This is a genomic window from Peribacillus sp. Aquil_B1 (genome assembly GCF_022603275.1).
GTDB lineage: Bacteria > Bacillota > Bacilli > Bacillales > DSM-1321 > Peribacillus.
The window spans coordinates 223,571-338,913 of the sequence record NZ_JAKXEE010000001.1 but is presented as its reverse complement, the minus strand read 5'-3'; the positions used below and the strand labels follow the sequence as shown (position 1 = coordinate 338,913).

General features: G+C 40.5%; 100 protein-coding genes, 4 pseudogenes, 1 riboswitch and 5 other annotated features (2 of these 110 running past the window's edge). Of the genes and pseudogenes, 27 read left to right on the top strand and 77 right to left on the bottom strand.

The features are described 5' to 3' along the window. Window positions 1-879, bottom strand: partial view of a 5-dehydro-4-deoxyglucarate dehydratase gene (gene kdgD, locus MPH60_RS01660; RefSeq protein ID WP_241589194.1) — the 5' portion only. It extends 54 nt beyond the left edge of the window; 879 of the gene's 933 nt are visible here — the first part of the coding sequence; it begins with the start codon at window positions 877-879; the stop codon falls past the left edge of the window. Window positions 880-1,200: 321 nt separating this feature from the next. On the opposite strand from kdgD, the gene MPH60_RS01655 reads away from it, so the two are divergent. The 3 genes from MPH60_RS01655 (at window position 1,201) to MPH60_RS01645 (ending at window position 4,816) form a co-directional block, all read left to right on the top strand. After that, a complete protein-coding gene (locus tag MPH60_RS01655; protein ID WP_241589195.1) occupies window positions 1,201-2,562 on the top strand; it encodes an MFS transporter in 1,362 nt (453 codons plus the stop codon). A gap of 31 nt (window positions 2,563-2,593) precedes the next feature. Further along, window positions 2,594-3,952, top strand: a complete 1,359-nt coding sequence (gene gudD / locus MPH60_RS01650; RefSeq protein ID WP_241589196.1) for a glucarate dehydratase — start codon at window positions 2,594-2,596, stop codon at window positions 3,950-3,952. Window positions 3,953-4,114: 162 nt separating this feature from the next. Next, window positions 4,115-4,816: a FadR/GntR family transcriptional regulator gene (locus MPH60_RS01645; RefSeq protein WP_063232459.1), complete on the top strand. Its 702-nt coding sequence runs from the start codon at window positions 4,115-4,117 to the stop codon at window positions 4,814-4,816. Between the two features lie 355 nt (window positions 4,817-5,171). Here MPH60_RS01645 and MPH60_RS01640 read toward each other — a convergent pair. Next, window positions 5,172-5,929: pseudogene (locus MPH60_RS01640) on the bottom strand (SDR family oxidoreductase). Window positions 5,930-6,119: 190 nt separating this feature from the next. Here MPH60_RS01640 and MPH60_RS01635 point away from each other — a divergent pair. Beyond that, window positions 6,120-6,728, top strand: a complete 609-nt coding sequence (locus MPH60_RS01635; RefSeq protein ID WP_241589197.1) for a TetR/AcrR family transcriptional regulator — start codon at window positions 6,120-6,122, stop codon at window positions 6,726-6,728. 42 nt (window positions 6,729-6,770) lie between these two features. On the opposite strand, the gene MPH60_RS01630 is transcribed toward MPH60_RS01635, so the two are convergent. After that, window positions 6,771-7,472: an alpha/beta fold hydrolase gene (locus MPH60_RS01630; RefSeq protein WP_241589198.1), complete on the bottom strand. Its 702-nt coding sequence runs from the start codon at window positions 7,470-7,472 to the stop codon at window positions 6,771-6,773. 176 nt (window positions 7,473-7,648) lie between these two features. Beyond that, complete coding sequence (locus tag MPH60_RS01625) at window positions 7,649-8,545, bottom strand: LysR family transcriptional regulator (protein ID WP_241589199.1); 897 nt, start codon at window positions 8,543-8,545, stop codon at window positions 7,649-7,651. A 120-nt stretch (window positions 8,546-8,665) separates the two neighbouring features. Between MPH60_RS01625 and MPH60_RS01620 the strand changes: the two genes are divergently transcribed. Then, window positions 8,666-10,669, top strand: a complete 2,004-nt coding sequence (locus tag MPH60_RS01620; protein WP_241589200.1) for a YhgE/Pip domain-containing protein — start codon at window positions 8,666-8,668, stop codon at window positions 10,667-10,669. A 308-nt stretch (window positions 10,670-10,977) separates the two neighbouring features. Here MPH60_RS01620 and MPH60_RS01615 read toward each other — a convergent pair whose 3' ends face one another. Beyond that, window positions 10,978-12,426, bottom strand: a complete 1,449-nt coding sequence (locus MPH60_RS01615; protein WP_241589411.1) for a DHA2 family efflux MFS transporter permease subunit — start codon at window positions 12,424-12,426, stop codon at window positions 10,978-10,980. Between the two features lie 254 nt (window positions 12,427-12,680). Between MPH60_RS01615 and MPH60_RS01610 the strand changes: the two genes are divergently transcribed. Together MPH60_RS01610 and MPH60_RS01605 are read left to right on the top strand one after the other, a co-directional pair. Beyond that, complete coding sequence (locus MPH60_RS01610; protein WP_241615804.1) at window positions 12,681-13,580, top strand: TetR/AcrR family transcriptional regulator; 900 nt, start codon at window positions 12,681-12,683, stop codon at window positions 13,578-13,580. A 152-nt stretch (window positions 13,581-13,732) separates the two neighbouring features. After that, on the top strand, window positions 13,733-15,400 hold the full coding sequence (locus tag MPH60_RS01605; protein WP_405390691.1) for a ribonuclease J: 1,668 nt from the start codon (window positions 13,733-13,735) through the stop codon (window positions 15,398-15,400). 46 nt (window positions 15,401-15,446) lie between these two features. Here the strand turns inward: MPH60_RS01605 and MPH60_RS01600 are convergent, their stop codons facing one another. The 4 genes from MPH60_RS01600 to asnA form a co-directional block, all read right to left on the bottom strand. Next, window positions 15,447-16,865 carry an amino acid permease gene (locus MPH60_RS01600; protein WP_241589203.1) on the bottom strand — a complete coding sequence of 473 codons (1,419 nt, stop codon included), beginning with the start codon at window positions 16,863-16,865 and terminating at the stop codon, window positions 15,447-15,449. A 110-nt stretch (window positions 16,866-16,975) separates the two neighbouring features. Next, the gene (locus tag MPH60_RS01595) at window positions 16,976-17,608 is read right to left on the bottom strand and encodes a LysE family transporter (protein WP_241589204.1); all 633 of its coding nucleotides are present in this window, start codon (window positions 17,606-17,608) and stop codon (window positions 16,976-16,978) included. A gap of 145 nt (window positions 17,609-17,753) precedes the next feature. After that, window positions 17,754-18,986 carry an MFS transporter gene (locus MPH60_RS01590; protein WP_241589205.1) on the bottom strand — a complete coding sequence of 411 codons (1,233 nt, stop codon included), beginning with the start codon at window positions 18,984-18,986 and terminating at the stop codon, window positions 17,754-17,756. A 201-nt stretch (window positions 18,987-19,187) separates the two neighbouring features. After that, window positions 19,188-20,183 carry an aspartate--ammonia ligase gene (gene asnA / locus MPH60_RS01585; RefSeq protein ID WP_241589412.1) on the bottom strand — a complete coding sequence of 332 codons (996 nt, stop codon included), beginning with the start codon at window positions 20,181-20,183 and terminating at the stop codon, window positions 19,188-19,190. A 271-nt stretch (window positions 20,184-20,454) separates the two neighbouring features. Here asnA and MPH60_RS01580 point away from each other — a divergent pair, with 271 nt between their 5' ends. Then, window positions 20,455-21,081 carry a LysE family transporter gene (locus tag MPH60_RS01580; protein ID WP_241589206.1) on the top strand — a complete coding sequence of 209 codons (627 nt, stop codon included), beginning with the start codon at window positions 20,455-20,457 and terminating at the stop codon, window positions 21,079-21,081. A gap of 149 nt (window positions 21,082-21,230) precedes the next feature. After that, window positions 21,231-21,824, top strand: a complete 594-nt coding sequence (locus MPH60_RS01575) for a hypothetical protein (RefSeq protein ID WP_241589207.1) — start codon at window positions 21,231-21,233, stop codon at window positions 21,822-21,824. A gap of 303 nt (window positions 21,825-22,127) precedes the next feature. On the opposite strand, the gene thrS is transcribed toward MPH60_RS01575, so the two are convergent. Further along, the gene (thrS, locus tag MPH60_RS01570; protein WP_405389150.1) at window positions 22,128-24,035 is read right to left on the bottom strand and encodes a threonine--tRNA ligase; all 1,908 of its coding nucleotides are present in this window, start codon (window positions 24,033-24,035) and stop codon (window positions 22,128-22,130) included. A gap of 60 nt (window positions 24,036-24,095) precedes the next feature. After that, window positions 24,096-24,317 (bottom strand) — a binding site (T-box leader). Between the two features lie 31 nt (window positions 24,318-24,348). Next, window positions 24,349-24,573, bottom strand: a binding site (T-box leader). Between the two features lie 30 nt (window positions 24,574-24,603). After that, window positions 24,604-24,824, bottom strand: a binding site (T-box leader). 31 nt (window positions 24,825-24,855) lie between these two features. Then, window positions 24,856-25,080: a binding site (T-box leader), on the bottom strand. Between the two features lie 30 nt (window positions 25,081-25,110). Beyond that, window positions 25,111-25,331 (bottom strand) — a binding site (T-box leader). 122 nt (window positions 25,332-25,453) lie between these two features. Between thrS and MPH60_RS01565 the strand changes: the two genes are divergently transcribed. Next, a complete protein-coding gene (locus MPH60_RS01565) occupies window positions 25,454-25,729 on the top strand; it encodes a hypothetical protein (RefSeq protein ID WP_241589209.1) in 276 nt (91 codons plus the stop codon). Between the two features lie 44 nt (window positions 25,730-25,773). Here the strand turns inward: MPH60_RS01565 and MPH60_RS01560 are convergent, their stop codons facing one another. From MPH60_RS01560 to MPH60_RS01505, 12 genes are all read right to left on the bottom strand, one after another. Further along, window positions 25,774-26,373: a DUF7010 family protein gene (locus MPH60_RS01560; protein ID WP_241589210.1), complete on the bottom strand. Its 600-nt coding sequence runs from the start codon at window positions 26,371-26,373 to the stop codon at window positions 25,774-25,776. Window positions 26,374-26,674: 301 nt separating this feature from the next. Beyond that, on the bottom strand, window positions 26,675-28,138 hold the full coding sequence (locus tag MPH60_RS01555; protein WP_241589211.1) for an amino acid permease: 1,464 nt from the start codon (window positions 28,136-28,138) through the stop codon (window positions 26,675-26,677). Between the two features lie 99 nt (window positions 28,139-28,237). Then, complete coding sequence (locus MPH60_RS01550) at window positions 28,238-29,563, bottom strand: peptidase (RefSeq protein WP_241589212.1); 1,326 nt, start codon at window positions 29,561-29,563, stop codon at window positions 28,238-28,240. An 11-nt stretch (window positions 29,564-29,574) separates the two neighbouring features. Then, window positions 29,575-30,756: a thiolase family protein gene (locus tag MPH60_RS01545; protein WP_241589213.1), complete on the bottom strand. Its 1,182-nt coding sequence runs from the start codon at window positions 30,754-30,756 to the stop codon at window positions 29,575-29,577. Window positions 30,757-30,775: 19 nt separating this feature from the next. After that, on the bottom strand, window positions 30,776-31,438 hold the full coding sequence (locus MPH60_RS01540) for a 3-oxoacid CoA-transferase subunit B (RefSeq protein WP_241589214.1): 663 nt from the start codon (window positions 31,436-31,438) through the stop codon (window positions 30,776-30,778). Then, on the bottom strand, window positions 31,423-32,121 hold the full coding sequence (locus tag MPH60_RS01535; RefSeq protein WP_272492780.1) for a CoA transferase subunit A: 699 nt from the start codon (window positions 32,119-32,121) through the stop codon (window positions 31,423-31,425). The genes MPH60_RS01540 and MPH60_RS01535 overlap by 16 nt, the downstream gene beginning before the upstream one ends. A gap of 10 nt (window positions 32,122-32,131) precedes the next feature. Continuing rightward, window positions 32,132-33,499 carry an aspartate aminotransferase family protein gene (locus MPH60_RS01530; protein ID WP_241589215.1) on the bottom strand — a complete coding sequence of 456 codons (1,368 nt, stop codon included), beginning with the start codon at window positions 33,497-33,499 and terminating at the stop codon, window positions 32,132-32,134. A 52-nt stretch (window positions 33,500-33,551) separates the two neighbouring features. Further along, window positions 33,552-33,791 (bottom strand): ferredoxin, encoded by a 240-nt coding sequence (locus MPH60_RS01525; RefSeq protein ID WP_241589216.1) that lies wholly within the window; start codon window positions 33,789-33,791, stop codon window positions 33,552-33,554. A 13-nt stretch (window positions 33,792-33,804) separates the two neighbouring features. Further along, the gene (ablB, locus tag MPH60_RS01520) at window positions 33,805-34,671 is read right to left on the bottom strand and encodes a putative beta-lysine N-acetyltransferase (protein ID WP_405389145.1); all 867 of its coding nucleotides are present in this window, start codon (window positions 34,669-34,671) and stop codon (window positions 33,805-33,807) included. 62 nt (window positions 34,672-34,733) lie between these two features. Beyond that, window positions 34,734-35,000 carry a YokU family protein gene (locus MPH60_RS01515; RefSeq protein WP_192206310.1) on the bottom strand — a complete coding sequence of 89 codons (267 nt, stop codon included), beginning with the start codon at window positions 34,998-35,000 and terminating at the stop codon, window positions 34,734-34,736. Window positions 35,001-35,002: 2 nt separating this feature from the next. Beyond that, entirely contained in the window at window positions 35,003-36,439 is a 1,437-nt protein-coding gene (gene ablA, locus MPH60_RS01510) for a lysine 2,3-aminomutase (protein ID WP_241589414.1), read from the bottom strand. Between the two features lie 274 nt (window positions 36,440-36,713). Continuing rightward, entirely contained in the window at window positions 36,714-38,195 is a 1,482-nt protein-coding gene (locus MPH60_RS01505) for a sigma-54 interaction domain-containing protein (protein WP_241589218.1), read from the bottom strand. Between the two features lie 172 nt (window positions 38,196-38,367). On the opposite strand from MPH60_RS01505, the gene MPH60_RS01500 reads away from it, so the two are divergent. Then, window positions 38,368-38,880 (top strand): GNAT family N-acetyltransferase, encoded by a 513-nt coding sequence (locus tag MPH60_RS01500; RefSeq protein ID WP_405390689.1) that lies wholly within the window; start codon window positions 38,368-38,370, stop codon window positions 38,878-38,880. 336 nt (window positions 38,881-39,216) lie between these two features. On the opposite strand, the gene MPH60_RS01495 is transcribed toward MPH60_RS01500, so the two are convergent. Beyond that, the gene (locus MPH60_RS01495; protein WP_241589220.1) at window positions 39,217-40,206 is read right to left on the bottom strand and encodes a LacI family DNA-binding transcriptional regulator; all 990 of its coding nucleotides are present in this window, start codon (window positions 40,204-40,206) and stop codon (window positions 39,217-39,219) included. Window positions 40,207-40,344: 138 nt separating this feature from the next. Between MPH60_RS01495 and MPH60_RS01490 the strand changes: the two genes are divergently transcribed. Further along, window positions 40,345-41,193: an HAD-IIB family hydrolase gene (locus tag MPH60_RS01490; RefSeq protein ID WP_241589221.1), complete on the top strand. Its 849-nt coding sequence runs from the start codon at window positions 40,345-40,347 to the stop codon at window positions 41,191-41,193. Window positions 41,194-41,271: 78 nt separating this feature from the next. Here the strand turns inward: MPH60_RS01490 and MPH60_RS01485 are convergent, their stop codons facing one another. From MPH60_RS01485 to MPH60_RS01455, 7 genes are all read right to left on the bottom strand, one after another. Next, window positions 41,272-42,180: a M15 family metallopeptidase gene (locus tag MPH60_RS01485; protein WP_241589222.1), complete on the bottom strand. Its 909-nt coding sequence runs from the start codon at window positions 42,178-42,180 to the stop codon at window positions 41,272-41,274. 408 nt (window positions 42,181-42,588) lie between these two features. Continuing rightward, entirely contained in the window at window positions 42,589-43,236 is a 648-nt protein-coding gene (locus tag MPH60_RS01480; RefSeq protein WP_241589223.1) for a 3-oxoacid CoA-transferase subunit B, read from the bottom strand. A gap of 17 nt (window positions 43,237-43,253) precedes the next feature. Then, window positions 43,254-43,949 (bottom strand): CoA transferase subunit A, encoded by a 696-nt coding sequence (locus MPH60_RS01475; RefSeq protein WP_144477424.1) that lies wholly within the window; start codon window positions 43,947-43,949, stop codon window positions 43,254-43,256. 32 nt (window positions 43,950-43,981) lie between these two features. Continuing rightward, window positions 43,982-45,367, bottom strand: a complete 1,386-nt coding sequence (locus MPH60_RS01470; protein ID WP_241589224.1) for a GntP family permease — start codon at window positions 45,365-45,367, stop codon at window positions 43,982-43,984. Between the two features lie 670 nt (window positions 45,368-46,037). After that, window positions 46,038-47,708 (bottom strand): sigma-54 interaction domain-containing protein, encoded by a 1,671-nt coding sequence (locus MPH60_RS01465; protein WP_241589225.1) that lies wholly within the window; start codon window positions 47,706-47,708, stop codon window positions 46,038-46,040. A gap of 64 nt (window positions 47,709-47,772) precedes the next feature. Continuing rightward, window positions 47,773-48,948 (bottom strand): acetyl-CoA C-acetyltransferase, encoded by a 1,176-nt coding sequence (locus MPH60_RS01460; protein ID WP_241589226.1) that lies wholly within the window; start codon window positions 48,946-48,948, stop codon window positions 47,773-47,775. Then, a complete protein-coding gene (locus MPH60_RS01455; protein ID WP_241589227.1) occupies window positions 48,945-49,892 on the bottom strand; it encodes a 3-hydroxyacyl-CoA dehydrogenase family protein in 948 nt (315 codons plus the stop codon). The genes MPH60_RS01460 and MPH60_RS01455 overlap by 4 nt, the downstream gene beginning before the upstream one ends. A 257-nt stretch (window positions 49,893-50,149) precedes the next feature. Here MPH60_RS01455 and MPH60_RS01450 point away from each other — a divergent pair, with 257 nt between their 5' ends. Beyond that, complete coding sequence (locus MPH60_RS01450) at window positions 50,150-50,926, top strand: 3-hydroxybutyrate dehydrogenase (protein ID WP_034309729.1); 777 nt, start codon at window positions 50,150-50,152, stop codon at window positions 50,924-50,926. Window positions 50,927-51,221: 295 nt separating this feature from the next. After that, on the top strand, window positions 51,222-52,064 hold the full coding sequence (locus tag MPH60_RS01445) for an alpha/beta fold hydrolase (RefSeq protein ID WP_241589228.1): 843 nt from the start codon (window positions 51,222-51,224) through the stop codon (window positions 52,062-52,064). Window positions 52,065-52,117: 53 nt separating this feature from the next. Here the strand turns inward: MPH60_RS01445 and MPH60_RS01440 are convergent, their stop codons facing one another. Further along, window positions 52,118-52,303 (bottom strand): YjcZ family sporulation protein, encoded by a 186-nt coding sequence (locus tag MPH60_RS01440; protein ID WP_272492781.1) that lies wholly within the window; start codon window positions 52,301-52,303, stop codon window positions 52,118-52,120. 294 nt (window positions 52,304-52,597) lie between these two features. Here MPH60_RS01440 and MPH60_RS01435 point away from each other — a divergent pair, with 294 nt between their 5' ends. Further along, window positions 52,598-53,140 (top strand): hypothetical protein, encoded by a 543-nt coding sequence (locus MPH60_RS01435; RefSeq protein ID WP_241589230.1) that lies wholly within the window; start codon window positions 52,598-52,600, stop codon window positions 53,138-53,140. A 58-nt stretch (window positions 53,141-53,198) separates the two neighbouring features. Here MPH60_RS01435 and MPH60_RS01430 read toward each other — a convergent pair whose 3' ends face one another. From MPH60_RS01430 to MPH60_RS01410, 5 genes are all read right to left on the bottom strand, one after another. Beyond that, the gene (locus tag MPH60_RS01430) at window positions 53,199-53,414 is read right to left on the bottom strand and encodes a DUF4083 domain-containing protein (RefSeq protein ID WP_241589231.1); all 216 of its coding nucleotides are present in this window, start codon (window positions 53,412-53,414) and stop codon (window positions 53,199-53,201) included. 476 nt (window positions 53,415-53,890) lie between these two features. After that, window positions 53,891-54,097, bottom strand: coding sequence for a hypothetical protein (locus MPH60_RS01425; protein ID WP_241589232.1), 207 nt, complete (start codon window positions 54,095-54,097; stop codon window positions 53,891-53,893). 134 nt (window positions 54,098-54,231) lie between these two features. Then, window positions 54,232-55,104: an AraC family transcriptional regulator gene (locus tag MPH60_RS01420; RefSeq protein WP_241589233.1), complete on the bottom strand. Its 873-nt coding sequence runs from the start codon at window positions 55,102-55,104 to the stop codon at window positions 54,232-54,234. Between the two features lie 249 nt (window positions 55,105-55,353). Further along, on the bottom strand, window positions 55,354-56,004 hold the full coding sequence (locus tag MPH60_RS01415) for a hypothetical protein (RefSeq protein WP_241589234.1): 651 nt from the start codon (window positions 56,002-56,004) through the stop codon (window positions 55,354-55,356). A gap of 151 nt (window positions 56,005-56,155) precedes the next feature. Beyond that, window positions 56,156-56,608, bottom strand: a complete 453-nt coding sequence (locus tag MPH60_RS01410; protein ID WP_241589235.1) for a GNAT family N-acetyltransferase — start codon at window positions 56,606-56,608, stop codon at window positions 56,156-56,158. A 246-nt stretch (window positions 56,609-56,854) separates the two neighbouring features. Here MPH60_RS01410 and MPH60_RS01405 point away from each other — a divergent pair, with 246 nt between their 5' ends. Continuing rightward, window positions 56,855-57,034, top strand: coding sequence for a small acid-soluble spore protein H (locus MPH60_RS01405; RefSeq protein WP_101223203.1), 180 nt, complete (start codon window positions 56,855-56,857; stop codon window positions 57,032-57,034). Between the two features lie 219 nt (window positions 57,035-57,253). Here the strand turns inward: MPH60_RS01405 and MPH60_RS01400 are convergent, their stop codons facing one another. The 10 genes from MPH60_RS01400 to MPH60_RS01355 all read right to left on the bottom strand — a co-directional run bounded on the left by MPH60_RS01400 (window position 57,254) and on the right by MPH60_RS01355 (window position 67,793). After that, window positions 57,254-57,778, bottom strand: a complete 525-nt coding sequence (locus MPH60_RS01400; RefSeq protein ID WP_241589236.1) for a hypothetical protein — start codon at window positions 57,776-57,778, stop codon at window positions 57,254-57,256. A gap of 62 nt (window positions 57,779-57,840) precedes the next feature. Further along, the gene (locus MPH60_RS01395) at window positions 57,841-58,470 is read right to left on the bottom strand and encodes a hypothetical protein (protein ID WP_241589237.1); all 630 of its coding nucleotides are present in this window, start codon (window positions 58,468-58,470) and stop codon (window positions 57,841-57,843) included. Continuing rightward, the gene (locus tag MPH60_RS01390; RefSeq protein WP_241589238.1) at window positions 58,467-59,084 is read right to left on the bottom strand and encodes a phosphate starvation-inducible protein PhoH; all 618 of its coding nucleotides are present in this window, start codon (window positions 59,082-59,084) and stop codon (window positions 58,467-58,469) included. The genes MPH60_RS01395 and MPH60_RS01390 overlap by 4 nt, the downstream gene beginning before the upstream one ends. Window positions 59,085-59,093: 9 nt before the next feature. Further along, window positions 59,094-59,825, bottom strand: a complete 732-nt coding sequence (locus tag MPH60_RS01385) for an ABC transporter ATP-binding protein (RefSeq protein WP_241589239.1) — start codon at window positions 59,823-59,825, stop codon at window positions 59,094-59,096. Then, the gene (locus MPH60_RS01380; protein ID WP_241589240.1) at window positions 59,800-61,314 is read right to left on the bottom strand and encodes an ATP-binding cassette domain-containing protein; all 1,515 of its coding nucleotides are present in this window, start codon (window positions 61,312-61,314) and stop codon (window positions 59,800-59,802) included. Before MPH60_RS01380 ends, MPH60_RS01385 begins: the two co-directional genes overlap by 26 nt. Beyond that, complete coding sequence (locus MPH60_RS01375) at window positions 61,307-62,287, bottom strand: ABC transporter permease (RefSeq protein WP_241589241.1); 981 nt, start codon at window positions 62,285-62,287, stop codon at window positions 61,307-61,309. The genes MPH60_RS01380 and MPH60_RS01375 overlap by 8 nt, the downstream gene beginning before the upstream one ends. Beyond that, window positions 62,284-63,867, bottom strand: a complete 1,584-nt coding sequence (locus tag MPH60_RS01370; RefSeq protein ID WP_241589242.1) for an ABC transporter substrate-binding protein — start codon at window positions 63,865-63,867, stop codon at window positions 62,284-62,286. Before MPH60_RS01370 ends, MPH60_RS01375 begins: the two co-directional genes overlap by 4 nt. Window positions 63,868-64,213: 346 nt before the next feature. Further along, on the bottom strand, window positions 64,214-64,726 hold the full coding sequence (locus tag MPH60_RS01365) for a DUF3189 family protein (RefSeq protein ID WP_241589243.1): 513 nt from the start codon (window positions 64,724-64,726) through the stop codon (window positions 64,214-64,216). 205 nt (window positions 64,727-64,931) lie between these two features. Continuing rightward, complete coding sequence (locus MPH60_RS01360) at window positions 64,932-66,041, bottom strand: D-alanyl-D-alanine carboxypeptidase family protein (RefSeq protein WP_241589244.1); 1,110 nt, start codon at window positions 66,039-66,041, stop codon at window positions 64,932-64,934. Between the two features lie 780 nt (window positions 66,042-66,821). Next, the gene (locus MPH60_RS01355) at window positions 66,822-67,793 is read right to left on the bottom strand and encodes an acyltransferase family protein (protein WP_241589245.1); all 972 of its coding nucleotides are present in this window, start codon (window positions 67,791-67,793) and stop codon (window positions 66,822-66,824) included. 378 nt (window positions 67,794-68,171) lie between these two features. On the opposite strand from MPH60_RS01355, the gene MPH60_RS01350 reads away from it, so the two are divergent. Continuing rightward, complete coding sequence (locus MPH60_RS01350) at window positions 68,172-68,564, top strand: thiol-disulfide oxidoreductase DCC family protein (protein ID WP_137020835.1); 393 nt, start codon at window positions 68,172-68,174, stop codon at window positions 68,562-68,564. A gap of 124 nt (window positions 68,565-68,688) precedes the next feature. Here the strand turns inward: MPH60_RS01350 and MPH60_RS01345 are convergent, their stop codons facing one another. From MPH60_RS01345 to MPH60_RS01315, 7 genes and pseudogenes are all read right to left on the bottom strand, one after another. Further along, window positions 68,689-70,035, bottom strand: coding sequence for a DUF3238 domain-containing protein (locus tag MPH60_RS01345; protein ID WP_241589246.1), 1,347 nt, complete (start codon window positions 70,033-70,035; stop codon window positions 68,689-68,691). A gap of 148 nt (window positions 70,036-70,183) precedes the next feature. After that, window positions 70,184-70,630: a glucose starvation-inducible protein GsiB gene (gene gsiB, locus MPH60_RS01340; protein ID WP_054399809.1), complete on the bottom strand. Its 447-nt coding sequence runs from the start codon at window positions 70,628-70,630 to the stop codon at window positions 70,184-70,186. Window positions 70,631-70,771: 141 nt separating this feature from the next. Next, a pseudogene (locus tag MPH60_RS01335) lies at window positions 70,772-70,972 on the bottom strand (KGG domain-containing protein); the annotation flags it as partial. Between the two features lie 156 nt (window positions 70,973-71,128). Beyond that, window positions 71,129-71,284, bottom strand: coding sequence for a YvrJ family protein (locus MPH60_RS01330; protein WP_057913045.1), 156 nt, complete (start codon window positions 71,282-71,284; stop codon window positions 71,129-71,131). 43 nt (window positions 71,285-71,327) lie between these two features. After that, a complete protein-coding gene (locus MPH60_RS01325; RefSeq protein WP_241589247.1) occupies window positions 71,328-71,546 on the bottom strand; it encodes a DUF2922 domain-containing protein in 219 nt (72 codons plus the stop codon). Window positions 71,547-71,589: 43 nt separating this feature from the next. Then, a complete protein-coding gene (locus MPH60_RS01320; protein ID WP_241589248.1) occupies window positions 71,590-71,808 on the bottom strand; it encodes a DUF1659 domain-containing protein in 219 nt (72 codons plus the stop codon). A gap of 150 nt (window positions 71,809-71,958) precedes the next feature. Further along, window positions 71,959-72,195, bottom strand: coding sequence for a DUF2798 domain-containing protein (locus MPH60_RS01315; RefSeq protein ID WP_272492789.1), 237 nt, complete (start codon window positions 72,193-72,195; stop codon window positions 71,959-71,961). Between the two features lie 209 nt (window positions 72,196-72,404). Between MPH60_RS01315 and MPH60_RS01310 the strand changes: the two genes are divergently transcribed. Next, window positions 72,405-73,268, top strand: a complete 864-nt coding sequence (locus tag MPH60_RS01310; RefSeq protein WP_241589249.1) for a LysR family transcriptional regulator — start codon at window positions 72,405-72,407, stop codon at window positions 73,266-73,268. Window positions 73,269-73,451: 183 nt separating this feature from the next. Further along, window positions 73,452-74,105 carry a hypothetical protein gene (locus tag MPH60_RS01305; RefSeq protein ID WP_241589250.1) on the top strand — a complete coding sequence of 218 codons (654 nt, stop codon included), beginning with the start codon at window positions 73,452-73,454 and terminating at the stop codon, window positions 74,103-74,105. 43 nt (window positions 74,106-74,148) lie between these two features. Here MPH60_RS01305 and MPH60_RS01300 read toward each other — a convergent pair whose 3' ends face one another. The 6 genes from MPH60_RS01300 to MPH60_RS01275 form a co-directional block, all read right to left on the bottom strand. Further along, a complete protein-coding gene (locus tag MPH60_RS01300; protein ID WP_101223217.1) occupies window positions 74,149-74,403 on the bottom strand; it encodes a sigma-G-dependent sporulation-specific acid-soluble spore protein CsgA in 255 nt (84 codons plus the stop codon). Window positions 74,404-74,512: 109 nt separating this feature from the next. Further along, on the bottom strand, window positions 74,513-74,710 hold the full coding sequence (locus tag MPH60_RS01295; protein WP_241589251.1) for a helix-turn-helix transcriptional regulator: 198 nt from the start codon (window positions 74,708-74,710) through the stop codon (window positions 74,513-74,515). A gap of 10 nt (window positions 74,711-74,720) precedes the next feature. Next, complete coding sequence (locus tag MPH60_RS01290; RefSeq protein ID WP_241589252.1) at window positions 74,721-75,233, bottom strand: DUF6773 family protein; 513 nt, start codon at window positions 75,231-75,233, stop codon at window positions 74,721-74,723. Window positions 75,234-75,618: 385 nt separating this feature from the next. Next, window positions 75,619-77,046: a GntP family permease gene (locus MPH60_RS01285; RefSeq protein ID WP_241589253.1), complete on the bottom strand. Its 1,428-nt coding sequence runs from the start codon at window positions 77,044-77,046 to the stop codon at window positions 75,619-75,621. 134 nt (window positions 77,047-77,180) lie between these two features. Continuing rightward, window positions 77,181-77,957 carry a 3-hydroxybutyrate dehydrogenase gene (locus MPH60_RS01280; RefSeq protein ID WP_241589254.1) on the bottom strand — a complete coding sequence of 259 codons (777 nt, stop codon included), beginning with the start codon at window positions 77,955-77,957 and terminating at the stop codon, window positions 77,181-77,183. Between the two features lie 45 nt (window positions 77,958-78,002). Then, complete coding sequence (locus MPH60_RS01275) at window positions 78,003-79,286, bottom strand: GntP family permease (RefSeq protein WP_241589255.1); 1,284 nt, start codon at window positions 79,284-79,286, stop codon at window positions 78,003-78,005. 428 nt (window positions 79,287-79,714) lie between these two features. Here MPH60_RS01275 and MPH60_RS01270 point away from each other — a divergent pair, with 428 nt between their 5' ends. From MPH60_RS01270 to MPH60_RS01255, 4 genes are all read left to right on the top strand, one after another. Continuing rightward, window positions 79,715-80,620 carry a LysR family transcriptional regulator gene (locus MPH60_RS01270; RefSeq protein WP_241589256.1) on the top strand — a complete coding sequence of 302 codons (906 nt, stop codon included), beginning with the start codon at window positions 79,715-79,717 and terminating at the stop codon, window positions 80,618-80,620. Window positions 80,621-81,286: 666 nt separating this feature from the next. Continuing rightward, complete coding sequence (locus MPH60_RS01265; RefSeq protein ID WP_241589257.1) at window positions 81,287-82,207, top strand: NAD(P)-dependent alcohol dehydrogenase; 921 nt, start codon at window positions 81,287-81,289, stop codon at window positions 82,205-82,207. Window positions 82,208-82,364: 157 nt separating this feature from the next. Continuing rightward, complete coding sequence (locus MPH60_RS01260) at window positions 82,365-82,718, top strand: hypothetical protein (RefSeq protein ID WP_241589258.1); 354 nt, start codon at window positions 82,365-82,367, stop codon at window positions 82,716-82,718. A gap of 723 nt (window positions 82,719-83,441) precedes the next feature. Further along, a riboswitch (purine riboswitch) is annotated at window positions 83,442-83,545 on the top strand. Window positions 83,546-83,723: 178 nt separating this feature from the next. Next, a complete protein-coding gene (locus MPH60_RS01255; protein WP_241589259.1) occupies window positions 83,724-84,593 on the top strand; it encodes a 5'-methylthioadenosine/S-adenosylhomocysteine nucleosidase in 870 nt (289 codons plus the stop codon). Window positions 84,594-84,697: 104 nt separating this feature from the next. On the opposite strand, the gene MPH60_RS01250 is transcribed toward MPH60_RS01255, so the two are convergent. The 3 genes from MPH60_RS01250 to MPH60_RS01240 all read right to left on the bottom strand — a co-directional run bounded on the left by MPH60_RS01250 (window position 84,698) and on the right by MPH60_RS01240 (window position 86,468). Further along, on the bottom strand, window positions 84,698-85,078 hold the full coding sequence (locus tag MPH60_RS01250; RefSeq protein ID WP_241589260.1) for a hypothetical protein: 381 nt from the start codon (window positions 85,076-85,078) through the stop codon (window positions 84,698-84,700). 161 nt (window positions 85,079-85,239) lie between these two features. After that, window positions 85,240-85,965, bottom strand: a complete 726-nt coding sequence (locus MPH60_RS01245; RefSeq protein ID WP_241589261.1) for a ZIP family metal transporter — start codon at window positions 85,963-85,965, stop codon at window positions 85,240-85,242. 164 nt (window positions 85,966-86,129) lie between these two features. Next, the gene (locus MPH60_RS01240) at window positions 86,130-86,468 is read right to left on the bottom strand and encodes a hypothetical protein (RefSeq protein WP_057276953.1); all 339 of its coding nucleotides are present in this window, start codon (window positions 86,466-86,468) and stop codon (window positions 86,130-86,132) included. A gap of 204 nt (window positions 86,469-86,672) precedes the next feature. On the opposite strand from MPH60_RS01240, the gene MPH60_RS01235 reads away from it, so the two are divergent. Continuing rightward, complete coding sequence (locus tag MPH60_RS01235; protein ID WP_241589416.1) at window positions 86,673-87,167, top strand: L,D-transpeptidase family protein; 495 nt, start codon at window positions 86,673-86,675, stop codon at window positions 87,165-87,167. Between the two features lie 81 nt (window positions 87,168-87,248). Here MPH60_RS01235 and MPH60_RS01230 read toward each other — a convergent pair whose 3' ends face one another. The 3 genes from MPH60_RS01230 to MPH60_RS01220 form a co-directional block, all read right to left on the bottom strand. Further along, window positions 87,249-88,850 carry a sodium:solute symporter family protein gene (locus tag MPH60_RS01230; RefSeq protein ID WP_241589262.1) on the bottom strand — a complete coding sequence of 534 codons (1,602 nt, stop codon included), beginning with the start codon at window positions 88,848-88,850 and terminating at the stop codon, window positions 87,249-87,251. Further along, window positions 88,851-88,991 carry a hypothetical protein gene (locus MPH60_RS01225; RefSeq protein ID WP_241589263.1) on the bottom strand — a complete coding sequence of 47 codons (141 nt, stop codon included), beginning with the start codon at window positions 88,989-88,991 and terminating at the stop codon, window positions 88,851-88,853. A gap of 95 nt (window positions 88,992-89,086) precedes the next feature. After that, the gene (locus MPH60_RS01220; protein WP_241589264.1) at window positions 89,087-90,847 is read right to left on the bottom strand and encodes a sigma-54 interaction domain-containing protein; all 1,761 of its coding nucleotides are present in this window, start codon (window positions 90,845-90,847) and stop codon (window positions 89,087-89,089) included. Window positions 90,848-91,183: 336 nt separating this feature from the next. On the opposite strand from MPH60_RS01220, the gene MPH60_RS01215 reads away from it, so the two are divergent. Then, window positions 91,184-93,142, top strand: coding sequence for an oxidoreductase (locus tag MPH60_RS01215; protein ID WP_241589265.1), 1,959 nt, complete (start codon window positions 91,184-91,186; stop codon window positions 93,140-93,142). Window positions 93,143-93,288: 146 nt separating this feature from the next. Here MPH60_RS01215 and MPH60_RS01210 read toward each other — a convergent pair whose 3' ends face one another. The 4 genes and pseudogenes from MPH60_RS01210 to MPH60_RS01195 all read right to left on the bottom strand — a co-directional run. Then, the gene (locus tag MPH60_RS01210; RefSeq protein WP_241589266.1) at window positions 93,289-94,272 is read right to left on the bottom strand and encodes a DUF4145 domain-containing protein; all 984 of its coding nucleotides are present in this window, start codon (window positions 94,270-94,272) and stop codon (window positions 93,289-93,291) included. 310 nt (window positions 94,273-94,582) lie between these two features. Then, a complete protein-coding gene (locus MPH60_RS01205; RefSeq protein WP_241589267.1) occupies window positions 94,583-97,054 on the bottom strand; it encodes a restriction endonuclease-like protein in 2,472 nt (823 codons plus the stop codon). Beyond that, window positions 97,026-98,120: pseudogene (locus MPH60_RS01200) on the bottom strand (McrB family protein); the annotation flags it as partial. The gene MPH60_RS01205 and the pseudogene MPH60_RS01200, both read right to left, overlap by 29 nt. A 528-nt stretch (window positions 98,121-98,648) precedes the next feature. Continuing rightward, window positions 98,649-99,284 (bottom strand): annotated as a pseudogene (locus MPH60_RS01195) (HI_0552 family protein); the annotation flags it as partial. Between the two features lie 313 nt (window positions 99,285-99,597). On the opposite strand from MPH60_RS01195, the gene MPH60_RS01190 reads away from it, so the two are divergent. Further along, window positions 99,598-100,038, top strand: coding sequence for a very short patch repair endonuclease (locus MPH60_RS01190; RefSeq protein ID WP_241589268.1), 441 nt, complete (start codon window positions 99,598-99,600; stop codon window positions 100,036-100,038). Between the two features lie 39 nt (window positions 100,039-100,077). Here MPH60_RS01190 and dcm read toward each other — a convergent pair whose 3' ends face one another. From dcm to MPH60_RS01150, 8 genes are all read right to left on the bottom strand, one after another. Continuing rightward, window positions 100,078-101,331 (bottom strand): DNA (cytosine-5-)-methyltransferase, encoded by a 1,254-nt coding sequence (gene dcm / locus MPH60_RS01185; RefSeq protein WP_241589269.1) that lies wholly within the window; start codon window positions 101,329-101,331, stop codon window positions 100,078-100,080. Between the two features lie 305 nt (window positions 101,332-101,636). Continuing rightward, window positions 101,637-106,793, bottom strand: coding sequence for a DNA phosphorothioation-dependent restriction protein DptH (dptH, locus tag MPH60_RS01180; RefSeq protein WP_241589270.1), 5,157 nt, complete (start codon window positions 106,791-106,793; stop codon window positions 101,637-101,639). After that, window positions 106,774-108,159 carry a DNA phosphorothioation-dependent restriction protein DptG gene (gene dptG, locus MPH60_RS01175; protein ID WP_241589271.1) on the bottom strand — a complete coding sequence of 462 codons (1,386 nt, stop codon included), beginning with the start codon at window positions 108,157-108,159 and terminating at the stop codon, window positions 106,774-106,776. The genes dptH and dptG overlap by 20 nt, the downstream gene beginning before the upstream one ends. Window positions 108,160-108,162: 3 nt before the next feature. Then, window positions 108,163-110,496, bottom strand: a complete 2,334-nt coding sequence (gene dptF / locus MPH60_RS01170; protein WP_241589272.1) for a DNA phosphorothioation-dependent restriction protein DptF — start codon at window positions 110,494-110,496, stop codon at window positions 108,163-108,165. A 358-nt stretch (window positions 110,497-110,854) separates the two neighbouring features. Continuing rightward, entirely contained in the window at window positions 110,855-111,502 is a 648-nt protein-coding gene (locus MPH60_RS01165) for a BglII/BstYI family type II restriction endonuclease (RefSeq protein WP_241589273.1), read from the bottom strand. 152 nt (window positions 111,503-111,654) lie between these two features. After that, window positions 111,655-112,110: an SMI1/KNR4 family protein gene (locus tag MPH60_RS01160; RefSeq protein WP_241589274.1), complete on the bottom strand. Its 456-nt coding sequence runs from the start codon at window positions 112,108-112,110 to the stop codon at window positions 111,655-111,657. A gap of 409 nt (window positions 112,111-112,519) precedes the next feature. Next, a complete protein-coding gene (locus MPH60_RS01155; protein ID WP_241589275.1) occupies window positions 112,520-112,864 on the bottom strand; it encodes a tRNA-Val4 in 345 nt (114 codons plus the stop codon). A gap of 2 nt (window positions 112,865-112,866) precedes the next feature. Continuing rightward, a complete protein-coding gene (locus MPH60_RS01150) occupies window positions 112,867-114,597 on the bottom strand; it encodes a T7SS effector LXG polymorphic toxin (protein ID WP_241589276.1) in 1,731 nt (576 codons plus the stop codon). A gap of 210 nt (window positions 114,598-114,807) precedes the next feature. Between MPH60_RS01150 and MPH60_RS01145 the strand changes: the two genes are divergently transcribed. Next, window positions 114,808-115,343 carry the 5' portion of a M20 metallopeptidase family protein gene (locus tag MPH60_RS01145; protein ID WP_241589277.1) on the top strand. 673 nt of this gene lie beyond the right edge of the window, so 536 of the gene's 1,209 nt are visible here — the first part of the coding sequence; the start codon lies at window positions 114,808-114,810; its stop codon lies beyond the right edge, outside the window.

The following is a 115,343-nucleotide window of genomic DNA, read 5'->3' as shown; positions in this document are numbered from 1 at the left end:
TATCGTTTGCATCTCTGCATAATGTTCTTTTTCCACCGGAAGAATTGGTAATCTGACTGTTTGCCCAACCGGCATTCCCATAATCTCCATACCTGCTTTAATGAGAGAAACGGCATATCCTTTTCGCTGACGGCGAATGTTGTTGATTGGCATGATGACCTGTTGGTAAATTTCATTGACCGTTTCTTGATCTCCGCTCAAAATGCCATTATAGAATTTTCGTGAAATATGCGGAATGTAATTGGATATCGCCGATGAATATGAGTCAAAGCCAAGTGGAACGTAGGCCGACATGGTAACTTCCGCAAGCGGCATTCCGTTCAGCCAGCCGAAACGCTTTCCGAACGTTTGTGTAAGAAGTCCATTCAACTCCATATTGCCTAGACCGTCTTTGACGCCAACCACCTGCGGGACCTCAGCAAGCGCTTCCAAAGTTGAAAGTGAAAATGACACATTATCACGCTGATATACGATGGAATTTAAGTCTGTACTTTCTGCGATGGCTTTGAAATAAGCCGCCAGACCTGCCTGTTCTCCAGTAACAAGATATGGAGGTAATATTAAATATCCGTCTGCCCCTCTATCCGCTGATATTCTGGCAAGTTCGAGGGAAGTTTGAATATTCCCGCCTACCCCTGTGTATACAGGTACTTTTCCAGCCGTGACGGATACGGCTACCTCTACCATCGCTTCATATTCCTCTTTACTTAACGAAGGATATTCCGCTGCTGCACATGCAACGAAAATAGCCTCGAGTCCCTCATCTAATAAAAATTGGATATTTTGGGCGAGTGCTTGTTCATCAAGCTTATTACTCGTTGTGAATGGTGCCACGGGAAATCCGAGAATTCCTTTAGGTGCCTTGCGAATCTTATTCATTTTTTATTCCCCCTTGTGTATTATTGTTTTATTGTAAGACAAATACACTGTATGGTCAATCGTATTTTTTTTATTTTCTGAAAAATATAGCATTACTTCAACCCTCAATAATTTTGCTTCTACTATATACAAAAAAACACGATAATTAAGGAGCCAAAATGATAAAAGTTTCACGAAAAAAAAGCCATTGACAAACAATTTTATTTGTCTTACCATTGGACAAAACTAAATATTAAGAATTTTCACGAAGGAGGAAACGATTAACATTGTAAGCGGTATCAAATAAAAATTATAATTAAATACGATTAAGGAAGTGAGTATATGAACGCTGAAGAAAAAGTTTTTCAACCATCTCCTAAACTGCCAAGTGCCCAGAAAAAAACACGCACACGATGGTTCATTGTCTTTATGCTCTTTTTGGTCACTGCTCTGAATTATGCGGATCGTGCGACGCTATCAATCGCGGGTACGGACATGTCTGGTCAGCTTGGTCTCGATTCAGTCATGATGGGCTATGTTTTCTCCGCTTTCGCTTGGTCTTATGTAGCTGGACAAATTCCAGGCGGATGGCTTTTAGACCGTTTTGGCTCAAAAAAGGTTTACTTTTGGAGTATCACGTTATGGTCTACCTTTACGCTTTTACAAGGATTTCTCGGTTTTTTCGGTTCCGCCGGAACAGCTGTCATGGTATTGTTCGGGCTGCGTTTTTTAGTTGGATTGGCAGAAGCCCCTTCCTTCCCGGCCAATAGCCGCATCGTTGCTACCTGGTTCCCAAGCCATGAACGCGGAACCGCGGCTGCCACTTTCAATTCAGCCCAGTATTTTGCAACCGTTCTCTTTGCACCGATCATGGGTTACATTACGTATAAATTTGGCTGGGAATACGTCTTCTTCTTTATGGGTGCTTTAGGAATCATCGTTGCATTCATCTGGCTGAAAACGATTTATGGCCCAAAGGAACATCCTCGTATCAACAAAGCTGAGCTTGAATATATCGAAGCTGGCGGCGCTTTGATCAATATGGATCAAAGCAGTACAAATAAGGAGGAAAAGAAAGGCGTCAACTGGAATCATATTAAGCAGCTTTTATCAAACCGCATGCTGTTAGGTGTTTATCTCGGACAATATTGCATTACGACGTTAACGTACTTTTTCCTGACATGGTTTCCTGTGTACCTTGTACAAGAAAGGGGCATGACCATTCTTGAAGTTGGACTCGTCGCTTCCCTTCCCGCCATTTGTGGATTTTTTGGCGGCATTCTCGGAGGAACATTCTCGGATTTCCTGTTACGGAAGGGATTCTCATTGACTGTTGCCCGAAAATTCCCAATTGTTGTTGGAATGATTCTATCGATGAGCTTGGTAGCAGCAAACTATGTAGATACGGAATGGGTTGTCATCTTCGTTATGGCCCTTGCGTTTTTCGGTAAAGGATTTGGGGCACTCGGCTGGGCGGTAGTGGCCGATACTTCCCCAAAAGAAATGTCCGGTGTCAGCGGGGGGCTTTTCAACACATTCGGTAACATTGCCGGCATTACAACACCGATCATCATCGGTTATATCATTGCCACGACAGGGTCGTTCAATGGGGCGCTAGTCTTTGTATGTGCCAATGCTCTTGTCGCAATTTTAAGTTATTTATTCCTGGTTGGTGAAATTAAACGTGTAGAGTTAAAGTCATAGTCAACTAAATATTCTAGTAGGGGGAAAAATTATGAACAATCAAATACTTAAGGATCATGTAAAAATCGGCACACCGGTAATTTCTGAAATGAGCGTCATTCCAGTTGCGGGCCATGACGGCATGCTGCTGAACTTGAGCGGTGCCCATGCTCCATATTTCACCCGGAATATTGTCATTCTAAAAGACAATGCGGGTAATACAGGTGTAGGTGAAGTTCCTGGGGGCGAAAAAATCCGCCAAACACTCGAAGATGCCAAACAATTGGTTGTCGGCCAGTCCATTGGGACATACAACAACATTCTGAATACCATCCGTAAGCAGTTTGCGGACCGCGATGCTGGAGGACGCGGCCTCCAGACGTTCGATCTCCGTATTGCCATTCATGCCGTAACAGCATTGGAAGCGGCACTTCTTGATCTGGTTGGCCAATATTTAGGTGTTCCTGTCGCAGCCCTTCTCGGTGAAGGACAGCAGCGTGATAAGGTGGAAATGCTGGGCTACTTATTTTATGTAGGTGACCGCAATAAAACAGATCTTGGTTATTTAAGCGAACCGGAAGCGGCAGATGACTGGCTTCGCCTCCGTCATGAAGAAGCGCTGACACCCGAATCAATTGTCCGCTTGGCAGAAGCGGCCCACTCTCGCTATGGATTCAATGATTTTAAATTGAAAGGCGGGGTTTTACGCGGGGAGGAAGAAATCGAAGCGGTGACGGCACTTGCGGAACGGTTCCCTGAAGCCAGGATCACGCTTGATCCAAATGGCGGTTGGCTGCTTGAGGATGCGATTAAACTTTGCCGGGATCAGCATCATGTTTTAGCTTATGCGGAAGATCCATGCGGAGCGGAAAATGGTTTTTCCGCCCGGGAAATCATGACTGAATTCAGGCGTGCAACGGGCCTTCCAACCGCTACGAATATGATTGCAACGGATTGGAGGCAAATGGGGCACTCCATACAACTTCAATCCGTGGACATCCCTCTTGCCGATCCGCATTTTTGGACGATGCAGGGCTCCGTCCGGGTCGCTCAAATGTGCAACGACTGGGGATTGACATGGGGATCACACTCCAATAATCACTTTGACATATCACTTGCCATGTTTACACATGTTGCAGCAGCCGCACCAGGAAAAATCACTGCAATCGATACCCACTGGATTTGGCAGGATGGGCAGCGTTTAACGAAAGAACCTTTTAAAATTGTCGGCGGAATGGTCGATGTCCCTTCCAAACCTGGACTTGGAATAGAAGTGGATATGGAACAAATCGAGAAAGCACATCAGCTTTATAAACAAAAAGGACTTGGTGCCCGTGATGATTCAATGGCTATGCAATACCTGGTTTCCGGATGGAAGTTCAATCCAAAATCTCCTTGCCTTGTGAGATGATTTTTTTTCCAACAATGCGTGCGTCTCTCTCTTTAGAGCGGCGCATTTTACTTTTTTTGGACATAGGTCTTCTTATCCTCACATGCAAATAAGTGTATTATATTATATAATTAGTCTTACAGTATGAATACATATAGGATTTAACAGAAAAGGGGTTACACAATGGAAGAATCGTCAAAGAAACTAGGCGTACAATCGGTACATCGCAACACTCTTTCACAACAAGTCGTGGATCAAATCGTGCATCTGCTCGTCAGCGGACAAATGAAAGCGGGCGACAAACTGCCTCCTGAAATGGAACTTATGAAAGAACTTGAAGTAAGCCGGCCTGTTTTACGTGAGGCGCTCAGTGCACTTGATACACTTGGTGTCATTACACGGAAAACGCGTGAAGGAACCTTTTTTAACGATAAAATCGGTACACATCCATTCTCTGTCATGCTGGCGCTGGCTACGGATAATTTACCAGCGATCATCGAAGCGCGAATGGCATTGGAGTTGGGACTGGTAACAATGGCTGCCGAGAAGATCACGGACGAACAGCTGGAGAAACTGCAAGTTACGATTGACACGATTGCCAATAGTGAAGACAACGATTATGGAGAAGCCGATAAAGAATTCCACAAGATCATTGCTTTAAGTGCGAACAATCCCATAATTGAAGGCATGATCGATTCCTTATTGATCACTCATAATAAAATAAATAGCCTGATTCAATTCAGAGAGCGGGAACTGACTGTGAAGTATCATAAAGCCATCTATGCGGCACTTGCAGCACATGACCCACATGAAGCATTCAGCCAAATGTACAAGCACCTTGATTACGTCCGGCAGAAAGTCCTTCAATATTCTCACGCCAATTAATATATCGTTTGAGAGATATTGCAGCAAACTAATGGATCACTCGATGATCCAATTTCATAGGGAAAGTGGATTTTTTCAGGGAACCTATTTTGCTTCCAAGATTTCAGGGTTCAACTTATCTTTTAAATCCAATTGATAGCATAATTATTTTAAAAAACTGGATAGTAGTCGAACTATCCAGCCCCCGCTTATCCACTTTCGATTGAAATGAGGTTGAAACTTCCTCTAGCAAAATTGTCTGGCTACCCAAATTCCCCATCCAATGCTCCACTCAAAAAAAATGCATCCCTGCTTACTGGCAGGAATGCATATATCAATCACCAAGTTCTTGACCATTCTTTTTTAATTTACGTGCTTAATATGCACTCCAACCAGCATCTGCGGTGATGACTGTACCATTAACAAAACTTGAATCGTCTGAAGCAAGGAACAAAGCCACTTTAGCGATTTCCTCAGGTTTTCCATTGCGTGGATTGATAGCCATACCCAATTGTTGGCGAGAGATGCCAAACTCATTATATTCGTCATGCTGGAACCAATATTTGTTTCAACTCCGCCTGGTGCTATAGCATTGCAGCGAATCCCTTCATTGGCATACATGAAGCCCGTGTTTTTTGTGAACCCAACGACTGCGTGTTTTGAGGCAGTGTATGCTGCGCCTGCTCGAGCACCGTACAAACCCCCAGCAGAAGCAATATTGATGATGACCCCTTTTTGTTTTTCTAAAAAGATCGGCAGCACCTTTCTAGTCGAACGCATGACGCTTGTCGTGTTAATGGCAAAAATCCGATCCCATCTAGAATCTTCAATGTCTCCAGCAGGTTCCATGCCATCCATGATGCCCGCGTTATTCACCAAAATATCCACCGTACCATACGTACTGACCGTGGTATCGATCAAATGTTGAATATCTTCCTCCACCGCTACGTTCGTTTTAATGGCAAAGGCCATACCGCCATTCGCTTTTATTTCTTCTACCGTTTCGTTCGCACCATCAAGATTTAGATCCGATACGACGACTTTAGCCCCTTCTCTAGCATAATCTATAGCAATTTGTTTCCCCATGCCAGATGCTGCTCCAGTCACTACTGCCACTTTGTCTTGTAATTTCATTTGAACTCCCCCATTCATTCTAGTGAAGTGATACTTATTGTACAAGTGTTCATTAACTACCTTCCTTTATAGTATAATTAGTTTCAGTAGGCTTATACAATCAGCAAATGATGACCTCGATGTTGAACAATGAACAGAAAGTGGTCATTTTGTTTATTAAAAGCACAATAACGAACAAAGGGTGAAGAAAATGACTGATAATAACACTGGGGTTGATAGAAGGATCAGGAAGTCCAAAATGGCTTTGAAAGAATCCCTCATATCATTAATGCAAAATAAGGATTTCAGGGATATATCGATTACTGACATTGTAGAACTCGCCGACCTTAATCGGGGTACATTTTATAAACACTATCAGTACAAAGAGGAACTGCTTGAAGAGGTCATGGAGGATGTGATTGCCGATTTGATCATATCTTACCGGGAACCTTATAAGAACGTTGAAATTTTCACCATCAAAGAACTAACGGCTTCAGTCATCAAAATATTTGAACATGTAGCTAACTTTGCAAACATTTATACCCTCCTCCTAAAATCGAATGCATGGCCTACATTACTGGAACGGATTTGTAATGAGTTAAAGAAACTTCCATTGGAGGACCTGGAGGATTACCTGCCGAATCCTAAGATCAATATAGAACTTGCCTCCAGCTACCAAGCATATGCGATATTAGGCATGATCATCGAATGGGTCAACACTGGCTTTAAATATAGCGCTGACTATATGGCTGAACAGTTGCTGGAAATTTTGAATAATAAATCGGTAAATTCCGTCTTTAAAATTAACCATTCATTTTAAAGCAGGAATAAGAGGGCTGCATCGGCAACCCTCTTAAGCGTATTAAAGCACCTGTCCTTTGGAAAGAAACCTTGTTACGGCAGCCAAGAAAGCTGGTAAATTATCTTCATGGACAAAGTGTCCGGCATCCTCTATCGTAACCAATTCGCAATTCGGAATAAGCTCGGAAACCTCCTGCAATTTGTTTTGGGGAATATGGCTCGACCCGCCCCCTATAACAAGCGTCGGCATCATAATATCGGTAAGGCGCGCCCACCAATTGGGATCGGGTTCATTAAGCTGCTGTAGAATCGAAGGCACTACCTGCCAATCAAACGGCAGTGGAACAGAAGGTTTGGAAGGTACCTCCATTGGCTTATCCGAAAAAGGAGGAGGCGTGTCTTCGACAATCAATCTATCTATCCTCGAAGGAAAAGTTTGCGAGAATAGATAGGAAACTGTTCCCCCCATGGAATGCCCCATAAGTGAAAACCTCCCCAAATTAAGCGCATCCGCAAAATGAAGCAAATCATCGCACATCAATTCGAATGTGTATGTATTGGTTCTCGCACTCCCACCGTGTCCACGTTGATCTAAAGCTAATACGCGATAATTTCCTCCTAATCCGGCAGCCACTTGATCCCATGACTCTGCACTTTTACCCATCGCGTGCAGAACAACTAGCGGCCGTGCAGAAACATCCCCGCTCTCCCGGTATTGAAACGTGTGTCCATTCAATTCAATTTGATTAACCCGTATTTCCATCCCCATTCATCTCCCAGGATCGGAATTGGTCAAATCCGATCTATTTAAGAAAACCTCCTAAAATACTATGTTCACGATAATTAAATTATACTTTTTATGACTTGACCCATTATTTCGCCCTAACAGCGATTCATTCCTGTCTTAATTCCGGTTATTTCGACCTTCTCCACATTTATTCACCTTGGTCTGGCGGAGTTGGCGGCAGCGAAGTAATCCATGACAAATAACCGAAATTGCTTGGCTACTGGGGTGAAGTAGCGTTTTTCTGACCAGCCGAGCCCTATTGTTCTTTGACAAGCAGGTTCAGTTATTCGGATTTTATGGGATAATGATCCGGTTTGATGAAGCCATGTCAATTCGGATACGAAAGCGACTCCCAACCCTTTTCTGACAAGGTCCGAGATGACAGCTGGTTCATCTCCTTCGAAGGCGATGTGCTGGACGAATCCTGCTTCGAGGCAAAATTGGTCGGTGAGGCTGCGGAATCCGAATCCTGTGTTCATACTGATGAATGGTTCATCTTTCACTTCTTGAAGTGTAATGCTTTCCCTGCCTGCCAGCCGGTGATCGGGAGGCACGATCAAGTATATTTCTTCGGTGATCAGCGGTTCCCACTTTAAGTCTGGGCCTTCAATCGGAACGGATGATATGCAATAATCGATTTCTCCTTCTATTAGAAGCTGCTTCATGGATGATATGGATTTTAGGAATTGTTGAAAACGGACATCCGGGTATTGAGATAAAAATGCACCCAATAAATCAGGCAGGACCCTGGGAATGGTAACGGCCAAGGTGATGTTCTTTTGGTCTTGATCTGTTAATTCCACTATTTCGCGCCTCCCTTCATTCAGTTCCGCAAAAGCACGTTCGACCCGGTTCAAGAAAATTCGTCCAGCTGCATTGAGCTTGATTTTCCGGTGTTCCCTATCGAACAGTGCGACTCCCAAATCCTCTTCAAGCCGGGATATGGTTTTACTGAGGGATGGCTGAGCAATCTGAAGTTGTTCCGCAGCCTTCGTCATATGTTCCAGCCGTGCTACGGTTTGAAAATACTGGAGCTGTAATATTTCCATTTTCCCACTCTTTTCACATAGATTTAAATCTATTATTACATAATCAATTATGTATTATACAGTATCTAAAAAAACCATTATGATGAAATAATCTCTTGGTTAGAAAGGGCAGGCTAAATAATGAAAGGTTTACAACTTGTATTTCAAGATATAAAAGCAATGTGGAAACATAAACACGGGAGAATCGCCTTAATTTTCCTTTTGGTCGTTCCATTGATTTACTCAGGTTTCTTCCTGGCAGGATATTGGAACCCTTATGGGAAGTTGGATCAGCTCCCTGTGGCAGTGGTCAATCTCGATAATGGTTCGGAAATGGACGATAAGCCAGTCGAGGCTGGAGATGATTTCGTTGAACAATTGAAAAAGCAGAAAGAATTGGATTTTCACTTTGTCACGGCAAAAGAGGCAAAAACGGGTCTTAAGGAAGATGCCTATTATATGGTTGTCACGATTCCGGAAGATTTTTCGGAAAATGTCACGACTTTAATGGATGAAAAACCGGAAAGAGCTAAACTTTTGTATACTGTCAATCCAGGTAAGAACTTCGTTGCCTCACAGATCAGCTCTACTGCTGTTGAAAAAATGACGGCAAAAATCAACGCAAGCATTACAAAAGTCTATTCTGAAGGCATCCTTTCGAAATTCCAGGAGGTTTCTAAAGGCTTGGCGGATGCCGGGGATGGAGCGGAAACACTTCATCAAGGAACGGTGGATGCGAAAAACGGCAGTGAGAAATTGGATGATGGCATCCAGGATTTGAATGATGGCGCCCAGAAGCTGCAAACAGGAAGCAACAAGCTCTTGGATGGACAAGAAGCCTTAGCGGATGGTGCGACAGGATTATCATCAGGTTCCCAGAACTTATATTCCGGCATGAAGCAGCTATCGGATGGACATCACTCATTGGAAAATGGAATGAATGAAGTAAGTCAGGGTGTCGAGAACTGGTCAGCCGGAAATGCAAAATTGATGCAAGGGCAAGAACAGGCTGCCGATACAGCGAATACTCTAAAAAAACAATTGGATGCCTATATGAAAAGTCATCCCGATGCAATAAAGGATCAAGACTTCAAGCAAATCGTTGCCCTATCAGGAGGTTTATCCGAAGCAGCCACGACTTTACATGCCGGTCAAAAGCAATTGGGTGAAGGTGCTGCCAAAGTGGCTGATGGACAAGAAACCGTTCAAACCGGGATGAATGCTTTTGGTGATAAAATGGCACAAGCTACCTCGGGTGCCAAGCAATTAAACGAGGGTTCTGAAGAATTGGCGAATGGATTATTTAAATGGAAAAATGGTTTCTCCACTTTACATGCCGGAATCGAATCGCTAGCCGGCGGAAGCAGCCAGCTAGCCAGTGGATCGACGGATCTTCAAGACGGACTGGCTTCACTGGAAACGGGTTCTAACAACTTATCCGCCAAGCTTAATGAAGCTGCCGATAAAACGGCCAGTCTTCAGTACGACGATTCAACCACTTCGATGTTCTCTGAACCCGTACAATTGGTCCAATCCAATTTATCTGAAGTACCTAACTACGGAACCGGAATTGCCCCTTATTTTCTGTCATTGGCCTTTTATGTAGGCGGCATCATGGCTTCCAATATCTTGCCGCTTGGCCGCAGGCAGAATCTTAAGGTTACCGGAACCGTTCATTTCACGAATAAATTAATGCTGGTATATGTAATCGGCTTGATTCAGGCACTTCTAGTGGATGCAGTCGTCCTGCTTGGATTCCATTTACATGTAGCAAGTGTCCCTGTATTCATTCTATCAAGCATCATTGTTTCATTTACCTTCATGACATTCATTCTTATGTTGGTGACCGTATTCGGAGTGGTGGGCAAATTCGCAGCCGTGACCCTTCTCGTGTTCCAATTGGCGACCTGTGGCGGAACATTCCCAGGGGAACTGGGCATGTCATTATTGACGAAAATCGGTCAATTTCTACCTATGGCCCACTCATTAAAGGAACTTCAAGAGGTCATCTCATTAGGCGGCTGGGAAAACTTGCAGGCGCAGATTTGGATCTTACTTGCCTATCTCGTTTCTGCAGCGATCATTGGCTGGATAACCAGCCATATCCAGCATGCAAAAGTAACTTCAGAAGAAGTGACATCTTAATGTAAAAAAAGCGCAGTGCAAATGGCACTGCGCTTTTTTGTTTACAAGTGAAATCACCGGTTAAAACATTCTTAATTCGTGGGACGAATTAAATCGGTGGTAGGTCGAATTAATCTTTACGTGGGTCGAATTATTCGGTGGTAGGTCGAATTATTCGGTGGTAGGTCGAATTACTCCATCGTAGGCCGGATAATTCCGCTGTAGTCTGAATTAATTCCGCTGTAAATCAAACTAGATGGCAGAAGTTATAAAAAATGCCCCATGCTGCCTGAAAGATTCAGGTGGCATAGGGCCTTTTATTGTTTCATTTAAGCGGTTTGATCTTTTTTCACAGCTGGTTTTTCTTCAGCCGGCCAAGCACGCTTAATGAATAATGCCAGGATCAGCGCCACACCGGCAATGAAGGTAGATACAAAGAAGGAGAAGTTAATTCCATCCAGCATTGCCTGCATCCCGATTTGGGCTTTCATTTGGCCCATCATCTCAGCGGTGGGCTGGCTTGTTAATTTGCTCATCGCTTTCGTCATTAACTCTTCGGCAGTAGAAGCTGCACGGTTAGACATGACCGTAACGAGCAATGCCGTACCGACCGCACCGGAAATTTGGTTCAGTGTATTATTCATGGCTGTACCGTGCGGGTTCATGCGGGCTGGCAGCGAGTTCAAACCATTTGTCATGATCGGCATCATGGACATTGACATCCCGAAGGAACGAACGGAAAACAGGATTACAATTTCTGTATACGTAGTTTCCATTGATAATTTACTTAGCAAATACGTAGTTACCACGGTGATAAGCAACCCGATTGAAGCAAGGATGCGGGCACCGAATTTATCGAAAAGCTTACCGGTAACCGGTGACATGAGGGCCATTAATAACGCACCTGGAAGCATCAGTAATCCAGAATCGAATGGTGAAATGCCACGTACTGTTTGTGTGTACATCGGAATTAAGATCATCCCCGAGAACATCGCCATGTTCAGTACGATTGAGATCGTTGCGGATAAAGCGAACATCGGGTGCTTGAAGATCCTGAACTCAAGCATTGGTGTTTCCATTTTAAGCTGGCGTGTTATGAAAAGGATCAGGGAGATGGCACCGACTACCAGTGTTACGTATACCCACGGGCTGTCCCAGCCTTTACTGCCTGCCGAACTGAATCCGTAAAGCAAACCGCCAAAGCCTAAGCTTGAAAGGATGACCGATATTTTATCAATTGAGATATCGACTTTTTCCTTGTGGTCTTTAAGTTTAAAGAAGCCGAAAATAAGCACTAGTAAAGCTAGCGGAGTAATGAAATGGAATAGCATTCTCCAATCATAATGCTCGATGATCCAGCCTGAAAGCGTCGGCCCGATTGCAGGGGCAAACATCATGACCAAACCGAATAGTCCCATTGCCGAGCCCCGTTTTTCAACTGGGAAAGAAGTTAAAAGTACGTTCATCAATAATGGCATCATGATTGCCGAACCGGCAGCCTGAACCATACGTGCGCTCAATAATAGCGGGAATACATGCGCTACACCTGCCACGATCGTCCCGATTGAGAATAGGAGCATGGCTGTCAGGAACAGATTACGCACCGAATATTTTCTTATTAAGAAGGCAGTTGTCGGAATCATGATTCCGTTCACGAGCATATAGCCCGTTGTCAGCCATTGGACTGTGGAAGTCTCGATTCCCAGGTCTATTTGGATTGATGGCAGTGCAATATTTAAAAGGGTTGAATTCAGTATCGATATGAACGCACCGACCATCAGTATGATTAAAATGCCATACGAACCCTTTTTCTCATTTGTTTGTGCAGTACTCACTATTTATCTATTCCTCCATTCAAACTATTGGTTCATTTATTTATACGAGTGGTATATTCCAAACTCACAAAATCAATAATATACCCCTAGTTCATTTTTTGCAATAAAAATTTACTGGTTTAAATAGGGGTTTGTGCTGTGATGAAAAATAGAGTACGATTACATTTATACAAGCAGTATAATGAAAATAAGGTGATATGATGAACAACCGAAGGCAGAATGTCATCGATACGGCTCATAAGCTGTTTATTGACAAAGGCTACCAAGCGACGTCTATTCAGGACATTTTAGACGGCAGCGGTATATCAAAAGGTACATTTTATAATTATTTCCCTTCGAAGGGTGAATTATTTATAGCCATTTTCCGTTCCTTTTATACAAAGATTCGCCATGAACGGGAAAAACTGTTGATTGGTCAAGATTCCGCCGATATTGAAATTTTCATCCGGCAGCTCGAACTGCAGATGATGGTGAACAAGCAAAGCAAATTGCTTATCCTGATCGAAGAAGTCCGTGTTTCCAACGATGAAGAATTAAAACAATTCATCAATAACACGCTATTGTTGAGCTTGCGCTGGATGTATAATCGTTTTATCGATATATTCGGTGAAAGCAAAAAACCCTATCTTTTAGATAGCGTCATCATCTTTCATTCGATGATGACCCACATGAATCATTTTAGCTATCGGGCCAATCCCTCCGGTACACCGGACATACAAATTATCCGCTATTGCATGAACCGCATTGTCCGCCTAGTCAATGAAGTGGCTGAAAGCGGGGAACAAATCATTGATCCGGAACTAATGGATACTTGGTTTCCAAACTTTACAAACCACCTTGATCCTTGCCATAATGATTTGCTTCAATCCACAACTGAATTGAAAAAAGCGATAAACAAAGCTTTGCCTTGCGATGAAGATCGAACAAGAGCCATTGAATTAATCGACTTTATCCAAGATGAGCTGATGCAGTCCGACAAGCCGCGAAAATTCTTGATAGAAAGTTTGCTGCTCACTTTGAAGACTGGATATGCACCGCAGGTCCAAGCAAACATTGATACTTTTGAAGAAAGCATCCATTCTTGCTTGAGCCGATGAAGAGTTGGGATACACGCGCCTACCGAAAACGGTAGGTTTTTTTTTATGACTTTTTGAATTTGCCTTGTTTTTACGAAAAGAGTTGGTTTTATAAAAGGGACCTAAGGAAACACTATCCTTATCATCATAAAGGGAGGTCAATCTACTTGAGTATGAAAGAGAATGCTTTGTCCATACTGGCTCTGGGCGGAGTGAATGAAATCGGTAAAAACATGTATGTGGTTCAATATTCAAACGATATCATCATTATTGACTGTGGTGCCAAGTTTCCTGATGAAAGTTTATTAGGAGTCGATTTAATCATTCCTGATATTTCCTTTCTCCAAGAGAATAAAGAGAAGATCCGGGCTTTGATTGTAACTCATGGGCATGAAGATCATATTGGCGGTATCCCCTATTTCTTAAAAAAATTGAATGTACCCATTTATGCCACACGTTTAACACTTGGTTTGATTGAATTGAAATTAAAAGAACATAACCTTTTGGGTGATACGAAGTTAATCCAGATTGACTCGGATTCAAGATTGGAATTCGGGGAGATGGTTCTCGACTTTTTCAAAACGAATCATAGTATACCCGATTGCCTTGGGGTCACCATGCGAACGCCAGAAGGCACGGTCGTTCATACAGGGGACTTTAAGTTTGACTTGACTCCCATGAATGATCAGTATCCCGATATTCATAAAATGGCCAAAATCGGAAGTGAAGGTGTTTTGGTTTTATTATCGGAAAGCACGAACGCTGAACGTCCAGGCTCCAGCCCCTCGGAGCATCTCGTTGGCAGCCATATCGAAGAGGCCTTCATGCAGGCAAAACAGAAAGTCATCCTTTCGACCTTCGCTTCAAATGTCAATCGCGTTCAACAAGTTGTGAACGCGGCACAGAAGACAAACCGGAAACTCGCCCTGATTGGACGAAGCATGGTGAACGTCGTAAACGTTGCCATTGAACGCGGCTACCTCGATGTTCCTGATGGGATGCTAATCCAACCACAAGAAGTCGATAGTTATGCACCTGAAAGGGTCGCAGTTTTATGTACAGGAAGTCAAGGAGAGCCGTTTGCTGCCCTTTCCCGCCTTTCCAGTTCAAATTATCGGGATATGAGCATCTTGCCTGATGATACAGTGATTCTTGCCTCCACTCCAATCCCCGGAAATGAACGGGATGTTTCTCGGATCATCGATAACCTGTTTCAACTGGGTGCCAAAGTCATTTACGGTTCTGGGACTGTAACGGGCATGCATGTATCCGGACATGCTTATCAGGAAGAGTTAAAGCTCATGCTCACCCTGATGAAACCTAAGTATTTCATTCCCATTCACGGTGAATATCGGATGTTGCACCAGCATCGGTTGTTAGCTGAGTCTGTCGGGGTAGAGAAGGGCAATACTTTCATTATCAGTAATGGCGATGTGGTGGATATTGAAAACTCCGTTGCCCGTCAAACGAGAAGAGTGGCTGCCGGCAATACCTTTGTTGACGGTGTCGGCGTTGGTGATGTTGGAGAAATCGTTCTGCGGGACCGCAAGCAGCTTTCCGAAGATGGCATGCTCGTTATTGTCATAACACTAAGCAAGACGGAACGAAAAATAGTATCAGGACCCGATACCATTTCCCGTGGATTTGTATATGTTCAAAATTCAGAGGACCTCCTTAAACATGTGAATCGTCTTGTTACGAAAACGGTAAACGACTTACAAAGTGAAAAAATATACCGTTGGAACATCATCAAACAAACCATAAAGAAGGAATTGGGGCACTATCTCTTTACTCAAACTAAGAAAAAACCAATGATTCTTCCAATAATAATTGAGATTTAGAGCCAAATCGAAAGGAACTCGACTTCGTGTAGTCGAGTTCCTTTTTTCAATCAAGTTCTGATTTACTGGCTTTTGCGGCCATCGCCTTGTTCTTATTCCAAACCTTGAACTTCATGAAAACGGCGGCAAGACCGATGATCACGATGAATAAAAGGCTGATGAAAAAACCTGGACGTATTTCTTTTTCAAGCAGAGTGCCACTGACCGCCGCTAAAATTAAAAGAAGTCCGAAAACGGCCGTAATCTTACTCCAAATCTTATTCTCCAAGATTTTGAATGAAGAAAGAATGATGAATGCCCAGTTATACAAAAGTAATATTCCAGCAGATGTTGTAATGTATTCATAAATCTTGCCTGGCAGGAGCAAGGCAGTGATGATTGATCCTAATAGTCCTAAGGCTCCAAGACCCAGTGAAGGCAGTGGAAGGTCCTTGAATTTCTTGATCTTTTGCATGAATAATGAGGGTGCATTCCCGTCATTGGATAGCGTTACCAATAGATTGGTTACACCAAATAGTGAAGCGGTCATCGTCGAGAAACCGGCAATGATGATCGCACCATTAAAAACGTGCGGGAAAAATGCCAGATGATAACTGTCCAATGCCGAAACGAATGGACTTTCTTTTTCACTGAATGCACCTAACGAAATCATGGTTACGGCTAACCCCAATGAAACCACATAGATGATGGTAAGAACCAAGAGCATGATCGTCCCTGCCTTTGGCGCATCTTCCTTCTTTTTAAGCTGCATCGCCATCAGTCCAATGACCTCAATGCCGCCAAACGCATAAAAGGCATAGATAAGTGATGTCCAAAACCCTTTTAGGCCTTTTGGGAATAATTCATTGTACGTATTCGGAAAGGATGGCGGTTTCGCTCCAGCAAGACCAAACCAGCCGAAAACGGCACATATGGCTATAATGATAAACATTACGATTGCTGCTGTCTTAATTACCGCAAGGATGTTTTCCACCCTGTCGAACCCTTTTGTTCCCAGCAATACCACCACGATTGAAACGATGGCAAAACCGGATGCAAATAGCCACAGCGGCACTTTCGGGAACCAAAATTGAGATAATAGCGAAAGCGCAGTAAGCTGGCTTCCCATGATCAATATATTGGAGGACCAATAATTCCAGCCACAGCTAAAGCCAGCCCATCGTCCAAATGCTTTATTGGCATAATAACAAAAAGAACCTTCTTGAGGATCGGCAGCCGTCATCTTGGCAAGCAGATTATAAACGATGTAGGTACCTAGTGCAGCCAGTACAAATGAAAATACAATGGATGGCCCCGTCGTTTTAATCCCTATGGTCGATCCGAGGAAATACCCTGTCCCGATCGTACAGCCTACACCGACCAATGATAGCTGCCACCATTTCATATCGCCTTGTTGTTCACCTGATGCATTAGAATCTTGGACAGCCTTCCCTTTCGCTGAACTGCAATTGGCTTTTGTTGTCATAACATTTACCCCCTTCCATCATTCATAGTGTTGATAATGCCACAATGAATTATGCAAGGAAGAAGTTTTCAAATACCCTATCCTATGTATTAACCGGAAAGCATTCTGCTTTATGATATGATGGCAGAAATGCCTTGATATGCAAAATAAACACCAAAGCCGACCAATGATAATCCAGAGATGATCGAAATGGCCATTAAGCTTCTTTCATTTAAAAACCTGCGAAATCCATTCGTTAATGCCGCTACAAAAAAATCCCAGCAGGTAAGTCCAAGGAAGATCATCCCGCTATAAATGAAAAGTTGTGATGTCCCATAACTTGAAGCTGTTTTAGCTAAAATAGATCCATATATCCCCAACCAAAATAAAATGGATAATGGACTGGTCACAGACATGATGAACCCAGTCAAAAAACAGGAAATGAAAGAATCTTTATTCCGATATTCATTTAATAATATCGTGTTAACCCGTAAAACACTTTCAACACCAGAATAAATAAGCACGAATCCCCCAAAAAGCCATAGAAAAATCTGGACAATCGGAATTTCTAAAAACCGTACCATACCTACATACACTAAAATCATGAACAAGGCATCTGCAATCATCGACCCTGCCCCAACGATCCAGGCATGCCAAAACCCGTTTTTGATTCCTTTATCGATACGAGCAGAGTTCACCGGACCGATCGGTGCTGCAAGGGTAAGTCCCAAGAAAAAGTAACTCAGCAGTAAATGTACACTCAAAAAGCATCACTCCTTCGAGCTAGTTCATGACTTGTACATTTTATGTGACAACCTTCTGCCTATAACCACATGCAAAAAAAATTTTCCCGATTACAAAAAAGCCGTGGGAAAGCCCGGCTTTTTTGGGGGATTTCTATAGAAACCTTTAGGCAGCAGCTTCTTTTTTGTCTGAACTAATGAATTTCATAACAATCAATACGATGCCTATACCAATGATCCCTGAAATGATATAGGTCAAATTGATATGATTTTTCATGACAAGGGACATGACCGGAGGGCCTGCCGCAACTCCGATGAACCTTGATGACATATAGAAGGAGGTAATTGTCCCCCGCTGTTCCTTTTTTATATTTTGAGTCATGATTGCGTCGAGTGTCGGCAATAACGCACCAATCGCTATTCCCACCAAGCTCGTTACGAGTAATAAAAGGAAAACCTTGTTTTTTGTAAAACCGACAAATACAAGGCTGATTGAAAGGACAGCTATACTGATCATGATGATCTTCTTCATGATTGGTAATTCACCCTTGATTTTTTTCCCGGCAACATAAGAAGATACACAAAGGAAAAACAGCGGGATCGCTATCACTAAACCTTTTTTAACTCCATGCAAATCATGGATTTTTTCCAGATTATCAGACAAAAAGAAAAGAACACCGAACAAAACCAACATGACAAATACACCAATCAGGAAAACTGTATATAACCATTTTCCTTCCTGCTTGAATATTTTTTTCGTATCATGCCAGAATTCTTTGAATTTCTTCGGCTCATCCTTCTCCTTTGGTACCTTTATAAAGAAAAAGACCAAGACAATAGATATTAAACTGAAGAATGAAATCGAGAAGAAAGGTAAAAACCAGATAAATGCAGCAAACAGGGAACCCAGTATCGGACTCAGTACTTTCCCAAATGTATTCGAGGTTTCTATAATTCCTAAACACGAGCTGGTTTTCTCATCATCATCCTTGTATAAATCCCCCACCAGAGGCAAAATGATGGGCGAGGCCCCAGACGCCCCAATCCCCTGCAATACCCTCCCGATGATGATCCATGTGTATGGATTTTCCATTTTCCATGATGCATAACCTGCGATCAAACCGCCGATAAGAGCAAGGATCAAGCTTGGCAGAATCACCATTTTCCGTCCAAATCGATCTGATAAATAACCCGCTATGGGAATTAAAAAAATGGATGCTACGGAATAGCTTGTTATCACCATGCTTGATTGGAATGAAGATATCCCCACCTTTTCCTCGAAAATGGGCAAAACCGGGATAAGCATTGAATTTCCAAGTGTCATTACCAATGGAATCGATGCCATACTGATCAGGCACCACACGCTTACATCTTTATTTTGCTTCTCATGACCCTCCATACTTACACTCCTCATCCATTATAAAAGCAACTTATTGCATAAAAGGTAACCATTTTTGTTTTGCATCACTATTAGATGTCTCCAATTATTATGTTATAGCGCAGAAAGATTTATTCAGTAGCGCTTCACCCAAAATTACCCCTTTTGACCGTTAAAACAAAAAATCCATTCTTTTTAAGAATGGATTTCCCGCTTTCGTCTTTATAAAAGAATAATATTCCTCTTTTTACAGTCGTTTACTATTTGGTCATTCCATACCGAAACCTGAACCTCGCCAATATGTGCTTTCTTCAGCAAAAACATGCATAGTCTGGATTGCCCAATTCCTCCGCCTATTGAATACGGAAGCTTTCCTTCCAATACGGCCTTATGATAATCGAGCACCTTACGATTTTCGTTGTTGGATAATCTTAATTGTTTTAACAGAGACTTTTCATCTACTCGAATTCCCATTGAAGAAACTTCAAAAGCACATTCCAAGAGTGGATTCCATAAAACGATATCTCCATTTAGGTCCCAATCATCATAATCCGGAGAACGTCCATCATGCTTTTCCCCCGATTGTAACTCTCCGCCAATTTTCATGATGAAAATCGCACCATATTTCTTCGCTGCCACGTTCTCTCTTTCCTTCGAAGTCAGATTTGGGTATAAATCCTCCAGCTCCTGGGTCGTAATGAAGTGAATGTCATCAGGTAACACAGGCTTAAGCAGATGATGGAATTCAAACATATAACATTCGGTCGATTTAATGGCTCTATATATTTTTTTCACTTCAGATTTTAATGTATCTACATTACGCTGTTCTTTCGTTATGACTTTCTCCCAGTCCCATTGATCCACAAATAACGAGTGTAAATGATCCAGCTTTTCATCACGTCTTATCGCATTCATATTTGTGTAAATGCCTTCATCACACGCCAAACCATATCTAGAAAGAGTGATTCTTTTCCACTTTGCCAAAGATTGAACCACTTCGATTTGTTTATTCTTAATATCCAGAGCTTCAAAGGTAAGAATCCGCTCGACACCATTTAAATTGTCATTTATACCATTACCTTCATTTAAAATGATAGGTGCTGATACTTTAATCAGGTTTAACGCATTTGAAATTCCTTCTTCAAAATGATCCTTTATCTCATTTATTGCAATATCCGTATGCATGATATCAAGAATTGTGTTGTATTTATTTGGCATCGATAATTCAGGCATAATTATCCTCCAATTCCGCTTTGAATAGCGCATGCATTAAAATTGGCGTCTTTCCATTTGACTAAATTACATTATGAAGGAGTTTTCTGTGTTGTTACAAAAAGATCCATGTCAGACTAGGTACATCCATAAGCAGCAAACCGGACAATGATTCACCATATATCACCTCAAAAAATGGGTTAAAAAATGTGGTACAAGTCCAATTGTCTGAATACATTCAAATAAGTGAGGATGTAACAAACGATGAGGTGAGGAATTGGGTGTTTTTTTCAGCTATGTATTATTAGGCTTATCACTGGCGGCTCCTATCGGTCCTATAAATGCTGCTCAATTGGACAAAGGAATCAAGAAGGGATTTTGGCATGCCTGGGTTTTTGGCTGGGGTGCCATTTTAGCGGATTTTGTATTTATAGGCCTAGTCTTTTTCGGTGTCGTCCACTTTTTGGACAACTCCTTCATGAAGACATTTTTATGGCTTTTTGGATTTTTCGTCCTGACCTATACCGGAATTGAAAGTCTGTTAAGTGCAGGTAAGATTGAAGTGAATACACGAAAAGCGAAAGATTCCCTTCTTTCTTCATTCCTGACAGGATTCATCATGTCCCTTTCGAATCCTTTATCCATTTTGTTTTGGCTGGGGATTTATGGATCCATTCTCGCAAACTCCGCTTCAAAATATGATATGGATCAATTACTTTTATACAGTTCAGGGATCCTTGTCGGCCTCTTATCCTGGGACTTCGCAATGGCCATCATCGCCAGCACCTTCAGACGCTTTTTATCCAAACCCATTCTAATGGGCATCTCGATCATTTCAGGAATATCCCTTATAGGGATTGGCATTTACTTTGCCATCCAAGCAGCCAAGGTTTTATTTACATAAAGAGTTTAGGAAATATAAGAGTTTACTCGTAAATTCGTATAAGATATATAAAAGGCCGCCCATTTTAGTGTCCATCTTTGTCCATGTCGGACACTTATCCCTCTTTGTTCATAGCCTGAAAGGGTAAACACAAAGGGAGGATTTCTTGAATGTATAATAATTACGGTTATTACTCTTATAATGTTCCATATTATAATAATCCATATTATTACGATAATTCCTATGCTAATTTGCCTTATTATGATGACAGACTGCCCGTACAAACACTGGTTCCAGTAGCCACTATTCAGAGCCATTTGAACGCAGGCCGACAAGGTCATTGTTTCAGAGCATTTTGGGGTAACACCGAGCATACCTTTATTTTGATGGGCCTCAATACTGCCACTGGTATGGTACAGATTCTAGAAGGTGGTATCCCGAATGAGGTTCATCGTACAGATATAGTCGGATTGCAATACCTAGGATTAACCTGCCCTGTCGGTGGCGGCGGTCAAGGCGGCGGCCAAGGCGGCGGCCAAGGCGGCGGTCAAGGCGGCGGTCAAGGCGGCGGCCAAGGCGGCGGCCAAGGTGGCGGTCAAGGCGGCGGTCAAGGCGGCGGCCAAGGCGGCGGCCAAGGCGGCGGCCAAGGTGGCGGCCAAGGCGGCGGCCAAGGTGGCGGCCAAGGTGGCGGCCAAGGCGGACCGGGCGGTAACTGTTTTCAGCAGTTCATTCCTGGTGTTGGCTGGGTATGGATTTGTAGATAGAAAAAAGACAGCCGAGTTATTTCGGCTGTCTTTTTTTATTCAAACCTAATTCAATGGGCATTTACTCGTGAGTTTCGCGTATTTACTCGTGAATTGCGTGCATTTACTCGTGAATTGCGTGCATTTACTTGTGAATTTCGCGTATTTACTCGTGAGTTCGTGCTCTACTCGTGAATTTCGCGCATTTACTCGTGAGTTTCACGCATTTACTCGTGAATTTCGCGCATTTACTCGTGAGTTTCGCGCATTTACTCGTGAGTTTCACGCATTTACTCGTGAATTCCGGATTAAGCTGCTTTTTTGTTAGATGCTGCGTTCTTTTATTTGCTGAACCATTTTCTTGATGAACATTTCTATTGAGACATTTTCAACTTCATGTTCCCCGTATTTCCGGACATTTACTTGATCTTCTTTCTCTTCTTTATCTCCAAGAACCAGCATATATGGGATTTTCCCCATCTGCGCTTCCCTGACTTTATACCCCAGCTTTTCATTCCGATTATCAATTTTTACTCTTATGCCTTGATTCTTCAGTTCTTTTTGAACCTTTAAACAATAGTTCAAATGAACTTGTGAGACAGGGATAATCTGTACTTGCACCGGGGCAAGCCATACCGGAAAAGCACCGGCAAAGTGTTCTATCAGGATTCCGAAAAAACGATCGATCGATCCAAAAATGGCACGATGAATGACGACCGGACGGACTTTTTCATTATTTTCATCAATGTAAGCCAGATCGAATTTGTCAGGCATTTGAAAATCAAGTTGGATTGTTGCACATTGGTGGCTTCGTTTTAATGCATCTTTAATATGAAAATCAATTTTCGGTCCATAAAATGCCCCGTCTCCTTCATTTACTTGATAATCTATCCCGATGCTTTCCAGAACATTTTTCAAGGCTGTTTCAGAAGCTTCCCAAAGGGAGTCATCACCCATTGAATCCTCTGGACGCGTCGAGAGCTCCACGGAATACTCGAATCCAAAAGTGCGATACACCTTATCGATCAGATAAAATACTTGTTTAATTTCACTTTCGATTTGATCCTGCCGAACATAGATGTGGGCATCATCCTGACAAAATGTACGGACACGCAGCATCCCGTTCAATGCACCGCTATATTCATGACGGTGGACTTGACCGAATTCGGCCATCCGGATGGGTAAATCCCTGTATGAATAAAGACTGTTTTTGAAAATAAGCATATGCCCCGGACAGTTCATTGGCTTCATCGCGAATTTTGTTTGGTCCACCTCAGTGAAGTACATATTCTCATGGTAATGATCCCAGTGACCCGATTGTTCCCATAACCGCTGGTTCATCATGAAAGGAGTCCGAACTTCGTCGTAATCAGCCTCAGTCTGAAGCTCCCTCGAGAACTTCTCCAATTCATTTCTAACGATTTGCCCTTTCGGTAAATAAAACGGCATTCCAGGTGCTTCCTCCGAAAACATGAATAACTCCAACTGCTTCCCTAATTTACGGTGATCGCGTTTGGCCGCTTCTTCCAGGAATTTAAAATGATCCTGTAAATCTTTGTTCTTTCGGAAAGCGACGCCATACACCCTTTGAAGAACTTCGTTTTGATTGTCTCCCCGCCAATAGGCACCTGATACGCGAGTCAATTTGAACGATTTTATAAATGATGTGGATGGAAGGTGGGGCCCTCTGCAAAGATCGACGAATTCCCCCTGATGATAGAGCGTTAATTTTTCACCATTCGGGATGTTCTTTGCTATATCCAACTTGAATGACTCCCCTCTGCCCTCGAATAACTTCACAGCTTCTTCATAAGTCACTTCGATCCTTTTTATTTCCAGATTTTCACTTATGATATGTTCCATCTCTTTTTCAATGGCTTGTAGATCTTCTGAGCTCAAAGGATGGTCTAACTTAAAATCATAGTAAAAACCATCTTCCACGACTGGCCCCATCCCCAATTCCACATTTTGGTATAACCTTTTCACAGCCTGCGCCAAAACATGCGCCGCTGTATGTCGTAACACTTGTAATCCTTCATCCGAATCCAGAGTCAAGATCGACAACTCGGCATCCTCATTCAGCTTGTGACTTAGATCAACCAGTTGCTTATCCAGTTTGCCTGCTACTGCCTTTTTCCTTAAACTTGAGCTGATGGACCCTGCCACACTTTCCACTGTCATCCCTTGCGGATATTCCTTTTGCTGCCCATCCGGGAATTGAACTTTAATCATTTTTTCCCCCATCACATAAACACCCCTTTTTTAGTAATAAAAAAACGCACTCATCCCTATATAAGGGACGAGTGCGTTTACCCGTGGTTCCACCCAATTTCCCATAAGCAAAAAACACTCATGGCTCTGGAGCTTGTAACGCGGCTTAGACGATATCAGTTACTCTTGTTCACCGATATAGCTCAAAGGCGGTAAATCAGTTTCCTAAGCCAGGAAGTTCGCACCTGCCCTTCCCTCTCTGCAGACCGTAAAAATGATTCATGTCCTTATCATGGCAATATTTTTATATATAAAAAAACGCACCCATCCCTATATAAGGGACGAGTGCGTTTATACCCGTGGTTCCACCCAATTTCCCATAAGCAAAAAAACACTCATGGCTCTGGAGCTTGTAACGCAGCTTAGACGATATCAGTTACTTTTGTTCACCGATATAGCTCAAAGGCGGTAAATCAGTTTCCTAAGCCAGGAAGTTCGCAGCTGTCCTTCCCTCTCTGCAGACCGTAAAATTGATTCATGTCCTTATCATGGCAATAATTATAATAATAAAAAACGCACCCATCCCTAAGTAAGGGACGAGTGCGTTACCCGTGATTCCACCCAATTTCCCATAAGCAAAAAACACTCATGGCTCTGGAGCTTGTAACGCAGCTTAGACGATATCAGTTACTCTTGTTCACCGATATAACTCAAAGGCGGTAAATCAGTTTCCTAAGCCAGGAAGTTCGCACCTGCCCTTCCCTCTCTGCAGACCGTAAAAATGATTCATGTCCTTATCATGGCAATATTTTTATATATAAAAAAACGCACCCATCCCTATATAAGGGACGAGTGCGTTTATACCCGTGGTTCCACCCAATTTCCCATAAGCAAAAAAACACTCATGGCTCTGGAGCTTGTAACGCAGCTTAGACGATATCAGTTACTTTTGTTCACCGATATAGCTCAAAGGCGGTAAATCAGTTTCCTAAGCCAGGAAGTTCGCAGCTGTCCTTCCCTCTCTGCAGACCGTAAAATTGATTCATGTCCTTATCATGGCAATAATTATAATAATAAAAAACGCACCCATCCCTAAGTAAGGGACGAGTGCGTTACCCGTGATTCCACCCAATTTCCCATAAGCAAAAAACACTCATGGCTCTGGAGCTTGTAACGCAGCTTAGACGATATCAGTTACTCTTGTTCACCGATATAACTCAAAGGCGGTAAATCAGTTTCCTAAGCCAGGAAGTTCGCACCTGCCCTTCCCTCTCTGCAGACCGTAAAAATGATTCATGTCCTTATCAATGCTTCTGAAATGTAAATGGATTTTTATATTGTTATATATATTACAATATATTTCCATAAGTGACAACCTCAAATTTATTAATTTCATTGCAAACACTGAATTGGTATAATTAGTAAAAAAAGGAGTCTCTATGAAACGTTTAAGCAATTGGTCCGTTGTATTTGCAGTAATCGGTACACTATCATTTTGCTGTTCCCTTTCTTTACTAAAAGCCTCCGAGCAGCTTATGATTTCAGGATTCGGTGCGTTACTTCTTGGTATGTTATGCAGTTTCGGGGCAATGTATAAAAATGAAAAAGGAAAGTCGAAAAAAATGGCTGTTGCTGCATTCTTACTTTTAAGTTTCATTCTCGTTTGGAATGACCCATTTCAAATTGTCAGGCTCTTGACCTGGATGAAAAATTAATCAAAATGAAAAACCCGTTCACCATGACGGGTTTTTTGATTGATTCAATTTTCATCGGCTATCGTTCCACTTGAATTCTTTATTCTAAGCCAAAGCGAAAGTCCAGTGGTCCAGAGAATTAGCGCGCATCCAAAGCCCAGCAAGGATAACCGTACAAGGATTTGATGCTCCCTAAACATGACAGTGTCTGGCACAATAAGCAATGTGATAAGCGCCAATAAGCAGAGAAGCACTCCTGTTGCATAGTAGATCTTGATTTGAAAAAGCGATGCCAAAGGTAAAAAATGAATTCCTACAATAATGGCGATGACTCCTGGTATAAGATCGGTCTGATCGATCAAATTACAGATGGCAATGGCAATCCCGATAAGCAAACCTTCGGCAATGAAGACCATATTAAACAAAAAGCCGATACGCTTAAGACGCCTAGCCCCATTTTCTGAAACTTGATTGGACATTTTTTGTGATGCATGAATTAATGAAATGCCGACGATAACCAGTATGATTCCGATCAATATGGCTGCGAGTTCCACGTAGGGAAACCCCCACCCCTGCAATCCCATTACACCGGTACCTGCCCACAGTGTACCGAAGAACGCCATGAAAATGACTCCAATTCCAGAACCGCGAAACGCCTCTTTCATCCTCATTTTCCTTTCAACCACAGTATTATCGTACATAGAATAATAGTATTTCACACCCTCCCCAAATATTCAGCTACAAAAAATGATTCATTTTCGGAGATATATTCTTATTTTCGAAGATATATTCTAATTTTCGGAGATATAATTCTATTTTCGAAGATATATTTCTGTTTTCGAAGATATAATTCTATTTTCGAAGATATAATCCTTTTTTCGAAGATATAATCCTTTTTTCGGAAATATAATTCTGTTTTCGGAGAAAAAACCTGAGTCCCCAAAGGGATCTCAGGTTTTTATCTATTCATGCCACATCTGATTTATCAAATTGACAATCTTTTAATGATATTAATTTGGTCTTGTGATAAATCTTGTATCCTAACCAGACCACCAGGAATATCGGTAATCCGATATAGGAGACAGCGACGCCATACCAGTCGATGCTGCCGCTTAGGAATGCTTCGTAATTCTGTCCTGCTATGACACCCATGCACAGGGTGAATGAAAGGATCGGACCGAATGGAAACCATTTTGCTTTATATTTCAGTTCGTTTAGGTCACCGCCCTGTGCAACATAGGCACGTCTAAAGCGATAATGGCTTATGGCGATTCCAATCCAGGCGATGAATCCAGTAAGCCCGGATGCATTCAATAGCCATGTAAATACATGGTCCCCGAAAATGGAGGTCAAGAAGGCGAGTCCTCCAATTAAGGACGTGATGATCAAAGCATTCATCGGGATTCCCCTGCGGTTGACTTTGGCCAGGAATTTGGGAGCTTGTTTATCTTTTGCCATCGACCATAACATCCGCGTTGATGCATATAGTCCCGAGTTCCCAGCGGATAGTAAGGAAGTCAACACGACCGCATTCATGACGGATGCCGCGAATGCCAACCCTGCCCGTTCAAAGACAAGCGTGAAAGGGCTTACAGAAATATTTTCGACATCCCCGTTCAGCAAACTTGGACTCGTATACGGAATCAAGAGGCCGAGTATCAGGATGGCTCCGATGTAAAATAATAGGATGCGCCAAAATACTTGGCGGATCGCATTCGGAACATTTTTTTCGGGATTTTCACTTTCCCCGGCAGCAATACCAACCAGTTCCGTGCCTTGAAAAGAAAATCCCGCGATTAGGAAGATTGAGATGATCGATAAAAATCCTCCCTTGAATGGTGCCTCCTCCATAGTGAAGTTTTCAAATCCGATCACCTTTCCGCCAAAAACCCCAAATATGGTCAATAAACCAATAATGATGAAGCAAATGATGGCAATGACTTTTATTAAGGCAAACCAATATTCAGATTCACCATAGCTTTTAATGGATAGGGCGTTGAGGGTGAAGACGATTCCAAGAAATAGTGCACTCCATATAAGGCTGGGTACATCAGGGAGCCAGAATTTCATGATGATGGCTGCAGCAGCTATTTCCACGGCAAGGGTGACTGCCCAGTTAAACCAATAATTCCAGCCAAGTGCAAAGCCGAATGCGGGATCAACAAAGCGTGTGGCGTAGGTGGAAAATGATCCAGACACAGGCATATATGTCGCCATTTCCCCTAAGCTCGTCATCAGGAAATATACCATGATTCCAATGCAGGCATATGCAGCGAGGGCACCGCCGGGCCCTGCGCTCTGGATGGTTGCCCCGCTTGCCAGGAATAATCCGGTTCCTATTGAACCGCCAATGGCAATCATGGTCATATGCCTTGCTTTCAGTTGCCTTTTAACTGTCGGTTCTTGATTATCAATGAGATTCATATCCATATGGTTCCTACCTCATTTTCTTTTAAAGTTAAAAGTTCAAGAAATAGTAAAAAGTTTTAATAACCGCTTTTCGCTTTACTTGCTGGAATGCTATCCAGTTTAATTTCCATTGCCTGGTATCGTCTCCCTATTTCCGGTTTGGGTGACCCCATCCTGCTCAGGCTCCATTCCACACCATTGAATGAGAGTAAGCGCAATGATTTCGGCTGTGGAAAACACATTGTCGAGCAGGATGTATTCATTTGGATAGTGGGCAACCTCGGTTACTCCCGGCCCGAAAACGATTGCAGGCGTTTCACCGACATGTGTCAGCAATCCCCCATCCGTTCCCCAAGGGGAGGCTTCAATGACAGGGTCCTGTCCGGCCACTTGCCGATATTGATGAACAAGCGCATTCATCAGTTCATGCTCTACATCAATTGCTCCTGGAACCCAGCGTGCCCCGAACCATTCCAATACGGGCGGGTTTTCCTTGAACCATTGGTCCACTTCCCCCAGCTGTAATAACCAGGCCGCCATTTCATCCTTCGCCTGCTCCATCGTTTCCTCCGGCGCAACGCCCATTCTTCCTTCGATTTTCACAAGGTCAGGGACGGATGACGGCCAATTACCGCCTTCAATGACGCCTAGATTGATCGGAATCGGAATAGGCGTGTTCTGATAAAGCGGATCACTGATACGTGCATTTCGCTTGTCTTCCAAGGCACGAATATGATTGATGACGGTCATGCTTTTTTCAATCGCACTAACGCCTTCATACCTTGTTCCGCCATGTGCTGACCGTCCTTTCACATGGATCCGGAACCACATCGAACCCTGCTGTTTCGGGAAGATCCTCATATTCGTCGGTTCAGGGATCAGGGCGGCATCGGCTTTATATCCCCTCAGGACGGCCGCCAATGTTCCGGCTCCGCCGCTTTCTTCTTCAATCACACTTTGAAAAATGACATCTCCCTTTAATTGGATGCCATTTTCCTTCAATGCCTGCATCGCAAGGATCAGCGATACATTTCCACCCTTCATATCGGTTACTCCGCGTCCAAACATCCTTCCATTCTTAATGGCTCCGCTATAGGGGTCGTCGTCCCACTGATCCCGGTCTCCATCCGGGACCACATCGATGTGTCCGTTCAAAATGATGGAACGTCCGCCTCCAGTCCCTTTCATGATACCTACCACATTGGGGCTGTTGGAAAATTCACTGCGTGGAGAATAGAAATAAGAATGCTTTTTCAGCTCTCCGCCGTCAGGTTCCCAACTATCGATTTGCAGACCCATTTCCTGCAGCTTTTGGGCGACGATGGCCTGTGCCCCTGCTTCATTTCCTTGCGTACTCGGGGCTTGTACCATTTTTTGCAACAGGTTTGTTCCTTCTTCCCGATGATCCTTGATCCATTGGTTTATCCGTTTTTTTATATCCGGCACATTTATCCTCCTTAAATACACATATTCTCATAGATTACTGAAAGTCCCATTCCACCTGCCATACACAACGTTACCATTCCGTACTTAACTTGTGAACGCAACATTTCATGCATCAGTGTGACAGTCAATTTTGCACCTGTTGCTCCTACAGGGTGACCAAGTGCAATTGCCCCTCCATTGACATTGACAATATCCTGATTCAAATCTAACTCCTTGATCACTGCAAGTGCTTGGGCAGCAAAGGCTTCATTAAGTTCAATCAGTCCGATATCCTCTAACGATAGACCTGCTTTTGCCAATGCCTTTCGAGTCGCTGGTACGGGTCCAATCCCCATAACTCCAGGTTCAACTCCTGCACTGGCGAAAGCCTTTATTTTCAAGAGCGGTTTTAATCCCTTTTCTTCTGCATGCTGCTTGGACATTAATAGTACAGCTGCAGCTCCATCATTCATAGGACAGGCATTTCCTGCCGTAATGGTTCCATCATTTTTGAATACTGCTGGAAGACTGGCTAGTTGATCTAGATGAATGTCCTCGCGTACCCCTTCGTCATGGTTGAAGATTTGAAGTCCTTTTCGATTCTTGATTTCAAGCGAAATAATTTCTCGATCAAAGCGCCCCTCTACTATAGCTTTCCAAGCCTTCTTGTGACTTTGATAAGCAAATTGATCCTGTTCTTCACGACGGATACCGTATTTTTCAGCCAAGCGCTCGGCGGTTATTCCCATATGCTCATTTCCCAAGGAACATATTAATCCATCTGCCAGCAGAGCATCCTCCATCGTTACGTTTCCAAATTTACTGCCCCATCTATTTTTCACGATATAAGGCACATTGCTCATGCTCTCCACTCCGCCGGCAATGATTACGTCTTCTTGACCAGCAGCGATAGTTAAAGCGGCGTTGGTAATGGCCTTTAAACCTGATCCACATGCTTTGATAACAACGTGGCCTGTGACACTGTGTGGGAAACAAGCCATCTGCGACGAAATACGGGCCGAGTTAAGTCCGCCTCCGTGGACATAGCCATGTCCGAAAATCACTTCATTTACCTTTTCTTTACCTAACCCAGAATTATCCATTAAACCTTCCAATACTTGACGGCCCAAATCGGTAGCTTTAACATTCCGGAGTGATTTGCCAAAGGATCCAACTGCAGTTCGCGCTCCAGCAACGATGACAACCTCATTCATGCTTTTTTCCTCCTCTTACCTATTCAATGGTGTTGACAGCAGCATGGATTTTCAGCGTTGCCTCTGTATTCCTTATCACATCATCCACGGTATATGGCATCATGACTTCCTTAAGCACCAATCCCTCTTCTGTAACTTCCATGACTGCCATTTCCGTAATGATTAAATCCACACTCTGCTTTGCCGTCAATGGAAGCGTACATGTCTTCAATATCTTCGATTCACCCTGCTTATTCACGTGATTCATCAGGACGATCACCTTTTTGGCTTTCTGGGCAAGTTCCATTGCCCCTCCCATCCCCGGCACCCGCTTTCCTGGGACGATCCAATTCGCCAAATCACCTTTCTCACTCACTTCCAGGGCTCCAAGGATCGTAATGTCAATGTATCCTTTCCTGATCATTCCAAACGCTGTTGCACTGTCAAAATATGAAGCTCCCATTACAGTGGTGATCGGGAACCCTCCCGCATTACAGAGGGCAGGATCTTCTTGCCCGGGATCAGGACTTGGCCCTGTACCGAGAACTCCATTTTCCGCATGGAACAGCACATGAATATCTTGAGGTATATGGTCGGCCACCAAGGTAGGGATGCCGATGCCTAAATTGACGATCAATCCGTCATGGATTTCCTTGGCGGCGCGTTTCGCGATACGATTTCGTACATCTACTGCCATGCCCATTTCCAATTCACCCCTTTTGTCGGAATCACCATATCTACATAAATGCCTGGAGTGGCAATACATTCAGGATCCAATTCGCCAACAGGAACGATTTCCTCTACTTCAGCAATCGTGAAGGCTCCAGCCATCGCGACGAGCGGATTGAAATTACAGGCAGTCTTGTCGTACACTAAATTCCCCAGTGAATCTGCCTTTTTGGCATGGACGATGCTGACTTCAGCCGTCAAAGCGGTTTCCACCAAGTATTCTTTTCCTTCTATCACCATCTTGTCCTTGCCTTCTTCGGCTATCGTACCAATCCCGACATCGACAAAAATCCCGCCTAAACCTACACCGCCAGCACGAATCCGTTCGGCTAATGTCCCTTGCGGTGAAAATTCTACCTGCAGCTTCCCTTCAGTCATGAGCCTGCCGGCATTAGGATTGGAACCGATATGCGAGGCGATCACTTTCTTTGCCCTTTCAGCAGTCACAAGCCGGCCAATGCCGATGTCAGGGAATCCAGTATCATTGCCAATCAAGGTCACTTCCTTGACGCCCTTGTCAAGGATACCCTGCACGAGTGTCGGAGGAGTCCCCACTCCGCCAAACCCGCCATACATGAGTGTGCATCCATCGGAAATATGCTCCAATGCTTCTTCCATGGTCACAATTTTGTTTTTCTTCGTAATGACCTGCTTCATATCGTTCCTCCTAAATAGCCTGCATGTCCTCAATCAAACCTTCCGCGACCAATTCTTGCCGCAACTCTTCGAGGGAAGCTTCCAGTATCTTGACGAGGGTATCGATTTCTTCATTCGTAATGATTAATGGCGGAGATATGATAACCGCATCGCCAGCGATTCCTTCAATCGCACCTGCAGCAGGATAGATTAACAGTCCCTTAGCAAAAGCCTTATTGACAAGCCTTGCAGTCAGGCCGATTTGCAAGTCGAATGGCGTTTTTGATATTCGATTGGAGACAAACTCAAGCCCAAGGAGCAGCCCTTTCCCTCTTACATCACCAATGATGTCAAATTTCTCAGCCAATCCTTCCAGCTTCTTAAACAGATATTGACCTTTCTCTTCCGCTGCCTGAACCAGATCATTTCGCTCAATGTAGGAAAGCACTTCCAATGAAACGGCTGCAGAGAGAGGGTTTGCACTATATGTGTGTCCAGCCATGATTGATTTCGAACCTTTTAAAATGGGCTCCATGACACGGTCAGTAATCATCGTGGCTGCGATTGGAGTATAGCCGGCACTCATTCCTTTACCCAATGCGATGATATCCGGGGTGACTCCCCAGTGTTCCATTGCGAACATTTTTCCTGTTCGGCCGATGCCCGTCATTACTTCATCGGCGATAAAAAGAATGTCATAGGTTTCGCAGATCTCCTTAATCCTTTGATAGTAGCCATCCGGCGGTGTTACAGCACCAGCGGATGCCCCGATTATCGGTTCTGCGATGAAGGCTGCGATATTTTCGGAGCCGACCCTTTGAATAGCTGTCTCCAGTTCATCTGCACACTTAAGCATGCATCCGGAAGTTTCATTATTATGAGGACAGCGATAGCAGTAGGGAGCAGATATGCTAGGAAAATCCTCCAATAGCGGCACAAAACGTTTTCTTCTTGGTACATGACCTGACATCGATAAAGCGCCCATCGTGATCCCGTGATAACTCGTCCACCTGGATATGATGCGATTTTTTCTCTCGAACCCTTTTTCTTGCCAATGCTGTATTGCGATCTTCATTGCCGTTTCGGTCGCTTCCGATCCACTATTCACGAAAAACGACCAATTCAAATCCCCTGGAGCCAACTCACTTAGCTTTTTTGCCAATGCCTCTGCGGCTCCACTCGTAAAATGAGACCTATATGCAAAAGAAACTTTGCGGGCCTGCTCCGTCATTGCCTCGACAACATCCAATACACCATGGCCTATACTTGCCGTGACCGCTCCTGATGAGCCATCTATATACTGTTTTCCATCTGTATCAAAAAGATAAATTCCTTTCCCATGAGAGATAGTGGGATAGTCGTGATCTAAAGTAGGCTTAATCAAATGATTCCGTTCCATTTCATCTCTCCTTTTTAACGTTCGTACACATATCTATTAATAGATTAAGTTTTTAAAAGGAACCGATCTTAAAAGGTTCATCCTGAATCAGGATGGATTCGGTAGGGCAGCCTTCCATAGCATCTTGCATGTCATCATGCAGGATTTCAGGAACCTCGGCAATCCCTTGATTATCGTCCAAGATGACGAAAGCGATCCCTTGATCGTCATAGTCATAAATCTCAGGACCTGTTGCACCGCATGCCCCGCACGCAATACAGGTTTCTTTATCAACCCATGTGTATTTAGCCATAGAAACAATCCTCCTACTTGACGGATAAATCTTTACCCCAAATATTCATGTCCTCATACTTATCCCAAATATTGCAATTCTTCGTTAATCTGCCTCCATATTCATATCCCAGCTGATGAAAGACGGCATTCATGCCCATTGACAATGATCGCGCTAATGAATAAGAGCAATAAATGTTTTTCCTGAGCAATTCCTGTTCCAAGGCGGAGATGAGCACCTTCATGAAACCATGCTTTCGATGTTGGGGAATTGTTGCACAGTCCGTTAATTCAGCATTGTGATACATCTCATTCACTTCAGCAGATGCAGCACTCACTATGGTTCCTTCATATTCGATAACACTAAAGATCGTGCCTTCCTCCATCACTTTCTTGATATATCGCTCATCATTCATCGGTGTAGGATAGGTTTCAAAGATGGCACCATATAAATTCGCCAGCTCTTTTGCATCTTCAACCGTAGCAAACCGGAGGATATAATCCTTAGGTATTTGCTGAGATTCAATCAGTCTAGAAATCTCACTTACATCTTGGATGACTTTATCTTCCTTGACCCAAAAGTCGCTTGTTCGCCTTTCATCCGTTAAATAGAAGGCCATGCAATAAGCATCATTCCCTTTGAAATACTTGCTCAATATTCCCTCCAGCATGAATCCTTTACCCAACGCCGCTGATAAATCTTCATTCCTCGCTTTAAGTATCACTTTTGTAAAGCCCTGCTCCTTTGCGATGGCAAGGGCCCGATCGATCGCTTTTTTGATATTTCCCCGACAATCATCCATGCGTAAGCGCTGATTGGCATGGTCATGATAGAGCTCCATCGTATAACAATCCCCGGTCTCCATTTGGGTGAAAAAAGGCAGCTTTTGAACAGGCATCATGAACCCCCCTTATTTAAAGAATTCGGGAGAAGAGATGCATATCATCCGCTTCTCCCGGCATTCTATTTCCAATTGAATAATTTTTTGACAGGTGCCTGAAGAAGCTGATCATACGTGAACTCATCAGGATATTCACTCACATCATATATGGATAAGGCTTCATCCACCTTTTGATTCATCGAATCTGATACATAGATTCCGCATTCAGGACAGTTTACGGCTGGAACTTGAAGGACTTTTATTGAGCGTTTCCCGTCAGGCATGATCCAGTAACAATCTTTCTTTTCACTTTCTTCTACGTTTGGGGCATTGCACCATAAGCAGTCCATCTTCATTCCTCCTTGCCATCAGATTTCACCGAGCCACTGGCGGCCATGGCGTTCTTTTTTTCTTGGGCTAACCTTAATTTTTCCTTCATTTCATCCCGTTTATCACGGCGATCCTTCAAGGAGGCATGTTCATCAGTGCTTTCATACGCTTTTCTCTTGTCAAGACGACGAAGGCCCTCTGGCACCAAGTTGAATTTCTCGTCCGTCATGAGAGCGGAAATCCCGACGGCTTCTTTCCTATCCGCAGTACCATACACTTCATCAAAGTAAGCATCCGCACTGCCGGCAACATAATTCTTTGGCTCCGGATAGCTTGTGATTACTCCTTCAAAGTTCCGTAAAACGACTTTATCCGGACTTTGCGAAAGAAGGTAATTCGGAGTCAAGGCAATCTTTCCGCCACCGCCAGGAGCATCCACCACAAAGGTTGGCACTGCATATCCTGATGTATGGCCGCGCAGCGCTTCAATGATTTCCAAACCTTTTGAAACCGGCGCCCGGAAATGGCCAATCCCTTCAGATAGATCACATTGATAAATGTAATAAGGTCTTACCCTTGCTTTTACACAGTCATGCATAAGCTTTTTCATGATATGGACACTATCGTTGATACCAGCTAGGATGACTGCCTGATTACCAAGCGGCACTCCTGCCATCGACAGCATATCACATGCCTTTTTCGCTTCATCCGTCAGTTCAAGTGAATGATTGAAATGCGTATTCAACCAAACCGGATGGTATTTTTTCAGAATATTACATAAATTTTCCGTAATCCTCTGCGGGAAAACGACCGGTGCACGTGTTCCGATCCGAATGATTTCCACATGCGGAATGGCACGTAAGTTACTCAATACGTATTCAAGGATCTTATCATTGATCAACAGGCCGTCTCCACCAGAGATCAGCACGTCCCTCACTTCCGGAGTGTTCCGGATATATTCAATCGCCCCGTCAAGCTGCTTCTTGGGAACCCCCATGCCAACCTGACCTGAAAAACGGCGTCGCGTACAATATCTGCAGTACATGGAGCATTGGTTCGTTACAAGGAATAGAACGCGATCCGGATATCGATGCGTCAATCCCGGAACAGGGGAATCCTCATCCTCATGCAGCGGATCCTCCAAATCATATCTAGTCTTGTTCATTTCTGCCGAAAGCGGTACCGACTGTAAACGAATCGGACAGCGAGGATCATCGGGATTCATCAATGAAGCATAATAAGGCGTAATGTTCAACGGAATCGTTTGAGTCGAGATCCGGACTCCTTCCTCTTCTTCAGGTGTCAGGTTGACGACCTTTTTCAGATCATCCAGTGTTTTAATCGTGTTTGTCAATTGCCAAAGCCAATCATTCCACTGCTCTTCCGTTACGTCCTTCCACAGTTCGATATCATTATAATGCCTGCGTCCACCTAGGTATTCTTTATGTTTTACATCCATTCCCATCAAATTCATTAATAATGCCCCCTTATTATAAGAACTTATCTATATACTCTCGCAAGAATGATGCCAACATTGATAACAAGGAAAACATAAGCAAAAGGGGGCCAACCAAGCTTAAAATCGCAAGATATTTTTCATAACGCATAATTTTTTGCAGCCAGATTCTTTGCGCCAAGCAAATAAAACAAAAAAGAGGATCTCTTTTACAAGAGATCCCTCTTCAAATTACATCATAATCCAGACAGTGACAGCGTTTCCAAAAAACCTTAATTTACTTGGATTCCTTCGACCCTGCCGTATAAACTTTTTCAATGCCGTACTTGTTTAACTTATATTGCAGTCCCTGTCTTTTAATATTGAGGGCTTCTGCCGTTTTGCTGATATTCCCGTTATATTTCTCAAACATGTTGATGATCATTTCCCTTTCCATTTCTTCAAGAACAACAGGTAAATCAATCCTGTTTTTCAATGGGGTAGGTTGGCTTTGCGCATTTGCTGTTGCGTAATTTCCTGAAGGGAAAAGATAGGCAGGAAGATGATGTTCATCAATCATATCTTCCCCTGCGTCCATGACGTTGAAGGTCAACTCAATGGCATGTCCCAGTTCACGGATGTTCCCTGGCCATGGATATTGAAGAAGCCGCTGCATCGCCTTATGACTGATCCCGCTCACTTCCGTAAAAAATGATTTGTTGAATTTTTGAATAAAGTGATTGACGATTTCAGGGATATCCGTTTTACGCTCCGAAAGAGAAGGCATCTGGATCGTTACGACATTGAGGCGAAAGAATAAGTCCGAACGAATGATTCCCCGCTCCAACGCCTCTTCTGGAGAAATGTTCATCGCAGCAATGATTTTCACATTAATCTTTTGCTCCTTCGAACCTCCAACACGGCGCACCTCTCCTTCCTGAAGCACTCGCAGCAATTTTGCCTGCAGGCCGAGGTCAAGGCTATTTAGCTCATCAAGGAAAAGGGTACCGCCATTTGCCTGTTCAAAAATGCCCATGCGATCCATCGCTCCGGTAAAAGCCCCTTTCGTCGTACCGAACAGCAGCCCCTCCATCAATTCCTTGGGAACAGCCGCACAGTTTTGCGCGATGAACGGCTGATTTCGCTGAGCACTTACATTATGTATACTTTGAGCGACAAGTTCCTTCCCTGTCCCTGTTGGTCCATAAATCATGACTGGGGAATGTGTACGGGCCGCTTTTTTCGCCAATGAAACCGCTTGCTGAAAAGCAGGGCTGTTACCAATCAAATCACTAAAATGATAGGTCGCCGTCCCTTCTGGGAACTTACTTTTCTTATGGGTCTCGGCCAGCTGGGAACGCAAATCGACAATTTGGTCGTACATATTCATGACCTTCGTAATATCCTTTGCGATTTCCACTGCCCCAATAATTTCACCATCCTCATACAAAGGATACGTACTATTGATGGATGTTATTTTTTTCTCCTTTAAATTGACATATGTTTGAATGGACTCAATCGTTTCATTGCCTTTTTCCAATGCTACATGCAGCGTACTGGATTCATCAGTCAATGAAGGATAAAGCTGAAAAATATTCTCCCCCAGCACCTGCTCACGATCAAGCCCATCAATATGTGCCATCATTTCATTGTAAAAAACCGTATCCCCATCTTTATTCACAATATGGACACCCACATTGATCACATTCAATATCCATTCAAATTGAGTGGAAAACTGATTTACTGAAGATTTCATTTCTTCATCTCCGTTCTCTGTCATTTGATAGAATCACCTGTAAATTATAGCATTTAATGGGAAACATTCATCCCTTTATTCTTATTAAAATCAAACTTCAACACAAAGGCAATAGAATAATAAGGTCAAATAAAGGAATCTCGCATTAAGCCAAGAAGATTATATAAGAAAATATAAAATTTTAGGGGTGAGTCGGATTTCAGAACCAAGCAAAGAAACGAAAATAGAAATTAAACCATGGGAAGATAAAGACCTTGCATTACTATTTCAACTAAATGCCCCAGAAATGATGGAACATCTTGGCGGACCAGAAAGTAATGAACAAATCTTGAAACGCCATCAACGGTATCTGCAGATTGGAGATAAAGGATGCATGTTTAGCATCAACTCATTTCCAGAGGCAATGGCGGCAGGTTCGGTTGGCTACTGGCAAACAGTGTGGGATGATGAAAATGTGTATGAAATCGGTTGGAGCGTCCTCCCTTCCTTTCAAGGAAAAGGGATCGCATCTCATGCCGTGAAGGCAATGATAGAGAAAATTAAAGCCGAACGAAAATACAAATATATTCACGCATTCCCTTCCATCCATAATCCTGCATCTAACGCAATTTGCCGCAAACTCGGCTTCAACCTCACCTCCGAATGTGAATTCGAATACCCGCCGGGGAGTTTTATGCGATGCAATGATTGGTGCTTGGAACTTGAATGAGTTCTTTAAGTGAAAAGCGGATTTGTATGTAGGGAGGATTTTTCCGGAGGAAGTCGAATTATGCCGGGTTTAGGTGAATTATTTCCCGGGAAAGTCGAATTATTCCCAGGTAGGTCGGATTATTTTGAAGTATGTCGAATTATTTCCGCGTGGGTCGAATTATTCCCTGAGTAGGTCGGATTATTGTCGGGGTAGGTCGCATTATTGCCGGGTAGGACTGATTACAGCCCATCCGCTAACATCCATATGCTGCTGAACCCCGCTTCTTTGCGAATTTCTTTAGTGTCTGTCTAAAAGGATAATGAACCTATATGAAGTTTTATATCTTAATGATGGTTAGGTTGATTCCCTGATTTTAAGTTTGGTAGGCAATTTAATAACATCGCGCCTTAATTCCATATCACTACTTAAATATTTAATCAATTCTATTACAGTGCGTTGTCCTAATTCCATAATTGGTATATCGATTGTGGTTATGGTGGGGGTTGTGACTTGGCAAATAGATTGATTATCATACCCAACTATAGCTAGGTGTTCCGGTATTTTATAGCCCAACATAGTTGCCTTTTTAATAATTCCTGCTGCGACTTGATCATTTCCAGTAAACAACGCAGTAGGTTTTTCTTTTAATCGTAATATTTCATCACAAATACGAAATCCATCTTCAATATTAAAACCATGTCCAAATATCCAGTCTTCATTATGTAGTAAATTAGTATCTGCCAGAGCTTTGTAAAACCCCTCTTTTCTTTGAATCTGAGCCTGACTATAAGCAGTATCGTAGCAAAAACCTATCTTCCTATGGCCTTTTTTTATTAAATGATTAACAGCTTTGTATGTCGCTTCGAATTCGTCATAACCAATAATTGGTATAGAGGCGGAATCATGGTATTCATTACATAGTAAAATTGGTCCGTACTTCAAATAATTCTTTATTACATTCCATTCATTTTCTAACGCTCCTAAAATAACCCCATCTACTTCTCTATTCTTTAATTTTTCCATAACATCCCATTCATTTTTCGAATCATAAAAGGTTTGAAATATAAGAACTTTATAATCATTGTCCAATGCTGCTAGAGATACTCCTTTAACCAATTGGGCAAAGAATGGATGATCGAATCTTGGGACTGATATTGCAATGGTTTGGGTTTTATTTGTCCTAAAATTACGGGCAAGTGAACTTGGTGCATAATCAAGCTCTTCAATGACCTTTAAGATTTGTTCCCTTTTTTCTTTTGATACATATGGATGATTATTTAAGACTCTAGATACCGTTGTTTTAGAGACATTACATATCTTGGCTATCTCGCTAATTCTCGTCATTTAATCCCATCCTTGTAATAAGTGGTTGACATGTTATCGATTTCAGAAGTTATTATTAAGCCGTTCCTAATATATTAACAAAATTTTTCTGAGTTGTATTTTTAAATAGTTATAATTTTAGCTAATGGAGGGATTGTTATGTTGTTGAATAAAAAGGGCGGGTTTCAGTTAATGCCAAATGTTGAAGACCCAAAATACATTGTATTCTGTGATTTCGATGAAACCTATTATCCTCACTCCATGAGTCACGAGAGGCAGCAAGATTTATATGAACTTGAAAATTACTTAGTAGCAAAAAGTAATGACGAAGAACTTGTCTTTGGCTGGGTCACTGGGAGTAGTATCGAATCAATATTACATAAAATGGAACATGGTAGATTCAGATTTTTCCCGCATTTTATTGCAAGTGACTTAGGTACCGAAATCACCTATTTCTCAGAAAATAACTTTTTGGAAAAGGATCCAGATTGGCATTCACAGATTAATATCGAGGAATTTAATAAACGGAAAGTCGATGAAATTTATAATGTTCTACATAACGGCAATATACCATTGATTCCTCAGACTCAAATGGGAAGTTCACGCTATAAAAGAAATTATTATTATCAAATACAACATGAATCTGTCGATAAGAAGAACTTATCCACCATTCAGAGGGTGGCCAAAGAGTACGGGATAGGGGTAAATATCAATCGTTGCAATCCCCTTGCCGGCGATCCTGAAGATAGTTATGATATAGACTTTATTCCATTAGGTACTGGTAAAAATGAGATTGTACGATTTATGCTAGACAAATTCGGGCTGAGTCGGGAGCATGCCTTTGCTTTCGGGGATAGCGGAAATGATCTGCTCATGTTAAAAAGTGTAAAACATGGTTACCTTGTAGGGAATGCAACTCAAGAAGCCAAGGAGGCTCATACTAAAATAGCGACAGGTACGTACTCTAAAGGAATATTAAGAACTTTGCAATCCATAATGAGGATTTGAAAGTATAAGTAATGAAAAAAGGTAGTTGGTGCACTCTTGCTACAGCTTTACCTTCCTGCTAACAGTATGGATTCCCTATCAAGTAAACAAATCATTCCATGTTTCTTTACCTGCAAGCTTATCAGCGGATATCCTGCTTGCTCTTTGGTATTTGAATAATGCCGTCTCGGTATTTTTTCCGAATACTCCATCAAGGGGCCCAGGGTTATATCCTTTCATATAGAGCGCTGCTTGCAGGATCCATGTGATATTGCAGCTAGCGCCCTTTTTTATGGTGACGATCGCATTCTTCGTAGGTCCCCATTTCCCATCGACAACAAGCTTCTTATTGAATTGCTTATTCAATTCCGTTTGTAAACCTTTTATAAGGGCCGATCGAGTTTTGGGGCCATAAACCCCATCACCCTCAATAGCCATTTTATATCGGCCATTTAACGTTTTTTGGATGGAAATTATAAGACTATCTCCTTTGCCGGTCTTCGATATATTCTTTTTTTCTAATGTAAAGTGAGGTTTCTTTCCAGCTTGTAATTGAGTATAAGATAACCCGCCTGTCATTTCCAAATGGGGATAATCCTTGAATGAGATCCACTCCCCACCCCATTTGAATCCTAAATCCTTACCTATGGCAGCCACGCGCTGCCACTTTGCATTCACTGTCCATATCGCTCTCTTGCCATCCTCACTCACAATGAAGAAATCAATCGCCAGTCCGAAATTATGATAAGATTGCCCTGGCTTAGCTTTCGTCACAATAGGTTTAGCTAAATTACTATAGTTTTTTCCATTGTAGCTGTAAACTCGTCCTTGACCATAAAGCGTGGCTTGTTCTTCCAAAGGGCGATAACCTGCACTTATCTGTACAGTGATCCCTTCATTATAGGCACGTTCCACCATTACCAATGCTGATGCCTTCACAACAGGATTCATCCCTTTGCCCATCTTTTTCACTGATCGATCCAATAATGTTCGTAATGCTACTTTCACTATAATCCTCCTTTTGAATTCCCATCAGACTTTATATAAGCCTTTTTTACGGAAAAGTAGCATAGTTGGAAAAGTTCGATCTTAATTTATTAGAGAATAGAAGTAATATGTTATTTAACAAACGTTCCAGTTGATTTCAGAAATCCGCTCCCTTTCCGCCGACTGCCTGCCAAGCCTCGACGCAAGCGTCTGTGGTGTCTCGACTAGCCAGTTTTTCGGCAGGAGTGTCGCAAATTTCCAGATTTTTTTTGAATATATCATCTTTATCCAAGAATTGATAACTGAGGTGAAAAGGCCTGTCGTTCCTTCATTATTGCAAGGGAATTCCCCAAAAAAAATTAGACTGCTTCCGTTCGCCCGTTAGCGAATGAAAGCAGTCTAATCATGTATTATTTTTTAATCTTTATCTTACGCTTTAATTTCAATTGAGGGGCTTATCGTAAAGTCAGCCTCTGTTTTGCTTTTCACTTCATCAAGTGTTACGCCATTTTGCAGTTCAATCAATTCCATGCCCGCTTCTGTAAATTGAAAAACAGCCAATTCGGTAATCAGGCAATGTACGACTTTTTCTCCCGTCAATGGCAATGTACAGTTCTTTTTCACTTTGGATTCCCCATGCTTGTTCACATGGTCCATGATGACAACAATACGTTTTGCGCCTTGGACGAGGTCCATCGCTCCTCCCATCCCTTTTACCATCTTCCCTGGAATCATCCAGTTTGCCAAATCCCCATTTTCGGAAACTTCCATCCCGCCTAAAATGGCCAGGTCGATATGGCCGCCGCGAATCATCGCGAATGATTCAGCGCTGTCAAAAAATGATGCCCCCGATTTTGCCGTTACTGTTTCTTTTCCTGCATTGATCAAATCCGGATCGACTTCATCCTTTTGGGGATAAGGCCCGATTCCCAGTAAGCCATTTTCCGATTGAAGCATGACATTAAAGTCATTCGGAATCATGTTGGCAATCAAGGTCGGCATTCCAATCCCTAAATTCACACACATACCATCTTTGATTTCTTTAACGGCCCGTTCTAAGATTAGTTGTCTTGTCATTCGAATACTCCTCCTTTTTATGCGTTAGCAGTTGTAAGTCTTTCAATTCGTTTTTCATAGTCATTTCCTACAAGCACTTTCTGTACATAAACTCCTGAAGTATGAATTTCATCCGGATCTAGCTCCCCTGTGCCCACAAGCTCCTCCACTTCGACAATCGTGACTTTCCCTGCGGTGGCAACGACAGGGTTAAAATTCCTTGCCGTTTTCCGATAGACAAGATTACCGAAATGATCTGCTTTCCAGGCTTTTACAAAGGCAAAATCTCCGACTATTCCTTTTTCCATAATGTATGTGCGGCCATCAAATTCTTTATGTTCTTTACCTTTTGCGACTTCCGTTCCTACTCCTGTAGCTGTATAAAAGGCAGGAATTCCCGCTCCGCCCGCTCTTAAACGCTCGGCCAGCGTTCCTTGAGGAACTAGCTCGACCTCCAGCTCGCCGCTTAAAAATTGCTGTTCAAACAACTTATTTTCCCCTACATAAGAAGCAATCATTTTTTTGATTTGTTTGTTTTCAAGTAAAAGACCTAGACCCCAATCGTCGACTCCACAATTATTGCTGACAATCGTCAAATCCTTTACACCTTTGTTACGCAAAGCAATGATCAGTTTTTCTGGAATTCCGCTTAATCCGAACCCGCCAACGATAATGGTTGCTCCATCCTCGATTTGTTGAATAGCGCTATCAAAAGATGTTAATAATTTACTCATTTTCCATCATCTCCATTCTAAATACTATTCTATTAAATAAACAGTGAAGTTGCAAAAGCAATGATGAACACGGTCACTGTTTTCAAAATTGTAATCGCAAAGATATCTTTGTAAGATTGACGATGTGTCAGTCCAGTAATAGCGAGTAAGGTAATGACGGCACCATTATGCGGCAGCGTATCCATTCCGCCAGATGCCATGGATGCAATTCGATGAAGCATTTCCGGGGTGATTCCGACACTTTGGGCTACCTGCAAATAGTGACCTCCCATTACTTCCAACGCAATCGAAAGTCCACCAGATGCAGATCCGGTTATTCCTGCCAGCACATTGACGGCAATGGCTTCGGATACGAGTGGATTACCGCTTGCATTGAACACCCAGTTTTGAATGACCGAGAATCCAGGTAGCGTTTTCACAACGTTCCCAAAACCAACTTCAGAAGCGGTATTGAATATGGCAAGCAATGATCCCATTGCCGCAGCTGTTAATCCACTTGCCAGCTTTACCTTGATACGTCCAACATTCAGAAGCATCGCTGCAATGATACCGATTGTCAATGCAACAATCAAAGACCAGGATGAAGTGACTGTGCTTACATCGGCAATGTTGAAAGTTTCCTTCAACATTGATGCATCATACCAGTGCTTAACCGAAATGGCACTGCGGCTGAAAGCAAAATTAAATGCTACGACAAGGATGAGCGGTACGATGGACAGCCAAAAGTTAGGCAGGTTTTGCTGTTCTGCACTTTCTGGTTCATTAATATGTCCTTCCCCATATCCTTCACCATTTGCCAACGCTTGTTTACGGCGACGCTCTAACCAGATCATTCCTCCAGTGAATACCATGATCGCGCCAATAATCCCCATTATTGGAGCTGCATACGTATCTGTTCCGAAATAATTCGTTGGTATGATATTTTGAATCTGAGGTGTTCCAGGAAGGGCATCCATCGTATAAGTGAAAGCGCCTAATGCTATCGTTCCCGGCAATAATCTCTTTGGAATGTCTGCTTCTTTAAAAATTGCCGCTGCGAATGGATAAACGGCGAATGCCACTACAAACAATGAAACCCCGCCATATGTCAGCGCCGAACACGCCAGCACTACAGCAAGAATGGCCTGCTTTGAGCCTAGTGACTTTACGATGGTCTTGGCGATGGATGCAGCGGCACCGCTCATCTCCATGACTTTTCCGAATACGGCCCCTAATAAAAATATCGGAAAAAACGCTTTTATATAGTTAGCCGCAAACGTCATATATGTCTCTGTGTAACTCGGCAGCAAATGTCCACCGGATAAGATGACAGCCAGTAAAGTAACAACCGGCGCTATGATAATGACCGGATAGCCCCGGTAGGCTAAAAAGATTAAAAGTCCCAGCGCCACAACAATGGCTAAAATTTGAATCACCAACTCAATTCCCCCTTTTCTCCCCTTGCCCCAAAATGATTTCGGCAGCATTTAAATAGAACTATTAATCTCCTAAATTCCACATTTTTAATCTTTCCGCTTTTACCATCCATGCCTGCCTTCCCCAAGTCAGGCTGAATGATCTTCCAATTTTTGAGAACGCTTTCAACAATTTGCTGAATTACGAAATCCCTTTTCATTTTACGTGAAAAAACAATATAAAATGACAGATAGGCCATTCACTAAAGTTAATTATGCAATTATTGTGCCAACTTTAATACAATGAAAAATCTCATCTTTTAAAGCCTTTTCCAACATTTTATTTCCCTTTTAAAAGCTAAAATCCTTAAAACTGTCAAGGTTTCAGTACACCTAAGTATAAACTTAAAAAAAGTGTAAGACTTTTCTTACAATTTTTAAATTCCCTTTCATTTTATGTACGGATTTCCTAACACACTCTTTGAAGAGAACGTTAAAAAGTATAAAAAAAGTGCCCTTGGGCTAAAGGGCACTTCAGACTGTAGACATACTAAATGAAAATCGAGTTGGTTTATAGTTTTTTTACGTTTTGTACAATTTGGTCGTTGATTTCCTCTCCAGGCACTCGCTCACCGTCCAATCTACTATTTTTAAAATTTAGAAAGTACCCTTCGCAAAAGGACAAATTATACAGTCATAAACCGTATTTATTCATTTTTTCATATAGTGTTGTTCGACTCACGCCGAGTCTCTTTGCCGTTTCTGATTTATTGCCTGAGGTCATTTCCAAACATGAAACGATTGCAGCCCGTTCCGTTTCATCCATTACTTCAGCTAAGGTGCGGATCGATACTGATTCTTTATGACCCGTTATTTCTTTAGGGAGATGCTTGGAACGTATCATTTCCCCTTCTTCAACAATATTCATTGCACGTTCAATGATATTCTCCAGCTCACGAATATTCCCCGGCCATTTATAAAGACGAAGCAGCCGTAATGCTTGATCACTCATTCCCATTACGCGTTTTTTCATGAGGTTTTGGTACTTTTCAACAAAATGATTTCCCAGTATTTCAATGTCCTCCGGTCGCTCTCTTAAGGAAGGAACCTGAATTTGCATGACCTTCAACCGGTAATACATATCAAGCCGGAATTCCCCTTTCGAGACCATTTCCTCCAGATTACGGTTCGTTGCAGCAATTACCCGTACATCAATCGGAATACTTCCCGTTGAACCTACTCTCTCAATCTCTTTTTCTTGTAAAACACGAAGCAGCTTCACCTGCATATGCAATGGCAGCTCACCGATTTCATCGAGAAAAATCGTTCCGCCTTCAGCCGCTTCGAACTTACCTGCTTTTCCGCCTTTTTTTGCACCAGTGAAAGAACCCTCTTCATAACCAAAAAGCTCTGACTCCAGCAGCTCTGCCGGGATGGCGGCACAGTTCACTTTGACAAATACGCCCATGGCCCGTCTGCTATCATTATGAATGGAATGGGCAAACAGCTCCTTACCTGTTCCGCTTTCGCCCAAAATCAACACATTCGAGTCGCTTTTAGCCGCAATTTTGGCTTGACCTTTTACTTCCATGAAAGCAGGACTTCTTCCCATCAAATGATCAAACGTATATGAGGCCTTATTTCTCTCGCGAAAATCGCCTTTGTACTTTTTCAGCTCTACTTCAAGTGAATTTATTCGCTTGGAAAGAGCGGTAAATTGCCCGACATTCTTAAAAAGGATCTTTCCGACCGCTCCTATTAATTTATCTTGTTTCCGTATCGGGGAGCGGGTCGCAATTATATAATTATCTTTAATTTTTTGTAATTCAGCGACCTCTTGCTTGCCAGTTTTGGCGACCACATGCATACGGGTGTTTTCAATGACCTCCGTTACATGTTTCCCTATCGAGCTTTCCTGATCGACCCCAAGAAAATCCGCATAAGCGTGGCTCAGCATTTGGACATACCCTTCTGTATCAACCATCACCAAGCCGTCATAGGCAAACTCGATAATATCCTTAAACAGAAGTTCTTCATGATTATCGATATTAAGAAAATCACTTTTATTATTTGTAAACAATAGGAGGTAGATCTGATACTCCTCATCATCCATTTGAATGATGGCTTTTCTGACAATCCCATTATTATCATTCAAACGGATCGGAGTGTTTACAGCTGGTACAAGGTTTTTTTCTAAAATCAAATTTATTTGCATCTCAAATTGATTCTCAGCAAAAGCCTCTGATAATACGCGATTGCTTAGAACGATTTCTTTTTCGTTTTTCGTCACCAAAACACCAAAAGGCAATTCTTCCAATATCGCTTTCACTAATTCCAATTGAATAGTTTTATTATCGCTGGCCATTCCTATTCTCCTTAACCCGTCAGAAGTTTCCTCCATTATATCATAGGAAAATGAGGCCAAGTCATTACCGTTCCACAATCAGCGCAGTTCCCTGTCCGCCGCCGATACATAATGTGGCAAGGCCCGTTTTTGCATCTCTGCGCTTCATTTCATACAATAGAGTCACCAAGATGCGGGCACCGGAAGCACCTACCGGATGCCCCAGAGCTATCGCACCGCCATTTACATTCACTTTCTCCGGCTTCAGTTCAAGATCTTTAAGCACGGCGAGTGACTGTGCCGCAAAGGCTTCATTCACTTCCATCAAATCAATATCATCTATTGTCCATCCCGCTTTTGCCAAAGCTTTCCTTGTCGCAGGCACAGGACCGTACCCCATGATTTTCGGATCAAGCGCAGCGTTTGCATATGACTTAATTGTTGCTAATGCTTCCAGTCCCAGCTCGTCCGCTTTTTCTTTAGACATCAGGACTAACATTGCACCCCCATCGTTGATTCCGGATGCATTTCCTGCCGTAACCGTTCCATTTTCCTTAAAAGCAGGACGCAGCTTCGCTAGCTGATCGATCGTCAGCCCATGACGCGGGTGTTCATCTTGGTCCACCAAGACCGTCTTTCCTCTGCGTTTATATTCAACAGGTACGATTTCATCTGCAAATCGTCCTTCAAGCTGTGCCTTTTCAGCCTTTCTTTGGCTATCTAAAGCAAATTCGTCCTGCTTTTCACGGCTGATTTCCCACTGCTCGGCAATATTCTCCGCAGTCACGCCCATATGATATTGATTAAAAACATCCGTTAAGGCGTCATATGTCATGGAATCAACTGCTTCGGCATTACCCATTTTCTGTCCAAAACGATAATTTGGAAGTAAATACGGGGCATTGCTCATGCTTTCAATCCCCCCGGCAAGAATCACATCAGCATCACCAAGGGCAATGAATTGCGCTCCCATTATTACCGTACGGAGACCAGATCCGCAAAGTTTATTAATGGCCATGGCCGGCGTTGTTTCCGGAATCCCTGCATGAATCGCAACCTGACGTGCCACATTTTGCCCTAATCCAGCAGAGAGAATATTTCCTACCAATACCTCATCGATCATATCAGCCGAGATATTAGCCCGCTTAATCGCTTCCTTGGCGGCCACGACTCCCAAGTCGACCGCCGACACATTGGCAAGACTGCCTCCAAACGCACCAACTGGTGTTCTTGCCGCCCCTACAATCACTACTTCTCTCATAATACTTCCTCCTTCTCCGTTTTTAATTTTCCCAGTTTAATAAAATTACGGTCCCTCTCATAGATTTTCTGAGAAACAGTAGATTGTTCATACGTAAAAATCCCTTCTCCCGACTTCGTCCCAAGCTTACCCTCAGCCACCAAATCACGAATCAAATCAGGGGCCTCCTTACTCTGATCCAATACCGGTGAAACATTATCGAAAACGCGCTGCCATGTATCCAGTCCGCCAAAATCAGCAATCTCGATCGGTCCGGTAAATGCCCATCGAAAACCTGGTCCGGCCGTTATCGCTGTATCGATATCCTCAGCATTGGCGATGCCCTCTTTTAATAGATAAAAGGCTTCCCGCATCAAGGCGGTCTGGAGACGGTTGGCAATGAATCCTGCTATTTCTTTTTTCAAGAGAATCGGAGACTTGCCGATTTTACGCATCAAATCCATTGTTGTCTTGACGATTTCCGGCTTTGTTTCGTCATGCTGAACAATTTCAACCAATGGAACCAAATGGCCAGGATTAAAGAAATGCGTTATGACCATTCGGTCCGCAAACGAGGCCTTCTCCATCAATTGAGAAATCGGAAAGGTCGATGTATTGGAGGCAACAATGGCGTCCGGTTTAATTATTTCCTCAATTTGCTCATATAGATTCAACTTCAGCTCGATGACTTCCGGAATGGCTTCAATGATAAAATCAGCATCCCTTACTGCCCCTTCCAAATCCACGCTATATGTAATATGGGCTAAAGCGACTTGCTTTTCCTGATCAGTCAAAACCCCTTCCTCAATGAGCAATGTCAGATTCTCAGAAATTCGATTTTGGGCACGGTGTAGTAACTCTTCCTTTATATCGTTAATGGTGACGAAATATCCGCTAACTGCAAAAGACTGAGCGATCCCGCTTCCCATTACACCTGAACCGATAATGGCTATTTTTTTAATCATCCAGCTTCCCCTTTCCGTTTCAATTACCTTTATTTACTCACCTTTTTATATATGCAATATCTATGCCAACGAAAAGGGGAAATAAAATTCTTTTTTTATCAAGAAAATCATGATAGACTCTTACTCATTAACCTAAACCATATTTTTAATAACCTTCCCTTTATATTTCCAATGGAGCTTACTCTGTGAAATATTCCCTGTTTACGACATAAAATGACAGATCTGGACCATTACATTTTTTATTGGAGGAATGTAATATGGTTAAAGATAAAGTGGCGATCATTACCGGATCAGCTAGAGGAATCGGCTTTGAGATTGGAAAGATATTCGCTGAAAATGGCGCTAAGGTCGTTTTGTCCGACCTTGATCAAAACACAGTTGAAAAAGCTGCTCTAGACCTAAGGAACAATGGCTTGGAGGTTATCGGCTTAAAAGCTGACGTAACAAGTGAAGAGGATATAATCCAACTAATCAAACAAGCTAAAGACAAATATGGACGAATAGATATTTTCATCAATAACGCCGGCCTTCAGCATGTTGCTCCAATCGAGGAGTTTCCAACTGAAAAATTCGAACTGATGATCAAAATCATGCTGACCGCGCCATTCATTTCAATTAAGAACGTTTTGCCGATCATGAAAGAACAAGGCTTCGGCAGAATCATCAACATCTCTTCCATTAACGGTCTGATTGGATTTGCCAACAAAGCAGCGTACAATAGTGCCAAACACGGTGTAATCGGATTGACGAAAGTCGCCGCCTTGGAAAGCGCCTCTTTTGGCATTACCGTCAATGCCCTTTGCCCAGGATACGTAGACACGCCTCTCGTCCGCGGTCAACTGGAGGACCTGGCGAAAACAAGACAAGTACCGCTAGAAAGCGTTTTGGAAGAGGTCATCTATCCACTTGTCCCACAAAACCGCTTACTCGATGTAAGTGAAATTGCCGACTACGCCATTTTCCTGGCAAGCGACAAAGCACGGGGCATCACAGGCCAGGCAGTCGTGTTGGATGGCGGGTATACAGCTCAATAAAATGCATCTCTAAAACCCCGAATGAAGGACACCAAAAAAGGTGCTCTGTATTCGGGGTTTTCTGTCCTCATGGAAATGTGGAAAAATTTGGTGACAAAAAGAAACCTCCCATGTTACAGTAATATAGGGAAACCTCCCATTTTACACATATCAAAAGGAGGCCGCGTCATGATTATTAAGTGGGTTAGACTGCGATAATGAAAAGCGCAGGCCAATCATCATGCTCCGGAAAGTATATATTGATCTGCGCCATGGTAACGGCTATTGGATAATATTTAATACGGAGGTAAAAAACATGAGTGAACAAATACTGAAAATTAATAAAGTCGATATATGTACTGAAAGTTTTGGAAAACGTAAGGACCCTGCCGTGCTTTTGATCATGGGAGCGATGTCTTCATTAGATTGGTGGGATGATGATTTCTGTCTCCGCCTTGCCGATTCCGGGAGATTTGTGATTCGCTACGATCATCGGGATCTGGGACAGTCTACCGTTTATGAACCCGGTACCTCCAACTATACAATAACGGATTTGGCTGACGATGCCGCGGGTGTCCTGGACGCTTATTCCATAGAGCGTGCTTCAATCGTTGGGATGTCCCTAGGCGGTATGATCGGACAGATTCTTGCCTTAAGATATCCGGAACGCGTAACCACGCTTACGCTAATTGCATCAAGCGTGTTCGGGACTGTCATGGAAGAACTGCCTCCAATGGACCAGAGCATATTGGAACATCATGCAAAAAGTGCTTCCATTGATTGGTCAAATCGGGAGACGGTCATCGCTTATCTTGCGGATGGATGGAAAACTTTAGCCGGTTCCAAACCTTATGAGCAGGAAAGAATGTATAAACTGGCAAAAAGAGAGGCAGACCGTGCCAAGCAGCTGCCGAGCAGATTCAATCATGCCATGCTTGCTGGAGGGGACGAATATTATGATAGAATGGGTGAGATATCCATACCTGTACTCATTATTCATGGCACAGAAGATCCAGCCTTGCCATACGAGCACGGGCTTGCACTTGCAAAAGCCATCCCTCATGCAGAATTAGTGACACTTGATGGATCAGGGCACGAGATTCATAGTGAAGATTGGGATGAAATTATCGATTCAGTCATTAAGCTAACTTCGCGATAAATTAGTCATTAAAGAAGCCGACCAATAAAGGTCGGCTTTTTTTAAATACTACTTTAGCAGAAACCGCCATATCCTTGTACGGGGCTGCAACCGCCGCCGTAACCTCCGTCACCGCCGAAACAAGCCGCTCCAACGATGATTAAGAGTATAAACAATACGACTATAAAAGCGAAACCTCCACCAAATCCACCAACATCGTTACCGCAACCGCAATTTGATTCATGACCACAATTTGACAATAGAAACATCTCCTTATTTGTTTTAGGAGGAAAAAATTAAATGGGTTAATTCAACTTATGTTCTATTTAGGATAATGACACAAAAATCACCGAAAACTTTTTTAACCACCCTTAGGTGATCCGAAATAAAACAGTTTAACAGGGTATTGTTTAGAGATTTCATGTAGCTTCGCCTGACACAGCTCAGAACTTCCGGACACCTTATTACTCATTGAAATTTTTATTGTTTGTGACATCTAATTCCTATTAACTTCAGCTTATTTTAAAATGAAGCTAAAAAGGTCCGAGGTATTTATGATAAAAGGAAATTCTTATATTCTTGTTTTCTCCATGCTTGTTCTGTTGACAATAGTACTTGTTTCAACTACACCAATCATAATTAAAACCTTACTTGCTTTTATAACGATTGCGTTTTTATTTCCTGTGATTAGAAAGCTTCTGTTTAAAGACCATTTCAGAAAAATTAAAGTGGCATTCTACTCATCATTGACCTTTACAATTGGTTTATTTCTCGTCTCGATTTTTGAAGAACCATCCTTTAAATTAGATGGAGATTCATTTCAGATTATTCTTATTGTGCTTTTTTATACTTTAATGGGAAATTTCTTTTATGGCTTACCAGTCTCACTGATTGCTGAAATTATTTCAATGAAGTTTTTCAATCTTCGTTTTTGGTTATCTGGAGCAATACATATTGGTTTTGGATTGGCTACATACTTTATTGACCCAGGAGGTTTCTTTATCTTTGCGGTTATTTGCTCCATAATCTTTTTTGCACTAGATGAACTCACTAAAGTATATTCGACTTCTTATTGGACTAACCTGCGCCGCTACTAGTATTTTAGAGTGACCATAAAATGCATAGGCACAAAAAAAAGAAAAGGATTAAAAGAAATTAATCTCTTTTATCCTTTTCAAGCATCTCAATGACTCTATCAAGTTTTTGTTCTATTTTATTGGTTTGTTTTGACCTTGTAAGAAGAGACCGAACAAAAAAGTAAACAGCAAAAATCATCCCACACAACAAAACAAACATAATAAATTGATATACCATATCACCGATATTGTAACCCAAAAGAACTTCACCCCTTTCTTTTTTTTGTTTATCCATAACTCACGTCTACTGCACAGAACGTAGAGTTGACAAAATTATTCGTATAGTTTTTTAGATATCACTTTTAGTTCTTTATATATTTGTGTAAGTAATATTAGAATATGTAATGGCAATCCAACTGCAAGTCCCACCAATGGAGAATAAGGTCCAGCGAAAGTAAAGAGCGATAAAAGTGTAATAGTTACATATATAGAGATAATTAGAGCGTTCAAATAAAATTCCCCTTTTTTGGCTAATTATAGCATAATCTTCTTGCGAATTTGCTCCTTAGCTAACCTACTTTATCAGAACTGATTTTAAAAAAAAGTAATAATTTTACACTTTCCACTGGAACGTTTGTTCTACATGTGATATTCTTATAAAAACAAATAAAAAGATCAAATCGCAGCCAAATGATTTGATCCGTAATTATAAATAAAGGCCGGTTGTATCCGCGGGCCTAACACGGTTGTACCGCTGAGCCGAGCCATTTGCTAACGTTCAGGGTGCCGGTGATAAAAACAGCTACGAACTTCAGCTAAAGCACCCATTAGTTCTATAACGACTTTTTTATAGCCTTCTGTTATACCATCAACAGCAATTTCCTTTGTTTTCGCTGTCGTTACGCTCCTCTTAAGGTCAAAACATAATTCAACCGGTGCTTTAATAAATTGTTTATACTCAATAACAGTTATTTTCAATCTCCTTATATAAGCACTTTCTATCCATCATATAGATCGTTTAACAAATATTACCTAGCCCTCATTCCATCTTCCTGCCTGTTTGTTCCATAAGAAAAAGCTGCCTTAAGACAGCTCTTCGAATAGATTTTTTTCTACTTTTTTATAACAGGGATCCATATTTCACTTCTAAATGTTGGAGAGTTAATATCTTTATTTTCGTTCCAAAGGATTTCCGGCCCTTCTCTTTGTTCATAGTTAGAGGATGGAAAAAACTCGGAATAGATTCGTCCCCATACATTTTGCAGTGTTTCAGGAAAGGGTCCGACTGCTTCGAATACCGCCCATGTAGATGCATCCACTTTCAGCTGTGTTAAGTTATCTGGACATTCCCTCGTTGTTGCTGCGCCGATATAATGATCAAGCTCCCCTTTTTCCTCAAATCTGCCTTCGGAAAAGTTCGCAGATGCACTAAGCAGACCTAATGGCTCGACATTCGAAAGGTTTTTAAGTTCATTTATCGTTTTCTCGTCTAAACTTTTCCACATGGATGCAATCTCTGGATTAACCCCGTTAAAAATGATTGGAACTCTTTTTTTAATTCCAATTATGTGAAATGCCTCTTTTTCTTCAATTCGATAGTTCATTTCATTGCCTCCTTTAATGGATAATTGGAAGGACATCAGTGGATAGGCTTTAAGTGAATGGCCATTACTTCTCGCTTCTGTTGGTGTGATGCCATGCAAATGTTGAAACGCTCTCGCAAACGAGTCCGGTGAGCTGTATCCGTACTTTATTGCTATATCAATGACCTTTATGTTGTTATCTTTAAGCTCAAACGCTGCAAGTGTAAGTCGTCTTCGGCGGATATACTCGGATAGTGAAATACCTGCAAGGAAGGAAAACATCCTTTTAAAATGATATTCCGAGCAATAAGCTAGCCTTGCAACCTCTTTAAAGTCAATTTCGTTCGTAAGATTTTCTTCAATGAATTTAATGGCACCATTCATATTTTTGAGCAAATCCATTCAATGACCTCCCTTATATCAACAGAATAGCAGGAGTTGAAACGAATCATCCGACATTCTGTGCACGATTATGCAGGGTATAAACATTTTCTTTAGTTTAAGTACAAACCTTCACGATTTCTTATAGACTTTCAATAAAAAAGCAATTACTTTCTTTTACAAAAGGAATGGAAACCATCACACTGTAAGTCATTTTAATATTTCTATTTTTTATAAAGGACTACCTCAAAACCAATCCGCAATATTTTTTTAACGAACCTCTGTCATATATCGGTTATATAAATCATCACATTTTCCAAGGCATTCTAAATATAATTGTCTGATTTCTGATATAGGGCATAGTTTTATGTAACTTTCATCTTTTATTATCTTTATTAGTGGTTTCATTTCGTAATAATAACTATATTCTTGGTTATCTTTATTTAAAATGCTTTTATATCTTTTTAAAATAGTTATATAAGCATCGTCAATTAACCTGTATTCACATTTGGCTTTCTCTTGTTTATAAAATGTATAGATTTCTCTTCCGAAAAATTCACTTTCCGTAAAGAAGGAAGAATTTACTGGAGAATAATAAAGATACTGATCTTGATAAGGTCTCTTACTAATCTGCATTCTATGCCAATTTTTCACTTCTTTATACCGATCTCCTAAAGCTTTATAATCATTGGATATCGTTTTGGTTTGGAGATTCGATACATATTGAAAAATAGCAGAATTCTTTTCGTAGTCAGAAATAGTAGTTATAGAACACCAGCATATATAGTTATTATCCAATTTCCCAATAATGCAGACCTCTTGTTTGGGACTAATGTATATTTCAAAAGATACTTCCTTATCATCTACTTTATAATTTGGAACTACACTTTGATATTGCTTGATCAAATTAAATTTTTCCATTTTAATTCCTCTCATATCTTTTCGTAAACTTACTGTATTCCTGCATATAAGTCAGAATTTCTACTTCAGCTAAGCCCCTTTTGCTCTATAAGAAAAAAGCAATTCGTCACTGCCCCTTAGAGAACTTGTGCACCCGTTAATGAAAATACTCTTATTGTTGAAATGGGGATTTACGGACTTTTTGCATAAATAGCTCTGGATTATCAATCTGATTAAAACCATATTTTTCATATAATGAATGGGCATCATTAGTAGCTAACATAAACCTGCGAACCCCTTCAAGTCCGGAATGGTTGGTGATAACCTCCATTAACCATTTTGATAATCCTAATGTACGATAGTCAGGTAATATAAACACATCGCAAAGGTACGCATGGGTTGTTAAATCGGTTATTACCCTTGCAAATCCAACTTGTTCACCTCCTTCATTTTCTATTTCACCTTTATAAACCCCAAAACATAAGGTCGTATTTTCAATTGACTTTATTACTGTTTCCTTGGCAATTCCCTTTGACCAATAAGCTTCCTGATTCAAGAAATCATGTATTAAATCCACATCTAAATACTTTTTATTAGTGGAAATCGAAAACCCCTTAATATTCACCTTACATCTCCCCTTAAACTTTTTTAAATTTTCTGTAATTATACCAAATCACTGATCTTAATCTTTTGAACTACCCTGCCGAAATAGTTAAAAGTAATGCCTTAAATATAACTCGATCTTCAGCTAATGCACCAGTTAGTTAAGTAAGGCTTTAAGGGTTTCTTGGAAGAATTTTAATACAACAAGTATAACTAAGTAATCCGAAACAAATATTATACATGTTGCAAAATCAAAGGAGGTGGCTAAATGAAAGCACAACGAGCAGAAGAAATTGCTTCTTCACCAAATATGGTTAATGTAACCTATAATGAGGAAAGCATCTATATCGAGCACGTCGATGAACAAAATGGAACGGCTACAATCCATCCCCTTGATGATCCAAATAAAAAACAAAGTGTTTCCGTGACCAGCTTAAAAGAACAGTAATTTCCTTGATTCAATTAATAAACCTCCACTTTCGGGTGGTGGTTTATTGTTCGATTAAGTCCAATTACCATCTTATTAATTAATCCATTTCCATGTTGAACTACCCTGCCCCTATATTTGCATGAGAAAAAGGAGCTGCTGATCAGCTCCTAGGAATGAAAAAAGCAAGCAAATTCACAAAATTCGCTTGCCATTTTGGTTGTAGCTGACTTTTTCATACTATTTTAAGCGATTAATGATTAGTAAATCTTCAGCCGGCATTTCGTATGCACGATTACCAAGCTCTTGTTTTAAGCGTTCATTATCTTCATACTCTTCGGGAGTGAAGTCATTATTACGGCCTTTTTTCAAGTAATCATAGAAAATTGGGGGTAAGAAGTCTTCTTTTAATAACACTTCTACCGATTCGCCATTTTCTTTTGTGAATACATATGCATACCCTGTTGGACGGTATGGGTCATATTGTGCTTTTGGATAGTTTACATCAACAGTATATACCCCACGAGTTTTTGCACGTGTTACAAATTCAAATACATCACGGAATCCTGGTCCGCCATGACCGGAAAGAATCGAAAGATCTTTGCGGTTTGGAATCTCATCGCCGTATAATGCTTCAAATGCTGCTTCAACCACACGGAAACCTACACCTAGTGCCATATATGCTGCGTAGCCATGGTATTTTTTAATGTCTTCGAAAGAAATCTCGATTAGATCATCACGATCATAAATTTTAATGGTTCTCATCAACTTGTCTCCCAATTGCGTAATTTAATCCTATGGATTAGTGAAGTAGTTTTATTTACGTTCTAACAATGCTCCAGAATTTTCTTTGTTATATCCCCTTTACTAATCCATTGGAACATACCATCCAAAAAGCGTTCTGTCGCCGGCATGAAATATGAACCAAAGTGATAGTCTGGGTCCAATGTCGTTATGATCCAAGTGCCTTTTGTCGATTGCTCATCAATGTATAACACGGACCCGCCATCTATTGTTGATACAAGTGTCGTTGCATGAGCCGGAGGCCAAAACACACCGTGCTGGTGCCATGTGCAATCTTCTAGCGTCATATATTCAAAGAACGGCTGTTCAGCATTTTGCACACGTAATCCACTATCTGCATTTTCTTCAATCCACCACCAGAAATTCGTTGGGCGCTCCTCCCAGTTCTGGTTCGGGAGCCATTCCCAAGGCTGTGGTCCAAAGGCTATAATCGTTTTCCCTTCATCAGCAAAGTCACGAATTTTTTTCGCATTTTGAAGCAATAAATTCGAGTTTAACTGTGATGGCACAATTAGTACATCATACGGTGATAAATCTGTCTCGGCAAATTCAGGGAAGTAAATTAATTTGTCGATGAATTGCGCATATTTCGGCTCGTGGAATGTACGATAGTGTGATGAATGCCCACTATAAATAACTGCAATTTTCCTCATTTTACTTCCTCCTGTACAACTTCTTGCTCGAGTAGTGCCAACATTTGAGTTCTAATTTTACCTGTTGTTTTTCTCTCGCTCTTATAACCTAATAAACTACGTCCAGAATGAACAATGACCGTACCATTTGTTGTATGACGATCAATGTACGTAATGACCTTTCCATCTGTAAACGTTAAACAAACCTCCGCGTCTTTTGGAGCTTGGTAATAGCCGCGTGCAAAGAATCCTGCAACGCCTTTGTTATATACCATATCTTCTACTTCCACACCCTCAAAAAGTGATGCACCAGGAACTGGCTGTACGTAATAATCTTTATAACTATTAATTCTCGTTGGCATCATTAAGGAACAGCCTGGTAACCAATCGCGGAATAAGTGCCCGCAAAAAACAACTACTTTTCCATTATTCAAAAATTGAGAAATAACCTCTTTATGATTCAATAAGTATTCTTGATCAATAAATTCCGTAATATATAAAACGTTATACGGAGATAAGTCTGTCGTCTCTAGCTCATATTCATCAATTACGGTTATGTTCAATGAGTTATCTGCTGGTTCTTTTACGCTAAATGCATGAGACGGGTTCAATTCCAAAATGTTTAATTGACTCATTTATTCTCCCTACTTAACTATGGATTTTTTTCTATTTTCGAAATACAGACAAGCTTCCAGAAGATTTTTTGTGTAAGGGTGCTGAGGATTTTTCAATACCTCTGCAGCCGTCCCACTTTCAACAATGCTTCCCTTCTCTAACACTAAAACTCGGTCTGCTACATCTTCAATAGCTTGAATGCGATGCGTAATGTATAAAACACTCATATGATAGGAGCTTTGAAATTTTTTCAGCCATTCAATAATCGTTCTTTCTGTTTGTGGATCTAACGCAGATGTTATTTCATCGGCAATTAATAGGCGCGGATTACATAGCAATGCGCGAATAATGGCCATACGCTGCTTTTGTCCGCCAGAGCATTGATTCGGCTTATTTTTTAGAAGCTCAAGTGGCAATTCTGAATGGTTCATCATCGAAGTAATTTTCTTTAATGCTGCTTTCTTTGAATATTTTTGTAATAAAAGCGGCTCCATCAGGCTTTGTTCCATTGACCAAAATGGGTTGAAGGAGCGGTCTGGATTTTGATAAACATATTGTGTGCAGTTCATCGAGTTTTCTGTCCAGCACATCTCGCCTTGACACGGTTCATTTAATCCAATTATCAGCTCAGCAATCGTAGACTTACCAGAACCCGACTCACCAAGCAAACAAATAAATTCTTCTCTTCCTACACAAAAATTCACATCTTCTAACACAACATTATTTCCGAACTTTTTACATAAATTGCGAACCTCGAGCATTGAATAATACCTCCTCTTCCACATGCCCATCAACGATTGATAGCGTACGATCTGAAATGGCATAGGCTACGTCCATATCATGCGTTATAAATAATAAGCTAATATTGTAAGCTCTCACTTTTTCCTCAAGTAAAAGAACAATTTCTTTCTTTAAAAGCGGATCAAGTGCGCTCGTACATTCATCCGCAATAATGAATTTGGGCTTATTGGCGAAAGCTAATGCAATTAACGCCCGACTTAGCATCCCGCCCGAACATTCATGCGGATACTTTTCTAAAATATTTTTAGACAGCGATACTTCTTCCACAGATGCAACTGACTGATCCATCGTGATCCCAATTTCCAAGAACTGATCCTTTAGTTTTAATAATGGGTTAAATGCTGAACGGGCATCTTGATAAATATAGGCACATGTTTTCCAATAACAATTATCGGCAAATTGTGGATTTCTAACAGATTGTCCGTCATATTGGACATCCCCTGACCATGCATCAGCTGGTAATAATCCGTACATCGCACGAGCTAAAGTCGTCTTGCCTGAACCCGAAGGACCAATCAAGCTCACAATTTCCCCGCTTTTAATTTGGAACGAAACATCCGAAACAACCTTTTTCTTCTCAAAGGCAATATTGACATGATAGGCGGCTAAATCATCTACCTCATTCTGAATCGTATCAATTGTTACCTTTTTCAGTTTTGACGGTTTCTTCGTTTTTTCCTCAAGTAAAAACGCTAAGCTCATTGTTAAAATAGTAAGGAATAGCACCGGAGGGATAACAATCCAAGTCCAGCTTGAATTCAAGAAAATGGCTGGCTGTGAAAAGGCTTCATTCAACATGCTTCCCCATGAAATGAAATTCGGGTCACCAAGCCCTAAAAATGCCAGGCCCGCTTCCGTCAATATCGCTGACTTACATGTTAAGATAAATTTCGTCTTCACTATTGGTCGTAAATGTGGCAATATGTGTGCACGTAAAACATATAAGGAATTACCGCCGAATAAATGGGAAGCTTTCACAAATTCCCGTTCCTTCAATGTAAGGACAGCCGAACGTACTATACGCATATACGAAGGCCATGACAGCAAGCTTAATATAATGACAAGCTGTGCCATACCGCCTCCAGTGAACGAAATAATGATTAAGATCAATAGCAAATTAGGCAGTACCAATAATACGTTCGCAACTCCATTAATGACTTTATCCAGTATAGGAAAATACCCTGCTAATAAACCTAGTACTACAACTAAAATCGTCGAGCAGGCAGCAATGCATAGCCCAATTAAAATACTAGTTCGTGTCCCATAGATTAATTGACTTAAAATATCCTGTCCTAATCGATTCGTTCCAAGCCAATGATTAGCGGATGGGCTCAAAAAGGAAGTTGCATCATATGAAAAGGGATCGAACGGAACAAAAAATGGACCAATAAAAGCTACGATAAATAACATACCAATTACTATAATGGGCAGCTTATAGACCTTATTCATTTTTATTTCCTCCCTTAACACGCGGATCTAGCTTCGGATATAGAAAATCCGCTAAAGCATTGAAAAACAGTATGATGGCTGAAAATACAAAAAACAGTCCATGCATTAATGGATAGTCCCTTGATAACACTGCCTCTTTTAACAGCTTTCCTATCCCCGGATATGAAAACAACGTTTCTACAAAAATGGCGCCAGTAAATAGTGTACCTATACGAATCATCATTAATGTAAAAATCGGCAGCAGTGCATTTTTTAAAATATGGCGATACACTAAGCGATTTCGTTTAATACCTTTCATTTTCGCAAATTCAATAAATGGCGAAGAAATTACTTGGATCGTTTCATTTCTCACTAATAAGTATGTACTTGAAATACTTACAATCGTTAATGTGATGATCGGTAGCGCAGCATGCTGAGCATAGTCGACAAAGACCGCCCACCATGAATCCGAGCTTAAAAATGGTTTACTTGCACCGCTCATGGGCAGCATACCTAAATAAACAGCAAATACTACTAATAAAATCATTCCCATTAAAAATTCAGGTAATGCCCCAACTGCCATCATAGTTAGCATAAAGCGCCGATCACCACGTTTAAAATGGAACCAGCCTGACCATAAACCAAAAAGTATTCCGATGATTAATGATAGACTTGTTGAAATCCCTACTATCCATAATGTGTACGGTAAATGATTTAATACTATATCAGTAACGGGCTCCTTATAAGAAAACGAATAGCCGAAATCCAAATGCAGGAGCCCTCCTAGGTAATCGATGAATTGATCACTTAATGAAGCATTTAGGTTGTAATATTCAATCATGGAAGCCTTTTGTGCTTCGGTTAGCATCGGCCCGCTATCCAGGCCACTTAAATACTCAACAGGCCCCCCCGTCATAAGTCGAGGGAGAAAGAAATTGAGTAATAACAATATGACAAATACTGATCCGTATAGCGTCAATATTTTCTTAATCATTTGTAATCTACAAAGGCTGCTTTGTTATCCGTTAATGGAATACCATCCGCAATACCACCATGGGTATTGTACCAGCCAGAAAATACACTTGAATCATACAAGTAGTAGAATGGACGGTGGTATAACACAAGTGTTGGCAATTCTTCTGCTAAAATATCTTGCATTTCAGCAACTGTTGCTTTACGCTCTGCTTCATTTCCTTGTTTTAATTGTAGGCTTGCAAGCTCTTGGAACTTCTCGTTATCGAATACGCCTTTACCAGCTAGAGAGTTACTGGCTTGACCGCTAAACCATAAACGTAAGAAGTCTGGGTCACCGCTTAAACCGATATGCCCTGTAATTGTCATATCATAGTTCCCTTCAGCCATGGCCGTTGAGAATGTCGCTGAGTCGACTGTTTGAATATCAAGTTGAATTCCAACATCAGATAGCATTGATTTCATTAATTCAGCTTCTTGAGAAGTTGAAGAAACCAGTACGCTTAAATCTAAATCTTCACGAATACCGGCATCATTTTTTTCGTAACCGAGCTTATCCAGAATGGCATTTGCTTGTTTAACATTATGATCATATTGTTTCACGTCTTTTTTATACCAAGTTGAATCTGGCGGAATAACACCGGCGCTACCAACCATTACTTCTGAGTTACCAGTTAATTTTTCAGCAATTGAACCGCGATCTAATGCATAAGCAATCGCTTGACGAAGATTTTTATCGCTTAATTGTTCGTTTTCCAAGTTGAATACGATACGAACGGCGCTGCCAGTAGGTTCGCTTTTCAGAACATCATAGCCTAATTCTTCAAGCTGTTTCACTTCTGTATAGTTAAATGTCATACCGCCATTGATTTCTTTGTTTTGTAAAGATAACATACGGTTTTCAGTTGCTAAATATTGAACTTCATCCACCGTCACGTCACCTTTGAAGTAGCTTTCATTTTTCGCAAATTTATAATTACCTGTTGTAGAATCATAGCTATCAAGTGTAAACGGGCCAGAGCCAATTAATGCTTCATCCTCTTGATACTCTAATGGTTGTTCAACATTTGACCAGATATGTTCTGGAATGATCGGTAACATACCGGCTATTTCAGAAATGAACGGAACATACGGCTCTGCCAGAGTGATTTTCACTTCATTGTCAGAAATTTTTTCTGCAGAAGCGACTTTTGTCATATCTGCATTCCATTGAAAAGTATTTTCTTTAAAATAGTTATAGGAGAATACAACATCATCCGCAGTTAATGCTTCCCCGTCATGGAATGTTACATCTTTTTCTAATGTAAATGTATATTCCAAATTATCTTCTGATACTTCCCATGATGATGCTAACCAAGGAATAACCCCAGTATCATCCTTCCAAGTTAACGTATCGAATAAAAATGAGTTACGTAAAAATCCACCCGGACCATTTGTACCAAAGGTAAACGGTGATGGAAACCCACTGTTTTGCCACCCGATTTTCACAATTTTCTTACCATCCGATTCAGTTTTTGAAGTGCTAGAAGATGACTCATTTGATTGTGAGCATCCGCTTACAATTAAAAGTACAGCAACGAATAAAAATAATATTTTCTTCAAAATGTTAACTCTCCTTCTCACCTCTATTGAGATTGATAATTATTATCAACTAGGTACGGAACTAATTCTAATCCAAATAAATATTATTATCAAGTATTTAAATAAATTAAATAAAGGTTAAAAGTGCCAAATCTAGGATGGAAAGTAAAAGTGATAAAATGGGTATTCCTATCCACTCCAAAAGAGGAAGAATCAGGATTTTGACATTTACAACGTTTAGACAGAAATCCTTGTTAGGCACCATCCAGAAACATAACAAAAAAAGCCAACATCAATTGTTGACTTGAATTCCGCAACCTGCACCACAAAAATGAATTTCGATGGGCTAAGTAAACTTTTAATAGTATTACTTATATATTTCATTTTCTAATATAATCACTTTTTCCCCATTCGCCGCTTTCCCAATTTGTTTCGTATTTTCAACCAAGCGAAAAATATTATCACAGCATTGTTTGGTGCCGATAATTAATAAGGGCACACCTATAAAATCAATTTTTAATGCTCTTGATAAATATCCCCCTATAGACATGGCAATAGGTACAGTTGGTGATGTATTGGAGAATACTATTTTTTCGTTAAAATGAAATTTCTCTTCTAGTAGTAAAGTCAATTCTTTTAATGCCGGAACAACAAGTTTCTCTCTTTTATGTCCCATTGTATAAACGGAATTGCCCTCTTCATCGGTCCCGCGAAAAATCAGCTTTCCAAACTCTTTTTTCGTTAATTTATTAAAATATTTTACATTTAATATCTCTTCCGAAGTTAGTTTTCTTTCCGATTGAGGCAATTGTTTTAAATGATAGGCGGCAGCCAGAGACGTGGTATGTGTACCCCCATAATCATTATAGATATAGATCATGAAATCATCCCTAATAGTTTTTTTACTACTATTATGGTCATATACTCCATTTCCGATTCAGTTACCTTTGTGCTGTCCGATTAATATCTTCCTGTCCTTGGATCATCATTAAAAATAAAAGAGTACACCTATCAGTCACGAATGATAAGGGCACTCTTTTATTGTTTTTATTATTTATAAACTGGGGTATGTATAGTAAAGGGTCCTAAAATCCTCCCAAACCTAGGGATGGGACAGAAAATTTTATTAGCTCATCATTGATTGTTTCTTTTTTAATCGGGGCAGGCAATACTGTGTTCCTAACATCAGCGACCGCGTTAAGGTCAAAGGATTTTATTGCTTCCCCCTCTTGGTTCATGATTGAGAGAATTCCATCATTACTCGTTTTTAGACTAGGTTGATCACTGATTAAATGAGTATAGTATAAGTCTTCGTTCAGCGTATAGGAATTGGAATAGTCCGCTGAAAAAAGTTTGCTTTTTTTATCAATTTTGCCTGATTTAAAGTTTTCAAAGCCATAGTTGAATAAAAGCTTGGTATCAGCGTAGGCAACCTTGTCTGAAGGAGCTTTTAGAGTGACTGCAATCAATTCCTGTTCTCCTCTGGTGGCAGTGGAAATCAGGGTGTAGCCGGATTGACTGACGAAACCGGTTTTCCCGCCGGTTATTCCTTTATAGGGGAGTTCGCCTTTTAACATTTTATGATGGGTAATGAGAGTTGTGTTCCATGTTTCCACTTCCCATGGTAAATCCTTCTTCCCAAAATACTCACGGAACGTTTCATTTTTCATTGCATATTGGGTAATTTTCGCAAGGTCACTAGCTGTAGTTACATGGTCTTTGTCAAACAATCCATGGGGGTTCGTAAAATGAGTATCGGTGACGTTGACTTCTTTTCTTAAAAACTCATTCAAATCTTCCATGAACCGTTTTTCACTGCCAGACATATGCTCGGCAATTGCGATGGCTGCATCATTTCCGGAGTTGATCAGCATGCCTGCAATTAATTTGGAAAGCTCTACTTCCTCCCCAGGCTCTATAAATACCGAAGACCCGTCTGCCTTCGCTGCTTTCTCGCTGACAGTCACTAGTTCATCCATATCCCCGTGTTCTATAGCATATATCGCCGTGGCAAGTTTCGTTAGACTGGCTGGATACATACTTTTATCCATGTTTTTTTCGTATAATACTTTTCCACTTTTCGCATCAATAATGATCCCGGCTTCACTATTGAGGGGCAAGTCAGATTCTGCACTTACCTTCGTAGATACGAAAGGGATTAAAGCCAAAATGATGATGATGAAAAACTTTTTCATATGCCGCTCCTTTGATGATAGTTAGATCTTATATAGTCATAATAAAATAAATCTGAATGTTTAGAGTTGATTTATTGAAAGTGAAATACAAAAGTAATTACCCCTTAATAATTTTGGAAACATTTCGGGGAATGGTCTTCATGTTCTTTCCTGAAATAACTTTATAAGGGTTGTAACCCTTTTAGTGGAGTATCCATCTAATCCCCATTATACGGATTTTTTAACAGCTCACTAAATATCTGGAAGTTTCTTTTCATGAAAAAACCCTTCAAATTGAAGGGCTCTGGCTGTAGAAAAACTCTAAGAAAAGCGAGTTTGACTGCAGTTTTTTCTTTTAAAAATTCAAGTTGATTTCAGAAATCCGCTCCCTTTCCGCCGACTGTCTGCCAAGCGTCTGTGGGGTCTCGGCTAGCCAGTTATTCGGCAGGAGTGTCGCAAATTTCTTCCATCCATTAAGGAGTACAGGAAAAAACATGAAGGATAAACTAGTCTTAAACATGGTTTAGATGAGCCCGGCCTGCGGTTTTTCTTTCAAAACACAAAGTTGATTGGAGCGGGTGTGCGAGACTCCTGCGGGAAAAGCGCGTCGAGGGGAGACCCCGCAGGCGTAGTGCAGAGGCTCCCCGACCGCCCGCGGAAAGCGAGTACCTTACGCTCCAATCGTCGTTCCCTGTTTTACAAACCTAAATAAAAATTGAGCAGACTTGTTTTTCATCGAGTTTGTCGACAGTCTCAATCTTCAAACTCTGAAGGGATATTTACTTTATAGGTAGAATTCTGTTATGTTTTCATTTTCATTCCTAATAACAGACATTCCACTTTTACAATCGGTTTTCTTGATAATATAAATATAATGGTTACAGATATGACTAATAAAACATAATATTGGCCACTTTCTTTGATCCAATCATAAATAAATGAGTTATAAACATATTCCAGAAAAAACATATGAAAAAGATAAATAACTAATGTAATGGATCCTATTTCAGTAAAAAAAGTATGCTTTCTAGGGACAATACAAAGAAAACAATACGTTGCCGCTCCCATGATTACATAAACGATCAACTTATATATAAAACCGAGGGCAATGGAACCTTCCATTAATTCCTTATAACCTAAACGGCCATAAAACCATTCCCTCCAAGTCGTTTCCCCATAGAAATAAATACCAATAAAGAGTAACCCTAGTACAGCCCAGCCGATTAGGGCATTCCTTTTCTTTTTAACCCATTCAAACTGATCCTTTTCTAAAAAATGTCCAACTAAAAAGAAAGGAAAGAAAAAGAACGTTCTAGACAAACTTAGCCATTCATTCACTTCACCAAAGTAACCGATGATGAGAGAGACAATGATTGAAGAAATGATCCCATATTTCCTTGAGGAAAATATAAACAATAATATATTCCAGCAGAATAAGCTTATTAGGAACCATAAGGCCCATCTTGGAGTCAGAATTGTGAATTCAATTGGTTCATCAAATAACCTCTGATAATAGAAGGTATAAATCACCTGGAATATTACATAGGGAATTAATATTTTCTTAATTAGCCCCCAGAGGTCCTTTTTACTTTTTATCTTTCTTGAAAAATAGCCGGATACTAAAATAAAAGCTGGCATATGAAATGAAAAAATAAACAAATAAATCGTTAAAATCCATTCATTTTCTTCTACCATTCTTGCTAATGTGTGTCCCAAAACAACTAGCACGATTAAAACAGCCTTCGCATTATCAAAATACGGATCACGTTTCATGAAATCTTACCCCCTATAAAGAAACTACTCGTTCTATCTTCTAATCCTCAATTATGGTTTGAATGAAAAAGCCGGCTTTCCTCTAATATAGGATTGCCGGCATTTTACTTAAGGAACTTCATTGGAGTATCTACCATATCACAGCTTGTTTACAGGATAGTTAATGGAAAATAACAGTTTGATAACAAGAGACTTAAACAAAAAACCCCACCCGCCAATTGGCTTATGGCGCTAACGCACCCGTTAATGATTCGCCGGAATGAACAATCACTTCCAAAATCAAATCCTAAGCAGTTCCAGACGTTTTCGCCTTGCCAAAACGGGTAGTGTATTATAGAAGCATGAGTATGATAACGTCTCTCTATAGGAGGAATGTTCATGAATCCGGTCATTTTGTTTGATGGTGAATGCAACTTTTGCGATTCGAGTGTCCAGTTCATTATAAAGCGGGATCCGCAGGGGCTTTTTCATTACGCTTCGCTTCAAAGTGAGGCGGGACAAGAGTTGCTGAAGAAGTATGATGTTCCTGCAGATATAGATAGCATGGTCCTGATCGAAAGGGATAAGGCCTACTATAAATCGTCTGCAGCCTTGAGGATATGCCGCCGCTTACAAGGGGCATGGAAGTTGCTTTACGGCTTCATCATCGTTCCAAGCTTCATCCGGAACTTCGTTTATGATTTCATTGCCAGGAACCGTTACAAATGGTTCGGAAAGAAAGAAGAAAGCTGTATGCTGCCGTCGCCAAGTGTTCGAAAGCGATTTTTATAAATGCCTCATCAACAAACAAAAAGGACTTCAAAGTATTCGAGGTCCTTTTTGTTTGTATGAGAAATGGTCAATTTTCTATATCAACAAAAAAAGGACGATCAGCGCTCACGGCTTTTCGTCCCTTTCACTGTGTAAATGTGGAGTATCTCCATAAATGGTTGGCCGTAGGATGCGCCATCATTTCGAGCCCTTTATTTTCCGCCAGGTGCAGGGGTTCCCAGTTTTGTTCATCTACCCCCTTTAGGTAGACTTCGTGATGCGGTGCCTGATCATGATACCCGGCTATATTGATTTCGCCATTTCGGTAAAAGGTCCCGATCACTTTATAGTCCACGGCAGGCGAAATGATGATCGGGTTGCCTACAGAGTGTGTCAGCTGGATTGTCGTTTTCTCATGATTGGATAATACGCGCTTCACTTCAATGTCTTCATCCGAGGCCACTCCCTCCTCAAGGAACTCGCCATCATGGTTGTATGCCTCACTTTTCCCGACCGCTTTGGAAAATTCAATCTCGGCTTTTCTTTCCTTTTCGTGAATGTACACATCGACCCTGGTCCGGAAACGGGGTGAAACAGGATCAAACCCGCGGTTGTCTCCTTTAAAATAGGGAACCTTTGAGGCCAGATTGGGGTTTTTCAGCCACTCTTCCGGTAAAAAGGTGGTATAGCGCAGCTGCCAATTTCTTTTCTTTTTACCGTCCGCATCCTTTTCAACTGGCTGTAAAAGCTGTTTTACAGGTCCAATCTTTTTCGTATTCGTTATTTCCTCGATCGCGGCTTGTGCTTGGGATGAACCTTTTTTTATGGCTCCTACAATACTCGCTATAAGTGACTTCACGGCATAGGACTCCTGCTCTGAACGCGGAAGGGGCCGTTTGGCTTTAATGGTATATGTGTATTCCTGATCTTCACTAATACTCCGATCACTAAAGGAACATCCACCCACTTTCCCGATATCCACGCCGTTTCTGTAAATCGTATACTCTTTTATTCCCTTGATGGGCTCCCATTCCAGGCTGGCTTGGCCTTTTGCGACAATCGTGGTGAATACCAAATCCAAAAGGATATTATCTTCTTTTTTACTCTGGGCGGTCGTTGATGTCTGTATCTTCATCCTGTTCACTGCCTGATTTTTTTCATTCAAGCTATCTATCATGTACGTGTAAATGGTTCCTGGAGTCAATCCCCGATCTGCCAGCCTTGGCTCCCGGCCACTGTAGATCAGCTCTTGCCCCCTAAATACCCGATAGTAACCGCCTTCATCAGGCCAAATAAGCTTTATGGAATCTTCTTTCCGTTCGATCTTACACATCAATGAAGCCGTTTTGAATAAAGCTTGATGCTTCCTCTTATTGGAAACCAGATAAGCGATTCCCGCAAGACCAAGAGCTAGCAATGAATGCCTTGCATTGAATGTAACTCCTCCTACTTTTAAACGGGGAAATGAATAATGGGCAATCAACTTCTTCATCACCTCTTCCTTTTCTGGGTGTTATTCTTTACCCACTTTAATCCCTGAGCACACTTTGCAATGTGCTGTTAAGGACAACTTGCTAGCATGAAAAAAACCGAGGGAATGGTTACTCCCTCGGTCATTTATAAGTTTTCTGGATTATATTTTAACGGCGGCTTTTTTCCCCGCCTTTGCGTCCTGCTTCTTCACGGCTCATTTTTCCATCATCGGAATCATCACGTTGATTTCCACGTGCCTCTCCGCCTTTTTCGCCGATTTCCTGATAGAATTCCTTGCCATGACTGTCGGATGTCGCTTCTCCGCCTTTTTTACCAATCTCTTGATAGAATTCCTTATCATGATTTTCGGATGTCGCTTCTCCGCCTTTTTGGCCAATCTCTTGATAGAATTCCTTATCATGATTTTCGGAAGTTGCTTCTCCGCCTTTTTGGCCAATCTCTTGATAGAATTCCTTATCATGATTTTCGGATGTCGCTTCTCCGCCCTTTTGGCCAATCTCTTGATAGAATTCCTTATCATGATTTTTTGCTGTTGTTTCTCCACCTTTACGTCCTGCTTCTTCACGACTCATTTTCTCATTGTTGTTAGCCATTAAAAATTCCTCCTTATTATTTGGATTTTTCATGTACTAGCTACATATGTCATGTACCCGTTTGAACAGCTGTAAAACTAGATTCAGCTAAAAACTTCTGGTCGCCTTTAGCGGTGACTTTTTCCAAGTTCAATCATCGGAACGATCACGTTGATTGGCTCTAGCCTCTCCGCCTTTTTTGCCAATTTCCTGATAGAAATCCTTATCATGATTTTCGGAAGTGGCCTCTCCGCCTTTTTGACCAATCTCTTGGAAAAATTCCTTATCATGACTTTTTGCTGTCGCTTCCCCGCCTTTGCGGCCTGCTTCTTCCCTGCTCATTTTTTCATTGTTGTTAGTCATTAAAACTCCTCCTTATTGTTTGGGTTTTTGATGAACTAGCTACAGTTTTATGTATACCCGATAGATTTGATATAAAACTAGAATCTATTAAAACTTTTCCACTTCAAAAGGAAAAGCATCATGGATGATAACACCCATGATGCTCCCCGCTTATCCTTAACCTGACTTGGGAATCCCTTCTCGCAGGCGATCTGGCAGCTCCACAAGGGTTTCATTCAAAGTATCCAATTTCGTTTCAATCCTATGAAGCAAATAAAGGGTAACAATGATCGGGAACCCAATATCACTGACAAATGGCAGGATTTGATCCACTTTTTTTCACCTCTCTTCCAGGGTGACCAACAAGACCCGTTCGTTAGATAAGTTCCAGTTCCTCAACATTCCGCTCGACAAGGCGTGCCGCTTTCAAATCGACGAAATTCCCGGAAGATGTAACGAACACGTTCCCCGCAATGATTTGTTCCATTGCCAGTTTAACTGTGTTAACTCCGACCGGCTCCTTCGGATTATCAACGGAAATCGTTGCTGACTTTCCTTCCGCTGTAACGAAAATCAATTCCAATACTTTAGCCATTTCACATCACCTCCCCCTCTTCCGACATCTTTCGAAAAACCGTTTAGCCAATCAAAGAATACGCATCCACCCTGGTCACTTCACCCATTGGATAATTCTGTACACTTGCGATTGCAACTGCTGTCGAAAACAGCTGGTCCGCCGTCGCCTCGACCTTGATGTTTGAAAATGTCCTCCGCTTGATAACGAGAGCCCCTTTTTCGTTTAACCCCGTCTCAAAATCGATCCGCAACGTACTTGATACTGGAATTTGATTTGCCATATCACTCACCCCCTTTCACACTTTATATAAACTTTTTCATGATGAAAGTAGCATGGTCTTGAAACTTTTCGGGAAACGCATAAAAAGCTCCCCATCATTTGGGCAGCTCTAAATCAGGAGATCCTTTTAAACAAATTTTAAATACTCTACTTATGAATTGTCTTCTTTTTTCATTAACAAATCCTTCTCAATTACGTGCGGTTTTTCTACAAAATTAATTCTTCTCATTATTTGTTGTATGACTCTCGGAAAAAAGTAAGCTCCAAAGAAAGCACAGATAAAAGCCTGTGACCAAGTTTTTAACCATGTAGATAGGAATATATGATCATAACCTCTATTTATTGAGACTAATATGAATGAAATAAAAAAGGACATACTAAATGCCATTAAAAATGCAAAAATTATATTTCTGTACTTAACGTTAATATTCATTATTTTTCTGCTTCAACTCCTGATTTAATAATTTTAGGTTCCTTGATATTTTTAATTTTCTGTTGTTCTGTTCCCAACTCTATTTTATTTCTTCCATTTACATTAGTAAAACCAATTTTTATAATAGATCTATTAGAATTTCTAATGCAAAGGAGTTAGTTAGATTGAATTCGTATTATGCTTTTATCAAAACCATAGAAACAGGCAGTTTTACAAAAGCTGCTGAAGAACTTGGCTATACGCAGTCCGCCATTAGCCAAATGGTGCATTCATTAGAGGAAGAGCTTTCTACCACTCTTATTTTACGCTCTCGAAAGGGTATTACTCTGACACCAGATGGCGAGGAATTTTTGCCATATATCCGGAAGATTTGTAATTCACATAGAGAACTGACTGAAAAGCATAAAGAAATGGAGGGACTGCAAAGCGGCCTTATTCGAATTGGCACCTTTTCCAGTGTTACATGTCATTGGATACCGGGATTGATCAAAGATTTCAAGGAACTTTACCCAACTGTTCATTTCGAATTACATCAAGGAAATTATACGGAAATCTCAAACTGGGTTAAAGAAGGCAGCGTAGACTTTGGCTTTGTAAATTCAAATGTTACAGATCTAACTACGATTCCCTTGCAAGAAGACCAAATGGTGGCCGTAATGCCAGTAGATCACCCTTTAGCGTCATCCACTGAAGTCTCCTTGGAGGATTTGCTAAAAGATCCTTATATTCTGTTGGATGAGGGAGTTATACATGAACCATTAATCATTTTTAAACAGAACAATTTTGAACCTGATACACAATACCGGGTATATGACCCTTATGCGATTATGTCGATGATTGAACAAGAGCTTGGCATTTCGATTTTACCGAAACTGCTCTTACATAAATGTCCCTATAATATTGTAACGAAAGCCATCGCTCCTTCTATTATCCGAACAATTACTTTGGCATACAAAGATAAAAGGGTATTGCCCATAGCAAGCAGGTATTTTATTGACTTTATCATTGAAAGGTATAAGGAAGCTTAATAAAAACCCTTCCAAAATAACCCTCTATTTATATTATCGTTTTGCTTTTCAGCTTATTTTCCCTTTTAATCATTTTTTTATAACTGACCTTTTTGATGCGAAGTTAAATTGCATTTGGCTTTAAATGGCACGTCATGTTCGCCTTTTCTGGGAAATAATAATCACGAAAGGAAGTGGATGTTGATGTCATTAGAATGGTTTGACAGAGTAAGCGGGGAATTGCAGGATCATCTTCAATCAATTTGTGAAAAATACGACCGCAATGGCAGTTTGATCGTGGAGCGCGGGTCTAAGCATCCACGCATCGAGTTTTATACAGAGCTGGATGACAATGAGCGGGATTATTTTTCCACGCTGTTTTTTGATCCGTATAATGAAGAATTTTATATGGAATCATTCGAGCCCGATTTAGGGCAGATCAGCAAGGTCATCCTTTCGGACATTGAAGATATCGTCGATGCTGTCCATGAGAGCTTCCATAACTATTTGGAAGCGGATGATGATGATGATGATTACGATTATGAATATGATATGGATGATGATAATGAGGATGTGTATGATCCTGACGGCGACGATTCCGATATATACGAAATCGATGTAGATTGGGAAACGCCTGAAGTGACCGCCTATATCCAGGATAATGAAGTGGAGGTCACCTACCAATTCGGTATCGTTCAGGAAACAGGTGATGGTGTGCTGAAACGGATCAACCGGATTCGGACAGCGGATGATGACCTGATAAAGGATGAAACGAATTTCATTTTCAGCAAGGAAGAAGCAAGTACGATCATCGCCATGATAGCCAGTCATATGGATTCACTTAGTGAAATGGAATAAAACCAACAAAACCTTGTCCATGATCATCATGGACAAGGTTCTATCAAATAATAATCAGTTCATATACCTCTGATAATTGCGTGACCCGTTCCGTATCACTCGCTTCCTTTGCATGCTTGATTTCCTGAGGAAGAATATGGTTAAGGAGGCTGGCTTCTTTACCGGATAGCTTATTGACGAGTTCTTCTTCAGAATGAAAATGTCCGCTTTTGATTTTATTATAAATTTCCTGTGCCTCAGGATATTGGTCCGTATAGTTAGATAATATCTCACGTAAGTAACCAATCGTACGATCCATCAAACCATCCCTCTCGAATGTTAGATTTTTGCTTACATGCTATACCTTCCCCCATTTTTTGATGATAAATTCCTAAAAAAAAGATATCCATGTCAATGGATACCTCTAATCAGTCTTCCTCCCAAAACAAATCATCCAATGTACGTGATAATGCTTTACAAATACCGACACACAAACCTAATGAGGGATTATACTTTCCGGATTCAATTAATCCTATCGTTTGCCTGGAAACGCCGACAATTTTGGCCAGTTCATCTTGTGACAAGTCCTTTTCTACTCTCGCAAGCTTCAGTTTTATATTTTTCAAGGGAAGCCACCTACAATTTCTTATTATCTTCGCTATTTTTCATTCCGATTTTCTTCGCCAGCAAGTATATACCACCAAAAAACAAAAGTAAAATCGGCAAATAGATCATAACGGATACAAACGATACCAATACAAAATACCATACACCCTGGGAACTGCTATCGGCATAGGATACAGCACTATTCACCCCCATGAATATAGCGATGATGAGTGCTAAAGCTACCGTACCAAAAATCGTCTTCCTGCTCATCGGTGTTTTGCTGGCGCGGTCATGCATCTCCACCTCATCCCAGAATACACCTAAGAAAATGGAACGAGCTAAGTAATACAGCCCTCCTGCAACAAGGATCGCGAATTCCAGATATAACTCCCCGCTACCTGCACCATATTTATATAATTTGAAAAGTGCACTCACCAGGCAAATGGCCAAAATGACGTAATACATTTCTTTATAAATTTTATTTCTTACATGCTCAACCCGCTCATCCGTGATCTTTTTCGTTCGTTTAAATAAATCCATCATCGATCGACCTCCATTTAATTCCATTACTTACTCTTATTATATGATTTACTTTACTTTTTGCAACATATATATTACTTTTTATAATTTATAAATTGCAATACGTATAAAAAAAGGTACCCACACATTAAATATGGGTACCTCTACTTCCTTATTAGGGTTTTACTCGTAAGTTTTGGGGATTTACTCGTGAATTCTGCATTTTTAGAGATAAACCTGCAGTTTTCGTCGATATATCTACATTTTCGGAGATAAACCTGTAGTTTTCGTCGATATATCTACATTTTCGGAGATAAACCTGTTGTTTTCGTCGATATATCTCTATATTCGGAGATAAACCTGCAAGTAACGTCGATATATCTACATTTCCGGAGAAAAAAACTGTAGTTTATATAATTCCAAACCAAGTATAGAGGGCAATGATGACAAAGACAGCTAATGATTTTATGATGGTGATCATGAATATGCTTCCATACGATTGTCTATGCGTTAATCCTGTGACGGCAAGCAGGGTGATGACGGCTCCGTTATGCGGAAGTGTATCCATGCCGCCTGATGCCATCGCGACTACACGGTGCATCACTTCGGGTGAAATATTGGCCGCGGCGATTGCCTGATTGTATTTATCGGCCATTGCGCTTAATGCAATTCCCATTCCCCCGGAGGCAGACCCTGTTATGCCTGCAAGTGCACTAGTGGTGACAGCGCCGTTGACAAGCGGATTCGAGAATACACCGGATATTCCATCACTGATTTTCGCAAATCCTGGAAGGGCAGCGATGACTCCGCCGAAGCCATATTCCGAACCAGTGTTCATGACGGCAAGCAATGAGCCGCCAATACTGTTGTTCAGTCCTTCTTTCATGTGTTTGGTCACTCGTTTCCAATCATAGGCAAGGGCTGTGATGATTCCGACGATCAGTGCAATCTCCACCGACCAGATTGCAGCATTCGCCGCTACATCAACTGAATAATCCTCTAACCCCATAGCAGAAAAATCAAATCCATTAGGATACCATTTCGGTATGGCTTTAGACAGATAATTATTCATGATCGCAACCAATCCAAGCGGAACGAATGCTAAAATCTGCCGTAATACAGATTGGTTTGAATGTAAATCAGGAGCGGGCTCCCCTTTTTCCTGTTCAGGTCCAGCGGCATTTTCCGCAGCAAGCCCATAATATCCTTCCCCTGCTTTTTTTGCTCGCCTTTTTCTGCTTTCCAAGTAGGCCAATCCAACCGATAAGACAAAGATGGCGCCTATGATTCCAAGAATCGGAGCTGCATAAATGTTTGTACCAAAGAAGGACGTGGGAATGACATTTTGAATTTGGGGAGTTCCCGGCAAAGCATCCATCGTGAACGTGAATGCCCCAAGTGCGATGGTAGCGGGCATAAGCCTCTTAGGTATATCGGCTTGCTTGAACAATTGAACGGCAAAAGGATAAATGGCGAAAACCGCAACAAATAAACTCACGCCGCTATAGGTTAAAATCGCACCTAAAAGGACAATCGTCAGCATGGCCTGTTTGGCACCGATCAAGCGGACGATCGTCTTCGCAATCGATTCGGCGATTCCCGACATTTCGATGATCTTCCCGAATATAGCTCCTAATAAAAAGACGGGAAAATAGTTTTTTATGAAAATGACCATCTTTTCCATGAATACGCCGGAATAGAACGGCAAAACATGACCCGGGTCAATGAAGAAAACAGGTAAAAGTGCAAAGATAGGTGCAAATAAAATGACAGAATAGCCGCGGTACGCTGCAAACATCAATAGCCCCAGCGCCAGCAATATAATCATTAAGTCCATGAAGATCCCCCTAAACATTTATTCCAAGTTTGAATAATTTCCCCAAACTAGTTAAAAATACGCCAAAAGTGAACCTCTCTGCCAAAGTAAAATTTGTCAGAAAGGTTCACCTTTATTTTTCTTATATTTATTGATTATTGAGCTGTATAGCCACCGTCAATGACAACAGCTTGACCTGTTACGCTTTTCGCTTTATCGCTTGCCAGGAACAATGCATAATCAGCAATTTCACTAACATCCAATAAACGTTTTTGAGGCACTAATGGAAGAAGGACTTCTGCCAATACATCTTCAATCGGAACATTACGTGTTTTCGCCAAGTCTGCCATTTGTCCGCGTACAAGCGGAGTATCCACATATCCAGGGCATAAAGCATTAACCGTAATACCGTGTTCTGCACCTTCCAAAGCAGCAACTTTCGTTAAACCGATCACTCCGTGTTTCGCGCTGTTGTAAGCCGCTTTACCTGCGAATCCGATAACACCGTTAATGGAGGAAACGTTAATGATGCGGCCGAAACCTTGTTCTTTCATGATCGGGAACACGGCTTTCGTTAGAATGAACGGCGCTGTCAGCATGATTTTTATCATCAATTCGTATTTAGCCGTCGGGAAATCTTCGATTGGTGATACATGCTGCAGCCCGGCATTGTTAATCACGATGTCAACCGAACCGTATGTTTCTTTAGCTTCCTTCACCATATTTACGATATCTTCTTCTTTTGTAACATCGGCTTTGATTCCAATTGAATCGAAACCAAGTTTTTTCAATGATTCCGCAGCATCCTTCACCGATTCTTCATTAATGTCTGAAAGAACCACTTTGGCTCCACTTTCAGCGAAGTGCTTACCAATTTCAAATCCAATACCGCGAGCAGAACCTGTAATAATAACGACTTTATTTTTAACCATTATGAATTCCTCCTAGAGTAGACTAATTTTTTGTATCGATATTTATTAAACGATACCGATGGCACCCATTATGATGCCGACGATCATGGCAATGGTCGGGATGATGAACGCAACCACGAAAACATCTTTATATGTTTCTTTATGAGTCAATCCTGTAACCGCCAAAAGTGTCAATAGAGCACCATTATTAGGGAAAATGGATGCACCTGAAGCGACTGCCGCCATTCTGTGGAATACATCCGGGCTGATTCCCGTCGATTGTGACAAGCTGTAAAAAGTATCGCCAAGGGCATTAAGTGCAATACCCATACCGCCTGAAGCTGAACCAGTGATGATCGCCATGATTTGTACGGCAAGAGATTCAGCAACGAGCGGATTGCTCGAAATATTAAGCAGCCAAGAAGTGATGTTATCAAATGCAGGTATAACCGCAATGACAGCTCCGAATCCAACTGCGGCACTTGTATTCAGGATGGCCATCACTGACCCTTTCGCTCCCTCATTGACAGAGAAAATGAACTTTTTGTAATCCTTGATATTGATGACCATAATGCTCAGAACCCCTAATAATAATGCATAGATAGGTTCTAATTTCACAACGTTAAGCAATAGGACAACAATAAGAAGCGGAACTAAAGACAATAACCAATTCGGTACTTTTTCGTCTTGCTCAGAATCGGTAACCGATTCATCCGATTCGATGAATCCTTCTCCTTTAGCAGAAAGAGATCTTTCTCTGTATGATAACCAGAAATACCCGCCAACTGCCATGATCAAAGAAGTGACGATCCCGATGATCATGCCTGAAGTAGGTGTCGTATGGAAATACTCCATCGGTATCAGGTTTTGGATTTGCGGTGTACCCGGTATGGCCGTCATCGTGAAAGTGAATGCCCCAAGCGCAAAAGTGGGAACAAGCAGCCTTCTCGTAACGTTCGCTTCTTTAAATAACGCAAGCGCGATCGGATAAACGGCGAACACGACCACAAATAAACTAACTCCGCCATAAGTCAATAAAGCGGAAGCGATCAGTACCCCAAGAATCGCCCTCTTTTTACCAATGATCTGCGTTACCTTCTTGGCAACGGATTTCGCTGCACCCGTTTCTTCCATCAGCTTTCCGAAAATCGCTCCCAGCAGGAAGATTGGGAACCACTTCTGAACGAATCCTACCAATCCGGTCATATACGTTCCGGTATACGTATCAAATACATCCAATCCGCTCATCAATGCTACTACTCCAGCCACCAGCGGGGCCACCCAAATGATGGACCATCCCAAATAGGCCAAAGCCATCAGCAATACTAAGCCTACAATTATACTTAACACCCGAAATCACCTCTTTCCAAGGTGATGTAAATCGTTTTGCTTTCCATCATGGTTCCCCCTTGAATGTGTGAATCCCTTATGCTCAAGACATCCGTGTCTTAAACATCAACCCTAAAAAAAGTGGATACGAGGATACCCTCTTTTTAGTTATTTTAAAATAATTTCATATCTACCTTGTATGCATTTCCGAGAAAGGTGAATAAGCTGATTAATCTTTTGGAAATATATTCATTAACATAAAACATCATAAAATGCAGCTCATACTAAAGTCCTTTCTCCTTTTACTTCTACAGAATGAATATTTTATTAAAATAGGGTTATATATACTTGCTTTTTAATCCTCATATAGTTTACATCTCCTTTATTTATAAGTAAAATGAATAATAAGAATATACTTTATGCTAATTACGAATAAATAGGAGACAGATATGGAATTACGAGATTTAAAATCATTTATGGAAGTGGCCCTTCATAAAAGTTTTACGAATGCCGCTGCCAATTCTTATTTAACACAGCCTTCCTTAAGTAAAGCCGTCAAGAAACTCGAAGAAGAGCTGCGTGTGGAACTCTTCGACCGCTCAACGAGACACCTGCGCCTGACGGATGCCGGACAAATTGTGTATCAGCAAGGCCAAAAAACCTTCGCCGCATTATCCGAATTGAATGTACTCTTGGATGACCTCAGGGACGTTACAACAGGCGTTGTGAAAATCGGCATTCCTCCGCTGATCGGCACGCTGTTTTTCCCGGAAATTGCCCGCAGCTTTCAAGAACGTTATCCGAAAGTTTCCCTCGAGTTGGTCGAACTTGGCGCAAAGCTGATTGAAAAGCTTGTCGAAGAAGGCGAAATCGACCTCGGCATCGTCGTATTGCCTGCCAGTGAAGCTAATTACAATATTTACCGCTTCATTGAAGACGAATTCGTTTTATTTCTTCATGAAGAGCACAGACTTGCCCGCCGTTCAGCCGTATCATTATCTGAATTGAAAGACGAGAAATTCATCCTTTTTTCAGAAGACTTCACTTTACATGATTACATTATCCAGGCATGCGAAAAAGACGGATTCACCCCTGACATCTCATACCAAAGCTCACAATGGGACCTGATCATCGAACTCGTCTCATCCAAACTGGGCATCACCCTCCTGCCCAGATCGATTTATCATAAGCAGACCAACGAAAATGTTAAAATCATCCCGTTAAAAAACTCGAACCTCCACTGGAAACTTGGAATCATCACCAAGAAGGACGCCTACCATTCCTTCGCTCTGAAAGAACTATTGAAGATGCTGAATGAAGGTGTTGGTCTAGTGCAGAATGACATAAATCAATAAATGAAAATAAGATTGCCTACATTTTTTTAGGGTTTGTAAAATAATTTAAACGTTGATTGGAACGTAGGGCACTCGCTTTCCGCGGGCGGTCCAGGAGCCTCCTCGGCCGCTCTTGCGCCTGCGGGGTCTCCCTGGACGCGCTTTTCCCGCAGGAGTCTCGCACCTTCCGTTCCAATCAACTTTGTTTTAAAATTTAGATAGAAATCATACCTGAGGTGATGAAAGTGGTCCTTTGGAGCAATTGCTTCCTAACATCATTTAGTCCGGTCGTTATTGATTTCCCTTTCATTTTTAATTTGGTCAAGTATTCCGAAGTTGGTCGCCAAAGTTTAAACCTGTCATTTTGTTAAAACGTCCCTACATTACATATACATTTGGCATTCTCCCGATACGTCAAGCTATCGTTTGTTATGGTTTTTATGATAAAGGGCGCAATTATCTAGTTTTGGTAAAAACTATGAGCTAAAAAAGTCCAATAAGGGGTTAGGAATACGTGCATTCAGAACCCCTTTTGTCTTCAAACTGAAGCAGTGGATTTCGGAGGTGAAATCTCACTGCTTTTCCGTGTTTCTTCAAAAGTTTCTTCCGTTTCGTTTACATGTAGTTTTATAGTTCAGCATAAATCATAGTATTAAAAGACTGAATCAAAAACTAAGGAGACCTGCGATGAAAGCAATGGTATGCACGAAATACGGTTCACCCGATGTACTGGAACTCAAAGAGGTAGCAAAGCCAACTCCGAAGGACAACGAAGTTCTGGTAAAGGTTCATGCGTCAACCGTCGCTTCAGGAGACATAAGAGTCCGGAGTTTCAAGAGCCCCTTCTTATTATGGCTGCCGATGCGAATCTTTCTGGGGCTTAGAAAACCGCGAAAACCGATTCTCGGTGTGGAGCTAGCCGGGGAGATAGAGGAAACAGGAAGCAATGTGAAAAAATTCAAAAAAGGCGACCAGGTTTTTGCCATGACTGGAATGAATTTTGGGGCTCATGCCGAATACACATGCTTACCTGAAGATGGGCCAATCGCAATTAAGCCTGCCAATGTGACCTATGAGGAAGCCGCCGCCGTTTCTTTTGGGGGAACGACAGCTCTCCATTTTTTCAGAAAAGCCAATATCCAGGTCGGACAAAAAGTCCTCATTTACGGTGCATCCGGATCGGTAGGTACTTCAGCCGTACAGCTGGCCAAATACTTTGGAACAGAAGTTACCGGAGTATGCAGTGCCGCTAATTTTGAATTGGTGAAATCATTGGGAGCAGATAAAGTAATTGATTATACCAAAGAGGATTTCACGGAAAGACAAGAGCGATATGACATCATCTTTGATGCAGTCGGTAAAAGCTCGAAAGCCAATTGCAAGAAGGCACTAACCCCGAACGGGCGATACGTGTCAGTTGAAGGACAAGGAATAGCAAAGATACTTACGGAAGATTTACTACTCCTTAAGGAGCTTATCGAAACTGGCAAAATAAAATCGGTCATTGATAAACGCTACCCGCTGGAACAGATACCCGAGGCACATAGATACGTAGAGCTCGGACATAAAAAGGGAAATGTCGTGATAACTGTTCATGATAACCCCTGACAAAACCTTACACATGTTTTAACTAGCCTCTTGGACATGGAAATACCCCTTAGACAATTGGATCTGAAGGGGTAAGATGTCATTATCCAAGAAGATATTGAAACTTTTTCCAGCAACGAACGTATATGGATGAGAGCTGTTATTTCTGGAGGATATAATGAATAAGGATGCAATCGTTCAATTAGTTTTAATGCTAGGGATTCCGGCCTTCATGATGTGCCGGGAGTATAAAAAGATGTCAGAAGAAGAACGAAATGAAGTGAGGACGGATTTTACGAGTAAGCGTTTTATCTTTTCAGTTGGTCTAGTGGCTCTCAGTTGGGTAGTCTTGCTGCTGGAACCAATTTTTGAAATGACTTGGATGAAAACGGTTGGTATTGCACTTATTTCTATCGGAGGATTGGTAGGAATTGTTTTAATATGGCTGAATGCTTCATTAAAGCGGAAAGCAGTGCCAAAAATTATCTACTTGTTGATCCTTTTTTCCATCTTATTTTGGGTGAATTATTAAATAGGTGCAGCCCATTGCACCTATTCTTCTATCCTCTAATCATTTTTCTCCCTATACATTAACGAACGTAAATCCCTCTCTTTTCCAAGAATGAGGGTTTTTTTCGAAGTGAACAGCAGATTGCTGGAAAGATCCGATTCTACGAAATCTATTAAGCCAATAATTAAGCAGATAAATCTATCTGTTTCAGACTGTAGACAAATTCGAAGAAAGCGGGTTTGCCTACTTTTTTTCTTAAAAAAGTTGCAGTGATTTCAGAAATCCGCTCCCTTTCCGCCGACTGTCTGCCAAGCCTCCTCGACGCAAATGTCTGTGGGGTCTCGGCTAGCGAGTTTTTCGGCAGGAGTGTCGCAGATTTCTTCCTTCCAATGAAGGGGTCATAAAAAAACTATTAAGAAAACCATAGTCTAGTAATCATGGATCGGGATGAGCCATTCCGAACCCCTCAGACTATAGCCAAATTAGAAGAAATGTAGTTTGACTATAGTTTTTTTATTAAAAAAACGTTCCAGTTGATTGGAGCGGGTATTCGAGACTACTGCGGGAGAAACGTGTCCAAGGGAGACCTCGCAGGCGCAGGCCGCCCGCGGAAAGCGAGTGCCCTACGTTCCAATCAACGTTATTATCGAATTACGCCCTCCTTAAACACGAACATTAAATTATATTTATATTTTAATGTTCACTTTTTTATTGATTATCTATTATTTTTTTGTTATATTAGCAAAGTAATAATCGTCATTTACTCGTATATGCTCGGAAATATGGTCTGAGCGTTTCTACCTGGTTCCCAGAGAAAGAACTAGACTACGAGTTAAAGTATTCGGCTGCCCGCTTTCTTGAGCAGCTAATGATTTAGCATTATAATCATTTTGCTTAATCATCTTTACTTTGACTATCGTAGGTCTAGAAGGCAGTAATCATTCTGCCGTTCTGGACCTTTTTCTTTGACCATAACTGCGAGTGTTTCAAACAATCGGATAATTTGTTTTTAAGGAGAGAAAAAACATGTTCAAAAAGTACACTCTATTAGGAATCATTACATTACTTTTCGTGTCGATGATTGCAGCATGCAGTTCTGCTTCCAAAAATGAAACGGTCGAAAAAAAGACTCAAAGGCCTATCATGATTCAAGGTCCAATGCCGATAGAAGCTGAAAATTTCGCGAAAAGGTTAAAAAATGTTAAAGAAGAAAAATCAGGAGATTTTGTATTTTACATTGGAACGTTAGACAATTATCCTGTAATCGTTGCAAAAACAGGTAAAGGGATGGAAAACACAGCTGCCGCTACAGCATTGGCCATTGAAAGATATAACCCTATTGCCATCATCAATCAAGGGACATCAGGGGGACATGATCCAAGCTTAAACGTTTTTGATATTGTTTTAGGAAAAAGAACGGTAAACCTCGGTTCATTAAAAACAGCAGATAAAGCTGAAAACCAAGGAATTGATCCAACCATTTGGAAACCAATGGACCTAATGGCTTCTGAAGGAAGTGCAGGAGAAGATCCTAACGCTGAAAAACCACGCTTCTACGAGGGAGATAAGGATTTACTCGCAGCTGCTCATGCAGTTAAAGATACTTATACAAAAGGTAAGGTTGTTGATGGCACTATCGGTTCTGCAGACGTTTGGAATAATGAAGTGGATCGGATTAAGTGGTTCCATACGAAATATGGTACATCCGTTGAAGAAATGGAAGGAGCTTCGGCAGCACAAATCGCCAAAGCTTACGATGTGCCTTTCCTAGGTATACGAGTACTATCCAATAATAAAACGAACGGCGGTAAATATAACCCCAATACAGCAGCAGCAAATCAAGAATATGTGTATGAAGTAGTCAAAAAATATATCTCTGCGATGCCAAGCAAATAAGATCAGGCTCGAAGCATATAAAGAATTAGAATCCTTTTGGTCAACTATCCCTATAATGAAATAAAGAAGAGCACATATTATATACGATAATATGTGCTCTTCTTTTATTCGCCGAGGGCTGTGCCCGATTCTTCCTCCTTGCAAAATAATAAGCTTAGGTTATTCAACGTATAAATTCTAGCGGTGAAAATGAATAAATCGCTGTAGTTGTTTTCAACGTACTCTTCAATGATCTCCATCCCTTTTCTGAATCTATCAACCAATAAATGCGTGTAGTTTTCATCCCATGTAAACCGATTGATTCGTTTAAGTTCATCTGCCCATACTTGAAACTTATACTCCTCGACAAGAAGCTTCAATTGATACAATTTATCTCTATTTACACAAAAGCAATTATTTTCATTTTCATGATTTTCCCGGACGAATGTAATAAAACCATTTATATTATCAGCCAGCATATTCGCTATTTGCATCTCGAAGTTCATTTCTAACATCTCCTCAATGTCTAAAATCTATAGTAAGAGTGTATGATTTGAAATGATATTTTAACACCAACAATTCTTTTTTCGAGATAGATTTCCTTGTGTATTTCTTGATAGAATTTTTACACAAAAAAATTGCCCCCCTTCCTTCCAAGGAGACAATCTCACATCGAATCCAGAACCAAAGAGATCAGCAGGCCGGCGGCGGTGAATATGCCCGTGATCGGCCCTCCATCTTCATATGCTTCAGGCATCATCGTTGAGGCAATCATCGCGATGATCCCGCCGCCTGCAAAGGCTGCCATCGCTGCCAGGACATAGTCCGGGGCATGATCGAGGAATAGATAGCCCGACATCGAGGAGAGTGCCGAAATGATCAGGACGGAAAGCCACAGCAGCATGATTTTCTTCTTGGAATAATCACTTTTGAGCAGACCTGTTGTACTTGAGAGCCCCTCCGGAATATTACTGATGAAGATGGCAATGACCAATAGCCAGCTTACCGAGCCACCGCTTATCAAGCTGGCGCCAATCATGATCGACTCCGGTATGGCATCCATCACCGTCCCGATGAAAATGGCTAGGCCCGCTTCCTTCGAGGAGCTATTATTGGAGCGTTTCCTTTTATCCGCACCTTTTTTGGAAATAAGAAAATCCAAGGCGGTAAACACGGCGGCCCCTGTTATGAATCCGATTGCGGTCGCCCAAATCCCCCCATCACTCACCGAATCAGCAAGCAGCTCATATGCCGCGGCACCAATCAATACGCCCGTACCAAAAGCCATAATATAGCCAATGATGTTTTTCTTTATCGGAATGAAGATGGCGGCAAGTGCGCCAAGCAGGACGGCAGAACCCGAAACCCCTCCCCAAAAGACCGCATTCCACATAGAATTCCCCCATTTCCTTTTTATAGGATAGTGTACCCGGGTTGATGTTGGGGTAAACAAGGGGCCGCTTTTTGCTATTCCAGCAAAAAAAAGCAGTTATATTCGCTGCCATGGTTTTTGTGTATAGAATGGTAGAGTTGTTCTGAGTCCTACTCTTCGCTGCCTTATATGACTGATATTTGCGGTTTTCCTTCTTCTCTTTCACTAACCTTTTCAATTTTATCGACAAACATTTGAAAAACCTTTCTCTTTTCTTCCAGCTCTTTTATAGACTCTTTCAATTCGTTCAATTTTTGCTCGAAAGGTTTATGATAGAGCTCACGGATGTTGCGAATGATTTCATCATTTATAGTGGATTGTACAACCTGCTTGGTAATATTGAATTTATAGGAATAAACCTGAAGATCACGCTTCACTTCTTCATACTCTTTTTCTATCCCATTTAACACATCACTGATTTCTTCATTCCATTCTACTAAAGCCTTTTTCACATGTTCCTCCACCTTTATTCCCCCTCTTTAACTAACAAAAATCCATCTCCATAAAAACTTATTTTATCAAATGTTCATTTCGGTTTCTTTTCGGCTTAGTTACTTAACATATAAGTTTCATTAAAAACAGATAACAGTTAATAACGAGTTACGAAACACTTTTGAAAAATCACATAGAATGAAACATGACAACTATAACCTATGGAGGTGTTCAGACTGATTCATACAGTTAAACCAGGTGAAACACTGACACAGATATCCAGGGACTATCGGAAACCGCTATCGGCCATCATCGCTGCTAACCCGAACATAAATCCAAATGTCATTAATCCTGGTCAACCCATCATGATCCCTGGATTTCCCCCTGCTGATACCATTCCATTTCAGATTGATGTATCCGTTAACAATCGTAAGCTAAGGCTGCTTAAAAATGGAGTACTGCAAAAACAATATCCAATCGCTGTTGGAAGAATGCTGTTCGGTACACCAGTAGGACAATTCATCATCGTTAATAAAGCCCCCAACCCCGGAGGCCCATTCGGTACAATGTGGATGAGTCTATCCAAGGAGCACTACGGCATTCATGGAACGAATGATCCCAGCTCGATCGGTAGAGCCGTCTCAAAAGGCTGTATTCGCATGCATAATCGGGACGTGGAGGAATTATCAAGGACTGTTCCTATCGGGACACCGGTTACGATTCATCCTTAATGTGTCTAGGGAAACCTGGACACTTTTTTTCATTCAAAAAAAGGCAGGGATTTCCCCTGCCAGTACAATAGTTTCGTTCAATCAATTCATATTTATCGGCCAATAATAAAACACTAGCGTAACCATGATGATCATGACGCCGCTGATCATTAAATAGGTTGGGTATCTGCGCGTGATGTTCATTTCTTTTTGCTCGTTTATTTCAATCGGGGTTTGAAGGATATTTGCATGAAATTCCCTTTCTTCGATGGTAATCGTTCCATACTTGGAGCCAATTATCATTGCACCTATGCTTAAAATTAAACCAATGATGACAGGATTGAGGTAAACGGGAAGGCTTATTCCGAACATGCCGAGACTTTCTCCGAGTATCACGCCAACGAAGCCGAATACGATGCTCCAAAAGGCTCCTTCTTTCGTTACCTTCTTTGAAAATACGCTTGATATGGCAATCGGTCCCCATGATGCCGCAAATAGTGTAGCCGCAAAGTAGCCGATCCACATGACGGCAGGTGGCTGGAACAATCCAATCAATAAGATGATCAAACTGATCACAACCATGGAAATGCGGCTGGCCCGTAATAGATGATGATCTGTGTATTCCTTTTTCCGTGATTGTTCCATGATATCCCGTGTAATGCTGCTTCCTATTATTTGCAGGAAGCTCGAACAGGATGATAAGGCCGCAGCCATGATGCCGCTGACGATGATGACTCCAAGCCATGTCGGGACAATATTCATTGCTGCCCAAATGAATACCTTTTCCGTCGGGGCGATATCCGCTTTAATGGTAGTGATTGTCGATATGCTGATATGAAGAAATAAATAGACGGTCAAAATCGATATCGTTGCCCAAACGCCGGCCCGGATGGCTACGTGTTCATTTTTTGCCATTAAATATCGGCTGCTTTGCCATGGACTCACGGCGATGACAATGCCCCAGACCAAACCCATGATGACGGCCCAGGCCAGCGCTTCCCAAGGTGTGCCCATCGTTGCGGCAGGTCCGGTAATGCCATGCCAGCTTAATAAATCAGGACGTTCAGCCAGGTTTGCCGCTTTCATAACGGCATCAGGGAACCCGCCTGCGGATTTGATGATATAAGGAAAACTTAGATACGTTGCAATTGAGAATAAAAAGAACATTACCGTATCATTGACCATGACGCCCTTCGCACCTGAGAGAATGGTGAAGGATGAATACACGACCCACATGATCACCAGGGCCATTGGATAGGAAACACCAGAAACCTCGGCCAATAAAACGGCTGCCCCTTGAGTAACGGCAACTAAATATGCTGAGATTCCGAGAATCGTCGTGATCGCAGCCGCCAGCCTTACCTTCTTGGAATGAAAGCGATTACCGAAAAATTCAGGAACCGTCAAGGATTTGCTTCTTCTTAAATACCTGCCAAACAGGAACACCCCGAAAATATAGCCGCTTGCATTAAAAATAACGAGGATCAGCAGCAGGATCGGATACCCTTCATAGGAAAATCCCGCTTCCCCCATGAATGATACCGTACTTAGGAAAGAGGCAACTAGCGTACCGGTTATCATCAAAGTGTTTCCGCTTCGACCAGAAACATAATATTCCTCTGAGCTTTTCACTTTCCTGAATAAAAAGATGCCGATCGAGACATACACACAAAAAGATATAATAATACCAAGCAGAAAAGCCACTTACATCCCCACCTTTTCAATCGGATCTTTAGCTTTTATTTCTTCTTGATTTCTTTTCATTTTCGCTAGGAAAACCTTCGTGATCCACCCCATGACAATTAAGGAACCCCCATAGCTTAAAGAGAAAATCAGCTCACCCATTTCTTGACCCCCTTATCAAAATAAAAATAATCAATAATGAAATATGCAATATCCATACCATATTTTTGAATATTCAGATTTTATTGAGGTTAATTTTATTTATCGTCATCATAGCTAAATTGGTATTTTCCTAGTTTGCGCATGATCGTCGTTTGACTGACCTCGAGGGCTTTGGCCATTTTTCGGGTTGATTTATAGGCGGAAAGGGCCTGTGACAATAATTGCTTTTCCGTTTCCTCTAACGCTTTTTTCAAGGGAATGATTCCTGTCAAATTGACTAGCGCCGTATCTTTGTAGGTTAAATCGGAAGGCAAATCCTCTATCGTTACGATAGGTTTCCTGGCCGTCACGACAATCTGTTCAATTACATTTTCCAACTCCCGAACATTGCCCGGGTAATCCTGAAGCTGCAGAATTAACTTCGAATGATCATCGATCGTGATGGATTGACCGTATTTTTCATTGAATTTCTTCAGAAAATAATCGGTTAATAATAGGATATCTTCCTTCCGCTCTCGCAGCTGCGGTATTTCCATGGGAACGACATGCAGCCGATAATAGAGATCTTCGCGAAACTGATTATTCTTGATCATTTGTTTCAGGTCTTTATTCGTAGCGGAGATGATGCGAATATTCACCTTTTTCTCTTTCGTTCCCCCCACCTTCATGAATGTTCTCTCCTGAACCAGATGGAGGATTTTCACTTGAATGTCGAGCGGCATTTCCCCGATTTCATCAAGAAACAACGTGCCGCCATCAGCACTTTCAACAAGCCCTTGTTTCCCGTGCTTATTGGCTCCCGTGAATGCCCCGCTTTCGTAACCAAACAGCTCGGACTCAATTAAAGCCGATGGAATCGCGCCGCAATTCACTTGAATGAACTTCTTATCCTTTCTGCTGCTGAGATCATGAATGACCCTTGCTAAAACCCCTTTTCCGACCCCTGTTTCTCCATGAATGAAAATCGATGAATCCATCGGTGCGACTTTTTCAGCTAATTCCAATACCTTTATCATCTTATCCGAATTTGTAATGAAGTTATTGAATGAAACGGTTCTCGAATTTTCATGCTGGGCTCGCTGGTTCCTAAGGTTCACTCTGTTCAATTTACTCTTCATCTCAACCAGTTCCGTAATATCCCTGGAATTCGAAACGATTCTATATAAGTTCCCCTCCTCATCAAAAATCGGCTTCGCTGTGCAAAATACAGTCAACCCATGCGGGTAGGTTTGCTCCGCCGAATGGATCGCTTTCGTTTTCATCGTTTGTAATGTAACCGAATTGACGATCAACCCCTTTTCAACTAACTCTTTAATATTCTTATTAATAAAGGCCTCAGGAGGCAGCCCTGTAAGCTTCTTGCAAGCTTCACTGACGAATAACGTGTTCCCGTTAGCATCCGTCACGAAAATTTCATCATAGCTGGAATCCAGGATTTGCGTTAGCTCCTTTACCTTCTTTCTTGTCACCTCCAGCTCTTTCTGAAGTGATTCATTTAGACTTAGTAAGCTCTTCATCTTCTTATTAAGCAGAATTTCCCTGACTTCAGAGATTGGATAACAGCTATATTGGTTATCACTATGTTGAATCACAAAATCATAGCTGATCATATCGTCTTCACTTAGCTTATCTAAATCATCAACGACAACAAACGATGTATTGAGATAAGCCGTGATTTCCGGATTTTCACCCTCCCTATCCAATCTCTTCAAAAAGAAACCTTCCTCCAATATGCCGAGGATGTCCAAGTGATTTTTCATGACAATAAAAGGCGAGGAATTAATTTTCAGCAAGGATTTAACATCCAAAATAGAAATATCGGAAAATACAATTAGTGATTCCTTTTTTACTTCCATCACATCACCCCATATTTTGATTGCGAACCGTTTTTGTTACACTTTTTAGTGCTGCAAAGAAATAAGTGCCCCACTCATTAGCAACGAATGTCCATTTATCAACCAATCTAACACTGAACCTATAATGAATCACCACTTTTCAAAAAAGGTTCAGTTATCTATCTATAAAATACTATATCCATGAGCCATACCCTCTTTATAAAAGTAAAAAAACGATGATGAATCCTCAATCGCCGAAACGGCATGATTATTGCATATTGAACCTGTATAGAGATAGGTAGAGGCGATTGCCCTCTATACTCTCATTCTATCTAATATTAGGGAGTGGTCATGATCATGGCTCAATTCAAGAATCTGTTTACCCAATTAACGATCGGTTCTACTGAATTAAAAAACCGGATCTTAAGTACAGCACATCAAACAAATCATGTCACGGACGGAATTCCCACTTCGGATATGGTGGCCTATCATGAATCTCGTGCTAAAGGGGGCGTAGGATTGATCATCCTTGAAGCGGCATCCGTACATCCATCCGGCATGCTTACGTCCAAAACGATTGCAGGATATGACCATAGAATCGTCGATGCCTACAAAGAGCTTTCCGAAACGCTCCATACGTATGGAACGAAGGTTTTCTCACAGCTATTTCATGGCGGACGGGAAGTCGTATCGAGCGACTATCGGAATGCGGCATGGGCGCCCTCAGCCGTTCCCAGCCTGCGCTTTGGGGTGATGCCAAAACCAATGAGCTTGGAGGATATTGAAGGAGTGATTGAAGGCTTCGCCCATTCAGCACAGCTGGCAAAGGAAGGCGGACTTGATGGAGTTGAAATTTGCTGTTCACACGGATATCTTCCTGCCCAGTTTTGGTCAGTGCATACAAATAAGCGTACGGATCTCTATGGCGGATCATTCGAAAATCGGATGCGATTCATCGTGGAAATATTGGAGAAGGTATGGGAAAGAGTCGGGGAAAACTTTACCGTTGGCATTCGCATGAGCTCGGATGAACTGACGATGGACGGGACAACGATGAAGGATTCCGTGCAAATCGTCGAATATCTCGCGGAAAAAGTCCGATTGGATTTCATCAATGTCACGGCCGGCGATTCAAGCACCTTCGAGGGATCAACACATATCGTGCCGCCATCTCCGATAAAGCACGCATACCTATCACCACATGGTTTCAAAATCAGGATGGCCGGAGCCGTACCGGTCTTTGTCGGCAATCGAATCGTCGACCCCGTTGAAGCGGAACAGATCGTATCAACCGGAAAAGCCGATGTCGTCGGAATGACCAGGGCCTTAATCGTCGACCCAGACATGCCCAACAAAGCAAAAAACGGCGACCTGCAGGCAATCGACGCATGCATAGGCTGTTTACAAGCCTGTATCGGTCACTATCATAAAGGACTGCCGATCGGCTGTGTCCAAAATCCGACAACAGGTAAAGAAGCATGGATCTTACCAGAATTAAAGAAAACTAGAAACAAACAGAATGTCCTCGTCATCGGAGCCGGACCCGGCGGATTACAAGCAGCCATAACCGCTGACTACCTAGGACATTCCGTCACACTGATCGATCAAAGCAAATCAATCGGCGGCCTGCTCCGCACCATGCGCAAAGCACCGATGCGGCATGAACTCGCAGAATCGATGCTCGATAACTACTCCCGGAAACTGATGAGAAGCAACATAAATGTACAATTAGGCAAAAAGGCAACCGCCCAAGAAATATCCGAATCAAAACCGGACGCCATCATCTGTGCAACCGGCTCACGGCCCTACACACCAGCCATCGAAGGAATCGATGACCCACGGATCATCATGAGTGATGACCTATACAGCTCAACTAAAAAAGTCGGGGACAACGTACTCGTATTCGACTTCGGCGGTGACTGGCCCGGCATGGAAGCGGCCATCTACCTAGCCGAAAAAGGCCACCAAGTAACACTCATATCATCACGACTGCACATCGGTGAAACCGTCCACCAATATCTCAGGAACGAATACCTAAAAAGACTATACAACCTAAACGTCACACTCCTACCCCACTACGATATCGGGGCAATCAAAGGAAATCACGTCATCATCCGGAACCTATTCACCCAACAAAAACAAGAACTAACCAACTGGGACTCCATCGTCCTCTCCCTAGGCCGCATACCCAACACAGAACTATTCGAAGAAATGAAAGACCATGCACCCATCGTGAAGCAGATAGGAGATTGCCTGGGACCGCGGACGATTGAGGAAGCGACGCATGAAGGGATGATGAGTGTGATTAGTCTATAAAAAGAGAAGAGACATCCGGGTGGGGGATGTCTCTTTTTTGGGATATAGGTTAGGCATGAATGGCTCATTGGTTTAATAAAAGAAGGTTGCCATTACAAATTCCGGAGCTCTCTTTCCCAGTTAAGCTTCATGAAAGACTCCTATATTCAAATATCATTTAAACTCTTTAAAAATGCCCCTAATTCTTCTTCTGTTTTTAATTTAAAAGCGTATCCATAACTTGTGGGTGTTTTACCGTTCTTTATTTTCTTTGGAAATCGTGTTAATGCAGTACTATGACTCTCTTTACCGCCTATAAAACTCTGATTATTTTCAACAGTTTTGGGATTTAAAACAATATTTATGTTTTTATTAGCCATTAAGTATAATACTTCTCTATTTTTTATATGTTCAAACTCTGTAGCCTTTTTGGTTTTCTTTGTTAATCTAAAATTATTTTTAACAAAAATCCATTCTAAACTCGTCATTTGTAGATTAACTTGAGAGGATGCCAGTGAATCTTTTTCAGCGGTTGCTGCTATTTCTGATTGCTGTAGTCTGATAGAATCAGAAATAGATTCTTTAAGTTGTTTCTTTTCTTGCCTTAAAGCTTCCAACTCTCTCTGAACCTCTGCCCACATCTCATCCATCTTTTGCATAGTCTGATCTACATAAGGCTTCATAAGGACTTCTAGATCCTCCGCCCCTAATGGATTAGTTTCTTGAGCCTTATTAATAGGTAGTTTGTAAATCGGTGCTTCAAAATCGTAGCTTACGTATACTTGCATATACCAAACACTGATCTCAAATAGAAATTTGTGAACCTGAAGCACATCAGTAATGTTCACTTCTTTTATGTCATGTGCCGCTTTATTTCCTTTCTTTCTAATCCATTCCAATTTCAAATAAATATCTTCTTCAACCGCATTCTGGCGATATAATTTATGTATTCGTTCTGAGTGCTTAAGTGGATAGATATCCTCAATCCCCTCTTCTTTGCTAATAATCTTCACCAACTGTTCACTATATAAACGAGCCTGTATCAATGACGCAAGAGGTTGATCCAACAAGCCATTTTCAATACGGCAAACAAGCTCGAATAACTCACTTGAAAATTGTCCAACAAACTCAAATATAGAATGATTATGCATATTTACCCCTCCTGTGGCCTTACTTTTCAAACATGATACCTATTCATTTTTTTATCTATTATATGAAATACCATTTGATTTTATATATCTTCAAAAACGATAATGACAATATACTTTCAATTTCACCTTATATTTCTATTAAATAAAACGTTAAGATCCTTCTTCTTCGAAAGTATTACCTACCAACTCATCAGTTAAAATAAGGTGGGGATATTTTAATATTAATATCCTCATTCATTAATAAAAGAAGCCCTCCCCACAAATCAAATGGGTTAGGCTTTTTCACAATATGCTGATTTTTGCAGCAGCTTTACAACTGTTTAGTGGTTAAAAGCAAACCAAGAACTTCTCTAAATACTTTAGAAGGCTGATGGATTAGTAAATCTGTACCTAATACTCGTTCCTGACTATCATTTCTAATGGCTAAGGTTTGTTTCTCTTTGTTCAAATGGATTTCGATTCCTTTAAACGAGAAAGTCCCTACTCCTAAGGCTTCTTCTAAGACCTTGTTATCCAGGTTAATCTCTATCTGATCTGAAATCCTTCTCAGCATCCTCCAAAGTGTTGTCTCCTGTTTGTTTTTCATGTACAGCTCAGGCAGCTCTTTCGCCTCGTTTAGTAAAGAAAGAGTTGTCATCATATACGTTGCTATGCCATATTTTACAGGCCGGATTACTTGCTTTGTATTCTTCCAAACCTCCACAAAGAAACGGACAAAATCCTCTTCAGTGGCGATTCGCTTGATTTCTCCATACTCTCTAACACCGTTCTCCCCAAGCCCTGAAGTCATATAAAGTGCGACATATTTTGCTTCTTGCCAGCCCTTTTTTAGGCTATTAACAGGGATCTGATAGTAGCCTTGCTGAATAAAGTCTTTATAAATTGCTTCGTTCGAAACCGTTCCGACAAGTACTTTTTCTTCTAATGTTGATTCCCATTCCTCTTTCGTTCCCCTAGGTAATATCCCTTCACGCTGTATTTCCTCAGGACTTTTTTCAATGAGGCACTCTAGGAATCGCTCGACCATATAGGTAGCGTTTGGCAAAAACGGCAACCCACCAATATTAACTTGATTTATACTTTTATAAAAGTGATGGTCTTCATAACTTTGCTCATCTGACCAAGGAAATAACACATACGCTCCAAAGGCAGTCCGCTCATATGGACCATTACTCATGGTAACGAGTGAATCCCTATAGCGGTGCATCGTATTAATATCGTCTTCCACCGGTCCCGGCGTTTTATAACGGGATTGATAATAGCTTTCAGGTTGCGCGTAATCAATTCGGTATTTGGCATCAAATACATAATTATATCGGTGATTCTTGCCTTTTTTCTCAATCGTCAACATCGAGTCAGGCTTTTGCGGAATGGTCGGTAAATCTTTCTCATATTTTTGATAGATTAGTTCAATCTTTTCCTTAGTCACTGGGTGCTCAAAGACTCGTTTAGCAGTTCGGTTCGCCTCTAAATTCACAAACAACCCATCTCGGTTTACATTGACAATATCCTGACTTAACAGAGTATATTTACTGCTCAAAATTTGTCCTAGCTTTAAAAAAGTCCAGTATTCATATAAAGTAGCGACATCCTTAACAGACATTTGATATAGCTTGCCTTGCAGCATAAGGCCTTTTGAGACAGTTAAATAAATTTGAAAGGCATCACGATAACCTGGTGCCATTTGCAGGACCAAACTCATTACCGATCGATCAAGTCTGCCAATCGAACGCCAAAAGACATTGTTCTTCCTTGATTCAAGCTGCTGTTTCATTTGATTCAGCCGTAACAGAAGTTCCGTATCAGGTACTTCCTTCCAGCGCTTATTCTTATTCATTAAAGCGCCTAACAAATCATCAAACTTATGAATCAGCCTGTCCATCATCCATTTCACATAACGATTTTCCATCGTATCGTAACGCAGTTCTTTTTTAGGCTTAACCCCTTCACGCGGCATCATCGTTTTCCCATGGATTCTAATTCCATTCTCCACTTCCATAAAAGACTGAATCCGTTTTTGCAAATACTTCCGTGTAAAAGAATCAGTCTTGCTGAGCTGATCGCCGCGCGCTTTCACATATGATGTTTCTAATATATGATGTGGCTGCCTCTCGATTCGATTTACAGCCTGAATAAACTGCTTAAAATGCTTCGTCATCAAACGATAGAATTCAGCTCTGCTTGGCTTGCCTTCAAGCTTGATGTTTGCCCCTAAATACGTTTTCCGGATAAAGTGAAAAGCCAAGTTATAAATCTCATCATTCACTTCCTCAAGCAGCTGTCGATAATCTTTCTGATAATCCAATTTCACCGGAAAAATTTCAAGTGTGACTTCCAATAAAGTTTGTGCACCTGAACGAACTTCAAAAGTCATATACCCTACTTCATTTTGAAATTGAAGATTCCCTGTTAAAAGCGACATTCCACTCAATTCCATACGAGATATTGCCTGGCGTAATATAGGATGTTCATGATAAAAGTCCAGATCCTGATTTTGTTTTGAAATGATAAGAACTTGATATGTCCCATTTTCAAAGAAAATTGGCCGCACCTGCTGGGAATCAGTTAACTTTCCTGATTCAATATCATAGACTTCAACACTTTGTACGTCTTCTCCTGAAACGGAAAATTGCATGACATCATGATAATCCATCTTACGATATTGCTTTAACCCCTCATACCGGTGATGATACGGCTTTCCCTTAATCACTAATGAAAATTCCTCTGCCTCTATTTTCACCAAGTCGACATCATCAGGAGATCCAGAAGGATGTGAAGCCATCTTGTAACCTCCTAAGCATCTCTACAACCTTAGCGGCACTTTTCGGATATCACGCCGTACGTATACTGATTTCATTACTTTCCTCATCATCGATATATTCTTTTGTAGTAAACAAACGATATAAACCCTCTAATAGCCTTTCTACACGGGTATCACTGCCTGAAATACGCGGCAGGATCTTTTGTAAAATACAATGATCAAATGCCCTCTCAAAACTCATCAATTCACTGTCTTCGTTATAAGCAAGATAAAAACATATCTCATCCCGAACCCGATAACCGATATGGGCATTGGTTAGCTGCAACGATTTATTGATATCTTCCAATTCAGCGGTAACCTTTTTTACAAGCTCCTGATTCCCCAAATAAAGATCCTTCAAGTGCAAATATTTGGACCTGAACATATGATCCTGAACCAATTTTGGTTCCACTTCCACCTGCTCTTCCAGAAATGCAAGATTCGATAATTCCACCCGGTTGAACTCAATCGTATTAGCCCGGTCGAGCACCTTTTTACTAAAAGGATGTGTCGTTTCATCCATATTGACCGTCCCAATAACATAAAGATTCACTGGCAGCCTAATATCCCGCTTCGCCATTTCCTCAGAAAGAAGAGTAGACGTAACCATCTTCCCATCCTCCCACTTACGGCTCTCCATCACGCTCAACACATCGCTAAAATAATGCTCCACCCGCGCTAAATTCATCTCATCCAACAATACAAAATAAGGATCATCCGGATTCTGTTCCGCTTTTTCAATCACAGTCGTAAACGGACCTGGCTTAAAGTCTCCCTTAATATCCACATACCCAAGCAAATCCGACCCATCATTCCAATCCGGACGAATCGGAATCAACGTAAATTGTCCATTCTCCTCAGTAGCCCCTACACTCTCCGTAAACCACTGAACAATCTTCGTCTTCCCTGTACCAGAAATGCCGGAAAGGATTACAAATGGCTTTGTTTTCAGAGAAAGGAATAAATTTGTGACTTCTTCTTTGGTGTAGTAGAAACCTTTAGCTTTAATGTAAGAATGGATGTGGTTGATTAGATCTTTGTTAGATAAAAAAGTATAGATGCTTTCGTTCACTTCATCTTTAGTACCACTTTCAATCAACTCTTTAACATAATTAAAACCAGAATTTGATATTTCAAAGATTGTCGAAGACCCCATAACTTGATTACTCCCTTTAATATCAAGGTTCCTTTTGAAATCACGACCTTCGTATTGAATAGGAGAATCAAGAGCCTTAATCCAATCAACCCCTATCCTCTGTCTCCAATTGCCTCTATTCACATTGATAAACTTTTTCTCATCTTCTTCTTCATAAAATTTTTTATTTACTTTACCAAACCCTAAAAATCCTTTAGCGCCAGTATAGGCTATAATATAATCTCCTATAGAGATTTGGTTTATTACATTCAAGTTTCGAGTGACGGAAGACGAATCTTCTTTACCCTTTTCGTATTGCATTGCTGCAACATTTAACTTTTTTGATTGTTTCCAGACTTCAGAATGGCTTACAAAAGAAACATTGAATAGCCAATACCTTTTGCCACGTTCTTCTGACTTTCCCGTTACCTTTTTATAAATCCATTCCAACTCTTTAATTGTATTACCCATTTTCTTAGAGAACTCCGCACACTTTAGTACATTATCCTTATCAAATACCTTACCTACCCGAATCCAGTCCTGCCCACTAGCTATTGCTTCCAATAAACTCTCTTTTATGATTTTATTATTTATAAACTCATCAAGAGTCTTATAGTCTGAATAGCCTTCATCTGTCTCCTTACTTGTCCATACTCTATACTCTGAAGGATTGATGCCTTTCTCTTTTATCCATTCCTCAACTGACAATATCCAATCATTATGTTGTTTTCTTAGTCCAACTAGGTTTCCATTTTTATAGGCATGCCATTCAAGATAAACTCTTAGGTTGCTTTTACTGATCATGGCTGCAATGCATGATGGATGCTCTAATAGTTGTTCGTCCTTTATCCTAGACCAGAATCTTTTAGATAGGTTTCCACTGTTTTGCCATTTTTCAGTATTCTCAACCACCAAATTCGGGCAACCTGAATCATTTACAGAATTCCCAACAATCGCTTTCCATTCATTCCAAGCAGATGTATATTCCCTTTTTACTTTTCCAGAACTTTCTTCCTTTACCCTATAAATAAAATCTTCCCTATTAAAAACTTCAAAAATGCTATTGTTGATATTCATAAGGTCCCCTTTGCTCTCACCTATATTTTATGTTCTGTTAAACAACTTTTAAGCTGCACGATTTTTTTTAAAAATAAGTATAACTTACAACACTTATGGGGCCTGTTATTTAAGGTACCCTCAATAACATGGTACATGTCCAGAAATTACTTGTCAGCCCTTCAAAAATTATATCCAGAAGATATAAGTAACAAACTTTATGCTATTTCATTATACCCATAGTAACATTGCAAATATGAATGTTTATAAATTGGAAGGATAGGTACTAATAATGTAAAGGACAACATTTCTTTGCTGAGAGGGGGATCTTCAAATGGCAAACAAAGCAAGATTACCTGAATCAAAAGAAACCCGGAGTAAAATCATGTCATCAATAAAAGCGGTTTCGAAGCTGGAAACGTTCGTTTCACATGATCTTTGGCACAGGGGATATAGATTCAGAAGGAATGTAAGAGGTATGATAGGGACACCAGATATCGCCATCAAAAAGTATAAGGTCGTCATATTCATCGATTCTTGTTTTTGGCACTTTTGTCCAATTCATGGAAAAATGCCGAAAAGCAACGTCGATTTCTGGGTTAAGAAGCTTGAGAGAAACCAGGAACGAGATTTAGAAATCACCCAATATTATAAAGATGAAAATTGGCATATCTTACGAATCTGGGAGCATGAGGTAAGGAAGGATTTTGATAATACCATCGAAAAAATCAGCAATTTCATTGATAATGCCAAGGAAGATGTGGTAGATGAATAAAAATGGTCCTTGACAATTTTGCCAGGGACCATTCTAAATTTAATATAAACTAAGTTGTAGTTGTTGTGGATTCACTTTAATCGCTTCCACATCTTCTTCCTCGATTTCGAGAATTCGCTTGGCCATTCTTTCTACCAGTCCGACAACCAAGGCATTTCCCATACAGAAGTACCTCATTCGTTCGGACATTCCTTCCGTCCAATGATCAGGGAACCCATTCAATCGTTCACATTCCACCGGGGTCAGGATGCGAAGCCTTTTCGTTTCAGGGTCTTCCACCACATGGCTACTCCGATTAACTGTACCTTCACTTGTCAGCATCGTACGACCAGGCTTATTCAAAGAATCCGGGAAAGCCATCCCACCTTCGGAGAAGGTATATTTATGTCCAGTCGCCGCAATCCTCTCAATCTTTTTCGGCCCTTTAAACTCTTTAAACTTGTTGATTGCACTTTCGTTCAAATAATACTTTTCATCGACACCTGACTGTAAGATTTCACCTAACATACGTGGTTTCTCCTCTATGGGTACCAATTGCTCAGTATAAACCTTGCCATTTCTCATTATCCCTGCATTCAAATAAGTCTTCGAGAATGAATCTGATATTTCCAAAAGATCTTCTTCCATCATGAAACAATCGGGCTTATGCTTTGTGGAAATTTCCAACTTCACTGGGAATGCATTTGCGAAGAAACCTCGCTCATGCAGCATGGCGGCTTCTCCTTCGTTAGATCTGCTTATGGCATACGGCGTATCATTCCTAATTGCAAAAATGAAGACCCTGCGTCGCTTCTGAGCTTGTCCATACTCTGCGGCATTGACGACTCTCCACTCAACCGAATAATTCTTATCCCTGAAGCTTGCCAGCATGATGGAAAAGTCCCTTCCCCGCTGTATCGATGGTGACTTCAATAACCTGTCTACATTTTCCAATAATATATACTTTGGCCTGATCCCATCCACTAGCCTCATTATCTCCCAGAAAAGCACCCCTTTTTTACCTTGGATTCCCTTTTCTCCGGAAAGGCCTCTGGCAACTGAATAATCTTGACAGGGAAATCCACCTACAATTAATTCAATTCCTTTATTTTCAAACATCATTTCGTCCACTGTTGTAATATCTTCGTTGGAGTGAACTCCTTTATCGAACTGTCTTGCATAACATTCAAAAGCATCCTGTGATTTTTTTGATGGTTCCCATTGGTTACCCCAAACCACATCAAATCCTTTTGCAGCTTCTAGGCCAAGCCGAAACCCCCCGACCCCCGCAAACAATTCAATTGCATTTATCATGACCGAACATCCTTTCGGCTTTTATACCTATAATGAATGATAATACCCTAAAGAATCAAGGATTACCTTGTATATTTTATATAAATTCGTTTTGCCACTGAATATAATAGTTTAATATTATATATCCTATCTCTATCATTTTAAAGTGTAAAGAAGTAATAGTAAAAGAATTAATGATTCCATTTTTAAATAATAATATAAATTCCGCAGCATGACTTAAGAAAAGGTACCATGCAAATGGTATCAGGAACATAGACAAGTTAAAAATATTAAAAGGCTCCTAGAAAACAGGAGCCTTCTGTATTTCATTCCAATCTTTCATCCAGTGAACTTATATCAATGACAATCGGCATACTATGTTTCAATGTACCATCGTCCTGAAGCATAGGCCCGGAAACGACACATTGTCCTTTTTTTAATGTGGATAATTTGCGTTCCCATTCTTTTCGTGCATGACTATCTTGAGCAAGATTGACTGCTATTGAACTGATTTCATTTTCAGGTGGCATAAAGTAAACTTTTTGACTTGAACCTTGCAACCTGGAAATTTCATCGATGGTAAACTGACCTCTGAATGATTGAGTGGCATACCAACCTGACCACCCAAACTTTCTTCCCTCCGACAAAATTTTAGCGCTTGGGGACTTTTCACGATGATCCAAATTTTGGGCTTCGTCTAAAATGACAGCCAAAGGTTTAGTCTTATCTCCATGATTTAATTGATAATTCCATAAATCCCACAAAATGAATTCAGTAATCATCATCTGAACATCCCGATTATAGCCTGTTAGCTGAACTATGAACACCTTACCTTTTTGAGATAAAATTTCTTGCCAATTATATTCGCCATCGCTCTTGAATGGATTTTTATCTATAAGTGGCTTGATTTGAGACCGTGCAGTTTTGGCTGGACCTGTATTGTCCTCCCCAAGTTCCACTAAAAGTAGTTCTAGATTCATGCTGTCCCCATACTTATCCAACCCGCGAAGTACAGCTTCATAAATGGCATTTTGCTGTTGGATTCCCAAATCTTTGTATACCGACGAGAATACACCTTTAATTCGTTCCGCAATGTCCGTGTTATCCTCATCCATGTATTCATCCTCATCAAGTTCCTTTTGATTACGCTTGAAAGGGTTGATTGGGAACTTATCCCTTGCAACCAGGAATTGTTCCAAACTACCACTTAATTGCTCTTTGAATTGTGGCTCTAGTTTAGAATTTTTAAATCCATCCGTATAATCAAAAATGATGTTGGAAATTCCGCTTCTGGATAACTCCAATAATAAACATTGGATGAAATAACTTTTTCCCTGTCCTGACTTTCCAGAAATCAAAATATGACGATTTGCTAGTTCCCGATGACCGTATTCCCAGTACACTTTTTTTTCGGATCCTTCCACAGTTCCTAAAAGAACCCTAACATCCTTCAACTCAGGAATATTTGGAATACTCGAGTCTACGATAACAGGTTCTGGTTCTGTTTTTGGTTCTAACACTGATTCTGATTCTGGTTTTGGTGCTGGTTTCGGTGGTTCTATATCAGTTATTCCTGTAACACCTTCGGACAGTGGATCAGTGGGATTCACTATTTTAAATCGATATTTATGGAACAGTAAACTTTCTGGTTTAATGTCTGTTTTTGCGCTTCTAATATTCCCTTTAAGGGTTTCAATCTCAGTAATCACACCTGAATACCCATCATCCTCAGTTAAATCGACGACCAATATATCATCATCCATTCTAACCGATCTCCATGTTTGCTCCTTTTTAAAGGATAACACCGCCCCTTTTCCGATAAACGGTTGGAGATGATTACTTAATAGATAATCATCATTCAACAATTTTTCTTTCAATGAATGAATTCGGGAGTAATCCTTTTCAGGCCAGATAACATTATCAATCAATTTCTCAGCATTAGACAATAATAATTGGATGAAGAAGTTCCTAAAGAACTCATTTTTAAATAATGCTTGGTCATCCTCATTATATTTAGCTAATTGCGTTTTAAACAATTGTTGAGTTTTATTAATTTGCTCTTTTGCTTTAACTATGGTCGATTCTTGATTAATTCCTATTTTCACTTCTACTGGATAGTAATGCACAAAGGTATCCTCACCTCTGGTTTCAATGCCAATCAAAAGCAAATCATCACTATGCATGCCTTTGACATTAAGGTTTTTTGCAGAAAATACACCTTCACTTTTCGTTAACCTTACTGCTCCTGCAATTCGCAATACTTCCTCCAGTGATATAGGCACCCAAAGAATGTTTTCGTGATCCAAAGTACTGAGGATATAACGTATCGCTGAAATGATACTTAACTTTTCTCGTGAAAAGTGTCCTTTACTGCCGATTATCCGGAGTAGCCACTCACCATTTAAGCTATTGAACCCACGAATTGCCGTTTCAATTTGACTTGGCTGAGCATTGATTTCCTGACCAGCTAGATATTGCTCGATTATTAATTTATATTGTGCCGATTTATCCGTGACGGTGATTGCATCATATTGTGTGGAGGACGAATATTGATCACTATAATGGATGACCAATAGGTTACGGGATGCACTTTGGAAAAAGTTCAAGTCGACATTAGGTTCGATAAAAGTCACCCAATATGACGTATCATACAATTGATTTAGTATATCCTCATCATAATTAGCTGTCCTTGTAACGATTGTTTCAGCCTTTCGATAAGGGTTGGTACCCCCGCTATCCAGGTTGCTGGCTAACTCATTCAAACAAATGGCAATAGAGATAAGTTCATTGGTTTGATGTTCAGCGTTTTTTAATCCAAAACCAGTACGATAATCCTTCTCCGTTTCCAAGAATGATATGGATGAAAGAAGCCCTTTCAATGACAAGCCCGTATCTATATCCTGGATTTTATTTTTAGCTGGTGAATCGTTCGATATCATTTTATAAAAGGAAATATGGGCATAGCCATATTCATTTACATTCAATGGTTTATAATAGAGCACGTTTTCCCGAATCAACCTTAAAACATCGACTGCATCCAATTTTTTTGTAGTTAATGATACATTGAAGGTTGCCTCAAATTCTTCCACATCGTCATTCATGGAAAACTTTTCGAAGGCACTGACGGAAGCTTTATCATCATACAGGGCAACTTCAATAGGAACGATTTCAGATGCACCTTTTTTATCAATTTGCTTTTTGATGAAATTGATGAGTCCTCTAACTACCTCATGATCATTATTGATGTTAATTACATTTATTTGAATGGGCGATTTTGATTGTTTTAAAAATAGAAAAGGGAAGTGCTGTACGAATTGATTTAATTTTTCCTCCACTACATTAGCTAGAAAGGCATTGGATTCGCCTATTGCCACTTTTTGCATCGGCTCATAAATCATCCATTCTGGAGCATCTTTTTGATTTATAGGGCGATAGATCTCTTTATCCTCCCCATAAATATATGGAAGTAAATTATTGGGATGCAGTCTATCCAGGATATGCAATTCTATTGGCTCATTCTTCAACCTTTTATTGATTTCCAATTGATATGCTACATTTAAAGGATGTAAAGGTGTAAATGAAATTTTATCTTCCTCTATGATCGTTCCGAGTTTAAATAAGTTCTTGAATCGTTCCGCCAAAATTACATTCTCCTGAATCCCCGAAATCAATTCAATGAAGGATTTTACGTACTTAAGGGATAAATCGAAAAGCTCTTCGTTCATATAAGAAAGACTAGGTAATAAGTTTCGCGATTTATAATACATAAGCAATTCGTTATAAGCCTGTTCAATTTCCACATTTAAGTCCAGACTTAAACCTTCGAGCCCAGTTACCTCTCGCTTCGCATGAAAAAGTCCTTTACTCACCCACTCTTTTTCATCCAATAAATATGATTTTATTTCCTCACGTGCCGAAAACTCACGTGTGTTTTGTTTTAGCTTATTATTTTCATCATTATAATGGAAATCCTCTAATTGCTCCCTTTTAAGTTTCCATATTCTGCTTCCTGTAATAGGAGTTACCCTAGAGATTTCTTCCTTTATATTGAATGGAATATGGGCACCATTTTTTTGAATTTGGAAATGTAAGTTATCATCATTCCAAGCCGAAGAGGCATTTGAAATTTCAATCCCTTGATTCGATACCACGATGACTTGGTTTTCTTCTTCAACGAATATTTCCTCCCTACCAAAATCTTCATCTCCAAAGGTAATCATTTCGTCTTTTTTATTTAAAATAATCTTCTTGGTTTTACTATTGACTTCATATAACGTTTTAATTTCCCCAAAGAAATCCTGGTCGCATTCAACAATGGCAACATTGAAATCATACTTTGATTGCGATTGATTGTTATGTGTATAGACGACTTGGTGGAAAGTGGTGCTATTAGGTTCATGAGATAGGGACAAAACTAGCTTTTTTCCTGATACGCTACACAAGTTTTCGGATTTCTTATGAATGAATTCCTTCTTTAGCCACTCATCAAATTCAAAGCTAAGATTTACTTGGCTTTCTTTTGTTGTATTGAAAACAATTAAATGCCGCTTTCTTTGGCCAACTTTGGTATCTTTATGAGGCTTTTCCCAATAGAATAACCCTTCACTGGATTTCTTTTTTGGATTTTCAATATAACCAAGTGTCCATCCAGTTACTGCATTATCGGATGATTCCTTCACAAATCCATAGTCCAGTTCATTCCAACTTTCCTTACGCAAGGCTTGGACACCTTTATCGTCAAATATTTTTTCCAATTGATTTTGAAGGTTTTCATATTCATGTATATGCTGCACTTTTTCGAATAAAGAATAGTTTTCTTCCAATCTTTTTTTCATTTGGCTTTGGGGATACTGGTCCAATTTCCCGTCATAAAAAAGTCCTAAATGGGAATAGTCTTCTTTTTTTATCTGTCCTTGTGATAGGAAACCTAGTATCTCTTCATAATCCCATAATGATGATTGAATAAAGGATTCTTCCAATTTTTTGTTAAGGTGAAATTTCAATAATTCTTTTTGATCGGATGCTAGGGACTTATTCTTATCAATCTCTTCTTTCAAAGTTCTTAATATTGACTTTACATTGAAAGGCATACCTTCTTTTTGTAAGTCACTACTTCCACCCCTTATACTGTCCAGTGTTTCATGACAAATGCTCAGTAATGCTGTCCCTGACCAAATTCCCTTCTGTTCCCCCACTTGATTACGAAGTGTTACCAAGAAATCGGGAGTAACATTTTCGGAAGTTGCCGCAACGACGATTTTCACTCTTCCAGATTGAAGCGAAAAAGTTGTATACGGTGAGCCTTGATGATGCTGATATCTAAAAATACTTGATGTTTCATTAGATTCCAAGAATTCGTAAAACGCATTAACTTGTTCCTCATTATCAAATTGCAGATAAAAGCGTTCTCCACCTTTCAATGTGACTTGATTAAAGTAATTTATTAATTTCTCTGATAAGTATTTATAAAATTGGTTTAACATATTGGGCATCCCCACTATCACTCTTTTTGTCTAACAAATTCAATTTATCATATAATTTAACGATTTCTTCCCTGGAATATCTATCTAAATATATGCCTCGGAGTTCCAAATCAAGAAAAACCTGCTTTAATGACTTTCGTTCTTTTTTTAAACTAAGTGCAGTTAACAACAATAATAAATCCTGGCTAACATTCAACATGTAACCTAATGAACCTCTTGTTTTCAGGAAGAACTTTTTTCCGATTTCTTCTATTGACAAACTATACCGATTTCGTGGACCTTGCATCGTCGGCTTTTCGTATGCTTCTTCAATGCTTGAATATAACTTTGCAACCAAACCTTCATATGTTAAATTCTCAGGTAAGGTATGAGCGGGTAGAGATAAATGAAAACGATACTCCACTATCCATTGACTAAGCAGGTCCAATAGCACCTCTTTTTCTTCCGAAGGCAACTGTTCATATGTCAGCTGCAGTTCAGAATAACTCTGGGAATCATCCGTGCCCATCAGGAAGTTCAAATGTTCTAAACTATTGATATCAATTAATAGAGTACGTGCGGCTTCCTTGATCATCTGGTAACCATAACCATAGCTTTTACGATTTTTACTCGTTGCTTCCCAATCCAAAGTGTAAAAAACTTCATTGTTTGAATCGAGTTTCCCTTTTCCTTTTTGAGAAATCTTTAATGTCAATTGGGTAATATACAAAAAGTAATAATAGCTTAAGAATATTTCATAATGACTTTTAAAGTAATCCTCATGTTGCGCCAAAAACAAGAAATCCTCTTTAAACATCTTCGAAATGTATGGAAGTTTGCTTGAATACTTAATTTTTGCATCAGTTTTCTCCACCCCGGCAAGTTGATGCAATACTAACTTCGCCACTAAATCATCGGATGAATTCTTTTCAAACATTTTCCCGAATTCCTTATCCGCTTCAATCAGGACATCGGACAAAAATTTCGCTATCTCTTGTTCCCCTTTCATTTCCGCCCCTTCATTAAAGGGCAAGTATTGAAAAACGTGTGGATGGAACACTTTTATATTCCCCTTTTTATCCTGTAAAAATAGGCGAAGTATTTGTTCAAAGAATGGTTTATCTTCTTCTGAAACATCGACTACCTTGCTGATATTTATAATTAAATCCTCAAGATTCAACTTTTCCTTCAAATGATTTGATGAAATATTACGGGTAAACTCACCTAAAACGCCTTCAAATCCCTTACGGAATTTTGGTCGCTCCGTACCCCTCGTGGTAAATGGTAAAAAGGTGCCCTTACGATTGATTGTATGTTTAAGTCCTGCATTATCAGGCTTGATAGATAAGGAATCTCTTAATTCTTGTAAATTTTTCTGCTCAACCATCACTTAATCCCTTCTGAACGTAAATTCTTCGTAGTCATCATCATAAATCAATTTAAACGCTTTATTGGATTGAAGATTTACGAATAATAACTCCTTTTCCCTGTTTCCGTGCTGCATGATTTTATCTATAAATTCAACAAATTGAATGCAATCTTCTTTATCCTTCTTATTGGGACGATATCCTTTAGACAACTTAACCAGCATTTCATATAAAGGATAATCGATATCCATATAGAAAGGATTTCTCCTTGATTCATCACCAAAAGCTAAACGAATCGTCAAATGAAACCTATTTAATACACCATCGCCACCACTTTCCAAGTGTCCGAAATAAGGTTTGATCATTAATGATTGTGCCACTTGAATGTTTTCATTCGATTTATCAATATAAACATAATCATTCTTTGGACTGCCATTCCAAAGGAAAATGGATTCTTTTAATAAAGAATTCATTCTTTTAAGTCCATTTCTGCTTCCAATATTAAAATGATATAAATATGAAAGATATTCCTTGTAGTCGCTATCCCCAAAGACTTCCTTCACTTCATTGGCTAAAAAATAGGCCAAGCGGATTAACGCCTTATTATACAGATGACGAGAGGCTTCCGTTAAATCATGGAATGCTCCAATACCCTCTATTTCCTTTGCCCAATCTCCAATGGAAGTTAGGTCGATATACTTTTGAAATGTATCCTTGATATCCAATGAATTATTCAATTCAATCAGTATTTGATCAACTACATCCGTACGCTTATGAATTGGGTCCAATGCTGAAATCACTGACAACAAATGGGAGCGATCCCTTCCTTCGAAAAGAAGGTAAGGAAGTAAACCTTCCGTCTTTTGAACAGCATCAGAATTGATATAATCCACTTCTTGATTAGTCGGCACCATGATATCATAAATGAAATTGAGTAAAGATCGCGTTGAAATGATCATTTTATGCTTGATGATAGCCTGAATCAGCAAATCCACTATTCCTTTCCTGATTTCCGGCAACATCAGTAATTCATAGTTTGTGATAAAGAAACCTTTGATTCTATCCTTATCCCTTAAGTATGCGCGGAAGAAAGGATTTTCCCCCGTATTGTTCACTAAACGCTCTAATAGGGTCGAATAATATTCTGAAACAGATCCACTTGCCGTTAATTCAAAGGGTTGATAATCACTAAAACTGATTAAATGAAAATTGTCATTCTCTTTGTTTTCCGTAATGGTTGAAGTTTCAAATACATTGGCCGCTTTAATGAATTCAGATAATATTTTGAAGTTTTCCACCGCATAAGTCGATTCCATGAAGTTATTCAAGACTCCCAGATTAATGGCCAAAATCAACTTATCTTGAGCACCTTTAATTTTTTCATCACTGAAAGGCTTCAAAATTTCAGCCAATGTATCCAAAGAACTCTTTTGCGGATCAAAACTCTCGGTGGCATCGTTATGAATCATGAACTGATTTACCAACTCAGGATATTTATTTTTCAAATATGCAAGCAAATGGGATTTTCCATCACCAACACTTCCACACAAGAAAATCAACTGTGCCTGATTCCTACTTACCGACCTATTCAATGCCTGTTCCAAATCATCTTGAATCGACCTTTTCACATGTAAATATTCTTTAAAACCACTAAATTGATTTGAATTCTCGATGGCCTCTTGCGAAGATTCCTTTAGTTTCGATAGCTCTTTAAGTAAATAACTTTCCCCTTCTTTAAGAGTGAATTCAGAATGTTCACTAATTCCTTTTTCATAGACAAGATTAGGCTGTGACGATATTTCCGGATTTACAGGAACTTCACTCTCGGTTTCAACTGTCGCAGCAGCCGCTTTGGATGCTGTCAATATCAACTCCAATTTTTTCTCGAGGCTTGAGGTCTTTTCCTCAAGTTCGCTAAAAATATTTAATTCACTTTTCGGTTGGGGATATTTATATTTTTGTGCAACAAATGAATAATCACCATATAGTTCCATGAACCAAACTGATACTTCAAACAACCGTTTATGCATCTTGAAGGCGTTTTCCAAATCATTATCAATGAACTCATGTGATCCTTTATTCCCTAAATAACGGATTGTATCGAAAGATCTTGCAATATCCTTTGTTAAAATCTCCTCTTTTTCCAGGAGCTGAATCCGTTCCACTAATTTTAAGTAGCTTATATTTTCAAGCTCTTCATGTTGCTTAGCAATTTCCTTCAATAGCTCTTCAGAAAATATTCTTCCTTTTATTAAAACCGTTTGCGGATCATTATAAAAGACATCTTCAATCTGCCGACCAATTTCCGCCAATTTCGGAAACTTCCCCTCTAAAAACCCAAAATTATTATTCTGCAATTACTAAAACACCTCAGTATGTCTAGATTTTTAAAAGCCTATAAAAATATATATTCAAAAAAATGAACACTGATCATTTTCTACCTTGCTATAATTAAACATGAAACTATATACTTATAGTTTCATGTTTAATTATAGCAAACGGTTTACAATGGTCCTAGAGTAATAACCCATTTGTTTTCCATAGTTAAAGTTTTGTTGTAAAAATAATTCTAATATGTCACAACTATTCTACTTACCACTTATCATATTAATGGTTACGTCCATTAATGTATAAGCCAATTTATGATTAGAAAAAAAAGCAACCAACCAAAGGTCAGCTGCATTTCCCACTATTTATTTTGCATCCATTAATCATTCATGCTTTAATGTTCTTTATAAAATCCCTAACAAACATTTCATGCTTAATATTGGATTTGCTTTGGAGTTCTTTCAATGTGAGTTCACCTGTATTCAATGGTAGTTCATCTTCTTCATTATAGTCTAGCCCTATCACTAAAATCGGGAAATTAAATATACCGTTAGCCGATTCCAGTTCACCCACAGTTTTTTCGTAAGTTGCTATTCCACTGTCTATGCGCTTTGATAAACTTTCTGTTGGTAATATTAGCACACCAATATTATTACTTTTTTTATAATTTAAAAATTGGAGTTTAAAATAGTTCCGATAGGTACTTGCCACGTTTCCAAATTCAACTTCAAGATGAATATTGTAGTCTTGGGCCTCGGTTGAAACATTCTTTTTATAGTCAATCGTTAAATATTCCTTATCATTTACAGGAAAATGCTCATCAGGGTTCCAGCCATCGGATTTTAGTCTTAGATTTAAATAGGAATCTATAATTTGTTGAATTACGTCCAGTTTCTTTTGATTCGTGGATTTATTTTTATATATGGGAATTGGTGCTTGTTCGCAAATATTCATTAGCTCATCATATGATTGTTTAAATGGCTTTTGAGATAGAATATTCTCAGCGAAATTATGGGAATGAATTTTCAGTTTCATTTTCTTCTCCTATTTTTACAATTTGTCATAGTTTATTTTACACTCAAAAAAATATTTGATGATTAACCTTTTACCAGTTATTTATCTATTTCTTCTTATATAAAAACATTTCTTACTTTCCAAGCATGATAAATAACTATTACCCTCAGCTTTTACCAATCTTCTTCATCTTCATCCCAGTTTTCTTTTGCCTCTTCAAGGCTTTCGATCAAATAATCCAGGAAATTATCAGCTACCTTTCGACCATAGCCTTCTTGATTATCCCACATAATAACTGGGCATTCACCATTCTTCATTTTATTAGTATCGAGGCAATAGGCAAATTCATCAATATCTTCTATAACCACAAGTCCATCTAATAAATCATAATACTCTTGATGACCTTTGGTAGCATCTACTACTGCTGGACCCGTAAAACCATATCCAATTATTCTTACTCCAAAAAGTCCACCGTATCCATAATTTCTTAAAAACCACTTGTAACTTTCCGGTAATGAGACCTGTAATTTTTGTTCAGTTTCTTTTACTTTGTCTTCACTTACTCCACCTGTAAAATCATCATCTTCGCCATACTGCTTAATGAATTCCTGTAAAGCTGAATATTTCACCAAAATCACCTACTAATCTTGAATTTCGTATTTGCACGAACAAGTTTGAAGAATACAACAAGGACATAATCTATTAATTTTTTCCGCTAATTTATTGGGCATTTATCTGGCATTGATGACTTCTTTGAATTTTATGAAAGAAGGCCCGAAATTACCCCTGACACCAAAGGTACCAAGGGTTTGAAAGATTAACATATTGACATATAACGTTCGCGTTCCCATGGGTGAATTTGTGTGCGAAAGGTTCTTCGATCATATTCACTAAAACACTTAATGCTTATTTAATGGCTTCACATAACCTTTATAGAATTACTTTTAGGTTTTTTCTTCTTTAAAAATCTTTAATGTGGTCAGTTAGTGGTTAATTATTTTTTTCATTTCAACAAACAATCAAATTATATGCATAAATTCAATTCTCATTTTTCTTGAATCTTTTTGGAATTTTACTTTTCCATACTATCATGAGTTCCTTAAATTCTTCAGTCTCCATTTCATTTTCATAAGGCTCTTCATATTTAAAAAGATGTTCAAGGACTGTCATATCTTTTTTTATAAGCACACTTGTTGCGTTGAGATGAATCTCAAAATCCTGATATAAACCATTTAAAACATTTTCAACCTTTGTAATATACTCTTCTGCTTTTTGCTCAGTAGAAATGTCTTCAATAAAATCAGCGAATAATTCTATCTCACCTGGTAATTTTATTCTAAGCATTTCTAAATGATCTCTATAAAATTCGTATGAATATTTCATAATCAAACTCCTTCATAAATTGGATAGGCAGTTGCAATTGAACCGTCTGGTTTTAAATACATTTCTATTGTAATTCCTGAAGAAGTTAAGGATGAATATTTATTTCTACCTATTTGCCTTTTATTAACAAAAGCCTCTTCAATAGATTTTAATACCTGAACACGGTCCCAATCTTTTGGAAAAAAGCTTGAATCTACATTTTTTCTAACTCCATTAACTTCGACCGTAGCTCTATACACTCCATTTCTATCAGGCATTGTTTCTGTACCTGGAACTATTTTACCACCCATCATACTCTCGTGATGATAACCAACAGCTTTTCCACGTCGATTAATCTCTCCATGATAAACATGCCTCATAGTATCTATAGTAAACTTTTTCCCACCATCTCCATTGACTTGAGACTCCACTTTCGCCATCGTAATTAACTGATCCTTCAACCCAACACCATTAACCACATTATAAGGTACTCCCCCTGCCAACAACAGTTGGTTTTTAGGATTGTATGGCAATAGGTTAGGGATAGAGAATTCTTTTGCCTTCGTAACGCCTTTAACTGCAGCGGCTTTTGTTGTTGCTACCCCAGTCTTCGTTACAGCTCCTGCGCCTTTTGTTCCCACTACTGATGTGACGACTGTTCCGAGGGCATAAGTTACCCAATGAGACCGCGAATAGGCATCGCCATTTACCATATCTCTTTCATAAGAGTCGGAGATGGACTTGGATATATATTTATAGGTTTGAATCGGATGCATGATTGAATTTGCTACATCTTCAACTGTTTCCCCAGGGTCTGTGACGAAGTCCCAAACTCCTGTCACGAAGTCTTTACCTACATCATACAGGCCTACGCCGATTCCTTTTGCAATGTCTGCGGTTTGCTTGGATGCTTCTAGCTGCATGACATATTGCTGTTGGGTGGGCGCTAAGTTTTCGTACCCGATCTGCTTGGCGATTTTGAGGAACTCATCTGGATCTGTTACATGATCGAGTTGTGCCTTCAAGTCTTTGATCTGGCGATTCTCCGCTTCCTCTTTCTTAACCTTGAGATATTGCGCGGTCTCTTTTTTCCTAACTTCCAGGTTTTTATAGGCTTCACTATTTTTATAGGCTGCTGCATTAAAATAGAGCGGGGATACTACTCCTCCCCTTGTACTGGATATTTTCAATTGCTCCATGAGTGCCGTCACTGCTGCTTGGTCCGCTTCGGATTTGGCATATTCAGCCGTCCACTTATGATCGATTTCGTTTACTTTGTCGATCGTTTCGGTTCTTTTCTTTTCAGCTTTCTCGATATTCTCATAGAACGCATCATCGGAAAAGGGCTCTAACTGAATGATATCATCAATTCCAGCCAATATTTTTTTCAGATCACCTTTTTGGGCTGTGACCATTTCCTTGGAATTCCGATTGGCAGTTGTCAGCTCTTCCTCTAAAAAAGGGACCGTAACCACCGTTTCACTCAGATTAGCTTCGATGGTATCTCCTTGAATTCCACTTAAAAAGGCAACATGCCGATTGATCAGGCGCAGCCAAGAATCCACGACATCGATCTGTGCTTTGTAAAACCCTTTGATTGCCTCTGCGCCTTGACCTTGCAGCTCATCATCCAAATGAACGATACTCTCAAATCCTTTTTTTAATTCCGTGAGCTGTTCTTTCAAGTCCTTATATTGCCCAACACGCGTTTGCATGGCAGAAACTAGTGTTTGAGATTCGTAAATCATCGACATGATTAAAAGTCCTTTCAACTTCTTTTCTTATAAAAACTTAGAGATTACTTATGTAATATTTTTATTGACTGTAAAATTATGGACTACATATATTTTAGAAGAGTTTCTATATATATTCAAGAAATGAAGGGGATTTCACTAAATCGTTTTTAAATTTCAAGTTATTTGGTGCGTTTCTTTTTAATATCAAATGTCGTAAGGGTTGATCGATTGGGTCATTTATTATTTGGCACAATACTTGCATCAGAAAATGTCGGTAAGAATCTAATTCTTAAAAAAACATATAAGAAAGACGGGGATATAATGGAAAAGAAAAATCTTGCGTTAGCTACACGGTTGCGTCATGAATTGCATCAGCATCCAGAGCTTTCAAATGAGGAGGTTTGGACAAAACAGCATTTAATCGGCTTTTTGAAAGATCATACAAAGTTAGATATCGTTGATAAGGGTACTTGGTTCTATGCGGTTTATCATGCAGGGGACGGTAAAAAGAACTTAGCGTTCCGTGCGGATTATGATGCTCTTCCTATGGATGAAGGCATCGACCTCCCACACGGTTCTCGATTCCCTGGAAAAGCACATAAATGCGGACATGATGGTCACGCTGCAACTCTTGCCGGTTTTGCGTTAGAGATAGATCAAAAGGGTGCCGATAAAAATATCTTTTTTCTATTTCAGCCAGCTGAGGAAACGGGGGATGGTGCCCTTCAATGTGTCGACCTAATCAAGGAAAATAACATCGACGA

Coding starts and splice junctions, on each gene's coding strand:
- MPH60_RS01655 (WP_241589195.1), top strand. CDS start 1,201: ATGAACGCTGAAGAAAAAGTTTTTCAACCATCTCCTAAACTGCCAAGT.
- gudD (WP_241589196.1), top strand. CDS start 2,594: ATGAACAATCAAATACTTAAGGATCATGTAAAAATCGGCACACCGGTA.
- MPH60_RS01645 (WP_063232459.1), top strand. CDS start 4,115: ATGGAAGAATCGTCAAAGAAACTAGGCGTACAATCGGTACATCGCAAC.
- MPH60_RS01635 (WP_241589197.1), top strand. CDS start 6,120: ATGACTGATAATAACACTGGGGTTGATAGAAGGATCAGGAAGTCCAAA.
- MPH60_RS01630 (WP_241589198.1), bottom strand. CDS start 7,472: ATGGAAATACGGGTTAATCAAATTGAATTGAATGGACACACGTTTCAA.
- MPH60_RS01625 (WP_241589199.1), bottom strand. CDS start 8,545: ATGGAAATATTACAGCTCCAGTATTTTCAAACCGTAGCACGGCTGGAA.
- MPH60_RS01620 (WP_241589200.1), top strand. CDS start 8,666: ATGAAAGGTTTACAACTTGTATTTCAAGATATAAAAGCAATGTGGAAA.
- MPH60_RS01615 (WP_241589411.1), bottom strand. CDS start 12,426: ATGGTCGGTGCGTTCATATCGATACTGAATTCAACCCTTTTAAATATT.
- MPH60_RS01610 (WP_241615804.1), top strand. CDS start 12,681: ATGATGAACAACCGAAGGCAGAATGTCATCGATACGGCTCATAAGCTG.
- MPH60_RS01605 (WP_405390691.1), top strand. CDS start 13,733: ATGAAAGAGAATGCTTTGTCCATACTGGCTCTGGGCGGAGTGAATGAA.
- MPH60_RS01600 (WP_241589203.1), bottom strand. CDS start 16,865: ATGACAACAAAAGCCAATTGCAGTTCAGCGAAAGGGAAGGCTGTCCAA.
- MPH60_RS01590 (WP_241589205.1), bottom strand. CDS start 18,986: ATGGAGGGTCATGAGAAGCAAAATAAAGATGTAAGCGTGTGGTGCCTG.
- asnA (WP_241589412.1), bottom strand. CDS start 20,183: ATGCCAAATAAATACAACACAATTCTTGATATCATGCATACGGATATT.
- MPH60_RS01575 (WP_241589207.1), top strand. CDS start 21,231: ATGTATAATAATTACGGTTATTACTCTTATAATGTTCCATATTATAAT.
- thrS (WP_405389150.1), bottom strand. CDS start 24,035: ATGATTAAAGTTCAATTCCCGGATGGGCAGCAAAAGGAATATCCGCAA.
- MPH60_RS01565 (WP_241589209.1), top strand. CDS start 25,454: ATGAAACGTTTAAGCAATTGGTCCGTTGTATTTGCAGTAATCGGTACA.
- MPH60_RS01560 (WP_241589210.1), bottom strand. CDS start 26,373: ATGAAAGAGGCGTTTCGCGGTTCTGGAATTGGAGTCATTTTCATGGCG.
- MPH60_RS01555 (WP_241589211.1), bottom strand. CDS start 28,138: ATGGATATGAATCTCATTGATAATCAAGAACCGACAGTTAAAAGGCAA.
- MPH60_RS01545 (WP_241589213.1), bottom strand. CDS start 30,756: ATGAATGAGGTTGTCATCGTTGCTGGAGCGCGAACTGCAGTTGGATCC.
- MPH60_RS01540 (WP_241589214.1), bottom strand. CDS start 31,438: ATGGGCATGGCAGTAGATGTACGAAATCGTATCGCGAAACGCGCCGCC.
- MPH60_RS01535 (WP_272492780.1), bottom strand. CDS start 32,121: ATGAAGCAGGTCATTACGAAGAAAAACAAAATTGTGACCATGGAAGAA.
- MPH60_RS01530 (WP_241589215.1), bottom strand. CDS start 33,499: ATGGAACGGAATCATTTGATTAAGCCTACTTTAGATCACGACTATCCC.
- MPH60_RS01525 (WP_241589216.1), bottom strand. CDS start 33,791: ATGGCTAAATACACATGGGTTGATAAAGAAACCTGTATTGCGTGCGGG.
- ablB (WP_405389145.1), bottom strand. CDS start 34,671: ATGATGCCTGTTCAAAAGCTGCCTTTTTTCACCCAAATGGAGACCGGG.
- MPH60_RS01515 (WP_192206310.1), bottom strand. CDS start 35,000: ATGGACTGCTTATGGTGCAATGCCCCAAACGTAGAAGAAAGTGAAAAG.
- ablA (WP_241589414.1), bottom strand. CDS start 36,439: ATGGATGTAAAACATAAAGAATACCTAGGTGGACGCAGGCATTATAAT.
- MPH60_RS01505 (WP_241589218.1), bottom strand. CDS start 38,195: ATGACAGAGAACGGAGATGAAGAAATGAAATCTTCAGTAAATCAGTTT.
- MPH60_RS01495 (WP_241589220.1), bottom strand. CDS start 40,206: ATGACGAGAATTAGCGAGATAGCCAAGATATGTAATGTCTCTAAAACA.
- MPH60_RS01490 (WP_241589221.1), top strand. CDS start 40,345: ATGTTGTTGAATAAAAAGGGCGGGTTTCAGTTAATGCCAAATGTTGAA.
- MPH60_RS01480 (WP_241589223.1), bottom strand. CDS start 43,236: ATGACAAGACAACTAATCTTAGAACGGGCCGTTAAAGAAATCAAAGAT.
- MPH60_RS01475 (WP_144477424.1), bottom strand. CDS start 43,949: ATGAGTAAATTATTAACATCTTTTGATAGCGCTATTCAACAAATCGAG.
- MPH60_RS01465 (WP_241589225.1), bottom strand. CDS start 47,708: ATGGCCAGCGATAATAAAACTATTCAATTGGAATTAGTGAAAGCGATA.
- MPH60_RS01460 (WP_241589226.1), bottom strand. CDS start 48,948: ATGAGAGAAGTAGTGATTGTAGGGGCGGCAAGAACACCAGTTGGTGCG.
- MPH60_RS01455 (WP_241589227.1), bottom strand. CDS start 49,892: ATGATTAAAAAAATAGCCATTATCGGTTCAGGTGTAATGGGAAGCGGG.
- MPH60_RS01450 (WP_034309729.1), top strand. CDS start 50,150: ATGGTTAAAGATAAAGTGGCGATCATTACCGGATCAGCTAGAGGAATC.
- MPH60_RS01445 (WP_241589228.1), top strand. CDS start 51,222: ATGAGTGAACAAATACTGAAAATTAATAAAGTCGATATATGTACTGAA.
- MPH60_RS01435 (WP_241589230.1), top strand. CDS start 52,598: ATGATAAAAGGAAATTCTTATATTCTTGTTTTCTCCATGCTTGTTCTG.
- MPH60_RS01430 (WP_241589231.1), bottom strand. CDS start 53,414: ATGGATAAACAAAAAAAAGAAAGGGGTGAAGTTCTTTTGGGTTACAAT.
- MPH60_RS01420 (WP_241589233.1), bottom strand. CDS start 55,104: ATGGATTTGCTCAAAAATATGAATGGTGCCATTAAATTCATTGAAGAA.
- MPH60_RS01415 (WP_241589234.1), bottom strand. CDS start 56,004: ATGGAAAAATTTAATTTGATCAAGCAATATCAAAGTGTAGTTCCAAAT.
- MPH60_RS01405 (WP_101223203.1), top strand. CDS start 56,855: ATGAAAGCACAACGAGCAGAAGAAATTGCTTCTTCACCAAATATGGTT.
- MPH60_RS01400 (WP_241589236.1), bottom strand. CDS start 57,778: ATGAGAACCATTAAAATTTATGATCGTGATGATCTAATCGAGATTTCT.
- MPH60_RS01395 (WP_241589237.1), bottom strand. CDS start 58,470: ATGAGGAAAATTGCAGTTATTTATAGTGGGCATTCATCACACTATCGT.
- MPH60_RS01390 (WP_241589238.1), bottom strand. CDS start 59,084: ATGAGTCAATTAAACATTTTGGAATTGAACCCGTCTCATGCATTTAGC.
- MPH60_RS01385 (WP_241589239.1), bottom strand. CDS start 59,825: ATGCTCGAGGTTCGCAATTTATGTAAAAAGTTCGGAAATAATGTTGTG.
- MPH60_RS01380 (WP_241589240.1), bottom strand. CDS start 61,314: ATGAATAAGGTCTATAAGCTGCCCATTATAGTAATTGGTATGTTATTT.
- MPH60_RS01375 (WP_241589241.1), bottom strand. CDS start 62,287: ATGATTAAGAAAATATTGACGCTATACGGATCAGTATTTGTCATATTG.
- MPH60_RS01365 (WP_241589243.1), bottom strand. CDS start 64,726: ATGATCTATATCTATAATGATTATGGGGGTACACATACCACGTCTCTG.
- MPH60_RS01360 (WP_241589244.1), bottom strand. CDS start 66,041: ATGAAAAAGTTTTTCATCATCATCATTTTGGCTTTAATCCCTTTCGTA.
- MPH60_RS01355 (WP_241589245.1), bottom strand. CDS start 67,793: ATGAAACGTGATCCGTATTTTGATAATGCGAAGGCTGTTTTAATCGTG.
- MPH60_RS01350 (WP_137020835.1), top strand. CDS start 68,172: ATGAATCCGGTCATTTTGTTTGATGGTGAATGCAACTTTTGCGATTCG.
- MPH60_RS01345 (WP_241589246.1), bottom strand. CDS start 70,035: ATGAAGAAGTTGATTGCCCATTATTCATTTCCCCGTTTAAAAGTAGGA.
- gsiB (WP_054399809.1), bottom strand. CDS start 70,630: ATGGCTAACAACAATGAGAAAATGAGTCGTGAAGAAGCAGGACGTAAA.
- MPH60_RS01325 (WP_241589247.1), bottom strand. CDS start 71,546: ATGGCTAAAGTATTGGAATTGATTTTCGTTACAGCGGAAGGAAAGTCA.
- MPH60_RS01320 (WP_241589248.1), bottom strand. CDS start 71,808: ATGGCAAATCAAATTCCAGTATCAAGTACGTTGCGGATCGATTTTGAG.
- MPH60_RS01315 (WP_272492789.1), bottom strand. CDS start 72,195: ATGGCATTTAGTATGTCCTTTTTTATTTCATTCATATTAGTCTCAATA.
- MPH60_RS01305 (WP_241589250.1), top strand. CDS start 73,452: ATGTCATTAGAATGGTTTGACAGAGTAAGCGGGGAATTGCAGGATCAT.
- MPH60_RS01300 (WP_101223217.1), bottom strand. CDS start 74,403: ATGGATCGTACGATTGGTTACTTACGTGAGATATTATCTAACTATACG.
- MPH60_RS01290 (WP_241589252.1), bottom strand. CDS start 75,233: ATGATGGATTTATTTAAACGAACGAAAAAGATCACGGATGAGCGGGTT.
- MPH60_RS01285 (WP_241589253.1), bottom strand. CDS start 77,046: ATGGACTTAATGATTATATTGCTGGCGCTGGGGCTATTGATGTTTGCA.
- MPH60_RS01280 (WP_241589254.1), bottom strand. CDS start 77,957: ATGGTTAAAAATAAAGTCGTTATTATTACAGGTTCTGCTCGCGGTATT.
- MPH60_RS01270 (WP_241589256.1), top strand. CDS start 79,715: ATGGAATTACGAGATTTAAAATCATTTATGGAAGTGGCCCTTCATAAA.
- MPH60_RS01265 (WP_241589257.1), top strand. CDS start 81,287: ATGAAAGCAATGGTATGCACGAAATACGGTTCACCCGATGTACTGGAA.
- MPH60_RS01260 (WP_241589258.1), top strand. CDS start 82,365: ATGAATAAGGATGCAATCGTTCAATTAGTTTTAATGCTAGGGATTCCG.
- MPH60_RS01255 (WP_241589259.1), top strand. CDS start 83,724: ATGTTCAAAAAGTACACTCTATTAGGAATCATTACATTACTTTTCGTG.
- MPH60_RS01250 (WP_241589260.1), bottom strand. CDS start 85,078: ATGAACTTCGAGATGCAAATAGCGAATATGCTGGCTGATAATATAAAT.
- MPH60_RS01245 (WP_241589261.1), bottom strand. CDS start 85,965: ATGTGGAATGCGGTCTTTTGGGGAGGGGTTTCGGGTTCTGCCGTCCTG.
- MPH60_RS01225 (WP_241589263.1), bottom strand. CDS start 88,991: ATGGGTGAGCTGATTTTCTCTTTAAGCTATGGGGGTTCCTTAATTGTC.
- MPH60_RS01220 (WP_241589264.1), bottom strand. CDS start 90,847: ATGGAAGTAAAAAAGGAATCACTAATTGTATTTTCCGATATTTCTATT.
- MPH60_RS01215 (WP_241589265.1), top strand. CDS start 91,184: ATGGCTCAATTCAAGAATCTGTTTACCCAATTAACGATCGGTTCTACT.
- MPH60_RS01210 (WP_241589266.1), bottom strand. CDS start 94,272: ATGCATAATCATTCTATATTTGAGTTTGTTGGACAATTTTCAAGTGAG.
- MPH60_RS01205 (WP_241589267.1), bottom strand. CDS start 97,054: ATGGCTTCACATCCTTCTGGATCTCCTGATGATGTCGACTTGGTGAAA.
- MPH60_RS01190 (WP_241589268.1), top strand. CDS start 99,598: ATGGCAAACAAAGCAAGATTACCTGAATCAAAAGAAACCCGGAGTAAA.
- dcm (WP_241589269.1), bottom strand. CDS start 101,331: ATGATAAATGCAATTGAATTGTTTGCGGGGGTCGGGGGGTTTCGGCTT.
- dptH (WP_241589270.1), bottom strand. CDS start 106,793: ATGTTAAACCAATTTTATAAATACTTATCAGAGAAATTAATAAATTAC.
- dptG (WP_241589271.1), bottom strand. CDS start 108,159: ATGGTTGAGCAGAAAAATTTACAAGAATTAAGAGATTCCTTATCTATC.
- MPH60_RS01165 (WP_241589273.1), bottom strand. CDS start 111,502: ATGAAACTGAAAATTCATTCCCATAATTTCGCTGAGAATATTCTATCT.
- MPH60_RS01155 (WP_241589275.1), bottom strand. CDS start 112,864: ATGAAATATTCATACGAATTTTATAGAGATCATTTAGAAATGCTTAGA.
- MPH60_RS01150 (WP_241589276.1), bottom strand. CDS start 114,597: ATGTCGATGATTTACGAATCTCAAACACTAGTTTCTGCCATGCAAACG.